Raw genomic sequence first — 115,343 nt, forward strand, 5'->3', positions numbered from 1 at the left:
GGGGATTATCTGCTAACTGCAGGATCGTTCAAGTCTTCTTAAACGATCGGCATTATAGATAAACATCTAGGGTTTTTGCTTTCTGAAAAAGAAAATTAGTTAACTACTTTTTCTTCAGCTTGCGCAGCTTGGTCTGCTTGGATAGCCGTTAGAGCTACTGTGTAAACGATATCGTCTACTAGAGCGCCACGAGACAAGTCATTTACTGGCTTGCGCATACCTTGAAGCATTGGACCGATAGATACTAGATCTGCTGAACGCTGTACAGCTTTGTAAGTCGTGTTACCCGTGTTTAAGTCTGGGAATACGAATACTGTCGCTTTACCTGCAACTGGAGAGTTAGGCGCTTTAGAAGCGGCTACGTTTTCCATGATTGCTGCATCGTACTGTAGAGGACCGTCGATCACTAGATCAGGACGCTTCTCTTGAGCAAGTTTCGTTGCTTCACGTACTTTATCTACGTCTGCACCCTTACCAGATTCACCAGTAGAGTAAGAGATCATAGCAACGCGTGGGTCGATACCGAATGCCGCAGCAGAATCTGCAGATTGGATAGCGATTTCAGCAAGCTGTTCAGCTGTTGGATCTGGGTTGATCGCACAGTCACCGTATACAAGAACTTGATCAGGCAGAAGCATGAAGAAGATCGAAGATACGATAGAAGCATCAGGAGCAGTCTTGATGATCTGGAACGGAGGAACGATAGTGTTCGCCGTTGTGTGAACAGCACCAGAAACTAGGCCGTCAACTTCGCCAGCTTCAAGCATCATAGTACCTAGGAATACTGAATCTTCTAGCTTCTCACGAGCAACAACTTCAGTCATACCTTTAGCGCCACGAAGTTCTACTAGACGAGCTACGTAGTTTTCGCGAACTGATGCAGAATCGATGATCTCAACGCCAGCGCCAAGCTCAACACCTTGCTGCGCTGCAACGCGACGGATTTCTTCAGGGTTACCTAGAAGTACACACGTTGCGATACCGCGCTCAGCACAGATAGCCGCAGCTTTAACTGTACGTGGCTCATCACCTTCAGGAAGAACGATGCGCTTAGCCGCTTTACGAGCAAATTCAGTTAGCTGGTAACGGAATGCTGGTGGGCTTAGACGACGGATGCCTTGAGTACCTTCAGATAGAGAATCAATCCAAGGGCCATCAATGTGGCTTGCAACGTGATCGTTAACGAACTCGATACGCTCTTTATCGTCTGCAGGAACTTCTAGGTTGAAGCTCTGTAGGTTTAGAGATGTCTGCCAAGTGTTACCTTGAGCCTTGAAGATCGGTAGACCTGAAGCGAATGCTGGTGCACAAAGGTTAGCAATGCTTTCTGGAATGTCGTAACCGCCAGTAAGCAGGATTGCGCCAATCTCAACACCGTTTTTCGCAGCAAGAGCCGCAGCAACGATAACGTCAGGACGGTCTGCAGAAGTTACTAGCAGTGAGCCTGGTTTGAAGTGCTCAATCATGTGCGGTAGAGAACGTGCACAGAAAGTGATGCTCTTAATACGACGAGTTGAGATTTCACCTTCGTTAACGATTTCAGAGTTAAGGTGCTTAGCCATATCAACCGCACGAGTTGCGATTAGATCGATGCTCCATGGCACGCAGCCAAGAACACGGATAGGGCTAGAGTTGAAGATTTGCATTACTTCAAGGTTCGCTTGCTGAGCGCTGTCTGCATCATCAAAGATTTCAGATAGGTCAGGGCGAGTACGGCCAGCCTCATCAACAGGAGCGTTAAGCTTGTTGATGATTACGCCTTTGATGTTTTTGTTCTTAGTACCGCCGAAGTTAGAACATGCTACTTCTATACGCTCTTTAAGCTGCGTAGGGTTGTCAGTACCAGGAGTCGCAACGAATACGATCTCCGCGCCAAGTGTTTTTGCGATTTCCGCGTTCACTTGGTTAGCAAATGGGTGCTTACGAGTAGGTACTAGACCTTCGATTAGCGTAACTTCTGCGTCTTTGTTGATCTTGTTGTATTGCTCAACAACAGACTCAAGAAGCTCGTCCATTTTTTCGCTACCGATCAAAGCTTCAGCTTTAGTCATTGCGATTGGCTCACCAATCTTAATGTCGCTGTTTGCGCTGATGATAGTAGACGTTAGATCTGGTTGGTTACCACCGCTGCGAGGCTGAGCGATTGGCTTGTAGAAAGAAACACTTACGCCCTTACGCTCCATAGCGCGAAGAACACCCATGCTAACACTAGTAAGACCAACACCAGCGCTTGTAGGGATAAGCATAATAGTACGTGACATTGACGAACACCTTTGACTATTGGAAATAAAAAAAGCTCAACTGCTATTCCCACCGATATTTAAATTGGGGTAGGAATAGAAGTTGAGCCCCATTTTCTTGATATGAAAAACTGACTAGCTTCGAATGAAGCTAGTCAGGAAAATCAATTAAAGACCTGCTAGTTTCGCAGTGTCTTCAGCAATTACTAGCTCTTCGTTAGTAGAGATAACCATTGCAGGGATACGGCTGTTAGCTGTAGTGATAGTACCTTCGCCGCCGAAACGAGCTTTAAGGTTAGCTTCACCGTCAACTTCGATACCGAAGATGCCTAGGCGGTTAAGAACCATTTCACGGATTGGGCCTGAGTTCTCGCCGATGCCGCCAGTGAAAGTGATTGCGTCTAGACGACCTTCTAGAGTTGCAGTGTAACCAGCTACGTACTTAGCTAGACGGTGACAGAACACGTCCATTGCACGAGTTGCTTCTTCTTTCTCACCGTAGTTGTCTTCAACGAAACGACAGTCAGAAGTCACTTCAGTTAGACCAGCAAGACCAGACTCTTTAGTTAGCATGTTGTTGATTTCTTCAACAGAGTAACCAAGTGCGTCGTGTAGGTGGAAGATGATTGCAGGGTCTAGGTCACCACAACGAGTACCCATTACAAGACCTTCAAGAGGAGTAAGACCCATAGAAGTGTCTACAGATTTACCGTTCTTGATTGCACATACAGAAGCGCCGTTACCTAGGTGACAGTTGATGATGTTAACTTCTTCAACTGGCTTGTTTAGTAGGCCTGCAACTTCACGAGTGATGAATAGGTGAGAAGTACCGTGCATGCCGTAACGACGGATGCCGTGCTCTTTGTACAGGTTGTACGGTAGAGCGTATAGGTAAGACTCAGAAGGCATTGTTTGGTGGAACGCAGTGTCAAAAACAGCAACGTTTTGTAGACCAGGGAAGTTCTGTTGAGCCGCTTCGATACCGATAAGGTGAGCAGGGTTGTGAAGAGGTGCGAAAGTCGCAGCGTCTTGAATACCCTTAAGAACTTCATCAGTGATAAGTGCAGAAGAAGTGAACTGCTCGCCACCGTGTACGATACGGTGACCGATAGCGCCAAGGTTAGCTTTAAGCTCAGGCTTAGAAGCAAGAATAGTTTCTACCATGAAAGATAGTGCTTCTACGTGAGCTGCGCCCGCGCCTAGTTGTGCTTCATGCTTGCCATCAAGTTTCCACTTCATACGAGCTTCTGGAAGACCTAGACACTCAGCAAGACCAGTTAGGTGCTCTGCACCTGTTTCTGCATCAACAACAGCGAATTTAAGAGAAGAACTACCACAGTTTAAAACTAAAACTAGCTTAGACATTAATGACTACCTGTTTATTTTTCTGATCGAAATCAGTTAAGGATGAAAATTAATCTCAAGAATAGTCGAAGCACATAGGCTTGCGTACTAACCTTGGTCAAAAAAACGTTAATTTCCGTATAAAGTGAAAGCGCTCTTTATCAAAAAGAGGCTTGTGCATTCCTTGCAGAAGTCTTCTCAAAGTTGCTTAAATTGTAAATAAGGGCAACAATGAGATTGAGGTCTGCAAATAATAGCGATATTGTGCAAATATAACAAAAAAATTTGAAAGAATATTATTTTTCGTCAAATTTTTGTGTTTTTAGTTGATGATTTCAACTTTTTTTTAATGGGAGACTCATATGAGCAATAGAGTTGGTTTAGCTAGTAGTTTAAAAGATGGCCAAAAGTACATGGATCTCTGGCCCGTCCGAAAAGAGTTAAACGCGATCTTCCCAGAACAACGCATTATTAAAGCGACCCGTTTTGGCGTGAAAGTGATGCCTGCGATTGCCGCTATCAGTGTTCTTACACAAATGGTCTTTAATAATTACCAAGCGATGCCACAGGCTGTGGTTATGGCTTTGTTTGCGATCAGCTTGCCGCTACAAGGTATGTGGTGGTTGGGCAATCGCTCAAATACACAACTTCCGCCGGCGCTAGTATCGTGGTACCGCGAACTGCATGAAAAGATCACTGAAACGGGTTTTGCGTTAGAGCCTATGAAGCCGCGCCCTCGCTATAAAGAATTGGCAATCATTTTAAATCGTGCCTTTCGTCAGTTAGATAAATCCTCAATGGAGCGTTGGTTCTAAAGAATCCCAGCTCTCCCTCTTGTCTGAGAACAACTATTCATCTTCTATAGCTTGTTCTCAGATTTGCTCCTCTTTTTGTTACCTCGCTTACTTTCCGTTTAGCTTACCTGTCCTTATTCACTTGGTTTCTTACCTTCCTCCGAAGTCAATATAACCTTTCTCACATAACTCGAGCCTTGTTGTATTTTTGTTAAATATCACTTCAAGTTATCAATGGTTACTGGTAATAATGTCAATAGTGATTTTGATGTTGTTCTCTTTGAGCGAGTAATGACGGGTAGAGCTTGATTCAGGGAGCGATAATGAGTTCTGTAAGAAAGGTATTGGCAGCGGTTTTAAGTTGCTTGATGTTGCTATGGACTGGCAATGCAATGGCAAACGTTGCCAAAGTGTCGGTTTCACAAGTTGTTGACCATCCAGATCTGAATGCGACACGTTTAGGGCTTCTTGAAGGATTGAGAGCCAATGGTTATGAACCCGGTAAGAACTTAGAATTCTCCTATGAAATGGCGAATGGTAACCCGGCTCAGGCAGCCAAGATTGCCAGAGAGCTCGTCAGTGAAAATCCACATGTACTTGTTGGTATCGCGACACCGACTTCACAAGCCTTAGTGTCGGCGACTCGCTCGATTCCTATCGTGTTTACCGCGGTTACGGATCCTATCGGCGCTAGGCTCGTTAAACAATTAGAAAAGCCGGGGCGTAATGTCACGGGGCTTTCTGACTTATCTCCGATCACTCAGCATGTGTCATTAATCAAAGAACTGCTCCCTGAAGCTAATTCAATCGGTGTAGTTTACAACCCAGCAGAAGCAAATGCCGTTGCGTTAGTTGGGTTATTGAGAAAGGCAACTCGAGATTTCGGTTATACACTTCACACCGAAAAAGCGCTGACTGTTGACGATGTCGAAGCAAAAGCAGAATCCATTGCTAAGAAGTCCGATGTTATCTATGCCTTGACCGATAATACGGTTGCAAGCGGCATGGAGGGTCTTATCAAAGCGGCTAACCATGCAGATACGCCAGTCGTCGCAGGCGCCACATCTTATGTCGGAAAGGGAGCGATTGCTGGTTTAGGTCTAGATTATTATGATGTTGGGGTTCAGACCGCGGATTATGTCGCAGCCATTCTGGAAGGACAGAAGCCCGGGAAGTTGAGTGTCAAAACTGCGCAGAGTTCTCAGCTGGTGGTCAACCTAGATGCTGCTCGTGAGCTTGGCGTGACAGTGCCTCAATCTGTGATTGAGCGTGCGGTCATTAGCCGGTGAATTGAGTTTGGTGTTAGGTGAGCTAATAGGCCATAAGTCATATTATTAACAGCATTGAAATGGGCTCAGATAACAAACTCACCTGCTCTATATGTTGGCGCTTCTCTATTTTATTCATTTGTAAGCGGTTATTTGACCGTTAGGTGTGTCGTTAATATCAATTTACATTATTTTACGTCGAGCGAATTGCCGATTAATGTAATAATATTAATGGGGAAAATGAAAATAGCTGAACGCTAAGAGCACATTATATGAAAGTAAATAGGCACTTTAGCCTAACCTTTGTTTTCGGGTTTCCCGCTGTGATCGCCGCGATGTTACTTGGCCTAATAGGAAAGAATCATTTTGACGCGGTAGAAAAAGATATCAGTAGTGAGTTTCATCGTATTGAAGATGTGTTCAAAAGAACCACAAAAGTGGCGACAGCCCTAGACTACAGCTTCTCCAACTATTATAAATCAGGAAACCCTCTCTTTCTTGATCACAACAAACATGTTGTGGATGGTCTTTGCCAAATTTGGCCTATTGATGTATTGCTACTTGCCGACGGTAAAACCTCAGACATTCCCTCTGTCGATATCGACTATATGCTAATCGGTCAAGAGTCTCTTTGTTCTGAAAGCAGTGATAGTTATAAGAGCGCGTCAGAAAAAATAGCGTTAGCTCCTATTCTTTCATTTTTATCCCAGCTTGATGAATACCATGCCGGCGTGCACTTTATTGATACGAGCGGCTATGTGATCTCTTCACCTGAAGGTTTTGCCAAAGGGCTGAGCAAAGAGTTACTCTCGACCATAAAGAGTCGTCCTTATTGGCAGAAAACAGCCAACAACCCTGACCAACTTACCCTTTCAGGCCCTGGTTATCGTTTTGATTCCCTTGACCGTATAATCAGTATGACGATCCCTGTATTCCATAAAGGCGTTCACCAAGGGATGCTGTCGGTGGATATTAATGCTGACAAGCTGCTCGCAAACTCGAATGAGCATCTTGCAGGTCGGATCGATATCATTGATACCACTTTAGCGACTCCGGTAGATTCTGCGGCTTTTTATCACGAGATCAAACTGGATGGTGTCTCGTCTCACCATGCGATGTATTACAAATTAGACATCGCGAAAGAGGTTGAGCACTTTTTCGTCTACGAGAAAGACAGCCTTATTGTTGCCATCATTGTGTATCTGTTCTCAGTAACCATCTTCTTCTACGTCAATTCCAATATTGAACGTGGTTACTTCAAAGATCTCGCAGCCAAAGACCCTATGACAGGGTTATTGAATCGTCGTGGCTTAGAAGCGTTCTGGCGCAGTGTAGAGCACGATCAACTGTTTGCATTAACCGTCTTCGATATTGATGATTTTAAGTCAATTAACGACACCTACGGCCACGATAAGGGGGATGATGTGATTCGTTATATGTCGCGTCAGATCAGCAACAGTATTCGAAGCAGTGACGTTGCAGCACGGTTTGGCGGTGAAGAGTTTGTCGTTTATATGAAAGGCGAAGATCGTGAAACTTTGATGAGAACATTAGAGCGAGTGAAGAATGCGATTTGTTCCACTTCAGCCGACATTATTCCAAATGGATTTACGGTGTCTGGCGGTGTCTGCATTGTTGAAACTGAGCAAAGTAAACTTAACTTCGATGAGATATTTAAGTACGCCGATGAAAAGCTGTACGTGGCTAAGACGACGGGCAAAGACCGTCTTAAATTTTAACCACGTTATTGAATCGATGCTTTGTATGAAAATGAAAATGAAAGAGGGAACGTGTCTACCAAGCAAAGCTTATTTGCACCGGTAAACACGTTTGTAGCGTTGGGTATTTAACCCTAAACATAATCTTAAACAGGTTGGCGGCGTTCTTCTTGATAACGCTGAAGGCGTTCTACAATCGGTGGCGCCTTTTTGAAAGTACGAATTTCTTTAAACAGTTCGTTCGCTTCAGGGTAGCCTTTACTTAGATAAACAAACCACTGCTTCACTCTATTGGGGTAGTACATGCCTTTGTCCCCTTTAATTTGAAACTCTGAATAGCGCAGCAAAAGTTCAATGACTTTATCCCACGGCATTTTCTGGTGGTTGTGCTTAACGACGTTACCAAGGTTTGGAATATTGAAAGCACCACGGCAGACCATTAATGAATCGACGCCTGTTGCTTCTATGCAATCTTGACCATCTTGATAGTTCCAGACCTCCCCATTAGCAATCAACGGCAGAGATGTTTTTTCTCTTATTTGATTGATGAAGTCCCATTTGATTTCGCTGGCTTTATAGCCGCCAACTTTGGTTCTTGCATGCACGGTGAGTTCGTCAGCTTTGGCTTGTTCGATGGCATCGACGATTTCAAAGCACTCTTCCGGATGCTCCCAACCTAATCGAATCTTTGCGGACACAGGAATGTGTGCCGGTACCGCTTCTCGACAGGCGTTCACCACTTGATAGATGAGCTCTGGCTCTTTTAGCAATGAAGCGCCACCATTACTTTTGTTGACCGCTTTTGCTGGGCAACCAAAATTAAGATCGATCCCTTTCGCGCCTAAGCTAGCAGCTTGAAAAGCATTCTCGGCCATCCAATTTGGGTGTTGCCCTAGAAGTTGGAGATGGATTGGCACACCAGCCATGGTCTGAGAGCCTTGATGTAGCTCAGGGCAAATACGGTGGAACACATGCGGGGGAAGAAGTTGATCTACGACGCGCACAAACTCTGTCACACAGAGATCGTAATCATTAATCTCTGTGAGAATTTCACGCATTAGGTGGTCTAGAACGCCCTCCATAGGGCCAAGTATTACGCGCATGTTGCTTTACCAAAACTGAATGAACCGAAAAATTCGAGGCGTGATTGTACGGTGTGCTTACAGAATTGTCACTATGAGTGTGGTGCATGTCTTAATGATGGTTTCGTCTCTTAATAGCGACATCTTTGGGAGGATGGCGTTATAATATCGAAAATGCCCAATATCCAGAGCTTTCATGACATATCAATTATTAAGCCTACCAGAATCAATCACTGACATTACTCCGCAGTTTATGGAAGGTGCAATCCTTGCCTCTAACTTAGCGACCAAACCACTCGATCCAGAAGAGTGGCTGGTTATCGTTGCGCCTGAAGCGGGTAAAGAGCTGGTAACAACGGTGACAGAACAGATTAATCGCCAGCACAACCTGATTCAGCGTAATGAATACCTATTAACAGACGTACTGGCTGAAGGTGACTTTAACGAACAGTTCGCTGATTTTTCTGAAGGCTTCATGATGGTTTGGCCAACAGTGGAAGAGCAGTGGCAGAGCGTGACAGTCGCGGATGGTACTCTGCGCATGTTGCAAGCGCTCTTAACCACCTTGATGCTTGCGATTGATGAAGAGCAAACTCAACAACAAATGATCGCTGCAGGGCTTACTAACCCACCATCGCTTGCCGATTTAGTGGGTCAAGTCGATCTGATGATCTCAGAAGTGGCAATGGCAGCGGATGAAGCTATGTTGGGCAATAAGTCCCAGAGCGTGAACCCGTTTAAAGACATTGGTCGAAACGACCTTTGCCCTTGTGAAAGCGGCAAGAAGTTTAAACAATGCTGCGGTAAAAGCAGCTAATCACGGCTTGTTGAGCAACTTAGTTTGTGTGAATAACAGACTCTCTTAATATGTTCAAAAGCTTAAGTAATAAAAAAGTCGACCTCGTGGTCGACTTTTTTGTTGTCCAAGTGTCAACGGCTTACTGCAAGTCCTTTTTCGACTTCACAAATTGAGAAATAACCACAATACCGAAAGCAACCAAGTTACCTGCAAAGATAATTACTAGCCACTGAGGCATAGAAAGATCGAAGAACTGCCACACAACCTTGCTGCAATCGCCGTAAGCCTCAAACATCCACGGAGCCCATTGGTTTAAAGGCGCCCAGCTAGGGAAGGTTACGAATAAGTCGCAGGTTGCGAAAGGGGACGGATTGAACTGGTAATCGACGTGCTCTAAAGCAAGCATCAAACCTTTGTATGCGCCAAATCCCCAGCTAGCAAGGCCTAACCAGCGTGATATTGGGTTATTCGGGGCAATCGCACCAATCATGGCGGCAACACCGATAGCGAGCATAGCAACGCGCTCATAGATACACATCACGCAAGGACCAAGCATCATCACGTGTTGGAAGAAGAGAGCGCACGCTTCAAAAAAGACAATAAAAGCCAGCAGTAAAAGCCAAGATAAACGTCCCTTAGAGAAGTCTTTGATCATTGCTAAAAAGTTCACGAATTGAATCCTGTCTATAAAATAAAAAAGCCCTGATTACTCAGAGCTTTTTATCTTGGATAAGTTTCCTAATCAACTAATATTTTTGATTAGCTAGGGCGTGTTGACCTTTCGCGATTAAATTTTGTTCGAGATAAAAGCGTTTTAATCGCGGCGAGGGGGAAGTAGCCTAGTCATTCTAAGCAAATCCCCCTCAACAAAGAGTAAAACGCTTTTTGCGGGGGCGCCCAGCTCGAACCCTTCGGGCAGTGTTTGCTGGTCATTTCTACTACGTTATCGGCTTCTCATGTAGGCTAGCTACACATCAAAGCCTCTGCCTTGTATAAATACCCAGCAACTCGCTGCAAAAATCAGCTCGAAAGGTCAACACGCCCTCGACACACTTATTGTGGTTTGCGACACAATGTTTAGCTTAATGACCACCAGAGATAACTGGAGCAACGACTTCACCAGTGCGTTGAATGATCCAACCTGCATCATAGAACCATGCTGTCATTGGCTCTACGAAGAACACAATGCCTGCTAGGCCAACCAGTGCCAATACGATGGTGTATGGCAACGCCATGATAACCATGCGACCGTAAGACAATCTAATTAACGGAGCAAGTGCTGATGTTAATAGGAATAGGAATGCAGCCTGGCCGTTTGGCGTTGCAACAGAAGGTAGGTTAGTACCAGTGTTGATAGCAACAGCAAGTAGGTCGAACTGATCACGAGTGATGATGCCTTCAACCAGTGCAGTTTTCACTTCGTTAATGTAAACCGTACCGACGAACACGTTATCTGAAACCATCGATAAAATACCGTTGGCAATATAGAAGAGTGCGAGCTGTGCGCCTTTATCTTCAACGTGAAGTACTGCATCGATGACTGGCTTAAATAGAGCTTGGTCGATGATCACAGCAACAACAGCGAAGAAAACGGCAAGAAGTGCAGTAAATGGCAGCGCTTCTTCAAAGGCTTTACCCATAGAGTGTTCTTCAATAACACCCGTAAATGCTGTAGCTAAGATGATCACAGACAGGCCAATCAAACCTACTTCAGCAACGTGAAGTGCAAGGCCGACGATAAGCCAAACTGCGATTGCACTTTGAACCCATAGTTTTGCTACGTCTTGCTTTGTGCGGTTTGCACGTTCTTTGTTGTCAAACTCAACTAAGATTTGGCGAACATTCATTGGTAGTTGAGCACCGTAACCAAACACTTTGAATTTCTCGACAAGTGCACAAGTTAAAATACCGCAGAAGAAAACAGGTAGTGTTACTGGCAGCATACGGATGATAAATTCACCGAACTCCCAACCTGCTTGCTTAGCAATTACCAAGTTTTGTGGTTCACCTACCATGGTCATTACACCACCCAGTGCTGTACCCACACCAGCGTGCATTAGCAGTGAACGTAGGAAAGCACGGTAGTTTTCTAGGTCATCACGAGTTAGCTCTGAGATCTCTTCATCATGAGTATGATCGTGCGAAGACGTTGTGCCCTTGCCTGATGCAACCTTGTGGTAGATAGAGTAGAAGCCGACCGCAACGCTAATAACTACGGCGATTACTGTTAGTGCATCTAGGAATGCTGATAAGAAAGCGGCAGCAACACAGAAGGCAACGGAGAGTAAAATTTTAGATTGGATGCCAAGCAAGATCTTCGTGAAAATGAACAAAAGCAGTTCTTTCATGAAGTAAATGCCAGCAACCATGAATACGAGCAAGAGTAATACAGGAAGGTTTGCTTGCAGCTCGTGATAAACCATTTCTGGTTTGGTCATGCCAATGGCGACTGCTTGAATAGCTAATAGACCACCCGGTTGAAGTGGGTAGCATTTGAGAGCCATAGCTAGAGTGAAAATAAACTCAACCACCAATAGCCAGCCCGCAACAAATGGGTCAACTAGGAAGAAAACAAACGGGTTGATGATTAAAAAGGAAATGATGGCAAGTTTATACCAATCAGGAGCTTTACCAAGGAAGTTCTTGATAAAAGCGTTTCCGAGAGACATCGGCATGTTAATACTCTTTTATGTTGATTATGAATAGACAAGCAATACAACATTTTGAGAATCGAGCTATAGAAATTGTTAAAAACTATAACTAACAGTGACTTAGGAAAACTACATTCCATGTAATGTTCTGTGGTCTTGCCAAGTCACTCCCTTAGAAACTCAAGCACTGCTTATTTTTGAGCGCAACTTTACTCTTAGATAACATTTAGTCAACAGGAAAAGCCCTGTAGCCCTAAAAATACCTCTTTTTTGTTGAGAAACGCGATCAAAGTAGCGCAAGCATACCACTTAAAATGTGATAAAAACCGACTAGAATCAATATTTCAGCGAAATGATTGAAAATTACAGAATAACGACGGCTTATATATGATTATTACAACTTAATATTGCAAATTAATAGCTTTAAAAATATGACCAATCCCATTGATTTTAAAGAAAAATTGTTGTGTTAACGGTTTGTTTAAATGGTGGTTTAGAGTCGCTTGCTTTACAAACCTGAGGTGCAAACGTGTGCTGAACTTTAGAGTTATAACTCTAACGGTGTTTAGGGTGAGTAAAATTTTTGAGGGTGTTTCCGCTAGGTGTGAACTAGTGGTATGATGAGTAAATTAGAACAGAATAATTAAATTGGATTGAAGTGTAGATGGTCATTAAGGCGAAGAGCCCGGCAGGATTTGCAGAGAAGTATATCATTGAAAGTATTTGGAATGGCCGTTTCCCTCCAGGTTCTATCTTGCCCGCAGAGCGTGAGCTTTCTGAGCTGATTGGTGTTACACGTACTACGCTTCGTGAAGTACTACAACGTCTTGCTCGTGATGGTTGGTTGACAATCCAACATGGCAAACCAACTAAAGTTAACCAGTTTATGGAAACCTCAGGTCTTCATATCCTTGATACGCTAATGACGTTGGACGTTGATAACGCAAGCAAAATGGTAGAAGACCTGCTTGCTGCTCGTACTAATATCAGCCCGATCTTTATGCGTTATGCATTCAAAGCAAACAAAGAAGCTTCAGAGCGTACTATCAGTAACGTGATTGAATCTTGTGAAGCGCTACTTGCGGCACCAACTTGGGATGAGTTCCTAGAATCGTCGCCATACGCTGACAAGATCAAACAAGCGGTAAAAGAAGATTCAGAAAAAGATGAAGCGAAACGTCAGACGATCTTAATCGCGAAGACTTTCAACTTCTATGATTACATGCTTTTCCAACGTTTGGCATTCCACTCAGGCAACCAGATTTACGGCCTGATCTTTAACGGTGTGCGTAAACTTTATGACCGTATCGGTAGCTACTACTTCTCTAACCCAGAAGCACGACGTTTAGCGATGGACTTTTATAAAGAGTTGTTCATTATCTGTGAAAGTGGCGAGCGCGAAACTTTGCCATTAGTGATTCGTAACTACGGTATCGCAAGTGCACAAGTTTGGAATGAAATGAAAACGACATTGCCGACGAACTTCACTGAAGACGACAGCTAAGGCATAGGTTTACTATTGTTGTTCCTGTTTAGTCAGTGACGTAAAGAAAACGAAAAAGCGGCGAGATAATTCAATTATCTCGCCGCTTTTTATTTATCTGTCGTTACTAGAAAATTATCAGTGGGTCAGTTACTTACCTATGACGAGTAATTTATCTATGTGTAGCAACTTAAAATTTATCTAGGAGTAGTAACTTAACCCGTAAACTCTTCTGAGTCTGGACGGTTGGTAAATTGCACACCGTTTAGAAAATCGCAAAGTAGTTGGTCTTCACACACTTTGTAGTTTTTGTTTTCTGGCTTGCGGAAGTAAGCGCCGATTTCGTACTTGCTCAAGCTAATGCCAACCACTTCTAGTACGTCCAAAACATCTTCTGCTTTCATGTTCAATGCGATACGAAGCTTCATGAAGATCATGTTGTTCGTCAGTGCAACTTCAGGTTTAGGTTGCTCGCCTTCTTTTTTGCCACGCTTAAGGTTGATGAAACCATTTAGGAATACCGCTAACTCTTTATCTTTCATCTTAGAGCATGACTTGTCGTTGTCATCTTTTAGCCAGTTAATCACTTGGTCATGAGCAACAGTCACATCAGCTTGTTCGATAGCTTTGATGATTTGTGCATTTTTAAGGTTTAGTGCGTGTTGAATACGACGCAAGATTTCGTTGTTAGTCACTGGGGATTCCTAAAAAGGGTTTTAGAGTAAAGAGGTGTTGGTTTAGCCTATTTTTGTCGACGAACCAATTTCTACTCTACATAGCATAGTTGACGGCGACTCTAACAGAGAACGCTAATTTTCGGTAGATATAAAAAATCCCCAATGCTGATTAACTCTTTCAAGTCAAAAATGCATTAGGGATTTAGTGATGGGTGCTTGTTATCTGACTGGAGTCAGAATTACATTACACGCATACCAGGTTGAGCACCTTCGTGTGGCTCAAGGATCCATAGGTCGCTGCCGCCAGGGCCCGCTGCTAGGATCATGCCTTCAGACATACCAAACTTCATCTTACGAGGTTTTAGGTTTGCTACCATTACAGTTAGCTTGCCTTCTAGCTCTTCAGGTTTGTATGCTGATTTGATACCAGAGAATACTTGGCGAGTCTCACCACCGATGTCTAGTTGGAACTTCAGTAGTTTGTTCGCTTTTGGTACTTCTTCACAAGAGATGATACGAGCGATACGCATGTCTACTGCTGCAAAGGCATCGAACTCAATCTCGTCTGCGATTGGCTCTTTGTCTAGCTCAGTTTGGCTTGCTTGCTCTTTTTCAGCTTCTGCTTTTTCTTTCGCTGCTGCTTCAGCGGCTGCATCTTCTTTAGAAGACTCAACCATTGCTTCCACTTTCTTAGGGTCAATGCGGTTGAATAGCGCTTTGAACTTAGTGATCTCGTGATCAGTTAGCGGAGTAGCAATCGCTTCCCACGTTAGCTCTTCGTTTAGGAAAGCTTCAGTGCGAGCTGCAAGCTCTGGCATCACTGGTTTCAGGTAAGCCATCAGTACGCGGAATAGGTTAATACCTACAGAAGAAACTTGTTGAAGCTCAGCTTCTTTGCCTTCTTCTTTTGCAAGAACCCAAGGTGCTTTTTCGTCGATGTACTGGTTAGCTTTATCCGCTAGTGCAGTGATTTCACGGATAGCACGGCTGAATTCACGAGTTTCGTATAGCTCACCGATACGCTCAGCAGCAGCAACGAATTCGTTGTATAGCTCAGGCTCTGCAAATTCAGCAGCTAGCTTGCCTTCAAAACGCTTAGTAATGAAGCCAGCGTTACGAGAAGCTAGGTTAACAATCTTGTTTACTACGTCAGCGTTTACACGTTGAGTGAAGTCTTCAAGGTTAAGATCTAAGTCATCGATGCGGCTGTTTAGTTTAGCAGCGTAGTAGTAACGTAGACACTCAGGGTCTAGGTGGTTTAGGTACGTGCTTGCTTTGATGAATGTGCCTTTCGACTTAGACATCTTCGCACCGTTCACTGTTACGTAGCCGTGTACGAATACGTTGTTTGGCTTACGGAAACCTGCGCCGTCTAGCATTGCTGGCCAGAATAGGCTGTGGAAGTAAACAATGTCTTTACCGATGAAGTGGTAAAGCTCAGTTGTGCTGTCTTTCTTCCAGTATTCATCGAAGTTTAGATCGTCACGTTTGTCACATAGGTTCTTGAAAGAAGCCATGTAGCCAACAGGTGCGTCTAGCCATACGTAGAAGAACTTGTCTTTTTCGCCTGGGATTTCAAAGCCGAAGTAAGGTGCATCACGTGAGATATCCCACTGTTGCAGACCAGACTCAAACCATTCCTGCATTTTGTTTGCAGTTTCATTCTGTAGAGAGCCAGAACGAGTCCACTCTTTAAGCATGCTTTCGAACTGAGGTAGGTCGAAGAAGAAGTGCTCAGAGTCTTTCATTACTGGAGTTGCGCCAGAAACCGCTGATTTAGGGTTAATTAGCTCAGTTGGGCTGTATGTCTCACCACAGTTATCACAGTTATCACCATACTGGTCTTCTGACTTACACTTAGGGCAAGTACCTTTTACGAAGCGGTCTGGTAGGAACATCTCTTTCTCAGGATCGAAAAGCTGAGAAATAGTGCGGCTAGAAATGAAGCCGTTCTTTTTAAGTTCTAAGTAGATGTGAGAAGCCAGTTCACGGTTCTCTTCGCTGTGTGTGCTGTGGTAGTTATCAAAGCTGATATCAAAGCCAGCGAAGTCTTTTTGGTGCTCTTCACTAACAGCAGCGATCATCTCTTCTGGCGTGATACCCATCTGTTGAGCTTTAAGCATAATTGGCGTGCCGTGAGCATCGTCAGCACAGATGAAGTTTACAGTGTTGCCACGTAGACGCTGGTATCGAACCCAGATATCAGCTTGGATATGCTCAAGCATATGGCCAAGGTGAATAGAGCCGTTAGCGTACGGAAGCGCACAAGTTACCAAAAGTTGTCTTGGATCAGTTGCCATACTTAATAATTCGCTTTTTTGATAGGTATAAATTTGAGAGGTAATACTACTTTATAACGTGTGATACGCCAAGGTATCAGACTAAGGATTCCCCTAGTTTTTTAGGGGTTCAGTCTTCATCTCGTGGGTGATAGCATAAATAAAAAAAGGAGTCCCAATGCGTAACTTTACTTCTAAGCAAGATTTCTGTTCATGGTTGAATGAGTTCGAGTCACCAATCCTCATCCCAGAGTGGGCGCTACACCAAAATATTGTATCGGTTGATCCGCGTGGATCATTTGTTATCACCTTACCTTTTGCCGCTAATCAGCTTGCGGTTGAATTGGAACAGTGGATTCACTCTCAGATTGAACAACAGCTTGTTAGCGCTTTTCAGTTTGAAGTGAAGGTGAAGCCGTCTGCGTTAGAAACCACGGTTGCGACACCATTGAAGGGGGTGAAGAACATCATCGCCGTGACATCTGCAAAGGGTGGGGTGGGTAAATCGACCACTTCAGTCAACCTTGCTTTGGCTTTATCTAAGTCTGGTTCAAAAGTGGGTTTGTTGGATGCGGATATCTATGGTCCTTCTGTACCTATGATGCTTGGCCAATTAGATGCGAAACCAGAAGTCCAGAATAACAAGTGGATGATGCCAATCGAAGCGCACGGTATTTTCACTCACTCTATCGGTTATCTTGTGTCGAAAGATGACGCTGCGATTTGGCGCGGTCCAATGGCGGCCAAGGCTTTAGGTCAGCTTGTTAACGAAACCGTATGGCCAGAGTTGGATTATCTAGTTATTGATATGCCACCGGGCACGGGCGATATTCAGCTGACGTTATCGCAACAGATCCCAGTGACCGGGGCTGTAGTGGTGACCACTCCTCAAGATTTGGCGCTAGCGGATGCACGTAAAGGCGTAGCGATGTTTGATAAGGTGAGTGTGCCAGTCGCAGGCTTAGTTGAAAACATGAGCTATCATATTTGTAGTCACTGTGGTGAGAAAGAGCATATCTTTGGTGTTGGTGGTGCCGAAGCTATGTCAGAAGAGTTTTACCTCGATATTTTGGCACAGATCCCTCTTCATATTGATGTGCGAGAAGATATCGATGCAGGTTGCCCGACGGTGATTCGTCGTCCAGATAGTGAACATACACGTCACTACTTAGAGCTTGCAGAGAATGTGGCTGCGAAGATGTTCTGGACCGGCAAGGCGAGACCAGAAGCGATTAACTTCTCTATGGTTGAATAACGAATCTATGGTTGAATAGCGCAAGTTAATCACAAAGTCGTTTAAATATAGTTTGGATTAGATAAACAGCGGTGGATTTAAGTCAATATCCATTGGGCTTGTGCAAATAGTTGTAGGCAAGTTATTTGAAAGCAAACGATTGCATTCATTAAATGCATTGATATCATCAATTTGACTGCAATTAGCTAAAATGGCGACTAGAATCTATGTGCTTTAGCCCCTATAATCAGGCGGTTTATCTCTTCCCACCACCAAACCATATCGGGTGCAAAATTAATGTCTGATAATAATCAATGTGTCATCGTAGGTATCGCTGGCGCTTCAGCTTCAGGAAAAAGTCTGATTGCTAGTACAATTTATAATGAATTGCGCGAAAAAGTAGGCGACCATCAAATTGGTGTTATCACGGAAGATTGCTATTACAGCGACCAAAGCCACTTGAGTATGGAAGAGCGTGTTAAAACTAACTACGATCACCCAAATGCACTAGATCATGATCTTTTATGTGAACATCTACAGCAGCTAATGAGTGGCAACGCCGTAGAAGTTCCTGAATACAGCTACACAGAGCACACACGTACTTCTGAAACGACTACACTTACTCCAAAGAAAGTGATCATTTTAGAGGGTATTCTGCTTCTAACAGACCCGCGTCTTCGTAAACTAATGCACGCAAGTGTGTTTATGGATACACCATTAGACATCTGTCTATTACGCCGTGTTAAGCGTGATGTAGAAGAGCGTGGTCGTACAATGGACACTGTACTTAAGCAATACCAAGAAACAGTACGTCCAATGTTCATGCAGTTTATCGAGCCTTCAAAACAACATGCAGACATCATCGTTCCTCGTGGTGGTAAAAACCGTATTGCGATTGATGTGCTAAAAGCGCACATTGCGAAGTTGTTGAAGTCTTAATCGAATAAAATTTTGCCTAAGTGACTCACTTAGCTTTATTTTTTACCGAATCAGTGGCACTTTTATAGTGCCACTTTCTTTTGGAATCTAAGCAAGGAATATGCGGATGAAGAAACTACTCATTTTCATAGCTGTACCAGTGTTTGTTGTCGTTGCAGCAATTCTGGCACTAGTGCTGTTAGTGAATCCCAACCAATTTAAGCCATTAATTGTCGAGCAAGCCCAAAAACACACAGGCCTAGAGCTAGTGATCGAGGGTGATATCAGCTGGCAATTCTTCCCATCCATTGGCTTTGAACTTGGTCAAACTGAATTACGCAACCCTGAAGGTTTTACGCAACCTAACCTATTTAAGGTTGATACCGTTGGCGTTGACGTTTCGGTTACTCCGCTATTTAGCAACCAACTAGAGATCGGCAACATTACTCTAGATGGTGCAGAATTCTATTTAGAAACGCTTAAAGATGGTCGCAAGAACATTGATGCACTAACGCAAGCGTCAGCGCCTCAAGAATCTGAGCCTGCAGCAGGCACAAGTTCTGAATCAGCGCCTGCCCCTCAAGAGCAAACTACCACAGACGCATCGGGTTGGACGATCAACCTTGCAGGCGTAACTGTATCAAACGCATTGTTTGAAATGGACGACAAGCAAGCGGGTTCATTCACTAAGCTATACGATGTGTCTTTGAATCTTTCTGAGTTTGCCGTTGATACATGGACAACCGCGACATTTGCGGCTTCTGGTGAGAACAATCAACAGAAGTTCTCTGCACAAGGCAGTGCAGAATTCAAATTAGCTGAAGGCTTTGCAAGTTACGCACTTCGTAATATCGACTTAAACGCTAAGTTCAATGATCCAGCGACGTCGATTGAGTCAGCAAAAATTGGCTTGAATACGTTTGAGTTCGATAAGGTAAACCAACTGACTTACGCTGTAATCGGTAATGCAGCTGGCCTTGACCTTGATCTTAAAGGTGGCGGTGAACTTACTGTTGATAGCGCGATTTCAAAAGTAACGCTGAACAAGTTAACGTTAGACTCAACATTCAAAGGCGACACGCTTCCTCAGTCTCCAATGAAAGTCGACATGCTGTCTGACTTAAGCTTCGATCTTAACAAGAGCCACCTGAGCTTTGTGTTAGAGAAGCTACAAGCTAACGCTATTGCATTAGACGGTAAAGCAGACGTAATCCTATCTGAAATACCAAAGGTTCGTTTCTCTCTTCATAGCCCGAATATTGATTTAGATGAATTCTTAGGCTTAGGCAATACAACAGAAACAGCGAGCACAGCGCCTTCTGGTTCTGCTGGTGGTTCAACGTCAAGTTCTGGTAGTTCAGATCCAGCTAAAGAAGTGGAACCTGATCTGTCGGCTCTGAAAACGTTAGACGTGAAAGGTGACATCACGATTGATAAGTTCAAGGCGAACAACGCGAAGATGCAGAATGTTAAAACCGCATTTTCGGTTAACCGTGGTATCGCAGAGCTAACCTCATTCACCTCGAATCTTTACCAAGGTTCTATTTCTGCTACTGCAAAGTTAGACGCTCGTAAAACACCAGCGACTTACACGGCTAAGAAGAAAATCAAAGGCGTGAAAGTACAACCGTTACTGGTTGATGTTGCAGATAACGATATGCTGGAAGGTACCGGTAATATTGATGTCAACGTGAAAGGTAAGAGTCTAACTCCGACGGGTATCAAGAAAAACCTAGTCGGTACTATCGCGATTAACTTTGAAGATGGTGCAGTTAACGGCATCAACGTAGCTCAACTGATTCGAGAAAACTACGCTAAGATCAAGGGCGAGAAAGTTGAAAGCACAAATGAAGCTCAAAAAACGGACTTCAGTGCAATGAAAGCGACGCTGAAAGTGGATAAAGGTTGGGTTTCAACTAACGACTTATCAGCACAGTCGCCACTGTTACGTGTGACAGGTCAAGGTAAAGCAAACTTCATCAATGAAACGGTCGACTTCCTTGTGCGTACATCAATTGTGGGTTCACTTGAAGGTCAGGGCGGTAAGAGCATCGACGACCTGAAAGATGTGACTATCCCAATTAAGGTAACAGGTCAGTGGGCAGCCCCGAAATTTGCACTTGTTTTTGATGATGTATTGAAACAGAAAGCACAGAAAGAAATTGATCGTGGTTTAGAAAAGTTAGACGAAAAGTACGGTGACAAGATCAAAGATGAGAAAACAAGAGACGCAGTAAACGGTCTACTAAAAGGTTTGTTTAACTAGTCTTCATCTCATTTAAAAATGAACAAAGCGCCACTCCTGTTGTAGGAATGGCGCTTTTTATTTTTGGCTCGATAATACTCAAGAGAGATTCCCTATGACACTCGTCCCTCGCTCTAGGGAATGACGATAGGCCGTCGTCCTTTGTTCAAGAGCGTAACGGCCTAGTGGTCGTCATCCTCGAGAGGGAAGAATGACCGAGTCGGGGATCTCTGGTTGAAGGTGATTACCAGTCAACGCCTTGTAGCGCTTTAACACCAGATTCAAAAGCGTGTTTCACATTGCGAACTTCAGATACTGTATCTGCTATCTCAGTAAGAGTACGGTGCGCGCCACGACCTGTAATGATGACAGACTGCATCTTCGGGCGGTTATTCAACGCCTCAACCACTTCATCGAGTTCGATGTAACCGTAGCTAACCATGTAAGTCAGTTCATCAAACAGAATCACATCGATCGACTCATCAGCCAGCATGCGTTGGCACTCTTTCCATACACGCTGCGCAGCTTCAATATCTTGCGCTTTGTTCTGAGTTTCCCAAGTAAAGCCTGTGCCCATGACTTGGAACTCGACATCAAGCTTTTGCAGAACGTTTTTTTCGCCGTTATCCCAGGTACCTTTAACAAACTGAGCAACGGCGCATTTCTTACCATGACCAACGGCACGTGTAATCGTACCAAAACCGGATGTTGATTTACCTTTACCGTTACCCGTGATGACCAGCAATAGGCCTTTTACTTCTTGTGCTGCAGCGACACGTGCATCGACTTGTTCTTTTACTTTCTGTTGTCTTGCTTTGTGGCGTTGTTCTTTGTTGTCTTCAGTCGACATAACAAATCCTTTTAAGTTGTGATTGCGTCTATCATAGCCTAACTTAACGATAGCAAAAACCATCGGAAGAACAGGTGATTAGGGATGAAAAAGATACTCGTAGTTTGTATGGGGAATATTTGCCGCTCGCCAACAGGTGAAGCGGTGCTAAGGAAGAAAGCGCAACAGCTGGATATTGATGTTGTGGTCGACTCTGCGGGGACGATTGGTTTTCATCAAGGCAACCCGCCAGACTCGCGATCCAAATCTGCAGGAGAGAAGCGAGGCTACAGCTTTAAGGGGATTACTTCTCGTAAAGTGGTAGATAATGACTTCGAAGAATTTGACCTGATACTCGCGGCCGATAGGGCGAATTTAGACGACTTAATGAGCCAATGTCCAGTTCACCTCCAATACAAGCTCGCATTATTTTTGAGTTTTGGAGAGTCACAATATCAAGAGATCCCCGATCCGTATTATGGTGAGGGAAATGGTTTTGAATTGGTGTTGGATTTAATCGAAGAGTCTAGCGAAGCGATACTGCGTTCGATGTAGTGTAGGAACAATGTACGTCGTTTTGTTATCAGCGTAAGGGCTGACCGATAGGTATAAAAAAGGCCGACATTGAATGTCGGCCTCTCTAAATCTAACTTAAAGCTACAGCTAAGATTACTTAGACATTACTTTGTAGATTGGGTCTTCTGCAACGTTCGCTTCAACTAAGCTACCTGCTTTGTGCAGCATAGCAACACAGTCTTGGCTTAGGTGGCGAAGGTGAAGTGTTTTACCTAGCGCCGCGTAACGGTCAGCAATCGTGTCGATCGCTTCAATTGCAGAGTGGTCAGTCACGCGTGAGTTTGCGAAATCAACGATTACATCTTGTGGATCGTTGTATGCGTCAAACAACTCTAGGAAGTTAGCCGTTGAACCAAAGAAGATTGGGCCGTTAACTTTGTACTCTTTTGAGCCTTCAGCGTTTACTGATGTATCTGCGTAGATGTGTTTAGCATGTTGCCAAGCAAACATTAGCGCAGAAGCGACAACACCAACACCTACTGCCACAGCAAGATCAGTCAGTACTGTTACTACGGTAACAAGAACGATAACGAAGAAGTCTTGTTTAGGAACGCGACGCGCAAGCTTGAAGGTTGCCCATTCAAATGTGCCGATAACAACCATGAACATTACGCCCACAAGTGCTGCTAGAGGAATCATTTCAATCAGTGCAGAACCGAACAGGATGAACATCAGTAGTGCAACTGCGGCGACGATACCTGAAAGACGACCACGACCACCTGAGTTTACGTTGATCATCGATTGACCGATCATCGCACAACCACCCATCGCACCGAATACAGAACACGTTACGTTAGCCATACCTTGACCAACACATTCACGGTTAGATTGACCACGAGTGTTTGTCATTTCATCTAGTACTGTCAGTGTCAGCAGAGATTCAATCAGGCCGATAGCCGCAAGGATAATTGCGTAAGGCAGGATGATCTGTAGTGTATCTAAAGAAAACGGAACAGCAGGAATTGAGAATGTTGGAAGAGAGCCCGCTAGCGTAGCAGCTTCGTCACCAGACATTGTACGTAGGAAGTCGACAACAGTGCGAGTTTCAAGGTCAAGACCCACAACCAAAGCCGTTACTGTAACAATAGCAACTAATGAAGATGGTACTGCTGTTGTTAGCTTAGGTAGGAAGTGGATGATAGCCATTGTAAGGGCTACTAGACCTAGCATTAGTGTCATTTGACCGCTTGGTAACCAAGTCAACGCACCTGTTACGTCTGGCGCTTTAAATTGACCAAGTTGAGCTAGGAAGATAACAATGGCCAAACCGTTCACGAAACCAATCATTACTGGGTGTGGAACGATACGGATAAATTTACCTAGTTTAAATACACCTGCTGCAATTTGCAGAAGGCCAGCCAGCATAACGGCTGCGAATAGGTATTGAACACCATGGGTTGCCACTAGGCTCACCATTACAACGGCCATTGCGCCGGTTGCGCCAGAAATCATACCTGGACGGCCGCCAAAGACAGAAGTGATTAAACCTACGATGAATGCTGCATAAAGACCAACCATTGGGTCAACGCCAGCAACAAAGGCGAATGCTACAGCTTCAGGTACCAGAGCCAGGGCTACTGTAAGACCTGAAAGCACGTCATTCTTTACAGAGTGCTTTGAAAATTGTGGGAATTCGAACATGTTTGCTCAGCTATGCTTAAGATGGATTTACCGACACGGGTGTATTGCGTAGCCAAACAGTGATGGAAAAGAGCGGCAATAGCGAAGTGTCGAAAAGATAAGTGCGCGAATGCTACCCAAAAATGTGATTAAGTTCAAGGTTGAACCTAACTTTGAGTAATATATCTGTTAATTTTTATTCGATTAGTAGATATGAAAAAGGCTGCTTTAATAAGCAGCCTTTGATTCTATTTACTCGCGATTACCTATCAGTAATCACTAGTAGTTTGGCTTAGTCATCGCCGCGCCAGCTTTGTTCGACGCTGCCTGACTGCCTGCACCTTTCGATACAAAACGTTCAGTGCGGAACGGAGCTGCAATCACTTCAATCTCTTTGATCTCTTGAGGACCAGGAGCTTTAGTCATTGGTGAACCGGCTTGCTTCTTAGCAACAGCTGCCTTTGGTGCCGCTTTAGGAGCTTCTGCTTTAGCAACAGGTGCTTCTTCAACTTTTGCACTTTCAGCTTTAGGCGCTTCAGCTTCAACAACTGGTGTTGCTTCTGCTTGCACAGCTTCTGCTACAACAGGCGCTTCAACTTTCGTCGCTTCTGCAACCACTGGTGCTTCTTCAACGACTGCAGGAGCTTCAACTACAGCAGGAGTCTCAGCTACTTGAGCTTCAACAGCAGCATCTTCACGACGGATGATAACTTTACCCATTGCAAGCTCTGGACATGCGAAGCCGCCAGTCATTGCTACGTTGCTTTGTGGTGCCGTCTCTAGAGCAACATTCTGCTCTTGAACAGATGTTTGAGCTTCAGCTGCTACTTGAACTTCAGCCACTTCAGGCTTTGCCTGCTTGTGGTGAGGTTTTGGAATGAAGCGAGGCATCACTTTACCCATAGCCATCTCTGGAGAAGCTACACCACCTTTACGTAGGCGGAATGGGTTAGGGCGACGATCACGACCGCGACGACGACGTTGACCACTTGCACGTAGGTGACGTGGAGAACGACGGTTACGACGTTGTTTCGGCTCTTCCTGTTCAGTTTGCTCTGCATTCGCTTGAGTTGCTTCTACTTGTTCCGCAACTTTTTGCTCTTGAGCTACTGACTGTTCTTTTGAAACAGATAGTTCTTTAGCAGCAACCTGCTCTTTTGAAGCGTTATCTTCAGCTTGAGCTTGTTGGTCTTTAACACGAACTTGCTTGTTCAGTTTACGACGCTGACGACGCTCTTTAATCTTAGCTGCTTTCGCTTCAGGTTTAGCCTTAGGCGCTTCCGGTTTACCAGCTTGTGCTTCTGCTGCTAGCTGTAGACCTTCTTCTGCTAATTTAGATGGTGCTTGCTCTTCGCGTTGCTTCTGCTCATCACGTGGCTTGTTGCGACGGTCTTGCTTAGGCTTGCGAGGCTGACGAGTTTGCTGTGGAGCTGCTTCTTTTTGCTCTTCAGGCTTCTCATCACGAGCTGGCTTACGGCGGCGTTTGTTGTCACGGTTTTCGTTACGATTGTCACCACGTTCACCACGGTCGTTACGCTGTTCGCCACGCTCACCACGTTGGTTACGACGACGGTTATCGTTACGATCACGGCGTTGACGGTTGCCGTTGTTACGATTGTTTTTAGGTTTTTCTTCTTCTTTCTTCTCTTCTTCTTTTTTCTCTTCTTGAGTTGAAGAGCCAAATAAGAAGCTACCGATAGCTTTGAAGAAACGACCAATTAGGCCTGGTTCTTGAGTCGCTGCTGGTTCAGCTTTCTTCTCTTCTACAGCTTTAGGTGCTGGAGCAGGAGTTGGTGCTGATTGAGCAGGAGCTGCGAAGCCTTTCAGAGCAGGTTCTTCGATCTTCTTAGGACGAATAGTCTGTTCAGCAGGCTCTTTGCTTTCCGCTTCTTTTAGAGCTTCTAGCTTGTTAGGCAGCAAGTAAGATAGTAGATCGAACTCTTCACCTTCACGAACACGGATAACCTCAAAATGCGGCGTTTCCATGTCTGAGTTAGGAACAACAGTGATCTTAACTTCTTGGTTCTTCTCGATGTGGTTTACTGAGCGACGTTTTTCGTTCAGAAGGTAAGAAGCGATTGGAACAGGCACAACAGCAAGTACTTGTGCTGTGTTGTCTTTTAGAGCTTCTTCTTCAATCAAACGTAGAACAGAAAGTGCTAGAGATTCGTTATCACGAACAACACCAGTACCTGTACAACGAGGACAAATGTGGTGGCTTGCTTCTGCTAGTGATGGGCTCAAACGTTGACGAGACATCTCTAGAAGACCAAAGCGAGAAATACGACCAATCTGAACACGTGCGCGATCTAAACGAACGGCATCACGTAGACGGCTTTCTACTTCGCGTTGGTGGCGAACCGGGGTCATATCGATAAAGTCGATTACAACAAGACCACCTAGGTCACGTAGACGTAATTGACGTGCAATTTCATCGGCAGCTTCTAGGTTAGTGTTAAGTGCTGTTTCTTCAATATCGCCGCCCTTTGTTGCACGAGCAGAGTTGATATCGATAGAAGTCAGTGCTTCTGTTGGGTCGATTACGATAGAACCACCAGATGGAAGACGAACTTCACGTTGGAAAGCAGATTCGATCTGGCTTTCAATCTGGTAATGGCTGAATAGTGGCACTTCACCATCGTATTTCTTAACGCGATTCATGAAATCTGGGCGTATTAATTGAATGTGCGCTTGTGCACGTTCAAAAATAGTATTGCTGTCGATTAGAATCTCGCCGATATCACGACGTAGGTAGTCACGAATTGCGCGAACAATAACGTTACTCTCTTGGTGAATTAGGAAAGGAGCTGCATTTGAATCAGAAGCTTGCTTGATAGCGCCCCAATGGTTCAATAGAACATTCAGGTCCCACTCTAGCTCTTCTGCGCTTTTGCCAACACCCGCTGTACGCACGATTAAGCCCATACCTTGAGGAAGCTCAAGAGTGCTTAATGCTGCTTTCAGTTGAGTGCGTTCATCACCTTCGATACGACGAGAAATACCGCCAGCACGAGGGTTATTAGGCATAAGAACTAAGTAACTACCAGCCAAAGAGATGAAAGTTGTCAGTGCAGCACCTTTGCTACCACGTTCTTCTTTCTCTACTTGTACGATTACTTCTTGGCCTTCTTTTAGCACTTCTTTAATGCTAGGACGGCCTTGGTATGTATAACCTTCAGGGAAGTATTCGCGGGCAATTTCTTTAAGAGGGAGGAAACCGTGACGTTCTGCGCCGTAATCAACGAATGCCGCTTCTAGGCTTGGTTCAATACGGGTAATACGTCCTTTGTAGATATTCGCTTTCTTTGACTCGTGACCTGGACTTTCGATATCTAGATCGAACAGTCGTTGGCCATCAACCAAAGCGACACGCAACTCTTCTTTTTGAGTTGCGTTAATTAACATTCTTTTCATTTAGAAATTCTCATTGTCTTTTCTTATTTTCATCATTGTTCTTATCGCTTTATTTCGTTTCTCATGGTGCCAGATCCCATGGCTTTATCGGTGCAGCCTCCCGGCTGGAGAGGGATGCTCTGGGGCACGTCAGTCATCATAGGGAGTTAGCCTATGATCCGCGATGTGGCGGTGAATACTCAACATGAGTGTACGTGAGTAGAGCGATAAGGAACTCAGTTGACCGTGTCTTACGCCGATTGCAGCACTGTCTAATCTGAGTTATCTACTCATTTACTTGCTTATGAATGGTTAACTGTTTAAATAATAGTCAAACCACTGATAGCAGCTGTGAACTATAGCAGCGGTCGGTAAACACAGCAATCTGCTTTGTCGGAATGCTGTAAAAAAAACAGTTTTTGTTTGGGTTTTGATAGCTCTAACTCACTGTCTATAAATAATTTATCAATTGATATTTTAATTTGCAGGAATCTTGATGCTTTTTTGTTCGAAGAATCAAAGAAATATAGAACTTCAATGACCATTTTGGGATAGATCGGTAAGGATTAGGGATAAATAAGTTCGGAATAGGGCTAAGAAAATATCAATTATCAAAAGTGACAGTGATACAATAGCGCAATGAGCGAAATTAGAACCCAAGTCCAATTCGTCGACATTGACGAAGATATGGCTGGTCAGCGTATTGATAACTTCTTACGCAACCAATTAAAAAACATCCCGAAAAGCATGATTTACCGAATCGTGCGTAAAGGCGAAGTCCGCGTAAATAAAAAACGCATCAAGGCTGAGTACAAACTAAAAGCTGGCGATTTAGTTCGTATCCCTCCGGTTACTATTGAAGAGAAAACAGAAGAGAACGTGCCGAGCACGAAACTCAACAAGGTTTCAGAATTAGAACAGTGCATCATTTATGAAGATGATCACATGCTAATTCTTAACAAACCGTCTGGCACTGCTGTTCATGGTGGTAGCGGATTAAAGTTTGGCGCGATTGAAGCATTACGTGCTCTTCGCCCTGATGCTCGTTTTCTTGAATTAGTGCACCGTATCGATAGAGATACGTCTGGCATTTTGCTTGTTGCTAAGAAGCGCTCGGCGCTAAGACACCTTCAAGCACAGTTCCGTGAAAAAACGGTTCAAAAATACTACTTCGCTTTAGTTATGGGCGAATGGAAGAACAGCTGCAAAGTCGTCAACGCACCTTTGTTGAAAAATGAAGTGAACAGCATTGTTCGAGTTAACCCGAATGGTAAAGCTTCTGAAACCCGTTTTAAGGTTTTAGAAAAATTCCAAGAGGCGACGTTGATTCAAGCAAGCCCAATTACAGGCCGAACACACCAAATTCGTGTTCACGCTCAGTATACTGGTCACCCAATTGCTTGGGATGATCGCTACGGTGATCGTCGTTTTGACGCTTACACGGGTAAGGTTGGTCTTGATCGTCTGTTCCTACATGCAGCAAACATCAAGTTCACACACCCAGGTAGTGAAGAGAAGATGGATATCTCGGCGCCAATGGAAAGAAGGCTAGAGAAAGCCCTAACTGGTTTACGTAAGCTTTAAGAAGATACGAGATACGAGATACGAGATACGAAGGTATAGAGTGCCTCTAAATTTGTTCTTCAGTATCCATAAATGAGAAAGGTTGACGAATATCGTCAACCTTTTTTGTTTTCATCTGTTGTAGAAGATCCCCAAGTCGCTCGTTCCTCGCCCTTGAGGATGACGACTTTTTAAAATCACGCTCTATATCATTAGTTGGTTAGATAAAATTGCGTGTTCCGCCATTCCCTAGACTGACGAAGGAAGGAGTAGGGAATCTCTAACAAAGAGAGCGTATCCGTTATAGTACACCCATTCCTTGCGCTTCTAACATATCGACTAGATCGATCAGCGGTAAGCCGATCAAAGTATTTGGATCTTTACCTTCCATCTGTTTAAACAACGCGATGCCTAACCCTTCACACATAAAACTGCCTGCGCAGTAATAAGGCTGCTCTTTTTCAACATAACTAATGATCTGTTGCTTAGTTAAATCGCGGAAATGCACTACAAAGGTGTCGAGACGTGTGTCAGCTTCATTGGTCTCGTTGTTCCAAACCGAAAGCCCAGTATAAAAAGTAATGCTCTTGCCGCTTTGACGAGATAACTGCTCGATCGCTTTTTCTCGAGTGTGAGGCTTACCAATGATCTCTCCATCAATTACGCAAACCTGATCAGAACCAATGACTAAGCTAGGTTGCTCCACAACACAAGACTTAGCTTTGGTCTCAGCAAGGCGCATCACCAACTGTTGTGGTGTCTCTTCTGGAAGCGGCGTTTCATCGCAGTCTGGCTTGGCTGTAATGAAGCTTAACTGTAGTTTTTTGAGGATCTCTTGCCTAAATGGTGATGTAGAGGCTAAAACTAGTTGGTAATTTCTCATTTTAATTTACAATTCAAGGAAGCATTTATCTCAGGATAACGTAACTTGTCCTGCTATTCATAATGCTCTGAATAGGAAAGGCAGGAAAGTACATTTTTTTTGCCATTTCCTTTGACTAAACACGATTTGGAAGATAAGATTCGCGCCCTATGCAAAAGGAAAAAATACCGCGTACAGTTGATCCGGCAAGAACGGCTCAAAAACGACTCGATATGGATGGTATCATTCAGGTCAGTCTTTTGAAGCGTTTAACTGAAGCAACTGAAGGCGTAAAACGTGACGCGCAAGTCTCAATGTCATTTGGGCTTGATGAACAACGATTAGTCGTTATCTCTGGTAAAGCTAACGTCGAAGTCGATTTAGAGTGTCAACGTTGTAATGAGGTTTTCGCACATGAGTGCGATGTCCAATTTACTTATACTCCTGTTTACAGTGAGAAAAGTGAAGAGGAAGCACCGGAAGAGTACGATTTGGTAGATCTGAACGAGTACGGTGAGTTAGACCTGATTCAATTAGTTGAAGACGAGTTCATCCTTGGATTGCCACAAATAGCAATGCACGACGATGCGAAATGTAGCGTTAACTCAAATAACTTGGTGTTTGGTGAACTTCCTGAAGAAATTGAGGAAGACAAAAAGCCGAATCCATTTGATGTTTTAAAAAGCTTAAAGAAGTAATTGCTTCTTTAAGAATTTACATAGGAGTAGGGTCAATGGCCGTACAAAAGAGCAAGAAATCACGTTCAATGCGTGGCATGCGTCGTTCACACGATGCGCTAACTACAGCTGCACTTTCTGTAGACGCAACTTCAGGTGAAACTCACCTACGTCACAACGTGACTGCCGAAGGTTTCTACCGCGGCAAAAAGGTTATCAACAAGTAAGGTTGACCTTTGCAAAATCTAACCGTTGCGCTTGATGCAATGGGCGGGGACTTCGGTCCTCGTGTAACAGTGCCTGCCGCCGTGCAGGCACTGTCGTATTTCCCAGAGCTAAAAGTCATTCTAATAGGTGATCGAAACGCGATCACATCTCAATTATCTTCATTAGGTCGAATGCCTGATTCTCGTTTGAGTATCCAGCATTGTGATCGAGTCATTTCCAATTCTGAAAAACCTTCACTAGCCTTACGTAATAGTCAGGGTAGCTCTATGCGTGCCGCTATCGATCTGGTTGCCGAATCACAGGCTGATGCTTGTGTGAGTGGTGGTAACACTGGCGCACTGATGGCTTTATCCCGTTTCAGACTCAAGCTTCTTCCCGGTATTGATAGGCCTGCATTGGTTTCAGCTTTGCCTACTGCATCCGGAAATCGCACATGGATGCTTGATTTAGGGGCGAACGTTTCTAGTGACGCAGATTCACTGTTTCAGTTTGCTGTCATGGGCAGTGCATTAGCAGAACAACATTTAGGTCGCGCACCACGTGTCGCTATCTTGAATATCGGTGCAGAAGAAATTAAAGGCAATGACCTTGTAAAACGATGCGCTGAAATGTTGTCTAATACTCAGTCTGTGAACTTCATAGGCTATATTGAAGGTAATCAATTACTTCAAGATGCTGCTGATGTCGTCGTATGTGATGGTTTTGTGGGCAATGTCTGCTTAAAAACGTGCGAAGGTACGGCTCAGCTCTTTATTGATAAGCTAAAAACGCGCATGATGGCTTCAACAATAAAGGGTTGGATAGCCAGAATGCTGTTTTCTGAGCTATTTACTGAATTAAAAACCTTGAACCCCGACCAGTATAACGGCGCAAGTTTGTTAGGATTGCGCGGCATTGTCATTAAAAGTCATGGAAGTGCTGATGTGTCTGCAGTCGTCAACGCGATTGGTGAAGCAGTACACGAGGTCAAACGACAAGTCCCCAGCCGCATTAGCGATCGTTTGGAAGCGGTTTTACTCGAGAGGCATTATTAGTCTTCATGTATAGCAAAATTTTAGGTACTGGCAGCTACTTGCCATCTCAGGTGCGTACTAACGCAGACTTAGAGAAAATGGTAGAGACTAGCGATGAGTGGATCGTTGCTAGAACGGGTATTAAAGAGCGTCGTATTTCAGCGGAAAACGAAACCGTTGCTGATATGGCGTTTTACGCTGCTGAAAATGCCATTGAAATGGCAGGTATCGACAAAGAAGAGATTGATTTAATCATCGTTGCGACAACCAGCAGTAGCCACACATTCCCGTCTTCGGCATGTCAGGTACAAGGCAAGCTTGGTATCAAAGGCTGCCCTGCGTTTGATTTGGCTGCAGCGTGTTCTGGTTTTGTCTACGCACTGTCTGTTGCTGATCAACACATCAAGACTGGCATGTGTAAGAACGTTTTGGTAATTGGTGCTGATGCACTGTCAAAAACCTGTGATCCGACTGACCGCTCTACTATCATCCTATTTGGTGATGCAGCAGGCGCGGTGGTTGTAGGCGCAAGCGAAGAGCCAGGTATTTTGTCTACTCATATTTACTCTGATGGTAAATACGGTGAGCTTCTAAGCCTAGAAGTACCAGAGCGCGGCGGTGATGCAGACAAATGGCTGCACATGGCGGGCAACGAAGTATTTAAAGTGGCGGTAACTCAGCTTTCTAAGCTAGTTAAAGACACCTTAGCGGCGAACAATATGGATAAGTCAGAGCTTGATTGGTTAGTTCCACACCAAGCGAACTACCGTATTATCTCGGCAACCGCTAAAAAGCTGACGATGTCGCTTGATCAAGTAGTGATTACTCTTGATAAGCACGGCAACACGTCAGCAGCTACCGTACCAACGGCCCTAGATGAGGCTGTTCGCGACGGGCGAATTAAACGTGGTCAAACGCTTCTACTTGAAGCATTTGGCGGCGGCTTCACTTGGGGTTCTGCGTTAGTTAAATTCTAACCCCAAGCGATAATCAACAAACAAGGCACATAACTTATGTGCCTTATTCAATTTTTTGCTTTGCTTAAAGGAAAATTACAATGAGCAAATTTGCTATCGTATTCCCAGGCCAAGGCTCTCAAGCTATCGGTATGCTTGCTGACCTAGGCGAACAGTATGATGTTGTTAAAAAGACATTTGCTGAAGCTTCAGAAGCACTTGGTTACGATCTATGGGCATTGGTTCAAGATGGTCCTGTAGAAAATCTAAATGAAACTTTTCGCACTCAACCGGCTCTATTAACAGCGTCTGTTGCAATTTGGCGTGTATGGCAAGAGCTTGGCCTAGAGCAACCTGTAAATCTAGCAGGTCACAGCCTAGGTGAATATTCTGCACTTGTATGTGCCGGCGTTATCGACTTTAAAGAAGCGATCAAGCTGGTTGAACTACGTGGTCAACTGATGCAAGAAGCGGTTCCTGCAGGTGTTGGTGCAATGTACGCAATCATCGGTCTAGACGATGAAGCGATTGCTAAAGCGTGTGAAGAAGCTGCGCAAGACGAAGTTGTGTCTCCAGTTAACTTTAACTCTCCTGGCCAAGTTGTTATCGCGGGTAACAAAGCGGCAGTAGAGCGTGCTGGTGCACTTTGTAAAGAAGCGGGCGCTAAGCGTGCACTTCCGCTACCTGTTTCTGTGCCGTCTCACTGTGCACTGATGAAGCCAGCAGCAGATAAGCTAGCAGTGGCTCTAGAAGCTCTAGAGTTCAACACGCCAGCATTGCCTGTTATCAATAACGTTGATGTTATTGCTGAAACAGACCCTGCAAAAATTAAAGACGCACTTGTTCGTCAGCTATACAGCCCAGTTCGTTGGACTGAAGGTGTACAAGCGATGAATGAGCAAGGCGTTGAGAAGCTACTTGAATTAGGCCCTGGTAAAGTTCTTACTGGTCTAACAAAACGAATCGTAAAAACTATGACAGCTGCTGCAGTTAATGATACTGCATCACTAGAAGCTGCTAAGTAAATAACCACTTAATAGAGAAGTTATGATGAATTTAGAAGGCAAAGTTGCACTAGTTACAGGCGCAAGCCGTGGCATCGGTCGTGCAATCGCTGAACTTTTAGTTGAGCGTGGTGCTAAAGTTATCGGTACTGCGACATCTGAAGGCGGCGCAGCTGCAATCAGCGAGTACCTTGGTGAGAACGGTAAAGGTCTTGCTCTTAATGTAACGGATACTGACTCAATTGCTGCTACACTGAAAACCATCAACGATGAATTCGGTGCGATTGACATTCTAGTTAACAACGCAGGTATCACTCGTGATAACCTACTGATGCGTATGAAAGACGACGAATGGAATGACATCATCGATACTAACCTAACTCCTATCTTCCGCATGTCTAAAGCTGTATTGCGTGGCATGATGAAGAAGCGTCAAGGTCGTATAGTAAACGTTGGTTCTGTAGTAGGTACAATGGGTAACGCTGGTCAAGCTAACTACGCAGCTGCAAAAGCAGGCGTAATTGGTTTTACTAAATCAATGGCTCGTGAAGTTGCGTCTCGTGGCGTTACAGTGAACACTGTAGCTCCTGGTTTCATCGAAACTGACATGACTAAAGCGCTAAATGATGACCAACGTGCAGCAACTTTGGCGAATGTACCAGCAGGTCGACTAGGTGACCCTCGCGAAATCGCTGAAGCTGTGGTATTTTTGGCGTCACCTGCGGCAGCTTATATCACAGGTGAAACACTTCACGTCAATGGCGGTATGTACATGGTGTAAATTATGTGCAACATTTGTGCATGATTTAAGTCAAGATCATACGTAATTTCGGTTAAAATCGTGAAAATTGTGGTTTGACCAGAAAAGTTGACCTTGCAACTTTCAATAGATTGAATAAACTACGGAAAACATCGCATAAAGCGAACTCTGTAAAGGAAAAGAAAAAATGAGCAACCTCGAAGAACGCGTAAAGAAAATCATTGTTGAACAGCTAGGTGTAGACGAAGCTGAAGTTAAAAACGAAGCTTCTTTCGTTGATGACCTAGGTGCAGATTCTCTAGACACAGTAGAGCTAGTAATGGCTCTAGAAGAAGAATTCGACACTGAAATCCCAGATGAAGAAGCTGAGAAAATTACTACTGTTCAAGCAGCTATCGATTACGTAACTAGCGCTCAGTAATAATCTCTCCCAGGCGGTCACCTCGACCGCCTGTGTTTTATCTAACTCATCTATCCTCATCTTAAATCACCTCAATCCCCGGAGTGTAAAATCGTGTCCAAGCGTCGTGTAGTTGTCACTGGCATGGGTATGTTGTCACCGGTAGGCAACACTGTAGAATCTTCTTGGAAAGCCCTGCTAGCTGGTCAAAGTGGTATCGTTAATATCGATCATTTTGATGCAACCAATTTCTCAACTCGTTTTGCAGGTCTAGTTAAAGACTTTAACTGCGAAGAGTATATGACTAAAAAAGATGCTCGTAAGATGGACTTGTTCATCCAGTACGGCGTCGCAGCAGGTATTCAAGCTTTAGATGATTCAGCCCTAACTATTACTGAAGAAAACGCTCCACGTGTGGGTGTTGCTATCGGTTCTGGTATTGGTGGTCTTGGTTTGATCGAAGCCGGTCACCAAGCTCTAACTGAAAAAGGCCCTCGTAAGATCAGCCCGTTCTTCGTACCGTCGACGATCGTGAATATGATTGCTGGTCACATGTCTATCATGCGTGGCCTACGCGGTCCAAACATCGCGATTTCTACTGCATGTACGACTGGCCTACATAACATTGGTCACGCGGCTCGTATGATTGCATACGGCGATGCAGACGCAATGCTAGCGGGTGGTGCTGAAAAAGCATCAACTCCACTAGGTATGGGCGGTTTTGGTGCGGCTAAAGCACTTTCTACTCGTAACGATGAGCCTCAAAAAGCTTCTCGTCCATGGGACAAAGGCCGTGATGGCTTCGTTCTTGGCGACGGTGCAGGCATGATGGTTCTTGAAGAGTACGAACATGCGAAAGCTCGTGGCGCTAAGATTTACTGTGAGCTAGTTGGCTTCGGTATGTCGGGTGACGCTTACCACATGACATCTCCAAGTGAAGATGGCTCAGGTGGCGCACTAGCAATGGAAGCGGCTATGCGTGATGCTGGCATTACTGGTGAACAAATCGGTTATGTAAACGCACACGGTACTTCGACTCCTGCAGGTGACGTAGCGGAAGTTAAGGGCATCAAGCGTGCTCTTGGCGAAGCAGGCAGCAAGCAAGTATTGGTTTCTTCTACGAAATCAATGACAGGCCACCTTCTAGGTGCTGCTGGTTCTGCTGAAGCTATCATCACGGCTATGTCTCTGGTTGACCAAATTGTTCCACCAACAATCAACCTAGATGATCCTGAAGAAGGCTTAGATATTGACTTAGTACCTCACACTGCGCGTGAAGTTAGCAACATGGAATATGCTGCATGTAACTCATTCGGTTTCGGTGGTACAAACGGCTGTTTGATCTTCAAAAAGATTTAATCATCTTATTAAAGACGTAAACACTCGTAGATAGTCACAATTAGACTTGTTTTTAAACGGCTTGATGCTTTAGCATTGAGCCGTTTCTTTTTATGGGGAAAAACATGTTTTGGGTTGATGGAGAAAGCCAGCAAACTATCGATATTTTGGATCGCTCGTTTCAGTACGGAGACGGCTGTTTTACGACAATGCTCGTGAGTGATGGTGAGATACAACATCTTCACGATCATCAGCACCGTGTCGACGAGTGCCTTAAAGCACTACGCATTTCTGCTCTTGATTGGGATGTTGTTAGTCTTTGGCTCGATACTGCGCTTCAACACATCCAACATAACGCTCTTCATGGCACAAAGAGCCTTGATGGTTCAAAGAAGCTCCATAACGCCAACAAGCCTCATAATCAAAAAGCAGGGATCAAGCTGCACGTTAGTCGTGGAGCGGGTGGGCGTGGCTACAGTACCAAGAATATCGCCAAGCCGACAATCACCATCAGTACCTTTGATTACCCAAGCCATTATTCAGCGTGGCAAGACTCCGGTGTTGAACTCGGTATCTGCCATCAAGCGCTAGGTTTGAGCCCACTACTGGCTGGCCATAAGCACAATAATCGCCTTGAGCAGATTTTGATGAAAGATGAAATGGATCAAGCTAATGAAGTGGATGGTGTGGTTCTTGATATATCGGGCAATGTGATTGAAACCACCATGGCCAATCTGTTCTGGCGCAAAGGTCAGTCGATATACACACCTCAACTCACTCAAAGTGGTGTCGCGGGGGTTATGCGTAAGCAAGTGTTAACCGCGCTGAATCAGGCTGAACTTTCCGTTACAATTAGTGACTACTGCTTATCTCAACTCATGCAAGCTGATGAGGTTTTCATGACAAACTCCATTTTAGGGGTTGCCCCAGTTACCCGTATTAGTGATACCCAATTTAACATTGGAACCGTTACTCGTAGCCTTCAAGGACAACTAAACTCGTGATCAAAAAGTTATTTATTTTTATTATCTTGTGCTTAATTGCAGCCGGTGCTGCTGGTTTTTATGTTTACAACCAAGCGCAAGATAACCTGAAACAAGTTATTCAATTAGAAAAACCACAAGTCGTGACTGTTGCTTCAGGTAGCAGCTTTAACCGCGTTCTAGCCCAGTTGATTAACGAGGGGCTGTTTGAGGCTTCTCCTTACGAGAAATTAATCCGTAAGTTACATCCTGAGCTTGTAGACGTAAAAGCGGGTACTTTCCTGCTTGAACCGGGTTTAACCTTAGAGCAAGCGCTACAGGTGCTTGTAGAAGGGAAAGAACACCAGTTTACTATTACCTTTGTTGAAGGCAGTCGTTTTGACGAATGGCTTGTTCAGCTAAAAGACAACGAATTCATTCAACAGACATTGGATGGCGTTTCTGAAAAAGAGATCGCTGAAAAGTTGGGTATTGAAAACGAAAAGCTAGAAGGTCTCTTCTTAGCAGAAACGTATCACTACACCTACGGCACCACTGATTTAGATTTGTTGAAGCGCGCGCATCGAGACCTAATGAGCGTGGTGAATGAAGAGTGGGAAAATCGAGCGGATAAGCTGCCTCTTAAATCGCCATACGAAGCGTTAATTCTTGCATCTATCATTGAGAAAGAGACCGCTGTTGCGTCAGAACGTGAGCGTGTTTCTTCTGTGTTTGTTAACCGTCTAAACAAGCGTATGCGTTTGCAAACTGACCCAACGGTTATCTATGGCATGGGTGACAGCTACGATGGCAACATCCGTAAGAAAAACTTACGCACGCCAACGCCTTACAACACCTATACAATGAGTGGCTTGCCACCGACACCTATCGCTATGGCAGGCAAAGCGTCTATCAACGCGGCGTTGAATCCAGAGAAGAGCAACTACTTGTATTTCGTTGCGAGTGGAACAGGTGGGCACGTATTTTCAAAGAGTTTGACTGAGCATAACCGTGCAGTGCGAGCTTACTTAAAGCAATTAAGAAAAAACAGATAAAGAAATAATTATGAATCAGTCGAAATTTATCGTGGTTGAAGGCCTTGAAGGCGCTGGCAAAAGCACAGCAATCAATGCCATCGTTGAGACATTAAAAGCATCGGGTGTTGAAGATATTGTTAATACTCGCGAGCCGGGTGGTACTGTCTTAGCTGAAAAGATGCGTTCATTGGTTAAAGAAGAGCACGAAGGCGAGAAGCTTCAAGACATGACTGAATTGCTGTTGATGTATGCAGCACGTGTTCAATTAGTCGAGAACGTCATCAAGCCGGCACTCGCCAATGGTCAATGGGTATTGGGTGATCGTCATGATATGTCTTCACAGGCATACCAAGGTGGTGGTCGCCAGATCGCGCGCACGACTATGGAATCACTGAAAGCAACCACGCTAGGCGGCTTTAAACCCGATCTAACGCTATATTTGGACCTAGACCCTAGAGTAGGGCTAGAGCGTGCCAGAGGCCGTGGTGAGCTTGATAGAATTGAAAAGATGGACATCTCATTTTTCGACCGCACGCGTGAGCGCTATCTAGAAATTGCAGAACAAGATGATTCTGTACTTGTGATTAACGCGCAGCAAGAAATTGAGCAAGTAGCCGCTGATATTAAAGTCGCGCTAACTGCTTGGCTCGACAAACAGTAGGTAGTCATGGCTGAAGTGTATTCTTGGCTCACACCGGTATGGAGTGAGTGGAAAAAAAGTCTCGATGCGGAGCGTTTTCCTAACTCTGTGATTGTTAATGCACCGGAAGGGCTCGGCGTTGATGCTTTGATTAGCCAACTTACCGACGCATTGATGTGCACGAACTATGAAAGCGAGTCGTGCGGGTTTTGCCACAGCTGTGAGTTAATGAAGTCGGGCAGTCATCCTGATTTTCATGTGATCTCACCCGAGAAAGAAGGTAAGTCGATCACGGTTGATCAAGTGCGTGCCAGTAACCGCTGGGCTCAAGAGTCTTCTCAGTTAGGTGGTTTGCGCGTTATTTTGCTTAACCCTGCTGAAGCAATGAACGAATCGGCTTCCAACGCACTATTGAAAACTCTGGAAGAGCCATCAAGCAAGTGCATCTTCATTCTGTCTACTCGTAACAGTAATCGCTTAATGCCGACTATTATTAGCCGTTGTCAGCAATTCAATGTGGTTAGTCCGCAGTTAGAGACAGCATCAGCGTGGTTAGATGGTGAAGTGGGCAAAGCGGTACCGCAGTATATTTTAGCACTCAATGACAACGCGCCTTTAAAAGCAAAAGCGATGTTTGAGCAAGGTGGCGTTGAAGCTTCAACAAAAGCGCTCGATGGCTTTGTGAATGTGATAAAAGGCACTCAACCTGACATGCTAAAGTTCTCTACAGAGCTTAGCAAAGACCCTTTGATTCAACTTGGCTGGCTTTGGCATCTATTGTCAGATGTACAGAAGCTGCATTTTGGTTTGGCGAATCAGGCTTTCACTCCGAGTGCGAAAGCACTGTGTGAGGCGATGTCTTATCAAAGTGCTTATGCAGCATCGAATAAACTGCTGACATTGATTGAGCAGTTAAAGCAACACCCTGGGCTCAATACGGAGCTACTCATAATGAATTGGCTGATAGCCACTTGCGAGGAAACATGTTCGTAGATTCCCACTGCCATTTAGACAAACTGGATTACCAAGATTTACACACCAGCGTAGAAGATGTGGTTAACAAGGCGAAGGCTGCTAATGTAGACCAATTGCTTTCTGTCGGTGTGACACTCGATTCGTTTGAAAATATGCTCGAGATGATCTCGCCGTTTGATAACGTTAAAGCCTCTTGTGGCGTTCACCCTCTCGATGTTGAAAGTGATTTCAGCCTAGAGACAATGCGTGAATACGCGAGCAACCCTAAGGTTGTGGCGATTGGAGAGACAGGTTTAGATTATCACTACCAACCAGAGACGGCGGAGCTGCAACAGCTACGATTTAAGCAGCATGTTGAGTTAGCCGTTGAGCTGAATAAACCTTTGATCATTCACACTCGTAACGCACGTGAAGACACATTAGCTATTTTACGTGATGGCGGAGCTGAGAAGTGTGGCGGTGTGATTCACTGCTTTACCGAAGATCAAGCATTCGCAGAAGCAGCAATGGAACTAGGTTTCTATATCTCAATTTCAGGCATTGTGACCTTTAAGCAGGCTACAGAACTTAAAGAAGTTGTTAAAAACCTACCGCTAAACAGGTTGCTGATCGAGACGGATTCTCCATACTTGGCGCCCATTCCATATCGTGGAAAGCAGAATCAGCCTGCATATGTCGTCGAAGTGGCGGCCTACATTGCGCAATTAAAAGGTGTGTCGATGAAAGAGGTTGCCGAACAAACGACCAAAAATTACCAAAAACTTTTTTTGCGATAAAAATCTAAGTAAACAAATAAAAGGGAGCAAAAGCTCCCTTTTTGTGTTTTTGATCACCAAAAATACGTTTTTTTTTAATGTTTACGAATTATGTTGAACTTGAGAGCGCTAATTATAACATTTGTAATTTTGTTACTAAAAATAACATTCGCTCCTATTTTATTTACCCAGTAAAATAATAAGGCTCTTGAAAAATACTTATATATTTCAATGCATTAAACACTTGTAAAGCATTGCATTTCTAGATTTGACATGTGATCCAAGACGTGTTTTGAAACTAAATTTCGTAAGTGACTAGAAAGTTAGTTCCCCATCAATATATATTTAGCGGCAGAAAATATAATGCAATACATGGTTACATTTTCGCAGGGTGCTAACATATAGGCTACGGGGGTGTGCCGTTAGAACCCAATATAATTATTTTATCTTTATCAGGAGCATAAACATGTTTAAGAACCTTTTTGCTAGCCTGCAGAAAGTTGGTAAGTCTCTGATGCTTCCAGTATCAGTTTTACCAGTTGCGGGTATTTTGCTAGGTGTCGGTGCAGCAGATCTTCCTTTCATTCCAGAAATCGTTTCAAACTTAATGGAACAAGCTGGTGGTTCAGTATTCGGTCAAATGGCACTACTGTTCGCAGTAGGTGTTGCACTTGGCTTTACTAACAACGATGGTGTAGCGGGTCTAGCTGCTATCGTTGGTTATGGCATCATGACTGCTACACTTGGCGTAATGGCTGGTGTAATGGGCGTTGATAAAATCGATACTGGTGTACTAGGTGGTATCCTAGTCGGTGGTGTTGCTGCTTGGGCATTCAACCGTTTCTTCCGTATTCAACTACCAGAGTACCTTGGCTTCTTCGCTGGTAAGCGTGCTGTGCCAATCATCACAGGTTTCTCTGCGATTGGTCTAGCAATCCTACTATCTGTAGTATGGCCACCAGTTGGCGGCGCTATCTCTGCGTTCTCTGATTGGGCTGCTCACCAAAACCCACAAGTGGCGTTTGGTATCTACGGTATCGTTGAGCGTTCTCTAATTCCATTTGGTCTTCACCACGTTTGGAACGTACCTTTCTTCTTTGAAGCTGGTACTTGTGTAAACGCTGCTGGCGAAACTCAAAACGGTGTTCTTACTTGTTACTTAGTTGCTGATGACGCATCTCGTGCAGCGGGCAATGGCTTCGGTCAGCTAGCTGGTGGTTACATGTTCAAGATGTTCGGTCTACCTGCTGCTGCAATCGCGATTGCACACTCAGCTAAGCCTGAAAACCGCGCTAAAGTAATGGGCATCATGGCTTCTGCTGCGTTGACTTCATTCCTAACGGGTATCACTGAACCAATCGAATTCTCTTTCCTATTCGTTGCTCCAGTACTGTACGCAATCCACGCTCTACTAGCTGGTTCTGCATACGTTCTTGCGAACACTCTAGGTTTTGTACACGGTACATCTTTCTCACACGGTCTAATCGACTTCCTAGTTCTATCTGGCAACGCGTCTAAGATGGGCCTAATGGTTGTATGTGGTATTGCTTACGCTGCAATTTACTACATCGTATTCCGCACTGTGATTAAAGCTCTAGACCTTAAAACTCCAGGCCGTGAAGACGAGACTGAAGAAGAGTCAGTTGCGACTGGTTCTGAACTTGCTGGTGAGCTAGTTGCTGCATTCGGTGGCAAAGCGAACATCACTGGTCTTGACGCTTGTATTACTCGTCTACGTGTTGCAGTAGCTGATACAGCTCTTGTTGACCAAGACAAGCTGAAGAAACTAGGCGCTGCAGGTGTTGTAGTAGTAGCGGGTGGCGTACAAGCTATCTTCGGTACTAAGTCTGACAACCTTAAGACAGACATGGATGAGTGGATCCGTAACAACGGTTAATTCTCTGATTCAATAAATTGAAAGGAGGCCGAAAGGCCTCCTTTTTTGTTTTCTGCTCTATGAAAGATCTATTGTGCTTAATCTCCATTAACTCAGGTACTTATCATTCAACTCGATCATTTGATGGTCGTTCCCAAATTTTTCGTGTCTTTTATCTTTTACCCAGCGATGACACCTTTTGCTGAGATTCCAGTAGACTTCCGTTTTTTAAGTACAGTCTGAGAATATTATGAAACATCGTTACTTGATCGGCCTTATGTGCTGCAGCGGAGCCTCGTTTGCTCAAGCTTCTGAAGCTCCAGCTTTGGAAGTTGGACTCGCCATTGACCAAGACCTGAGTGTCGTTGTGGAATTTGATCAGAAATACCGTGCTACGATTGGCAATGACGACGCTGCCTTTGATTACATTTTGAAGCGTGGTCAGTTCGAGACTGAAGCTCCGTTGAGCTGGTACGTCGGTGCTGGTGCTTGGGCTGAATGGAATGACGACTTTGGCTTACGCTTGCCGTTAGGCGTGAAAGTGAATTTCTACGAAGGTTGGAATGCTTACGCTCAAGTTCACCCTGAACTCGATATGTATAAAGGTGTTGAGTTGCAAGTGGGCGGCGCTTTAGGTGTTACCTATAAGTTCTAACCTGAACTAAAACCGTTTTAATAATGAAAAAACCAGCATTTAGCTGGTTTTTTAGTTTGGGCCGATCTTATATTTTTGCTTCATTGAGCCGCTTAGAAAGTAAAACTCAGTCCGACATTGGCTTGGAATTGGTTCATCCAGTCGGTATCAAAGCGAATGATGCACTCTTGCCCGTTATTTGGGATATTACAAACACCGGAGGTATCGTTGTCGACAACCGTGCCTAACCAACGTACTTGTGTGTTCAACGCTAGTCGGTCACTAAATTTGTACTCTAAGCCACCAAAGATAGAAGTTGAGAATCCATACTTATCTTTTGCCCAGTCTACATCGACGTAAGAAGCACCCAGGCCTAGCCCTAGATAACCCGACAACACAGGCGAAGCAGGGTAGTAGATGCTGCTTTGAAGGTGCAGGTATTGGATGGAGGAGCTTAGGTTAAGCGTTTCTAATTCCGAGCTCTGATTGGAGTAGAAGAAGCCGATGCGTCCTTTTTCAAGTGGCGTTTCAATGGCAAAGGTGTAATTTTCAGAGCCTTTCATGTCATAGGTTTTACCGTCCTGGTCTTCGACACTGCCACCGCCGGTATAACCTACCATAGGTGTAATGATGATCTCCGGCGAAGCATACGCGCTTGAAACGGAGAGAAGCGTAATCAGTGCCATCATATTTGCTTTGTTATTCATGAGTATATCCTTATCCATACACTTACTAATTGTGATGGTTACATCAATATTGTGCGACTAATTTCGACGATTCTTGAAGATACTTCACACACCTGATAGTACTTAAATAGAGACTCGACAAATTAATAATAAACCAGAGGTGTCTATGGACCATAATCTTAAAAATGCCCTACAAATTACCGTGTTTATCTACATGATCATTCTTTCATTTGGCTTTATTGCGATTGGTAGTTAATACCATCTATTGCGAGGCTGAGTTTTGATACTCAGGGAATAATGAATAATGAATAATGAATAGTGGGATTATAACCAATATTGATACAGCAATAGACTTGGATTATTACGCTAAGTTTATTGCTGGAAAAACAGCACTGGTCGCTCAAGGTGGCGGACAGAGAAGTATTTTTACTTCTGGAGTGCTGGATGCCTTTCTTCTCTCAAATTTTGACCCCTTCGACGAATTTTTTGGTACCTCAGCAGGTGCTCTCAACTTATGTGCTTATCTGTGCCGTGATAAAGGCCTTGGACGTTCTTTTGTTCTCGACCTCACAACCTCACCAGAGTTCTTCAATCTCTTTTCCTATATACGACACAGAAAGAACCTAGGATTAGAATGGGCGCTAGAACAAATCATGGCTTACCCATATAAGCTCGATCTGGATTTAGGGCGACAAACGCTAGGCGATCGCCACTTCTATGCGGCTGTAACGGATTCCAAAGACTTACGAGACCACTACTTCCCATTATTGGGCGAAGATTGGTACAAGGTGATGATTGCGACCTGTGCTATTCCTCGCTTGTACAATGACGAAGTCTTTATTGGTGACAGTGCTTATGTGGACGGTGGTGTATCGGCGTGTATCCCAGTTCAGGAAGCGTGGCGAAGACAAGCTCGTTCTATTGTGGTGATTCGTACTGAGCCAGTGGTGGAGGAAGGTAATACCCATTTGGTTGAAGCACCAGTTAAGGGATCTTCAGTCAAAGCGCCTAAACCTATATCTGCAGAAGAACTGGAGTGGTTCCGCGAATCTTTCGACAGTGTTCAAGGCCATTGGCAACAGAAAGTGGAACAGTGGAAAACCGACTGGACCTCTTTCTTCCAACAACAAATTATGCGCTCAAAAGAGCAGAAGCGTGACCGTGGGCATTTAGACCTGCTGAACGGTGGTCGCTGGCTATTTGGTGCAGATGATATTTATCGCTTAAGTCATTTAATCGGAGATAAGTTTGATTCAGGGTTGGCTGACATGCTGATGGTGCATTATCAGACCTACTCATTGACTCAGGATTTTTTGAATTCGCCACCAGACGACGCGTTTGTGGTTCAGATAGCACCTAGTCAAACGCTTAAATCGAGCTCATTAATGAGTCATAAAGATGATTTACTGCATGATTACGAATTGGGTTTAGAAGCCGGTTACCGATTTGTGGAGACCTATACCTCAACGGAAAACGCTCGCAACTCGCATATGCCACAGTTAGCCACCATTGCTGCGGGTAACTAATTCCCGAAGTTGATGAGCTAGCATGCTGTGAGCTCGTTATGCTGTTTAAGCAGATTTTAGTGAGTCGTGTTCTGAAATGAAAAAGGGTTATTGAACTTGGTTCGATAACCCTTTTAAGTTTTTTGAGATTAGGCGAATCGTTTCGCCTTAAGGTCAAATATTAGGTGACAGGCAAGATTCTCATACAGTTGGTTGACCCTGCTACATCCATAATGTCGCCTTGAGTGACGATCACTAGGTCACCAAACTTAAGGTGTCCTTTCTCTTTCAAGCAAGTGAGTGTAGATAGTGCAATGTCAAAGCTGTCTTCGGCTTCTGTCTCGAAGTAGATTGGTGTCACACCTCGGTATAAGGTACAGCGATTAAGCGTTCCTTCGTTACGAGACAGCGCGTAGATCGGCATGTCGGCACTCAGGCGAGACATCATCAGTGCGGTGCGGCCTGACTCGGTGAGAGTGACAACGCCTTTAATGCCTTCCATATGGTTTGCAGAGTAGATGGTCGCCATCGAAACGGTTTCTTCGGCAGTAACAAAGGTGCGGTCAATACGGTAATTGGATTGGTTATTAATGCCTGCCATTTTTTCCGCACCAATACAGACTTCAGCCATCGATTTTACGGTCTCGACTGGGTAGTCACCAGCTGCAGTTTCACCAGACAGCATCACAGCATCGGTGCCATCGAGTACGGCGTTGGCAACATCCATAACTTCGGCACGGGTTGGCATTGGCGCAGAAATCATTGATTCCATCATCTGAGTTGCGGTGATGACAGTTCGGTTAAGCGCTCTGGCACGGCGTATAAGCTGTTTTTGTACTCCGACTAACTCAGGGTCGCCAATTTCCACTCCGAGGTCACCACGAGCCACCATGACCACATCTGAGGCCATTATGATGTCATCCATGTTCTCAACTGTAGCTACTGTCTCTGCTCGCTCCACTTTTGCGACGAGGTGAGCTTCTAAGCCGGCTTCTCGTGCAAGCTGACGAGCATAGTGCATGTCTTCACCATTACGAGGGAAAGACACCGCTAGGTAATCCACTTTGATTTGTGCGGCGGTGACGATGTCGCGCTTGTCTTTTTCTGTTAGCGCTTCTGCGGAAAGGCCACCCCCTTTTTTGTTGATGCCTTTGTTATTTGAGAGTGGGCCGCCAATGATGACTTCGGTATGAACGCGACAGCCTTCCACTTTGGTTACTTTGAGTTGAACACGACCATCGTCAAGCAACAGTATATCGCCGGCGGATACGTCGTTAGGCAGTTCTTTGTAATCAAGGCCAACGGCTTCTTGATTGCCTTCACCTAAACCTAGGCTGCTATCGAGAGTGAACAGGTCGCCTACGGCAAGTTGGATTTTGCCATCTTTGAATGTCGACACACGAATCTTGGGACCTTGTAAGTCTCCGAGAATGGCGATTTGAGTACCGTGTCTTTTTGCTATTGCTCTGACTTTTTCTGCGCGTTGTATATGGTCGTCGCTGGTGCCGTGAGAGAAGTTCATACGAACAATATTGGCACCGGCTTTGATGATCTCTTCAAGCACGTTACCTTTATCAGTAGAAGGGCCTAGCGTTGTGACGATTTTCGTTTTTCTTAATTCGGCTGTCATGAATACTCCTAGAGTGAGGCCAAGTAATCTTTTAAAAGACTGAATTAAGTATATGCATTAATTGATAATTTATTGGGAGCTAGGAGGATATTTCTTGATTTGCCTTTAATTATTGAATTCAGGGCTCAAATGCGATGTTTTATTCTGAAAATTAAGTCGCAAATTATCGATGTGGGTGTTAATTTTCCTCGAACTATTTGACTCGATACACAAAGATTCATGTATATACGTGATACTGGTCACGGCGATATACCAAGTGACTTCACAATTACTTCGCAAAGTAAAAAAATTACCTCGTTGATGATTTCTGGAGCGTAAAATGTACATGGCTCAACCGGGCCATATTGATCATATCAAACAGGTCAATGCTGGTCGTGTATATAAACTAATTGACCTTAAAGGTCCTATTTCTCGTATCGATCTGTCCAAGCAAAGTGAGTTGGCTCCGGCGAGTATTACTAAAATTACCCGTGAACTCATTGAAGCTAACCTTATTCACGAAACGACGGTTCAAGAAGCCACGACTCGTGGGCGTCCTGCTGTCGGTCTGCAAACCAATAACGAAGGTTGGCAATTTTTGTCGATGCGTCTTGGTCGCGGATACTTGACGATCGCGCTCCATGAATTGGGCGGCGACGTGCTTATCGATACCAAGATTGATATCCATGAACGTGATCAAGACGATGTGCTTGCGCGTCTTCTCCATGAAATCGATGAGTTCTTCCAAACCTATGCCGAGCAACTCGACAGGGTGACGAGTATCGCTATCACACTGCCAGGTCTGGTGAATTCAGAGCAAGGTATTGTGTTGCAGATGCCGCACTATAACGTTGAAAACTTAGCGTTGGGGCCGGAGATCTACAAAGAAACCGGTTTGCCAGTTTTTATTGCCAATGATACCCGAGCGTGGGCATTAGCAGAAAAGCTGTTTGGTAACTCACAAGACAACGACAACTCTGTTCTTATCTCGATTCACCACGGTTTAGGTGCCGGGATCATTCTTGATGGTCGCGTTCTGCAAGGACGTCACGGTAACATCGGTGAGTTGGGGCATATCCAGATCGACAAGGAAGGCAAGCTTTGCCACTGTGGTAATCGAGGCTGTTTAGAAACGGTGGCGAGTTCTCAGGCAATCCGTGAGCAAGTCAAAGAGCGATTGGTAAATGGTGAAGAATCAACGCTAACGGTGTTTGAAGACGTCACTATTGAACAGATCTGTGCTGCCGCTGCTAATGGGGATCCGCTGGCTGTCGAAGTGATTGAACAGTTAGGCCGTTATCTAGGTTCTGCGATTGCGATTGTGATTAACCTGTTCAACCCAGAGAAAATCTTGGTGGGTGGTGTTATCAATCAGGCGAAGAGCGTGTTATACCCGGCGATTCAAAAGTGTATCGAAGAGCAGAGTCTATCGGTTTACCATAAAGACTTAGAGCTGGTGGAATCTCGTTTTTATAAGCAGGCAACCATGCCAGGTGCTGCGCTCATCAAGCAGGCCTTATACGATGGCCAACTGTTAATGAAAGTTATTGAAGGTTAACCCCTTTTTCTCGTCTTGTAGCCTTACCTTGAACCTTTCCATGTACTTAAGCTTTGTATAACATCATTTGTTGTACTTAGTTTAAGCATCCTGTGCATTGGCGCTTTGCTTTAACCTATTGAAGTAGGCTATTGTAGCCACAGTTATTATTTGTCACTAAGGTGTTGTATGTCTGGCGTTTTAAATTCGGTTGATCAGAGAACCAAACTGGTCGGTGAAAACCGTCTGGAACTCTTGTTATTCAGCTTAAATAGTCGTCAACTATTTGCGATTAACGTATTTAAAGTGAAAGAAGTCCTCAAAGTGCCAGTACTCACTCGCTTACCGGGCTCTCATCATCATATTACGGGTGTTGCGTCTTTACGTGGTGAATCGGTGCCTGTTATCGATTTACGCAGTGCCATTGGCTTTCCGCCATCTCGTGCGGAGTCTCAAGAGAGCAACCTGATTATTACGGAATACAACCGAACCGTACAAGGTTTCTTGGTTGGGCAAGTTCGTAATATCGTGAACACGACATGGACAGAAATCCAGCCGCCGCCAAAGACAACAGGCCGTGCAAACTACCTAACCGCTATTACGCATATTCAAGAAGAAGAGCAGCACAAGATCGTCGAGATCATCGATGTTGAGAAAGTGTTGGCTGAGATCATTGATTACGATGTCTCGATCTCTGAAGGCGTTTTAGATGAACAATTAGCTCAGGAGATGATAGGACGCAATGTGCTTATCGTTGATGACTCTTCAACAGCGCGTAACCAGATCAAAGGCACCTTGTCGCAGTTGGGTTTGAACATTATTGAGTGTTGTGATGGCTTAGAAGCACTGACCTTACTTAAGGGCTGGTGTGATGAAGGCAAAGAAATCAATCAAGAAATATTGTTGATGATCACCGATGCTGAAATGCCTGAAATGGACGGCTACAAGCTGACACACGAAGTACGTACTGACCCAAGAATGCATGACCTATTCATCACGCTAAATACTTCATTAAGTGGAAGTTTTAATGAAGCTATGGTTGAGAAAGTAGGGTGTAACCGCTTTATTTCTAAGTTCCAGCCAGACCTCTTGGTTGAAGTGACTCAAGAGCGAATGCGTCAGATTTTATAATTAATGCTGCTGTACGGTTTGTTTTGAGTGACCTTATAGAAAGCGCTTGCTAATATTCACGCAGCATATTTTTCTTAACGAAATATGCTCAACTACTAGCGTAATTTTTCACACGCAATCTAAGGTAGTTCCTCTTAATGATATGGTTAACGTCTAAAGTCGTCATGACTTTGAGCTTATTACTGTATAGGGAATTTAAGAAAAGACGTACGGAAGCTGAAGTTGAGTCATAACTCAACAACTGGAATTGAAGGGAAGCGGATGCTTCCCTTTTTCGTTTTTCTTTCTCTCTTTTCTTTAGCCAATGATCGATTGAGAACAGTTGGTACTTCGCTAATGAAAATCCCGAGATTTGGTTTTCAAGCCAACAATTTCATCGGTAATATCGATAAGTTTTCCCGCGATAACATGCACGACTTCACCTTCTTTTTCTAATATCCCTTGTACTTTTAACGCCTTGGCTGTGAGATAAGCTTGCTGTTGAGCGCGTGCGGTTGCTCCCCATACCACGACATTAATATTGCCAGTGCTATCTTCCAGCGTAACAAAGGTGACACCTGCCGCGGTGCCGGGAGATTGTTTACCTGTGACTAATCCGACAACGGTGACCATAGATTTGTGTCTTTGCTGTATTAAATCTTTCATGTGTGTGAATCGACCTAATCGTCCTGCTTCTTCGAGCAAAGTGATGGGGTGCTTGTTCAATGAAATTCCGACACTGGTGAAGTCTTCGAGTAGATCTTGCATCTCATTGGGCTTGTGCAGTACATGTTCGTCATGTCCTGCCTCAGCATCGTCATAGGCTTGGCTAAACAGAGGTAAATCCGACGCCGAGTCCATGATCGCCCAGCGAGTCTGGAAGCGGTCTCCAGAAACGTTATGTAGCGCATTGGCCGATGCCAGTAGCTCGATATCTTTCTTATTCATCGATAACTGTTTCACCTGACTAGGGTGGCGATAACCGGATGGTGGACGATTGGCGAGCACGCTTTGAATTCCATGCTCGCTGAATCCTTTGATTTGTCGCAGCCCTAAGCGAATCGCTAGACCATTCTGATGAGGGGCAACCGTGTGGTCGTTTTGAGAAGCGTTCACACATACCGGAAGTATCACCACATTGTGTCGTTGTGCGTCTTGTACCAACTGTGAAGGGCTATAAAACCCCATCGGTTGGCTATTCAACAGAGAAGCGTAGAAGCACTCTGGGTAGTAGCATTTCAACCAAGCGGAGCAATACGCTAACACCGCAAACGAAGCGGAGTGGCTTTCAGGAAAACCGTACTCGCCAAAGCCGCATATCTGTTTAAAGATCTGCTCAGCAAACTCTGTCTCATAGCCGCGCTTTTGCATTCCTTCGATGAGTTTGTTTTTAAACTTAAAGACGTTGCCATTTTTCTTCCAAGCGGCCATTGCCCGTCTGAGTTGATCTGCTTCTCCGCCTGTGAACCCTGCAGCGACCATCGCGAGTTTGATCACTTGCTCTTGGAATATCGGTACACCTAAGGTGCGCGACAGTACTGATTCCACGTCTTTAGATGGATAACTGATTGGCTCAATGCCATCTCGACGCTTTAAGAACGGATGAACCATATCGCCTTGAATTGGTCCTGGACGCACGATAGCGATTTGAATCACCAAGTCGTAATAAGTCTTCGGTTTAAGCCTTGGCAGCATGCTCATTTGTGCGCGTGACTCAATTTGGAATATCCCGACTGTGTCTGCTCGCTGAATCATGCCGTAAACCTGAGGATCGTCCTTAAGGCGAGTGATCTCAGCAATGGTCAGTGATCGCCCGTGAATACGTTTGATCAGGTCGAAACATTTACGAATCGCAGAGAGCATACCCAACGCGAGCACATCAACTTTCAGCAAGCCTAAGGTTTCTAGATCATCCTTATCCCATTGGATAATGGTTCGATCGTGCATCGCTGCATTTTCGACGGGAACCAGTTCATACAAAGGCCCTGAAGATATGACAAAGCCACCAACGTGTTGAGATAGGTGACGTGGAAAGCCGATGATCTCATTCACCAAGTGGATAAACTGTTGCCCCTTCAAAGAATCAGGTTGTAGACCCAATTGAGTGAGCTGAGCCTGCCAACCTAGGCTTTTGTCCCTACGGTTGGTGTTCTTGATGAAGTAGTCGAGCTGGGTTTCTTGTAGCCCTAATGCTTTACCGACATCTCTTACCGCACTTTTAAAGCGATAAGAGATGACCGTTGCGGCAAGTGCAGCCCTTTCTCTACCGTATTTTTGATAGATGTATTGAATAACTTCTTCACGGCGTTCGTGTTCAAAATCGACATCAATATCGGGCGGCTCATCGCGCTCTTTACTGATGAAACGTTCAAATAGCACTGAAATCTGCCTTGGGTCGACTGAGGTGATTTCTAAGCAATAACACACCACGGAATTGGCAGCTGAACCTCGACCTTGGTAAAGAATGCCTTGGCTTTTAGCAAACATCACGATGTCGTGAATGGTGAGAAAAAAGAAAGGGTAGTCAAGCTCGTCAATTAATCCCAATTCTTTATCTATGATTTGTTGAATGTCATTAGGGACACCTTGTGGGAAGCGAGTTCGTTTTCCCTTTTCGACCAACATGCGCAGATAACTCATGGGTGTCTCACTTTGAGGAATCAGTTCACTGGGATATTCGTATCGTAAGCTATCTAAATCAAATTCACACAACTCAGCGATGCGGTTGCTCTCTTCTAGCCACTCCGCTTTGAAGATATGAGAGAGCTTATTGATACTCCGTAAACAACGTTCTGCATTAGCGAGTAAGTGACTGCCCACTTCGGTAATGGGTTTTTGATATTTAATCGCAGTGAGTGAGTGCTGCAAGGGTAAGCGATTCGCATTGTGCATCACCACACCACCACAAGCTGTAATCGGCAGTTGGTGATGTTGTGACAGCTCAACGCAGTAATCTGTGTACTGCTGGTCGGTTTGCTTTAGGTGTCTTTGTAAGCCGATCCACAACCGACCTGAATGATGCTGGGAGAGCCATTGCCCCCAGTGTGCGTCTTCATTTTTCTGTTGAGGAAGCCAAAGAATAAAGCAGTGCTTAGCCGACATGATATCCCACTCAGAGAGCTGATAATGTCCCTTGCTGCTACGACGTCTCGCGTTGGTAATAATACGGCACAGCTCGGCGTAGGCTTGTCTGTTTGGGCATATCAAGACCACTTGGCACTCTTCATTTAGCCAAAACATGCTCCCGACAATTTGCTTGAGTGATAGTTTATGTTGCTTGATCGCAGAGTGAACCTTAACGATGCCCGCGACTGAGCACTCATCAGTAACCGCGAGTGCTTTGTAACGCAAGAAATCGGCCTGTAAAACAAGCTCCTCTGCGTGTGAGGCTCCCTCAAGGAAGGAGTAATTGCTTTGGCAAAATAGCTCTGAGTATTGCTGAGACATAACGTAATCTCACTTAACCATTGCGAGTGAACATGATTGAAAAGGGACGCTGAAATTGAATAAGTAGAACGGAGGAGCTAACAAAGTTTCTTGCTGACTTACGTTCTTACCGACTAGCTAAATAAGCCGTGCAAAAACCACTGTTTATCTGGCGTTCTAAATATCCAGAGCCACCGACCGTTTTCGCTGTGAGCAATAAAGTAGTCACGAATGACCTTCTCTCCGTCCCACCAGCCAGACACAATGCGCTCTGGGCCTTGAGATAAGGTGACGCTTTCGGTTAAGGCTTCGGGCTCTGGCAGTAAAATACTGGGCCTGAGCCGCTGTTGAACGACGCTGAGAGCTATGGTTTGTTGCTCGCTCTCTGGGGGGGTTTGCCTTTTTGTCACAGACTTACTCAGTGTTGGGAGCGAATACTGATTGGCCTTTTCTGGCCTTGGGTCGTGCTGTATTTTTGGTGTTTGAATACAGGCTTGTCCAAGCTTTGCTTGCAGTAGTGAGAGCAAATCTAACGCGGCAAGTGTTCCGGTATTACCATCAAAAAGATCATGGTAGGCCATTTGGGGTTCTCCATGACGAACCAAGCTGAGGGTCAGTCCTTGAACCGGTGCGGTGAGCTTGAGTGACTCTAAGGTGAGATGAGTAAGGTTCGCCCATTTTTCAGCAAGGTAATCACCTTGTGCCGAATAAAAAGAGACAGGGTGATCGTCTTTATCTCTTAGGTGTAAAGTCAGAGTTAACTCGAAAGCCACTCGATCGCGTAGCTTCAAAAAACATTCGAGTTGATTCAGTAATTTCAGCAACGGCTTTTCGATAAATAGGATGTTTTCAATATCAAACAATAGCTCCAAATATTGCTGGAAATTCTCTGGTGGATGATAGAAATCAATCGGGTGCTTGAACTGGCCGTTAAGGCGACCGACATAATTCACCAAGTCGATATCAAAGCGGCGTGCGACCTCTTGCAAAGGCAGCTTTAATAAGTCTTCAACGGTATTGATACCGACACGGTTCAGGCGTTCCACTTGCTTGGTCGGTAGCTCACTGGAAATTAATGCTTGTTGATTGACCCAAGTTTTCATCTGCTCAATATTGTTTGTTGCTTGGTTGATCGCTTGCTTACCCAAAAGGATCGCAGAAAGCGGCGAATAACCCGTAGCGAAGCTGAACTGGATATTGAGCGTTTCTAAGTGGCTTTTGAGCTCATGCCAGTAGTTATCTAGCCCGTCGTAAAGTGACAGCATGTTAGAGGCTTTAATCAACAAACCATTAGGTGGCAATAACGCCATGTCGGAAGTGACCAGATACGCCCATTGAGCGATCTCTTTAAGCTTACTTTTCTCCAGTTCAATACTGTAAGGGTGGACGTGTAAGTTGTGGCACAAAGCTGCTGCAGACCCTAAGCCCATACCAAGCGAAATTCCCGATTGCAGCGCAGCTGGGTTTGCTTGCAGTACATGGTGATCTTTTTCATCCACGATGATAATAGGTTGTTCGCGTGAGTCTTCGCTCGAACCCAATTCATTAGAGTTAAACAAGGTATCCAACTGCAGAGATGGAAAGTGCAGATAAAGCCACAACATACGTTAGCCTTGCTTCGCAATAGGAAAAGCCAGCACAGTGTTACCAGACAAAGCGCGGTCTGAATTGTCTTCATAAACGACTTTCTCTGTGAGTAACGGCCAGTAGTGTGTCATGTCTAGAATAAAGCTGCCATACGACCAGCTGCCTTTTCTCTTAGTCACTTCAACCTTTAATCCCTGCGCGTGAGAAGAGAGTTTCATGCTTAAGGAAACGGGCAGGGATAATTGATTATGGCTGGTGGCTTTAAAGTGAAACTGCAGGCACTTACCGGTTTCACTGGCTGCTTGTAGGCGCTTTGTTTGGTGTATTTCTAGATCGGCTCCCCATAGCAATACAGAGTGACAAGCGCCGCTTTTGAGGCACTGCTCAGCTGCCCACAACGCATCGAGATCGCGTTGAGGCTGGATAACGAGAATGTTTTCTAATTCAATGCCTTGGCTGTTAAAAAACTCAGCACAGATCTTCCCTGGCGGGTTAATGAATATGGCCAGTTTTTGCGAGTTTTGTTGAGATAAATAGGGCGTCAGTAGGCGAAGCTCGCCGATCCCTTGTTGTGATTCAACTTCAATAACGCCGTGCGTCGGGAAGCCGCCATCAAGCTGTTTATCCAGTTGAGGATAGCCTGTTGAAGTGGTGCTTCCTTGCGTTGTTGATTGTAACCCTTTCCAGATTAGCTGGCGGTCTTGTAAGTTTTTTATTAGTTCATGCATAATTAAATATCTGTATATTTATACAGTATATTTAACAATGAAAAAGATGCAAAGAGAAATGATGAAAATTAGCGGCAGTAAGTGTTAGTTGATTGATTTAGATACAAAAAAAGCCGCTATGGAAGCGACTTTTTACTATTGGTCAATGATATCAGTTACTTAGGTTGAGCATCGATACATTGGCCATTAATGTCTGTCACACTTGGGTTCATTAAGTGTAGGTACAGTGGGATGATGTCGAGTGGCGTTTTTAGCTTATTCGCATCTTCTCCTGGGTACGCTTTTGCACGCATACGTGTTTGAGTGCCGCCTGGATTGATTGCGTTAACACGGATGTTCGTGTCTTCAAGCTCGTCCGCTAGGATTTGCATCATACCTTCGGTAGCAAACTTAGAAATTGCGTAAGTGCCCCAGAATGCACGGCCAGAGTGACCAACCGTTGAAGAGGTAAATACGATACGACCCGCTTCTGCTTTCTTAAGTGCAGGTAGCAGAGCTTGAGTCATCAAGAACTCAGACTTCACATTGATCTGCATAACATCATCAAAGGTTTCTTCATCAATCTGCTCAAACGGGCTCAGAGTGCCAAGAACGCCAGCATTATGAAGTAGGCCGTCTAAACGACCGAACTGTGATTGAATGGTTTCAGCCATATCAACGTAGTTCTGCTTTGTCGCACCTTTTAAATCCAATGGGATAATTGCAGGCTGCGGGTAACCAGCGCTTTCGATTTCATCGTAAATGAATTCTAGGTTTTTAACATTGCGGCCTAACAGAATGACAGTTGCGCCATGTTGAGCGAAGCTTAGTGCAGCTTGGCGACCAATGCCAGCACCGGCACCTGTAACCAAAATTACTTTATCTTTGAGGGCATCTGTAGAGATTGGGTAATCCACTGTGCTTATCCTTCTTTCTTTTATTATGTTCGTCATTCCATTGATGTTTAATCACACAGATAACCGCAGGAATGATGAGAAATTCTTGGTAATCGTGACAAGATGGTTACAATACACTAATTCATACAATAGGGGATATGACATTGGAATTTTTGTTGGACTACGGCTTGTTTTTAGCCAAGATTGCGACCGTTGTAATCGCCATCATTGCAATTTTAGTCATTGCTAAATCTGTGGGTGGAAAATCAAGCGCGATTAAAGGTGAGCTGGAAATCACGAACCTATCTGAACACCATAAACAGACGATTGAACAATTAGAGCACCATCTACACGATGATGCTTTCATCAAAGCCCGTGATAAAGCAGAAAAGAAAGCGGAAAAAGAGAAAGTAAAATCACGCGGTAAAGAAGTGAAGAAAGCAGCGAAAGAGGGTGAGCTTGATAGCAAGCGTGAACCACATCTATTCGTTCTTGATTTTAACGGCAGCATTGATGCGAAAGAAGTGGCTTCATTACGTGAAGAGGTAACGGCGGTTCTGGCTGTGGCTCGTGAAGGTGATGAAGTATTGCTGAAACTTGAGTCTGGCGGTGGCATGGTTCACGGCTATGGTTTAGCGTCTTCTCAACTTGATCGTATCAAAGCGGCAGGTTTGCCTCTGACTATCTCGGTAGACAAAGTGGCGGCAAGCGGCGGTTACATGATGGCATGTATCGCAGACAAAATTGTATCTGCACCGTTTGCTATTGTTGGCTCTATTGGTGTTATCGCTCAACTGCCAAACTTCAATAAACTGCTTAAAAAGCACGACATTGAGTTTGAACAGCTAACTGCGGGTGAGTACAAGCGCACACTGACTATGTTTGGTGAGAACAGCGATAAAGCACGTGAGAAGTTCAAAGAAGAGCTAGAAGAGACACACGGCTTATTCAAAGACTTCATTCGTGACCATCGTCCAGCGCTAGACCTTGATAAGGTTGCAACGGGTGAGCACTGGTTTGGTACACAAGCACATGAACTTGGGCTGGTGGATGAGATCCGTACTTCTGATGACTTAGTTGTTGAAGCATGCAAAGACAAGACGGTTCTAGCGATTCACTATGTACAGAAGAAAAAGCTGTCAGACAAGCTAGCTGGCGTGGCAGGTAAATCTGCAGACAGCGTGCTGATGAAGCTGATTGAACGCGGTCAAAAGCCGATTGTTTAAGCTTTTTTATTGCTCCACTTCCGAGCGGGTGACCACTATGTTGTAGGGGGAGCGGAGTTTTATACCCATAATCTACTTACTATGATGGGTATTAAATCTTGGCTCCATAGTCATTGCGTTTCGGACAAGTCGTCAGGATTTCTCGATGACCCGTGTCTTTGAGCTCTTCCAAAATCACATCAAAGCCCCACAAGCGATAGAGATGCTTCATCACTTCGTCGTAGCCTTTATCAAGCGGGATGCGGTCGTGAGGCACATATTGCAGTGTCATTGAGCGGTCACCACGAACATCGACATTAAACACCTGAATGTTTGGTTCAAGGTTACTTAGGTTGTATTGCGCCGCAAGCTTCTCACGAATCAGGCGATAGCCCGGATCATCATGAATAGCACTCACCTCAATGGTATTTTTACGGTCGTCGTCGAGTACAGAGAACAGCTTAAAGTCTCGAATGATTTTTGGAGAAAGGTATTGGCTGATGAAACTTTCATCTTTGAAGTTGTGCATCGCAAAGTGCACCGCTTCTAACCAATCACTTCCGGCTAACTCAGGGAACCACTCTCTATCTTCATCGGTTGGCTCTTCACAGATGCGTCGGATGTCTCTAAACATCGCAAAGCCAAGCGCATAAGGGTTTATCCCGCTGAAATAAGGACTGTTGTAGGCAGGTTGTGCGACGACACTGGTATGGCTGTGTAGGAATTCTAAGATGAACTTATCACTCACCAAGCCTTCGTCGTAAAGGTGGTTAAGAATGGTGTAATGCCAGAAGGTTGCCCAGCCTTCGTTCATCACTTGAGTTTGTTTTTGAGGGTAGAAGTATTGGCTCACTTTGCGAACGATGCGAACACACTCTCGTTGCCAAGGTTCAAGCAGTGGTGCGTTCTTCTCGATAAAGTAGAGAATGTTTTCTTGAGGCTCGCTAGGAAAGCGGATCTTGGTCTCTTCTTCCTTACTTTTATTTTGAGGAACGGTTCGCCATAGCTCATTCACTTGAGATTGCAGATAAGCTTCGCGTTCTTCTTGTCTTGCTGTCTCTTCTGCAATGGAAATCTTCTCAGGGCGTTTGTATCGGTCTACGCCGTAATTCATCAGTGCGTGACAAGAATCAAGGAGCTGCTCGACTTCAGCAACACCATATTTCTCTTCACAACCACTGATGTACTTCTTAGCAAACAACAAGTAATCGATGATGGAACTGGCATCGGTCCATGTTTGGAACAGGTAGTTGCCTTTAAAGAAAGAGTTGTGGCCATAACAAGCGTGAGCCATTACCAGCGCCTGCATTGTGACCGTGTTCTCTTCCATCAGGTAAGCGATACACGGATCGGAGTTGATTACGATTTCGTATGCCAAGCCCATTTGGCCATGCTTGTAGTTTTGCTCGGTTTGAATGAATTTCTTACCAAAAGACCAGTGGTTGTAATTGATAGGCATACCAATGCTCGAGTAGGCATCCATCATCTGTTCTGAAGTAATCACTTCAATCTGGTTTGGGTAAGTATCTAAACGGTAATGCTGCGCAACACGTTTGATTTCTACGTGGTATTTCTCCAAGAGGTTGAACGTCCAATCTGGACCATCAGGCAGCATCTTGTCGTTTTTCTTTTTTGCAGCTTTGTTTTTCTCTGCAACGTTTGATTTCGCTGTCATGGCAAACTCCCTTACGCTGTCTCTTTCTGGAACAGTTCTCTAAACACAGGAAAAATATCATCCACCGTTTTAATGTTTTTCATGGCGAAGTTGTCAAAGCTACTCTCGAGTTTTTCGTATTCGTGCCAAAGTGTTTGATGAGAGCGGCGTGTTATTTCGATGTAAGAGTAATATTGGCAAGTTGGCAGAAGCGTATTGACCAGTAACTCTTTACAGCGAGGAGAGTCATCAGCCCAGTTATCGCCATCAGAGGCTTGTGCTGCATAGATGTTCCACTCATTAGCAGGGTAGCGGTCTGCGACAATTTCCTTCATCAGTTTCAGTGCGCTTGAAACAATGGTGCCACCCGTTTCTTGTGAGTAGAAAAACTCATGTTCGTCGACCTCTTTAGCCTGAGTATGGTGACGAATAAACACAACATCGACGTTTTCGTAGGTGCGATTTAAGAACAGATACAGAAGAACATAAAAGCGCTTCGCAATATCTTTTGTGGCCTGATCCATAGAGCCCGATACATCCATTAGACAGAACATCACGGCTTGGCTAGATGGAATAGGGCGCTTCTCGTAGTTTTTAAAACGTAAGTCGAAGGTGTCAATGAACGGCACGCTTTCAATCTTTTTACGTAACTCGGCAATCTCTTCTTTGAGGCGACCTTCCTCAAAAGGTTGTGCCGGCTCCGTCATTTTAACTTGGTCAAGCTGTTCCATCAGTAGGTTAAGCTCGCGCTTTTTACCTGCTGTCATCGCGGTTCTACGAGCCAGAGATTGCTGTAGTGAACGAACGATAGCGATGTTGGATGGAATCCCCGCGCTTTGGTAACCAGAGCGGTGAGTTTTCCATTCGGTGATTTTGTTGACCTGATTTTTCTCTAGATTAGGTAGAGCTAAATCTTCAAAGAGAATATCAAGATACTCATCTTTTGAAATTTGGAAGGTAAATTCATCTTGGCCTTCGCCATCAGGGCTTGCGTCGCCTTGGCCTGAGCCACCACCTTGACCACCACCTTTAGGGCGTTCGATTTTATCGCCAGTGATGAACTGATCATTACCTGGGTGAACGCGCTCTCTTACGCCGCCTTGACCTTGGTGAAAGTTCGGCTCTTTGATGTCTTTATGGGGAATAGTGACGTCTTCACCTGTTTCTGTATTGGTGATTGAGCGTCGGTTAACTGCATCGGCCACGGATTCTTTGATTTGCTCTTTATGGCGTCGTAAGAAACGCTGTCTATTCACAGCACTCTTATTTTTGCCATTGAGCCTCCGATCGATAAATTGTGCCATAAGAACTCCCTCTCAGCTGATGTCGCGATCCTACTTTTTATTCGGGTATAAGAGTTATTGATTTACTAAGGTATAAAAGTTATTGGTTTATACGAGCTGCTCAGTTGAGCAGCTCAATACCGTTTAGTTATGAGGATTTACGAACTCTTAGGTACCACTCAGATAGCAGTCTCACTTGCTTCTCGGTGTAGCCTTTTTCCATCATACGAGCAACGAAGTCGTCATGTTTTTTCTGATCATCCGTTGAGGTCTTAGCATTGAACGAAATAACAGGAAGTAGCTCTTCTGTGTTAGAGAACATTTTCTTCTCAATCACAGTGCGCAGTTTCTCGTAGCTCGTCCACACTGGGTTTTGACCGTTATTGTTGGCTTTGGCACGAAGCACAAAGTTCACAATCTCATTTCGGAAGTCTTTAGGGTTACTGATACCGGCTGTCTTCTCGATTTTCTCTAGTTCGCCATTCAGAGAAGCACGGTCAAATAGTTGGCCTGTTTCTGGGTCGCGGTACTCTTGGTCTTGAATCCAGAAATCTGCGTAGGTGACATAGCGGTCGAAGATATTCTGACCGTACTCAGAGTAAGACTCTAGATAAGCGGTTTGAATTTCTTTACCGATGAACTCTACGTAGCGTGGCACTAGGTATCCTTTCAAGAACTCTAGGTACTTCTCGGCGGTCTCTTGAGGGAACTGCTCCCGTTCGATTTGCTGCTCAATAACGTAGAACAGGTGCACTGGGTTCGCGGCCACTTCGGCTTGGTCGAAGTTAAACACACGAGACAGGATCTTAAAGGCGAAACGCGTTGATAGCCCAGACATGCCTTCGTCAACGCCAGCATAATCTCGGTACTCTTGGTAGCTCTTCGCTTTTGGATCGGTGTCTTTTAGAGTTTCGCCATCGTAAACGCGCATTTTTGAGAACAGAGAAGAGTTTTCAGGCTCTTTCAGTCTCGATAGGATGCTGAATTGCGATAGCAGGTCGAGTGTGCTCGGTGAACAAGGGGCTTTGGACAGCTCACTGTGTTCAAGCAGTTTCTGGTAGATCTTAACTTCTTCAGAGACGCGCAGACAGTAAGGGACTTTTACAATGTACACACGGTCGAGGAATGCTTCGTTGTTTTTGTTGTTACGGAAGGTCTGCCACTCAGATTCGTTCGAGTGAGCGAGAATCATACCGTCAAATGGCAGTGCAGAAAGCCCTTCGGTACCGTTGAAGTTACCTTCTTGTGTTGCCGTAAGTAGAGGGTGTAATACTTTGATTGGCGCTTTGAACATCTCCACGAATTCCATCACACCTTGGTTGGCTTTACAAAGCGCACCAGAGTAGCTGTAGGCATCAGGATCATCTTGAGAGAAGTGTTCAAGTTTACGAATATCAACTTTACCAACCAGAGACGAGATATCTTGGTTGTTTTCATCACCTGGCTCCGTTTTCGCGATCGCAACTTGATCGAGAATAGAAGGGCGCAGTTTGATGACTTTGAATTTGGAAATATCACCGCCAAAATCGTGTAGACGTTTCGCTGCCCACGGAGACATAATTGAGCGAAGATAGCGTTTCTCAATGCCATATTCGTTCTTCAATAAGTCGCCGTCTTCGTTAACGTCGAATAGACAGAATGGGTGATCGTTTACTGGGCTTCGTTCACCGTCAGCAGACAATACATAGATTGGTAGTTTCTGCATCAGGGCTTTGAGTTTTTCAGCGAGAGAAGATTTACCACCGCCCACAGGGCCAAGTAGGTAAAGGATTTGTTTACGTTCTTCTAAACCTTGCGCAGCATGTTTTAAGTAAGAAACAATCTGTTCAATCGCATCTTCCATACCGTAGAAATCTTTAAATTCGCTGTAGCGTGAGATGACACGGTTCGAGAAAATACGACTCAGTTGAGGGTCTTGAGCAGTGTCAATAACCTCTGGTTCGCCAATGGCTAGTAATAAGCGCTCGGCAGCATTAGCGTAAGCACTTTTATCGTCTTTACACAGCCCTAAGAACTCCTGCAATGTCAGCTCTTCTTCCTTGGCTGCTTCATAACGTGATTGATAGTGGTCAAAGATACTCATAGTCACATTCCCCTTGTTAACCAGTCAAAACTGACGAGCGATTGAAAAATAGGCTCTCCCTACATTTTAAGGTTAGACCCGCTTCCACAATTTTGCTTAACAATTATGTATTTATTTACAATTTTGCGTGTGAAAAACGTGGCGAGCGCAATAGGCAACTTGAGGCGCGTAGAATCAAATTATTTTACATTCGAGGGGATCTGGCCGTTTGTTTTGAGATTTTAGGTCGCTTAATAATACCCGTGCTGGATTTATGTATGTTAGATACATAGCCGAGCCTTATTGATAATCTTGCATGATGAACGGTCTAATGCGCTTGGCTATCAGAAAATAACAAGAGAATGTGAGAATGGTTTATCAAAAAAATCGTTATTGATTCTCATTATGTTTGAAATGGTAAATTGATACTCTAGAAGGTTACTGCGTTATTTGACGCTGCTTGCGTTTTCTAGTTCAAGTGATTCGAATAAAAAAAGGGTTACTCACGATGAGTAACCCTTTTTCTTGAAACTTTTTAAAAAGTTATCGCTGATCTATTAACGTATTAAGCGCTAAAGATTTGAGATAGCTCTGTCGCACATAGGTGGTACTGACGAGGACAGTTGCGCCATGTTGTTAGCATGCGACGGTACTTCTCTAGCATTGGCATTTGGCTATTGAAGTGGTGATCGGCTTTGTCGAATTGAGGGTAAAGACCTTCAGAATCAACAAGGAAACGCACGTAGTGTACGATCTGCGCTTCAGAAGCGATATCAAAACCTAAGAACTGCAGGCGACGTTGGTCTACTTCAGCACGTTCTTGTTCTGCAAGCATTTTGTTCGACTCTTGCATTGCATGGTACATCTCCATGATGTCGATAATTTCGCGACATTCTGCTTCAGTCAAACAACCAAACTCTTTGTTAAGCTCACGCATTTGGAGTTCGTAACCACGTTCTACAATCGTTTGTAGACGTTGGTATTTAGCGGAGTTCTCAGGATCCATTTGAGACATTAGGTAGTATTGATTTGATAGAATCAGACGCTGAGCATTGGTCATTTCCATAGGAGGAGCCTCACTAAAAAACTAAATGTTGTATTCTTTTGTTGCAGTAAGAGTAACAGCATTCCTACGAGTGGAAACATGATCTCAACACGGATTTAATATGATTTTTTGAATTGATAAACAAAAGTTGTAAAGAAAAGTGAAAGGATTGTTTGGCTCGAAAAGAAAACGCCCCAATCGAAATTGAGGCGCTTGAAATCACTATGAACGTCAGTCTAGATTAGTATTTTACGTTTGAATGGTACTGGCTAAGAACAGCAACAATCTCGTCCATTTTCTCTTTGCTTGGCGGGTTTGTACCTTCAAGAGGGTAGTCAAAACCAAGTGCTTCCCACTTATGTGCACCAAGCTTATGGTATGGAAGCAGTTCTACTTTCTCGATGTTATCCATGTCTTTGATGAATTCGCCTAGCAGATGAGCATCTTCAGGTGTGTCCGTGTAGCCAGGGACAATCACATAACGAATCCACGTCTTCTTACCGATTTTGTGTAAGTAGCGTGCGAAATCCAGAGTACGTCTGTTTGATACACCAATGAAATCGTGGTGAATCTCATCTCGCATGTGCTTAAGATCCAACATAACTAGATCAGAGGCTTCTAGGACTTCATCAACCACTTCAGTGTGCTTACGAATGTAGCCATTAGTATCAAGACAAGTGTGGATGCCTTCAGCTTGAGCTGCGCGGAAAAAGTCACGAACAAACTCAGGTTGTAGCATCGCTTCACCACCAGAACAGGTGATACCACCGCCCGATGCTTTCATGAAATGACGGTATGATTTTGCTTCGTTGATGATCTCTTCGACCGTTACTTCCTTTCCGTCATGAAGATCCCATGTATCACGGTTATGACAGTACATACAACGCATTAAGCAGCCTTGAAGAAACACAATAAAGCGGATACCAGGGCCATCGACAGTACCACAAGATTCGAATGAGTGAATGCGACCAGTTGTAGACATGAGCTATTCTCGTAGAGGAATTTATACCGTTTATTTTATTACAAAAACGGTACATAAAATAGGGTCAAATGGTAACGAGACCTTTAAAAATAAAGGCAACCACCTGTGAAGATGATTGCCTTTATTAAACTTGAAAAGTAAAGGACGAAAGCCCTTACTGGTGGCTAGAAGAAAGCAAACATTGTGATACCGCCAGTGGTGTACACTGACTCTTTCGCTTCTTCGTAATCCGGTGTTTTTGCGGTTAGCGCTAAAGAGGCACCAACGTATCGGTTATACCAAGCGACACCCAATACAGCAGTTGCTTGAATGTTCTCTAAAGTCACATCGTAGATCGCTGGATCTTCGTTGTTTTTATTAGCGTACTCATCAACACCTGAGCGATCGCCTTCGATAGTCAGGTCGTTGAATCGGTAGCGACCTTCGAGGCCTGCATAGGTAAACCAACCAGCGTTTGATGCGCCGATCATGCCAGGTTTGAATGGGTTTTCTGTGGTGATGTTAGCAGCACCAAAGTTACCGCCTAAGTCCGTACCCCAACGGAACATAAAACCAGTCGAGATATCACTTCTAAAGTTACCGACGTTGATTTCAGAAACGTTAGAGATTTCGTAGTCAGTATTCGCAAGAGCTTGATTACGCATTAGGTTGAAATGGCTTAGGTAACCAACGCTTCCCGCCCACTCATCATCAACTTGGTATTCCCAACCCATCGGCTCATCTGATTTTGTGATCGAGTGAACCAGCTTTTGAGCATCTTCAGACAGTGCACGTTCGCCCGTAGTACCAAACGTGATATTAAAACGCTGGGCTTGCTGTGGGTTTAAGCTGATGTAATTGAATTCAGTGTGAAGGTAACCTGCGTATGGGCGATCATTAGGCGATGGCGTTTCTAACTCAATGTCAGAAGGCGTATACATCTTGTGGCCAATGGTGATTTCCCACTTGTCTAGAGAGCTTGCGCCCCAGTAGGAAAGACTCAATGGTTTTACCCAGTTATATGGCGTAATACTTGATGATGTGTAACCCAGAAATAAGCCGTTGGTATAGTCTTGGTCGACACCAAAAATACCATCATTATCTAAAGCAAAAGTTAACGTAGAACGCTCAGAGGCTAAAGATGAGAAAGAGAGAAGAATCAGGGGTAAACAACGCAGGTATTTCATGGAGCAGTTACTCTTAAATTATGAACCGCGATATTACCGTAATTTGACAGAATTTGTGGAAAAAAAGTGTATGACAGGGTGCTTTTTTGCTCAACCTAACATTTCGCGGGATAGGTGAGTGTAGTGCGATTTATTTCAGATATAAAAAAGCCCCGCACATTGGCGAGGCTAATATTATTTACTGTCTATTGAGCGTGAGCTTATAGAGACTCAGTAAATGTACGTGCGATTACGTCAGCTTGTTGCTCTGCAGTTAGAGAGTTAAAGCGAACAGCGTAACCAGATACACGGATTGTTAGCTGAGGGTATTTCTCAGGGTGCTTAACTGCGTCTTCAAGAGTTTCGCGGTTAAGAACGTTAACGTTAAGGTGTTGACCACCTTCAATGCCAGCTTCGTGGTGGAAGTAACCATCCATTAGGCCTGCAAGGTTAGCACGTTGGCTGTCTTGTTCTTTACCTAGTGCGTTTGGCACGATAGAGAACGTGTAAGAGATACCATCTTGTGCGTCAGCAAATGGTAGTTTACCTACAGACGTTAGTGATGCTACAGCACCTTTCTCATCACGACCGTGCATTGGGTTTGCACCAGGAGCGAAAGGAGCGCCAGCACGACGACCGTCTGGAGTGTTACCAGTTTTCTTACCGTATACAACGTTAGACGTGATAGTAAGAACTGACTGTGTAGGGATAGAGTTACGGTAAGTCTTAAGCTTACGGATCTTGTTCATGAACGTAGAAACTAGTTCACAAGCAATATCATCTACACGAGAGTCGTTGTTACCGTATTTAGGGTAATCGCCTTCGATTTCGAAGTCAGTTGCGATGCCATCTTCGTCACGGATTGGTTTAACAGTCGCGAACTTGATTGCAGATAGTGAGTCAGCTGCAACAGATAGACCAGCGATACCACAAGCCATAGTACGACGAACGTCACGGTCATGAAGAGCCATTAGAGACGCTTCGTAGCTGTACTTGTCGTGCATGTAGTGAATGCTGTTTAGTGCAGTCACGTATTGCTTAGCTAACCAGTCCATGAATGTGTCTAGGCGACCCATTACGTCATCGTAGTTAAGAACTTCGTCAGTGATCTTGTCTGAAACAGGACCAACTTGCATCTTAAGTTTCTCGTCCACACCGCCGTTGATTGCGTAAAGCATTGTTTTCGCAAGGTTAGCACGAGCACCGAAGAACTGCATTTGCTTACCAACGATCATTGGAGATACACAACAAGCGATAGCGTAATCATCAGACTCTAGGTCAGGACGCATTAGGTCATCATTTTCGTACTGGATAGAAGAAGTATCGATAGATACCTTCGCACAGAAACGCTTGAAGCCGTCAGGTAGTTGCTCAGACCAAAGAACAGTGATGTTTGGCTCTGGAGAAGGACCCATAGTGTATAGAGAGTTTAGGAAACGGAAGTTCGAACGCGTTACTAGCGTACGACCGTCGATACCCATACCACCCATAGACTCTGTTGCCCAGATTGGGTCGCCAGAGAACAGCTCATCGTACTCAGGAGTACGTAGGAAACGAACCATACGCAGTTTCATTACGAAGTGGTCGATCATTTCTTGTGCTTGTTCTTCAGTGATCTTGCCAGCAGCGATATCACGCTCGATGTAGATGTCTAGGAAAGTCGAAGTACGACCTAGAGACATTGCAGCACCGTTTTGAGATTTAACAGCAGCTAGGTAGCCGAAGTAAGTCCACTGGATAGCTTCTTGAGCTGTTTGAGCTGGCTCAGAGATATCGAAACCGTATTTCTCAGCCATTTGCTTGATTTGACCTAGAGCACGATGTTGCTCAGAGATCTCTTCACGCAATTGCATTGTTGCAGAAAGATCTTCGCCGTTCTCGAAACGCTCTTGTAGAGAAGCGAATTGAGCAGCTTTGTCTTTCATTAGGAAATCAATACCGTAAAGTGCAACACGACGGTAGTCACCAATGATACGACCACGGCCGTAAGCATCAGGAAGACCAGTCAGAACACCAGACTTACGACATTTTAGGATATCAGGAGTGTAGATATCGAAAACGCCAGCATTGTGTGTTTTGCGGTATTCTGAGTAGATTTTTGAAACCATTGGGTCAAGAGTTTCACCGTATGCTTTACAAGAACCTTCAACCATACGTACACCACCGTTAGGGATGATTGCACGTTTTAGTGGCTTCTCAGTTTGTAGACCAACGATAGTCTCAAGATCTTTCTCAATGTAACCTGCATCGTGAGCAGTAATGGTAGAGATAACAGAAGTATCGAAATCTACAGGTGCTTTAGTTGCGTTTTCCTGTTTGATACCTTCCATTACCGAAGACCAAAGCTTGTTAGTTGCTTCAGTACCCTCAGAAACTAGGAAAGACTCGTCGCCTTCATACGGCGTGTAGTTCTTTTGAATGAAATCACGAACGTTTACTTCGCTTTGCCACTCACCTGCAGCAAAATCTTCCCAAGCTTTAGCAAATTGCTCTGCCATGACATACCTACCTTTTTAGTAGAAAAAATACGTACATTAACACTGTTGAGCCAGCGCCCCTCGTAAGGGTAGTACACTCTTATTAATAACAATATATATGAGCATATAAGCGTCATATGGTTATATATATTGTCACTACCTTTTATATGTTGTCTTTACTCTATGAATTCAAGACTACGCTAAAAAATTTCTGTAAACCTTAAACTAAATCAATAAATGCCAAAAAAAGTTGAAAAAATTTGAGTGGCAGGGGTTGCCACCCAAACTTTTTTTTAATCCTAATACTACTTTTGTGTAGTAAGGACCATTATAGCCAAGCTTTTAGGCCATATTGACTTTCTAGCATACCAACTGCAAGCATTGCTACTAGACAGATAACTAAAACGCCAACTGGGATAACAATCTTATCTACAAATGATAGACGCTTCGCACGCTCTTTATCACCAATTAGACCGTTATTATCTAGAAGCATAGTCAGTGCCCATGCTAATACTGGGTTAACAACCGCTGAACCGAAGATACAGATACCAGCTGCTTGAGAGTCTTTTGAATCTTTAACCATCTGCATACCCGCTTCAAGTAGAGGTAGAGATACACCTACAAGTAGCGCAACACGCATCACTGGTGGCCATACTGCTACGTCCATTGGGAAGCCAAGAATCGCAACAATAATACATAGAGAGCCAAGCAAGATTGCGCCGCCAGGGATTGGACGTTTCGCGATAGCCGCTGGGATCATGTAAGTACCCCAAGATGAAGTGATGTTACCCCCACCAACTGCTGTACCTACCATTTGACGAACTGAACACATAGTCATTGTGTCGTCTACGTCCATCAGTACTTTTTCAGACTTTTTAGGGTAGTTCAGTTCTTGGAAGATACGGTGACCTAGGAAGTCAGGTGACCACATTGCTACTGCTAGGATTGCAAATGGTAGAGAAGCGATGAAGTGCTCAACGTTTGGTAAACCAAGCATCCAACCTTCTTCAGTAGAACCCCACCAGTAGATTGGGTTTAGGTTTGGAATGCCTGTTTCAGTTACGAATTTGATATCGAAACCAGCACCAAGTACTAGAGCAATAGCTAGACCAGTGAAAGCACAAACAGGGATTGCTAACCAACGCTTGTTCACTTTAGCAAGGAATGCATATAGACCGATGGTAACGGCTAGAACAATCAAACCGATGTAACCCATGCTACCAGCAGCGACAGTGTCAGACTGAAGACCAACAGCCCAAGCTTGAATTGAGTTGATTTGGCTCATTGTACCGGTTAGACCCAAGAAGATGAGCAAGCCACCCGCCGTACCTTCAGAGGTAAGGTTAACAAGTTTAGACCCACCTTTTAGGAAGCTTAGGATAAGACCGAACACACCGATAAGGATGGCCAATGCAAGAGGGTGAGCACCAGCAAGAGCGATGGTACCAATAAGAGGAATCATTGGGCCGTGGTTACCGGCAAGGTTAGCTTTAGGGTTAAAGAAACCAGAAGCAAGGATACAGAACAGCAGTGCAGGGATAAGCATTTCTACACGAGCGACTTCAATCGCAAAGTCTTTACCAAGGTTTACGTGATCCCAAGCTTGAGTTAGGCCTTCAGCCCAAGACATCATTACTGCAGAGTACATCGCGATGATACCAATAGTACCAGCAAGTGCAGGAACAAGATCTTCAAGTTCAAAGCGGAAGTCACGACCTGGAAGGTTTAAACCGAAGCGGCGAGGCTTCATGATTTGAAGTTCGTGATCTAGATAATCTGAGCGGCTCTCAAATTCAGAAGCAGGGCGGTGTAGCTCTTTATAGCTTTTCTCTTCTACTTCAGAGTTCGCATTGTTCACAACGTCTGACATAGATTCCTCATATTTTATGTTAGTAATTCTAAAATTGAATTCTATAAGTTCGCGTAATTGCGTTATTTCTTAGTTATAACTCATTAACATCATGTTGCACGGTTTTGATGTGCTTTATGCAGCTAAGTTAAAAGAAATGTTTGGCATTTTTAATGCCTTATTTTGTGTTGAGGAGTCTAACAAGCTTACCCTTTAGGGTGATTGATCTTGATCACTTTATGAGTGTATGTGAAAGAAAGCTACAAAACGCAGCGATTCATTAACGTACCATTGATAAAAAGTGTAATTTGTTTTCACAAACTGACGTTAACCTCTATTACTCGAGCCTTGGTGGTTAAAGCATATGCTGCAAACCTAAATCTTATTGAGTTATTTCACTATTATTGGATTACCTTCGATCGCTAGAGAAATACTTACAATGTAATAACCTTAAAATTACTGTGCCTTATAGTGTGTTGTGTATGGCTCTATGAGCGTTATATTTTTTGTCAGCGACATTTTCTAGCACACAAAATTTGTTTTGCTAGTAAGACATCGAGCTACGTAAATCTCATTTTGATTAACTTTATGTAAACAATGTAAGAGTGGTAATTACGACTTATTGATAGAACTCATTCATTAAATTGAGGCGAAAACGCTACCTTTTGCATAATAAGTCAGAGTGAATCGCTATTTATTCCAATTTATCAGGTTAATAATTTGTTGCATGTTGTTTCGTGTGGTGCTAGTTTGTATCGCATGAAAAGGTCGGAGTACCTTGCATTTTCACAAACTTGGGAGAGAAAGCGCATGAAAGATGTACCAGCGCTGGACATAAAGGACTTACACAAGACGTTTGGTCAAAATGAAGTTTTAAAGGGAATTTCACTTTCTGCGCATAAAGGCGATGTAGTATCGATTATCGGATCTTCAGGGTCGGGTAAAAGTACTTTCCTTAGATGTATCAACCTTTTAGAGACACCAACTGCAGGCGAGATTTGGGTTAATGGCGAATTAATTCAAATGAAAAACAACCGCCAAGGCGTATCTGTTCCTGCCAACGAAAAACAAGTACAGCGTATCCGTTCACGCTTAGCGATGGTTTTTCAAGGCTTCAATCTTTGGTCTCACCTGACCGTTCTCGAAAATGTTATCGAAGCACCCGTTCACGTATTAGGTGTACCTAAAGCTCAAGCGATTGAAAATGCAGAACTACTACTTAAAAAAGTAGGCTTGTATGAGCGCAAAGATTACTACCCAGGTCATTTATCCGGTGGACAACAACAACGAGCGGCAATTGCTCGAGCGTTAGCGGTTGATCCGGAAGTGATGCTGTTTGATGAGCCAACATCAGCACTTGACCCTGAGTTAGTAGGGGAAGTACTCGGTGTAATGCGAGATCTAGCAGAAGAAGGAAGAACCATGCTTGTGGTAACACATGAAATGGCTTTTGCTCGTGACGTATCAAACCATGTGATGTTCCTGCACCAAGGTCTAGTGGAAGAACAGGGCGATCCAGCTAAACTGTTTACGGAACCTGAATCTGAACGTTTACAACAATTTATCTCATCGATTTACTAATCAGAATTGAAACGCCGTTGCCAACGGTAAACAGCGACGGTGTGAACAATAAAACACAACAAGTAAGTTAATAAGCAACAACAAACACAATATTAAAACTAGCAAAACATAAAAACCTAAATCACAGGAGTAGGGATATGAAAAAGTGGTTATTAGTCGCGGCACTTGCTGCAACTGCTGCAACGGGCGTAGCTCAAGCAAAAGAATGGAAAACAGTACGCTTTGGTATTGAAGGTGCTTACCCTCCATTTAGCTGGACAGAAGCTGACGGGTCACTGAAAGGCTTCGATGTCGATATGGCTAACGCACTTTGTACTGAAATGCAGGTGCAGTGTAAGATCGTTGCACAAGACTGGGATGGTATCATTCCTTCTCTACTTGCTCGTAAATATGATGCGATCATCGCGGCAATGTCTATCACGGAAGAGCGTAAGAAAAAAATCGACTTCACTGGTAAATACGCACTTATCCCAAACAAGTTCATCGCTAAGAAAGGTGCAGGCCTTAACTTTGATGATCTAAGCGGTCAAAAGATTGCAGTTCAACGTGCAACAACTCACGATAAATACCTAACAGACAACTACGGCGATACAGTAGAGATCGTTCGTTACGGTTCATTCGACGAAGCTTACCTTGATCTAGCAAACGGTCGTGTTGCTGCTGTACTAGGTGATGCATCTGCTCTAGAAGAAGGCGTGCTGAACAAAGCTGGTGGTGAAGACTACGAGTTTGTTGGCCCCTCTCTAACGGATCCTAAGTGGTTCGGTGAAGGTATGGGTATTGCTGTTCGTAAGCAAGACAAAGATCTGACTAAGCAATTAGATGCGGCAATCCTTTCACTACGTGAAAAAGGCATCTACCAAGATATCGCGGCTAAATACTTCAACTACGACGTATACGGTCAGTAATCTTTAGCGTCAATTCTTAAGGGAGAGGTTCTCCTCTCCCTGTCTTACCAACTTTTTCGCAGTTCTGTTGGAATCCATTATGTTTGATTTACAAGGATATGAAGCGTCGATCCTGAAAGGGGCGGTGCTCACAATCGAAGTTGCCTTGCTGTCGCTAATTTTAGCTATGGTTCTTGGTATGCTAGGTGCCTTAGCAAAACTCGCGCCTTATCGCTGGGCTCGTGCTATTGCAACCCTCTACACAACCGTCATTCGAGGCATTCCCGATCTCGTACTGATGATGCTGATTTTCTTTGGTGGACAAATCCTTTTAAACAACAGTTTGTATTCCATCAACGAGTGGCTCAACGAGTGGTTTGCATCCAGTGATCCTAACCACGAATGGACCGCTTACTTACCTGATTATATTGATGTCAGCCCATTTGTTGCTGGTGTCTTAACCATAGGCTTTATTTTCGGTGCCTATATGGCAGAAACGTTCCGTGGTGCCATCATGGCTGTCGACAGCGGTGAAATGGAAGCGGCAAAAGCTTATGGTATGAGCCCTGTAAAGGCGTTTCACCGCATACTGCTACCGCAGATGATTCGTCACGCATTACCGGGTTTTGGGAATAACTGGCTGGTATTACTTAAAACCACTGCGCTGGTTTCGATTATTGGCCTAGAAGACATGGTACGTGTTAGTGCACTGGCGGCGGGTTCAACCAAAATGCCATTCACTTTCTACATGACTGTGGCGATTATCTTCTTATTCTTCACCAGTGTTTCAACGGGCTTACTTAAGCTGGTTGAACGTAAATTCAGTATCCACGCGAGGTAGTTATGGACTTTTCATTGATAATTGAAAGCCTGCCGATTTACCTTGGTGGTTTATGGACAACGGCTTGGATGGTTTGCGTTGCTTTGATCATTGGCTTATTCGTCGCCATACCACTAGCTATCGCTCGTAACAGTCCAAATATGCTGATTAATGCTCCGGCTTGGTCATTCATCTATTTCTTCCGTGGTACGCCATTACTGGTTCAGCTGTACCTGATTTACTACGGTATGGACCAATTCTTCCCAGTGAAAGACACATTATGGGAAAACGCGTGGTTCTGTGCTTTGGTGGCATTCATTCTTAACACGTCAGCTTATACTGCTGAGATCATTCGCGGTGCGATTAATGGCTTACCGAAAGGTGAAGTGGAAGCAGCAAAAGCTTACGGCATGAGCACACCGAAGACTTACCGTCGTATCATCTTACCAAGTGCTCTACGTCGTGCATTACCGGCTTACAGTAACGAAGTTATCTTCATGCTTCACGGCTCAGCCGTTGCAGGTATTGTGACGATTATGGATCTAACGGGTGCAGCTCGTTTGGTTAACTCTCGCTACTATGCTCCGTTTGAATCTTTCCTAACAGCAGGTCTGTTTTACATGGGGTTGACGTTTATCATCATTGCGATTTTCAAATTCGCAGAGAAACGTTTCTTAGCTTACTTAAGACCACTTAGCTAATTACACATCATAATTAACAAAACGGCGCTTCTATAGCGCCGTTTTTTATGAGCAGATTCTGTTGCTGTTGATTACTTAAACGTTGACCAAATTGGCGCGTGGTCAGACGGCTTTTCGATGCCACGCAGTTCGTAATCGATGCCTGCTTCAGTACACTTATCAGCAAGCTTCTGAGTCGCAAGTACTACATCAATTCGTAGGCCGCGGTTGTCCACGAAACCTTTCGAGCGGTAGTCAAACCACGAGTATTGGTCGTTTACTTCAGGGTGCAGTAAGCGGAAGCTATCCACAAAACCCCAATCCATCAGTGTTTTCAACCATTCTCGCTCTTCTGGTTGGAAAGAGCACTTACCTGTTTTCAACCAACGTTTCGCATTAGGTTCACCGATGCCGATGTCTGCGTCGATAGGGCTGATATTAATGTCGCCCATCACAATGACTTGTTCGTCTTTGTTGTGGTAGTCATTTAGGTAAGTCATCAAGTCTTTGTAGAACTGGCGTTTGTACGGGTATTTTGTTTCATGCTTGATGTTATCCCCTTGAGGGAAGTAGCCATTTAGCACGGTAACCTTTTCACCATTTTCATCTTCAAACGTCGCCATGATCATGCGTTTTTGATGGTCTTCATTATCTGTTGGGAAACCCTTCTGCACAGAAATAGGCTCTTGCTTACACAACATTGCCACACCGTAGTGGGCTTTTTGACCGTGGAAGTAAACCTTATAGCCCATTGCTTCAACATCAGCAATTGGGAAGGCTTCATCGTGCACTTTTATCTCTTGCAGACCAATCACGTCGGGTTGGTGTTTGTCGATAATAGCTTGCAGTTGGTGAAGGCGGGCTCTAAGACCGTTGATGTTGAAGCTAATTACTTTCATTTGTTTTTATACCTCTCGTAAACCTTTGTCACTGCTTGTTTTTAAAGGTTTTTGATTTGGTGGATTTCATGGTTCATCGTATTTAACCATGCTTAATAATTTCTGTCGCCACTTTGTAGAGACAAAATGGCGACATTAAATGATGTGAATACTTACAGTTACGTAGAATCTATTGAGTCTTAAGTAAATCCAAAAAGAACGCGTATTCAAGTGCGTCTTCTTTTAATCGTTTAAATCGGCCAGAAGCGCCACCGTGACCGGCTTCCATATCGGTTTTGAACAGCAATACGTTGTTGTCTGTTTTCATTTCACGCAGCTTCGCAACCCATTTCATTGGCTCAAAGTACTGCACCTGTGAGTCATGCAGGCCTGTCGTTACCAACATGTTCGGGTAGTTTTGTACCTTAATGTTGTCGTACGGTGAGTACCCCAGCATGTAATCGTAGTAGGCTTTATCGTTCGGGTTACCCCATTCGTCATACTCATTGGTGGTTAGAGGGATCGATTCATCGAGCATGGTTGTCACAATGTCTACAAACGGAACATGTGCACCAATACCACGGTACAGTTCTGGTGCTTGGTTGATGATTGCTCCCATCAATAGACCGCCAGCAGACCCCCCAACGGCGAACACTTTATCTTTCGCGCCGTAGCCTTCTTCAACAAGCTCTTTGGTTACATCAATAAAGTCGTTGAACGTGTTTTGTTTGGTCAGTTTTTTGCCATCTTCATACCAAGGGCGACCAAGCATTTCTGAACCGCGGACATGTGCGATGGCATAAACAAAACCTCTATCCAGTAGGCTTAGGCGAGTTGAGCTGAAGGTAGGTTCAATCGTAGAGCCGTAAGACCCATAGCCGTATTGGTAGATTGGGTTAGTGCCGTCTTTCTTAAATAAGTCTTTACGATAAACCAAAGAGACAGGAACTTGCTTACCATCGCGAGCCGTAATCATGATTCGCTCTGATTGGTAGTTATCCGCTTCGAAATCACCTAATACGGGTGTTTGCTTCATGAGTTCGGATTCACCTGTACTTAGGTCGAAATCATAGTAAGTACCTGGCGTGGTTAAGCTGCTGTAATAGATACGAACTTTTGCGTTATCTAATTCATAGTTACTCGTTAGGTAAGCGGCAAATGCGGTGTCGTTAAATTCAAGTGGAAACTCGTGGCCTGTTGAGAGTTGGCGAACTTTCACTGTAGACAAGCCATCCGCGCGTTGCTCGTAGACAAGATGGTCATCAAACAACTCGAAATCTACAAGCTGAGTATTATCGTCTGCTGGGATGACATCGACCCATTTTGAGCGATCATGCATCTCTTCGGTTGTGACTTTCATTAAACGGAAGTTGACCGCTTGGTAGTTGGTGTAGATGTAATACCAATCACCTAGCTTAGCGATGCTGTACTCTATGCCGCTCTCTTTTGGGTAGAAAGCCTCAGCTGTAGCCTTTGGGTTGTTGGCATCGATGACTGAGACACCGCTGGTTTCTGTGCTCGAATGCCAAATGTAGACCTGTTCTCCATCTTTGCTTTTACTCAAAGAGGTGTAGTAAGCGCTATCGGCTTCTTCGTAGATTAACTGATCGCTTGCCTGAGCTGTGCCTAACACGTGGCGGTAAACTTGATAACCCAGCAATGTTTGTGGATTTTTTTTGATGTAGTAGAAGGCTTGGTTGTCGTTTTGCCACGCGATAGCACTTGAAGCGCCTTCAATTTCATCTTTTAGGTATTCACCTGTTGTGAGGTCTTTGATCTTGATGGTGTAAATGCGGCGGCTTAGCGTATCTTCGCCATAGGCCAACAAGTTTTCGTCTGGGCTGATCGTTAAGCCACCAATACTGAAGAATTCATGCTCTTTTGCTAGCTCGTTTACATCTAAGATGACTTGCTTGTCTGTGCCTAAAAAGTTTTTTTCACGCAGGTGAACTGGGTATTCGTTGTCGCCTGTGACCTTATTCGAGTAGTAGTAACTGCCTTTGCGAACCGGTACCGAATTGTCGTCTTTCGCGATTCGGCCTTTAATCTCTTCAAATAATTGTTTTTGCGCTGCTTCTGTATGTTTCAACACCGTATCTGCGTACTGATTCTCTTGCTCAAGTTGTTGCAATATCTCTGGATCTAGGCGTGCATCATCGCGCATCCAATAGTAATCATCGATTCGGGTTTCACCATGAATCGTCATTGCGTGAGGGACTTTCTTAGCAACGGGTGCTTGGGTTTGCTGAGCGACGAGCTGTGATTGAGAGTAGTGGTTCATGGTTGAGATTCCTTGATTGCTGCATCCGGCGACAAGCGCTATTGATACGGCTAATGTGGTTAAAGCGATACGCATCTGTATATCCTTAGTGTGTACCTTACTCGTTTTAATGCCAGCATCCTTTGTTGTGAGAGTTCAGGTACGTTGGTGTTCTTCCAGTGATATTATTTATAATTGGATTCTGGATATGCACCTTCATCGTAAGTGTCTGTTATTGTTTTCAAAAAATCAAAGCAATGTTAAATGAAATTACTGATACGTGAGAGTGGAAGGAATAAATGTGCAACAAAAAGGGACACACTTTTCAGTATGTCCCTTTCCTTTGTTTAGCAAGATTCGAGTTTTACGTTAAATAGCCAATGGCATTTCGTTTGAGTGGTCAGGTTTACGATTAACCCAACGTAAACCAAGCATAGCGATGAATGACATAGCAATCATCAGGCAACCGAGTGGCAGTTGGTCTTGAGCTGGGAAGAACGATGCCAATAGTGTTGCGATGCCAGCACCTAGGTTTTGCATACCACCTAAAATCGCACCTCCAGTACCAGCGTGGTACGGGAATGGCGAAAGTGCCCCTGTTGTTGCTGCTGGGAATAATATGCCAGCGCCCAAGAAGTAAATTGTGGCACCGCCAATCAAAGTTAATGCTGTTGTTTGACCAAACAGACCCGGTATCAATACCACTGTTGAGCCTACCAATATCGCAACCAGACCAACATTCAATGCACGGCGCTCAGAGCGACGTTGTGCGATGTAACTAGATAAGCCTGCACCGACTAAGTAACCTGGAATAGGCAAGACAAACAGCAAGCTTACTGTGGTTGCCGGTGAGCCAAGTACGCCACCAAGCAACACACCTGCCGCTGCTTCAAATACGGCTACACCAGCAAAGGTTGCGACTAATACCAATAAGAAACCTTGGAAACGTTTATCAGACAGAACGAACTTGTAGCTGTTGGCAACCGATTCATGCTTGCGTCGTTCTTTCGGCAGTGTTTCCATCATGCTCGTCATCATAGTGATCACAACAGCAATACCAAACAGCGCAAGGAATAAGTAGCTAGAACGCCAGCCGAAAACTTCTGTTAGGTAACCACCCAGTACAGGAGCCATCAATGGTGAGAAAATCACACACATGCTAATCAAGCTGTTTGCACGGTGCAGCTCTGCGCCTTCAAAACAGTCGCGAGTCAATGTACGAGACATCGCACCACCACAACCGATGCCCAAACCTTGGATAAAGCTGCCCGCTAAGAACCATTCATATTCGTGAGCGAACAATGCTACCAAAGTACCGATGATGTAGATGATCAAACCAATCACGATGATCGGTTTACGACCTAGGCGATCTGAAAGTGGGCCGTAAACAAATTGCGACAGACCATAAGGGATCAAGTAACACGCCATCACTGCCTGCAGTGAAGATGCCGAAACTAAGAACTCACCTGCCATATGACCGATAGAAGGCACGTACATCGTTTGAGTCATTTGACCTACGGCAGTCAGAATAGCGATTAAAAAGGTAAGTTTCGCTAATGGAAACGAGGCGGACATTTGCGTATCTCTCCAAAAATTAAGACGTAAAAAGCCTTAGCGCTCCATTAAAGGAGAGCCAAATGAATAAAGTGTTCAGGGAATCTAGGCGCGAGATATTAGAGCTTGATTGCGGGCTTAGCAATCAAAAAGTGTGAAGTTGAGCAAGATAAAAATCTATAACTTGGATTATAAAAACTAATCCGAAATTGCTGCATTTTAAAGAGGGAGAGGGTGGAGTGGGCTTCCTTTAAATATCGATGTTCTGGCTATGTCCAAAGCGCTAAAACCTAAGCAACACAGCCAATGATTATATGAGTACATCATTTTAAATCACAGAAAAAAGGAAGAAAACACGCTCTATTAACATTTGTATAAACTTTCGTTTTATATGTAAGCAATTTGTGCTGTAATTATCCGCTAAGCTATTCGTCTAACTTGTTTGCATTTTGTACAGCAATTCGTTGTCGATGTGATAGTTATGGTTATGGAAGTCTTTTGGCTTAAATAAGGATATTAAATGCGCTCTCTATCGGTACAGTGGAAAATAACCCTCTTAGCAGGTTGTTGTTTAATCATTACGTCACTGTCTCTTATTGGTTTCTCGATCTACAACGCAACGAGCAATCAACAAGTCATCAAATCTCAAAGTTCAGAATCAGTTATCAATAAAACTCAGCAGCTGCTGGCGTCTGTTTCTCTGCTTAATGCTCAAGAAACTCAACGTTATGTAGACGAAGCTATTTACCGCGCAGAAATGCTTGCGGCCAGTGCTCAGTTTCTAAAAAACAATGCAGACGAAAACTTTACACCAAGTGAAGAGCTTCGTACCGCCTTGGATGAAATGGTTCGTCGCTCGGTTTTAAACTTCGACTCTATTCAAGGAGCGTATCTAGTTTTCAAGCCTGACTTGCTCGATAGTGAAGATGCGAATTATGTCGATGCTGATTATGTTGGTTCTAACGAAAAAGGTCGTTTTGCTCCTTACTGGAAGGTGGCAGATAACGGTGAAAATGTTCTAGCGAACGTTCTTTCAGAATCTATCTTGAATGATGACAGCAATAGTGAACGTTTTTACTGTCCTTTGTCTTCAGGGCAAACGTGTATTAGTACGCCGAGAGTCGTGAACAGCGGTGGTGTAGCACTACTTACGTCCTCTATTTCAGTCCCTATTTTGGTTGACGACGTTGCTATTGGTTTTCTTGGTATTGATCTAAGACTTGATGGTTTAACGAGTGTGATTACTCAATCTGACCAGAGCTTGTTTAACGGTGCGGGTAAAGCTTACGTGGTTAGTCTAGATGGTTCGGTCATCGCTTCTGATGATTCAAGCATTGCAGTCGGTTCAACTTTCCAAAGTGGCAATACAAACAGTGATTTAATGACCGACTTTATCTTTGGTGGTGAAGTGACAACGCAATGGAGCGAGAACGGTGAGTGGTTACTTGCCTTTGCACCTGTTGTTGCAGCTAACCAAACTTGGGGGGTGTTGTCGAGATTCCAAGAGAGAGCGTCGTCGCTGATGCCAACAAATTGGATTCCATCATTAGTACTAAGCTAAGTGAAGGCATCAAGACGGAAGTAATTGCAGGTACCGTATTCATTTTGTTCGGCTTAGCCATCATCGCATTTGCTTCCCTTTCAATTGTGAAGCCTATTCGACAAGTGGTTGAGCGACTTAATGATATTGCTTCTGGTGAAGGTGATTTGACACAGCGTTTGGAAGTGAAATCTCAAGACGAAATTGGTCAGCTATCTAAAGGGTTCAACTTATTCTTAGACAAGTTACAACACACGATCAAAGAAGTTATTCACACCACTGAACAAGTGGCGAGTACGACAAGCCAGGCTAAAGCATCGGCATCAAGCACCAGAGAAAGCAGTGAATCTCAATTTAAAGAAGTCGATCTTGTGGCGACAGCGGCCGAAGAGATGACTCAAACTGCGGGCTTAGTGGTACAAAATGCAGAAGTGGCCGTTGATGCAGCGTGCGAAGCGAATCGTTCTGCTCAACAAGGGCAACAAGTCATCGAACTTTCAGCCGGTGAAATGAGAAAGCTGGTGGAGCGTATGTCGAGTGCTGTTCCTATTGTTGAAGAATTGGCAAAAAATAACGGAAACATCACAGAGATCTTAAGTGTGATTGAAGGGATCTCTGAGCAAACTAACTTACTGGCATTGAATGCGGCGATTGAAGCGGCTCGTGCTGGCGAACAAGGTCGTGGCTTTGCGGTTGTTGCGGATGAGGTAAGAAACCTCGCAAGTCGCACCCAGTCATCGGTTGGTGAGATCAGAGCGGTGATCGACAAGGTTCATGCTGGAACTCAAGATGTCGTTGAAGCAATACAAGAAGGCAATATCCTAGCTAACGATACAGCACTACACGTTCAGAAAGCAGTTGAAGATCTGGGGTCGATCTTTACTTCTATTGAGGCGATCAGTGATATGAACAGTCAGATCGTTCGAGCAGCCGAAGAGCAACAATCGGTTTCCGGTGAAGTAAATCAAAGCGTGGTTAATATTCGCGATTTGAGTGCGAAGATCTTGGAGCAAGCCGCGGCTTCTGAGCAAGTCGGCAATGAAATTGACCAACTGTCTCAACAACAACAGAAGTTGGTCAATCAGTTCAAGGTATAAGCATTAAGCCTTAACCAGTTCTTGAATAGAAAAAGGGACAAATGAAGATTTCATTTGTCCCTTTTTTAATTGTTTATTTAGAGGCTAGGCAATAACCAGCGGTTGACGCTGCTTACTCTTCGATAAACCAGTAGCCTTTGTTGACCAATTCAGTCACGACAGTTATGCCCGAAGGAGATAGGGCAGTAGCCGAGGTAATCATGGTCTCATCGCAAAGTATGTTGAGTAACGAAGAATCCGCTTCATCAACCTTAACCACTTCGCCATTGATGTAAGCAGTGTTGCTTTCATTTTCGTGGTAGAGCGCCTTTAAGCCTGATACTCGGTGAATCTCACCTTCAGACTCTAAGTGTTGAGCGATCTCTTCTTGAGTCCATAGTGGCTCTGGAGCAACGATATCAAGCTGGTGGCGTGATTGGCTTAGCAGACAACCCATGAATTCACTGATGGTTTCAGGTTGCTCTAGTGCAGATTTCAACATGTCTGTGAGATTGCTTAAATCCGATGAACGAATTTTTCCGTAGCCTTCTTGCATTTTGAATTCTGGATCGTGCAGGTGTACGTCACCCATATCATGAGCAAGCACAAAATCGGCAAAGTTGCTGATCAGTTCTTGTTCTTTAGGCGAGCGGTAGCCAATAGAGTAGCTCATTGACGGCTCTAACGTGCTCCCTTCATGTGGGAAACCTGGTGGGATATAAAGGATATCGCCCGGCTCTAAAGTTTCATCAATGATTGGGTCAAAACCTTCAATTTGACGAAGTGCAGACGCTTGAACAGTCTCTTTGTATTGGCCAACATCTTTAGCGCCAACCTTCCATTGACGTTTGCCTTGACCTTGAATGATGAAGACATCGTATTGATCAATATGTGGGCCTACGCCGCCTTCAGGTGCTGAGTAGCAGATCATGAGATCGTCGAATAACCAGTTTGGTAACGCTTGGAACGCCTCAGTCAGCTGATTTGCGCCTTGGTGCCAGTGGTTCGCTGCTTGAACGATCAGTTGCCAATGAGTTTCGGTTAATTCGCCAAACTTTTCTTCAGAGAATGGGCCGTGTTCTGCAGTCCACTGATTGTCGAGGTTAGAGACAAAGCGAGAATCCACTTCTTCTTCCATCGATAAACCAGCAAGTTCTTCCGGCGAAATTGGGTCGACGAAGTTTTGGAAGCCACCCTTTAAGATGGTTGGTTTTTTATGCCAGTAGTTTTCAAGAAACTCGGGCATAGAAAAGCTGAGTTGGTACATGTGAATCCTGTATATTTTTATGCTAGATGCTAGATGCTAGATGCTAGATGCTAGATGCTAGATGCTAGATGCTAGTTTGGCTTGTAAATCTTGCTGGACAATTTTGATTGCTTCTAACGCGACTTTTGGATCGATTTCGTTGCTTTCGAGCAGATAGATCAGGTCGACAGCTAACTTAACTTCTTCTGGTGCGTTATCCAGTGGTGATGGTGTGTTATCAGTGTTCATTTCGCTTAGGGTTCTCTAAGTTAATCAGTCTCTCAATATTTTTCATTGAGTCTTCACAGCGTTCTAATCGCTCTTTTGCTAACTGCCAAGCCTCTTCCGCTTTTTTCTTACTGTGGCGAGGCGCAGAATCAAACGCTAACTTTCGTGCTTGAACTAAATCGACTAGCCGCTTTTGCCAATCTTGATGCTGTGCAAGTTCATTGTATAAATCGTTTAAACTTTTCTCTGATTTACTTTTTCTATCTAGACGCAAATCGTGATTCGCTAACTCTCGTTGAATCGCTGCAATCTGGTTGGTCAGTTTTTCAGTTAGGTAATTCGCTCGTGATGAAGTGAGTTGATTGGTGTCCTGTTCACGAATGATGGTGTTATAAGTCGCCTGAGTTTCAAGTGCATAAGGAAGCAGAATAGAGGAGCCACACTTAAACAAGGCTCGATCAAACAATGCTTGATGGTAAGCACCACGAGATTTATCGACCTGAGAGCAATGGCCAATCAAGGTGTCAATAACACTTTTTAGTTTTGAAAACTGATTCATGTTGCTTCCTGTTTGCTGGTAGCTATAAGTTTACAAACCACGCTTCGTAAGCCAGTTTAATTGCAAGAACACTGACCACAGTCACAAAGACAGGTCGTATAAACGTCGCACCAAAACGAATCGCAGAGTGTGCACCAACAAATGCCCCTGCCATTAAGCAAACACCCATGGTTAAACCAAGAACCCAATCAATATGACCCAAAATGGCGAAAGTTACCAAAGAAGTGAAGTTACTGGTAAAGTTCATTGCTTTAGCTAGGCCAGAAGCAAGTAAGATATTCAGGCGGTAAAGTGCCATAGAACTTACGGTCCAAAATGCGCCGGTTCCTGGGCCTGCAACACCATCGTAAAACCCAAGAATGAACCCTTGGTACTTTTGTTTTCTTTTAAGTACCGGACACGGTTTAGGAGACACATCGTGGCTCACGTCTGGAGTCTTGTGGAAAATGGTATAGACTGCCGCCGCTAAAATAATGAGCGGTAAGACTTTCTCTAACCATTCAGTACTGATTGCATCAACGGTTAATGTGCCAATAGTCGCACCTATTAGCGTTGCTATAAATGCGTTGACCCAGCACTCGGGTTTAAATAATTTCTTACGGTAATACGTAAAAGCCGCTGTCGATGAGGCAAACGTCGCAGCGAGCTTATTGGTACCCAACGCAATGTGTGGTGGCAGGCCAAGTGATAACAAAGCGGGGACGGTTAACATCCCACCACCACCGGCGACAGCATCAATAAAGCCAGCTGCAAATGCAACCAGAGCAAGAATAACCAACATGGTTGGTTCAATCATTTCCATAAATAGCTAGTGTTCTCGTTGTCGGCTGGTCGTACAGCCACACGAATAATCGATGGATTAGTCATGTTGGGTTGTGAATGAAGGGCCTAGCGATAACTGGCCCATAACTACCTTAATGGTAGGAAAATTAGTAATTTATTGTTCTTTTAAAAGGCGGTAGCGAGTCGAGTAGGGACTTCCCGTATCGCTTCGTCACTATACGTCTATCAAGGATGGTAACTTTACCAGAATCTCGTTCTTTTCGCAGTAGCCGACCGACAGATTGAATAAGCTTTTTACTCGCATCTGGAACAGTAATCTGCATAAAGGGATTACCGCCACGTGATTCAATATATTCTGAATGTGCTTGTTCTACTGGGGAGGTTGGAACGCCAAAAGGAATCTTGGTAATAACTAGGTTTTCAAGAAGTGCTCCTGGTAGGTCAAGGCCTTCTGAAAAGCTGCCAGTCCCAAAAAGAACGCTTGTTTTACCTTGGTCTATGAGTTTTTTATGTTTTTTTAGGATTTCAGTGCGTGAAGTATCACCTTGAACCTGTAAAGCCCATGACTTTTTAACGAAATTTGTTGCCAAAGCTTCTGCAACTTTATTCATTTGCCAGTAAGAAGAGAATAAAATGAGATTGGCTTTGTTTTCTTCTATTATCTTAGGCAAAATTTCAATAAGATATTCGGTAAACTGAGGCGCTTGCGGTTCGTATTTCATAGCTGGAACGATCAGCTCTGCTTGATTCTGATAATCAAACGGTGACGCTAAAGCCAGAAATTGCACACCATCTTCCGCTTTTTGACTGATACCGGCTTGATGACTGAAGAAGCTGAAGGAATTTAGCGCTCTCATTGTCGCAGAAACTAAGACGGCTCCAACACAGCGGCTCCAAATCTGTTGGTCAAGTTGCCAGCCCACCTCTAATGGTGAAACATTCACGACGATATCGCCTTCACTCTCTTTGTTTAACTCAAGCCAACGCGCTAACGGCGCCCCCTTTTCTCGCTTAGGTTCCGCCATTAGGCGCCATACTTGCGCTAGATTCTCTGTCCTTTGTATATAGAAACCTATTTCAGCGAGTGCGGGCTCGGCTAATTTCGCTGAAAGTTCACCGTCTTTAACACGTTCAGCAATGAGGTCTGCAACTTTTGCGACGGCTTGACTCGCCTTTTGAGTGAGCTGCTTGAGATCTTTAGATTCACTTTCTAGCCATTCGGGTAGCTCGCCGTGCTCAAAACGAAACAACCCGTCTTCAAAATGGGCGGTGTCAAATTGTTTGTTTAGCTGATTCAGAGTGGGAATCAGCTGCTGTACTGAATCTTGCAGTTCATTTCTGAATCGATTAACGCGCTTTTCGTCCGCGAGGCCCGAAAGCTTGGTGATGGATTGATTTAAGCGCTCTAACCAAGATGCGGCGCCTTTTAAGCTCGCCGCTGCAGACGAGTGGTCTCTTGCTACGTGAGGTAAATGATGGGCCTCGTCGAAGATATAGATACTATTCTCAGGTTCTGGAAGAATAACTCCACCGCCTAGGTCTGCGTCAGCCATCACTAAACTGTGATTGGCGATAATCACGTCCGCTTTATCTAGCTCCGAGCGTGCTTTTTGGAAAGGGCAGTCTCTATGAGAAGGCATACTGTTATTACAGCTGTGCTTATCACTGACAATCATTTGCCAAATTATATTGTCGATTGGTTTCGGCCATGAGTCGCGGTCGCCATCCCATTTGCCTTGAGCCAAACTACGGTACATGGTTTGAAGTTGTTCGGTATCCTTTTTCTTTGGTTTGGCGTCGAACATAGCCATTTGTCCACCATCAACTCCACAAGCAGCGGCTAACTTCTCGGCACAGCAATAACGCTGTCTACCTTTGGCGAGTATAAAAGAGAACTCTCTATCAGTAAGTCTTCTATATAGAGGGAGGTCTTTATTGACGAGTTGTTCTTGAAGTGCAACCGTCGCCGTTGAAATGACGATTTTTCGATTGTTGAGTACCGCAACAGGAATCGTCGCCATCAAATAAGCCAGTGATTTGCCAATCCCCGTTCCTGCCTCTGCAACAATCATGCGATTACTTTTGTGGTATTGCCCACAAAGTGTCTTTGCTATTTCTGCAACAAGGTAATTTTGAGCACGTCGAGGTACAAAGTTGTCCAACTGATCTTGGAGGTTTTGATAACTGGTGCGGATAGAGTTTTGAATTTTAGTAGTTAGCATACTGTGACCTACGTAACGGAGCGAGGATAGTAGCACATATCACTAGCCGGTACATTTACGGCAAAATAGCTCGCTTTTGAATCAAAGGTAGATCTCGTTCACAAAAAAAACTGAACCATCAGGAACTTAACTATTTTATTTATCTTGTGAAATATAAACATTAAAAAAGACTGGCTATCAGGTATGAAATTCTTATTTAGTGTCTTTGTTTTTATTTTTATGGTTTTTAATGCTGTATTTTTTGTTTTTATAGTTATTATATTTCCCAATAAAACTAAGGATAAGTCACTCGTAAAATAATGAAAAAAATGTAAGTGTTTGATTTTTAGTTGTTTATGTTTTTTTGAGTGTTTTTTTAGTTTATTTGACACGCAGGATAATCTTTTGCAATCTAGACATCGAAATTTAGTGACAGTGGTTAGCCAACAAAGAGTGGTAATTACTAGTCACAAAAATAATAGGGAACCGGGCAAGGATCTCCCATTCTTAGAAAAGGCAGTGGATTTATTATGAAAAAGACTCTAATCGCATTAGCACTAGCGGGTATCTCAACTTCTACGCTAGCAGCAGGCAACATTTATGACGACGGCACTACAGCGTTCAACGTTAAAGGTGAAATCGATACTTACCTAAGTACTGCTGAATCAACAACAACAGTTAATGGTGCAGCTACAAAAACCAAGTCTGACATTGACGTGGATCTATGGGCAAAAATCCAAATCGATGCAACGCATAAGTTGAACGATAGCGTATCTGCATTCGGCTCTTTCGAAATCCAAAACGGTAACGGTTTTGATGGTTGGAAAGGTAAGGTAAGTGACGATAATTCAATGCAAACTGATGACCTTTACTTCGGTTTCAATATTGGTGAAAACTTCGGTATTGCTGCTGGTGAAGTAGGTGACTTCGGTGACTCTCTAGACGCAGTAACACTAGACAACACTAACGAAGGTTTAGGTTACATGGATGACTTTGTTAGCTCTCTTGAGTCTGCTGGTCATGCAATTTCAGCGAAGTACACAACTGGTGGTCTTAAGTTAATCGCTGATACTTACCTATCTTCAGATGAAAATGAAGATGCTGCATACGGTGTATCTGCTGAATACACTTTCGATGAGATGTTCACTCTTGGCGCAACTTACCAAGACCAAGGTAATCGCAGTAAGAAAGGCAACGATTACAGTGTAATGGGTGCGAAAGCTGGCCTTACTCTAGGTAACTTCGGTGCAGCAGTGAACTACATCTTTGAAGACATCGATGGTGCTTCAGATCTAGACACAATTTCTGCAGCTCTAGATTACCAAATCGAAAAAGCACGTCTATACACGTCATTCGGTTTCACTGACGGTGATAACGATGAAGAAATCAACTACTACACTATCGGTGCTGATTACTCAGTTTCTAGCAACATCTTAGCATTCGTTGAATATACTGATGCAGAAGATGTAGCTGATAACAACAACAAAGTTGAAGGTGACGGTGTTGTTGCTGGTATGTACTACACATTCTAATCACTTGATATCAAGTTGAATGTAAACAAAGGTCGCATTTATGCGGCCTTTTTGATTATATAAGAAAGCTGTCAGTGTTATACCCAACTGAGCTTAAATCTCTGGCTAGTAAGCTATATTTTTATGCATGGTGTTAGCGAGACCTCGAGGTTATTTGGGTATAAGACTTAATGATAAAAAAGGGTTAAATCATGAAACGTACTATTTGGACTTCGATTTTAATGACGCTTTCTGCGTTGAGTGTCCCGAATGCATATGCAAACACCAATTCGTCGACCGAGCTAGATGCGGCTCAAGGGGTTGAAGTGTTATTTATCAATAGTCAAAAGCAGATGGATGAACCGTTTATGCTTACCACAGGATCGAATCAAATCGTGTTACGCATTGATACGATGTTGGGGCGAGGTGAGCAGCGTGGCAACTTCACTTCAGCGCCTTATATTCTTACCTTGGATGTTAATGGTGGCGAACTGGAAATCGACGGTCCGAAACTGAAGGACGTACCTCAAGCAAGAAAAGTGTTTGAAGGCGATACGATTGACTGGAATGTGAGCCTCAATGGCAGCGATATAGATTACGACCAAATCAAAATGGTGGGGAAAAAGGGCATGCTCCCATATTCAAACCTTGACGAACAACTTGCGATTTATAACGCAGCCAATGGCATCAGCTTTGCGGGTAATGTCATTGCAACGGTTGCCGGTGCAAGTTTAGTAAACGGTAAGCAACAAGCAGCTAAGTCTGTAGGCCAAGATAGCCTAGAAATGCAAAAAGCAAAAATGTCGTATTTGAAATTGTCGCCAACTGAGCGTAAATCACTCCGTAAATGGTTGGTTGATCAGCAGTAAACGAACTCAATCAACGTTGATGACTGTGTTTTAAGGGAGCGAAGCCAGGAGCACTAGCTGCTGGCTCTATTCGTTCAAGCGGTTAAAGCTTTACCTCTCTCCACTCACCAGGCTGAAGCTCACCGACGTTCATATTACCCATCGAATAGCGAATGAGGCGCAGGGTAGGGAAGCCGATATTGGCTGTCATACGCCTTACCTGACGGTTACGTCCTTCAATGATAGTCATCGCTATCCATGTAGTCGGTATTGCAGCTCTAAACCTAACTGGAGGGGTTCTTTCCCACACAACAGGTTCAGACATCATCTCGACCTGAGCAGGCAGTGTCATGCCGTCTTTTAGCTCCACGCCTTTTCTCAATTTATCTAAATCTTCCTCAGAAGGTGCGCCTTCAACCTGCACCCAGTAAGTCTTTGGCGATTTTGAGTTTGGTTGAGTTAATTTAGCTTGGAAGATGCCATCATTGGTCAAGACCATTAATCCTTCACTGTCGCGATCAAGTCGACCCGCCGCGTAAACATCTTTAACCGGAATAAAGTCGGCGAGTGTTTTCCTGCCTTCGCCATCAGTGAACTGGCTGAGAGTATCGAAAGGCTTGTTGAACAAAATGACTTTGCGATCTTCGAGCGCAACCTTAGGTTTTGCATTGGTAGGCTTGCCTTTATATCGGTGCTTGCTTGAGTGAGATTTGTTGTGCGAATTGCCAGTGTTATTCTTATCACTGCTTCGGCTTTGTCTATTACCGCTTTGTTTTAATGTTGCACCAGAACGAGCCGGTTTGTCTGAACGAGATGCGCTGCGTGAGCGAGTAGACATGTTAACTACCTTGCAAAAATGTAAACGAAGTGTGCTGAAAAGTTTTCACTGAAACGGAATTGAGCTATCATTTGCGCGCCTAAAAGACACAAAATAGAACAAGTTGATGGACTCTTAAGCCTGATTTGTTTAATTATACCTTCGTGTTTTATTATAACAACGCACTCACGGATTTGGTTCATGCTGTCATCAAGATTGTATGAAAAATAAGATAGAGTACGACTATCGAGTAAGCAGTTTTCACTCTTAGAGTGGCTTACTGGTCAATTTATAACACGCTCACTACTTTAAATGAGCTTGTAAGAACTATAGGGAAATTTCATGCCTACTGAAAAACCAACGATCATCTATACCATTACAGACGAAGCTCCGGCGCTAGCAACATACTCTCTGCTGCCTATCATTCAATCTTTTACAGCTTCTTCTGGTATTAACGTTGATACTCGCGACATTTCACTTGCAGGGCGTATTATTGCCAACTTCCCTGACTATTTGAACGAAGAGCAACGTATTGGTGATGCATTAGCAGAACTAGGTGAATTGGCTAAGACACCAGAAGCAAACATTATCAAGCTTCCAAACATCTCTGCATCTGTACCTCAGCTTCAAGCAACAATCAAAGAGCTACAGTCAAAAGGTTACGCACTTCCTAATTACCCAGAAGAAGCAAACACTGACGAAGAGAAAGCAGTAAAAGCGACTTACGACAAAATCAAAGGCAGTGCAGTAAATCCAGTATTGCGTGAAGGTAACTCGGATCGCCGCGCTCCACTTTCTGTTAAAAACTACGCGAAGAAGAACCCACACTCAATGGGTGCTTGGTCTGCAGATTCTAAGTCGCACGTTTCAAGTATGGACGACAAAGACTTCTTCGGTAGCGAAAAGTCAGTAACCATTGAAGGTGCTACAGAAGTTAGCATTGAATTCGTTGGCAAAGATGGTGCGAAGAAAACATTGAAGCCAGCTTTTGCACTGCAAGATAAAGAGATCATTGATGCGTCAGTGATGAATAAGGCCGCTTTGGTTGCATTCTTCGAAAAAGAAATCGCATCGGCTAAAGAGCAAGGTGTACTGCTTTCTCTTCACTTGAAAGCGACGATGATGAAAGTATCTGACCCAGTGATCTTTGGTCACGCGGTTAAGGTTTACTACAAAGACGTATTTGCTAAACACGGTCAGCTGTTTGAAGAGCTAGGCGTTGATGTAAATAACGGCATCGGTGATGTCTACGCGAAGATTGATGCGCTTCCTCAAGAGCAGAAAGAAGCAATCGAAGCTGACCTGCAAGCGGTATACGAGACTCAGCCACCACTAGCGATGGTTGATTCGGACCGTGGCATTACTAACCTACACGTACCAAGCGATATCATTGTGGATGCATCTATGCCTGCAATGCTGCGTTCTTCTGGTCAAATGTGGGATCCAGAAGGTAAGCAAAAAGATACCAAAGCAATGATCCCAGATCGTAGCTACGCGAGCATTTACCAAGCGGTTATTGATTTCTGTAAAGAGAACGGCGCGTTCGATCCAACAACGATGGGTAGCGTACCAAACGTTGGCTTGATGGCTCAAAAAGCGGAAGAGTACGGTTCTCATGATAAGACTTTCATCCTTGAAGCTGCTGGTCAGGTTCAAGTTGTTGACGCTTCAGGCGCTGTGCTTCTTGAGCAAGACGTAGAGGAAGGCGATATCTTCCGTATGTGTCAGGTTAAAGATGCACCAATCCAAGACTGGGTTAAGCTTGCGGTAACGCGTGCTCGTGCATCGGGTGTTCCAGCGGTATTTTGGCTAGATGCGTCACGCGCACATGATGCTCAGCTTATCAAGAAAGTTGAAGCATACCTTCCTGAATACGATACCGATGGTCTTGAAATTAAGATCCTTGCTCCACTTGAAGCGACTCAATACTCACTGGTTCGTATCAAAGAAGGCCTAGATACTATTTCGGTTACTGGTAACGTATTACGTGATTACCTAACTGACTTGTTCCCGATTTTAGAGCTTGGTACATCAGCTAAGATGCTATCGATTGTTCCACTAATGAACGGTGGTGGTCTGTTTGAAACAGGTGCTGGCGGCTCTGCTCCTAAACATGTTCAACAAGTAGAGAAAGAAAACCACCTGCGTTGGGATTCTCTAGGTGAATTCTTGGCACTAGCGGCATCTCTAGAGCACCTGAGCGTAGTAACAGGTAACGCTAAAGCACAAGTTCTAGCTGATGCGCTTGATAAAGCGACGGGTGAGTTCCTTGATAACAACAAGTCTCCTTCACGTCGAGTAGGTGAGCTTGATAACCGTGGTAGCCACTACTATCTAGCGGCATACTGGGCTAAGGCGCTTGCTGAGCAAACGGCTGACGCTGATCTTGCTGCTGAGTTTGCAGGTGTGGCAAGTCAACTGGCTGAAAGTGAAGAAGCGATCGTTGCAGAGCTGAACAACGCTCAAGGTGTGGCTGGCGACTTAGGTGGTTACTACCTACTTGACGATGCATTGGTTTCAACACTAATGCGCCCAAGCTCAACGCTAAACGCGTTTATTGATGCATAGTGATTGGACTCATCGTTAGCCAGTCATGAACGTGATTTGCTAACGAGTTGCTTAGGCTGATAGCTAAGTTATAGATAAAGTCAAAACGAAAGACGCTTTAACGATAATGTTAAAGCGTCTTTTTTCTGTCTAATACTTCTTAAGACCTAGCTTAAGGGGAGTAGCTCTTCGAGCTCATTGTCCAGTGAGCAACTTTAGAGCCCCCAAAACGAAAAAAACCGCTCACGTAATCCTGTGTTACAGGTATTAAATGAGCGGTTTCAATATTCTGTTTACCTGTCAGCCGTTAATGACGACTGATGGAGGTTAACATGAGTTTGCATTCGCCTATTTTGCGGCGCTGCCTTCTACAGGAACAACGGAGCTAGCATGCGAGCCTTTAGGTCCACTTTCTACTTCATAGTCGACCTGCTGACCAGCCTTTAAGGTTCGATAACCTTCCATTTGTATTGTGGAGTAGTGCGCGAAAATATCGCCGTCTTCACCTTCTGGACAAATAAAGCCAAACCCTTTGGCATTGTTAAACCATTTTACTGTACCTGTAGCCATGCTATACATCCCTCATGCATTTTGTTACTAACGTTGTTATATCAATTGTTGTAAGTGCGATTGATATCATTCCTACCAGCTAAAGAATTTCAGCTAATAGCTTGAATCTCGTACATTGCTTACGGAAATTAACGCTACCCTGCGTAATTATTCCTTATTGTTAATTTTTGAAGCGTGTTACTGATTTTAATTCATGTTGCAAAAGTGTATTAAAAAACCTTTTAGCTCCAATGTAGCTAATGATTGAGCACAGTCAATAGTAAATTGGTATAAAAGTGATCAATTTTAATAACAAATCACATTCGAGATTAACCGCAAACTATTAACCAAATAGTAACTTAGCGGTAATCTTATCGTTAGTATCAATAGTTATGGCGTCTTTTTAATCAATCACATATGTTAATCTTGTTAATCGAGATCTTTTATTTGCAGCGATGGAAATGGTGGATTAGGCTCAGTATAGAGGAATATTTTTTGGTACTGTTTCTAGGTGCAGTTTCTTAGTACACGGTAAAGCGTGAATGTGGTAAATTTGAGTTAGGTAAACACTCACGACTTCCGAAAAATAACCCTTAGCAAAGCGATATGAGCAGAAACTTTGAATGGGCATCTCCAGGCTCAGATTTACTGGAGAAAGAAGCAACAAAAGTAAAGCCACCGGCGATGTATAACGTTGTGTTGAATAACGATGACTACACGCCCATGGACTTTGTAATCGAGATCCTAGAGCGATTCTTCTCACTAGATATCGAAAAAGCAACGGAAGTGATGCTCAAGGTTCATTATGAAGGTAAAGCTATATGCGGCACATACAGTGCTGAAATAGCGGAAACAAAGGTAGCGCAGGTCACGATGTACTCAAAGGAAAATGAGCATCCGCTACTATGTACAATGGAGCAAGTATAAATTGCTCGAACAACACTGTTGTTCCCTTAGGAGGTACTTATGCTAAATAAAGAATTAGAGACGAGTTTAAATGGCGCATTTGCTCGTGCGCGAGACAAGCGACATGAATTCATGACTGTCGAACACCTCCTACTAGCATTATTAGAAAATGATGCGGCCAAGGAAGCGCTCCAAGCTTGTCAGGCTGATCTCGATGCTCTTCGCAATGAGCTCGATATTTTTATCGATCAAACGACCCCACTTATCCCTGAAAGCGACGAAACTCGCGAAACTCAGCCTACGTTGAGCTTCCAACGAGTACTTCAACGCGCTGTTTTTCATGTTCAATCTTCAGGTCGCAGCGAAGTAACAGGTGCTAACGTACTTGTGGCTATTTTTAGTGAGCAAGAATCTCACGCGGCATATCTTCTTAAGAAAAACGACATTAGTCGCTTAGATATTGTTAACTTCATCTCACACGGTATTACCAAAGCGAGCAACGAAGGCGACAGTCCTTCATCATCCGATTCATTTGGTGGTGCAGAAAATGCTGAAGAAGCTAACTCTGAAGACCGTTTAGAAAATTTTGCTACTAACCTTAACGAAGTCGCAAAGCAGGGCAATATTGACCCACTAATCGGTCGTGACAAAGAGCTAGAACGCACTATCCAAGTTCTGTGTCGTCGTCGTAAGAACAACCCTCTGTTAGTGGGTGAAGCGGGGGTAGGTAAAACTGCCATCGCGGAAGGTCTTGCATGGCGCATCGTTGAAGGACAAGTGCCTGAAATCATTCAGAGCAGCGTAATTTATTCTCTAGATATCGGCTCACTGTTAGCCGGAACCAAATATCGTGGTGACTTTGAGAAACGTTTTAAAGCGATTCTTAAGCAACTGGAGAAAGAAGAAGACGCGATTCTGTTCATCGATGAGATCCACACCATTATCGGTGCCGGGGCTGCATCGGGTGGTCAGGTTGATGCGGCAAACTTAATTAAACCACTACTAAGCAGTGGCAAATTACGTTGCATCGGTTCAACAACGTACCAAGAGTACAGCAGTATTTTTGAGAAGGAGCGTGCTTTAGCTCGTCGCTTCCAGAAAATAGATATTATTGAACCATCGCTAGACGATACGACCAAGATCCTGATTGGCTTGAAGCCAAAATACGAAGCTCACCACGAAGTGCGCTACACCAACAAAGCGTTGCGTGCCGCTGTGGAACTGTCAGCTAAATACATTAATGAACGCCACCTTCCTGATAAGGCCATTGACGTAATCGATGAAGCGGGCGCTCGTAGTCGTTTGGCACCTGCAAGCCGTCGTAAGAAAACGGTAAGCGTGGCTGATATTGAGTCAATGGTTGCGAAAATGGCGCGTATTCCTGAAAAGTCAGTATCGTCTTCAGACAAAGATACACTCCAGAAACTGGATGAGCGCATGAAAATGTTGGTATTCGGACAAGACCCTGCAATCGATGTATTGAGTGAAGCGATTAAGCTGACCCGTGCTGGATTGGGTGCAGACAATAAACCTGTTGGTTCATTCTTGTTTGCTGGTCCTACTGGTGTCGGTAAAACAGAGGTGACTGTTCAGCTGTCTAAGTTGATGGGTATTGAGCTTCTGCGCTTTGATATGTCTGAGTACGGTGAGCGACACTCAGTGAGCCGCTTGATTGGTGCGCCTCCTGGTTATGTTGGTTACGACCAAGGTGGTTTGCTAACGGATGCCGTAATCAAGAACCCGCACTCTGTTGTGTTACTGGATGAAATCGAGAAAGCTCACCCAGATATCTTTAACTTGCTACTGCAGGTAATGGATAACGGCACGCTAACTGACAACAATGGTCGCAAAGCGGACTTCCGCAATGTGATTCTAGTGATGACGACCAACGCAGGTGTGGCTGAAACCGAGAAGAAATCGATCGGCCTGATCCAACAAGATCATGCGCCAGATGCGATGGGCGAAATCAAGAAGGTATTTACTCCTGAGTTCCGTAACCGTCTTGATAATATCATTTGGTTCAACAGCCTTGACCCAAGTGTGATTAGCCAAGTAGTTGATAAGTTCATTGTCGAGCTTCAGGTTCAACTGGACGCTCGTGGCGTGTCTTTAGAGGTTTCTGAGGATGCTCGTCACTGGTTAGCTGATAAAGGCTATGACAAGACCATGGGTGCTCGTCCAATGGGACGTGTGATTCAAGAGAAGCTTAAGAAACCACTTGCTAACGAGTTACTGTTCGGTAGCTTGGTTGATGGCGGTACGGTTAAAGTATCCCTGAAAAAAGACGAATTGGATTTCATCTATGTTGGTGCTAAAGAAGAGGTCATGCACTAACGAAGTGATTGATAAATCAAAGGCTTAAATATAAAACGCATGACTTAGGTTGTGCGTTTTTTTATGCTTGCGAGATGCGAGATGCGAGATGCGAGATGCGAGATGCGAGATGCGAGATGCGAGATTGATGTGCTTGTGTAGTAAAAAGCTCAGGCAATAAAAAACGGAGCCTTAAGCTCCGCTTCTTATTGTATTCGCTAATTAAAAATTAACGAGCACGGAAGACGATGCGGCCTTTAGAAAGGTCGTATGGAGTCATCTCAACAGTTACTTTATCACCAGTAAGAATACGGATGTAGTTCTTACGCATTTTACCAGAGATGTGTGCTGTCACTACGTGACCGTTTTCAAGCTCAACACGGAACATTGTGTTTGGTAGAGTATCAAGGACAGTGCCTTGCATCTCGATTACGTCTTCTTTAGCCATCTAATCCTCTTTCGAAATTTGGCGGTTTTCAACGGCTTGATTGTGCCGTTAAAATCAAAATATGTAAAGTTGTCGCGTATTCTACCCTTGCCACCGCTGATTTACTAGCCTTTGATGACGTTGAAATCGTACTTTATAGTTCATCGCAGGGCATTCATCGATTTGATAACCCAAATATAACCATTGTTTTTGTTCTTTCTGGGCATGTTGGATCTGAAATAGAACGCCAAGTGTTCCCATCGAAATGTCTATATCAGGATCGAAGAAGGTATAAAACGCGCTCGTACAGTGAGCCATGATGTCGGTTACGGCGATACCAACCAACTTGTTCTCATCATAGATGTGCATGAACTTTGTAGTAAGCCACTCATTTTTAGAGAATTGTAGAAACTCTTCTTTCTTGGGTGGGTACATGGTTCCCGAACGGTGACGAGCGGTGATATAGCGACTGTATAAGTCAAACCAGTTGTCATCCATCTCATCTTTCAGTTCCCAACGTAGTGATTTTCCTTTGTTAAGGATCCGTCGTTGGCTTTTGGAAAGCTTAACCTCAGGAATTGAAAGCCGAATCGCTTGGCATGCTGAGCAATTATCGCAATGTGGCTTATAAATGGTTGAACCACTGCGGCGAAATCCATTCGCAAGCAGAACTTCATAGTTATCTGAGGTGTGCATGTGTTCGTCAAGCGTGACCGCCACTCTCTCTTCGAAGTGAGGTAAGTAGCTGCAAGCGTGATTGTCTGTTAATCCAATTCTGATTTGTTGTAAATCTGGATTCATTAAGGCATTTCCTTTAGCCATTGGGTTTTAAAGCATGCATCGTCAACGGAGAACTCTTTGAGTAATTGCAGAGAGCCTAGGAATTCATCCCTATCAACCTCGATAGCGCCCAAGGATTCCAAGTGAGGGTTCATGACTTGGCAATCAATCAGTTGTCCGCCGAATCGGGTAAAGTGTTTACAAAAGTACCACAGCGCAATTTTAGAGGCATTGGTCTTTAGGCTGAACATCGATTCACCGCAAAAGACTTGGCCTCTTTGTAAGCCGTAAAGTCCACCGATCAGTTCATCATCTTGCCAAACCTCAACCGAGTGGCAGAAACCTAATGAAGCGAGTTTGCGGTAGGCTGACTGCATGTCGCTGTTTAGCCAGGTTTCTTCTTCGGGTCTTAGTGAAGAGCAATAACCAATTACTCTGTCCGTCGCTTGGTTGATGCTGACTCGGTAATTGTGCTTTCTTTGAAACTTTTTAAGACTTTTTGACGGTTCGAATGTCTTAGGATTAAATACCGCTCGCGGTGCAGGGCTCCACCAAAGTATAGGCTCACCTGGGCCATACCATGGAAATATACCTTGGCTATAAGCGTTTAAAATTCGCATTGGTGATAAATCACCACCGAAGGCGAGCAGACCGTTGGGGTCATCAAGCGCGTCGAAAGGCGAAGGAAACTCTATACTAGTAGTATCAAGTTCGGTTAGGTATATAGTCATAAGTACCGCATTACAGATTAATCACTGACCAAGAGGTCTTTAGGAGTTTTACCATGAAGAAGTTGCTTTGGATTTTACTTGTTTTGCCCATGTTGGCAAATGCAGCTTACAACAGAAACCAAGCTCGACCAGTAAACGAGGTGGTTTATGGTGAGATTGATACGGTCAGATACATCACTCAGCAAGAGATCGTTGAGTCGAAAGCGAATGGTTGGGAAACCTTGTTAGGTGCGGCGATTGGTGGCTTGATTGGTAACCAGTTTGGCGGCGGCACTGGTAAAGAAGTGGCGACAGCTGTAGGTGCAGTAGCAGGTGCGGGTATTGCTCGTAACCGAGGTAACACACAATATAAAGTAGAGTACAAACTGGTCGAGTTATTGGTCAAAACCAAAGACGACAAGTTGGTCAACATTATCCAAGATGTCGATAACTCGATGCTGTTCAACCGAGGCGATGATGTACGAATTCTCTATTTTTCAGATGGTGTTCGAGTTGATCTTGTGTACTAGTATATAAATACGATTGATTGGCTAATTAATCACCGGTTTGGGCCGGATTAGCTCTGGAGTTCGTTGGAAAAGTTCGTTAGTCTGCAAGTACGAAGAATTATTCATCACCCGAAAATAAATACGCACCAGTGACTTCGGGTGGTACAAGGACTATAAGATTTAATGGAAAGCCTTACGTTACAACCAATTCAAAAAGTGAACGGGGAAGTTAACCTACCTGGTTCAAAAAGCGTTTCCAACCGTGCACTTCTTTTGGCTGCACTTTCTACGGGAACCACTCGCCTAACAAACTTGCTAGACAGTGATGATATTCGTCATATGTTGAATGCATTGACTCAGTTAGGTGTTGATTATCAGTTGTCTGCAGACAAAACCGTTTGTGAAGTGACAGGTGTTGGTGGTGCATTCTCAAGTGACAAAGCCCTAGAGCTTTTCTTAGGTAACGCGGGTACGGCGATGCGTCCGTTGGCGGCTGCACTATGTTTAGGTCGCGGTGAATACGTTCTTACTGGTGAGCCTCGCATGAAAGAGCGCCCAATTGGCCACTTAGTAACAGCACTACGAGAAGCCGGTGCCGACGTTGAATATTTAGAGAACGAAAACTACCCGCCATTGAAGATCACAGGTACCGGTTTGAAGAGCGGTACGGTTTCTATCGACGGTTCGATCTCTAGTCAATTTTTGACGGCATTTTTGATGGCTGCGCCTTTAGCTGAAGGTGAAGTGACCATTAAAATTGACGGTGAATTGGTTTCTAAACCTTACATCGATATTACGCTGCACATCATGAAGCAATTTGGTGTGGACGTGATCAATAATGATTACCAAGAGTTTGTGATTCCTACCGGGCAATCTTACTCGGCACCGGGTGATTTCTTGGTTGAAGGTGATGCATCATCTGCGTCATATTTCCTTGCAGCCGCTGCTATCAAAGGTGGTGAGATTAAGGTCACTGGTATTGGTAAAAACAGTATCCAAGGTGATATCCAATTCGCTGATGCGCTTGAGAAAATGGGTGCGGAAATCGAATGGGGTGACGACTACGTTATTTCTCGTTGTGGCGAGCTGAAAGGCATTGATATGGACTATAACCATATCCCAGATGCTGCGATGACTATCGCGACAACCGCATTGTTTGCGAAAGGCACAACGGCAATCCGTAATGTCTACAACTGGCGTGTGAAAGAGACAGACCGCTTGGCTGCAATGGCAACAGAGCTACGCAAAGTCGGCGCTGAAGTGGAAGAGGGTGAAGATTACATTATTGTTAACCCTGTGGCTGAACTGACTCATGCGGCGATTGATACTTACGATGATCACCGTATGGCGATGTGTTTCTCGCTGGTTGCTTTGAGCGATACGCCTGTGACGATTAATGATCCAGGTTGTACGTCAAAGACATTCCCTGATTATTTCGACAAGCTGAAAATGCTAAGTCTATAAAAATGCTTAGTATGTAAAGGTTTAGGAACAAAAAAGCTTGCCTAAGTGGCAAGCTTTTTAATTATTGCTGAATTGTAAATTCTTTCGAAAGGTGGTGCGCTAAGTATTTAAACATGTTAAATACCGCGGTTGTATTCTCTGTCGGCATTCCATTGCTGTCTAAGAAGTATTCACCTTTGAAGACGAGTACATCGTCTTTTTCTACTACGCTGTTTGCGCGCATGCCTTCAATGTAGTCATCATGTGATTGGATAATTTGGTTTGCGATAAGCAGTAAATCAAATTCTGCTATTACTTTCTTTGTCATGAGTTTATCTCTGATAACTGAATATAACGTTGAGTTTATGGTGTCGAACTAGAAATTCAATGATTTCACAACCGATTAAGAGAGTCTTTTCAAACATCCACAATTTATTTTGTGATTTACGGCAAAAATAATTGAATGGGGCTCGCGTTAGATTCGCGGACAAGCTTAGTATGAGCCCGTTTAGACGTAATGCCTGATGAATAGGCTCTTGCAAGTATTCTTAGTGAGTACTTTATAGCTTCTTTATATTGTGACCCTTTTATCTATGAGTCGTCGAATTGTCGAGCGATCAGATCCAATTTTGAAAAAAGCGGTTGATCTTCTAGTAATCTCGCACAATAGTAAAAAAAGAAGCAATGAATTTAGAATATCATGCGTAAAAGCCCACAAGCTAAATTGTTGGTGCTGAAGCATCGTGATTAAGGACGTTAGAGTCAATATGGGTAAATCGCTCGTTATAGTGGAGTCGCCAGCCAAGGCTAAAACTATCAATAAATATCTTGGCAAAGACTTTGTCGTTAAGTCGAGTGTAGGTCACGTACGTGATTTACCAACGGCAGGTCAAAGTACTGGTCAAAAGGCTGCTGCAGTTTCAACCAAGGGTATGAGCCCAGAAGACAAAGCTCGTATCAAGAAAGAAAAAGATCGCAAAGCTCTTATCAAAAAGATGGGTATCAACCCGTATAAAGAGTGGGAAGCGAACTACCAAATCCTACCTGGTAAAGAGAAAGTCGTCGCTGAATTGCAAAAACTGGCTGAGAACGCAGACCATGTTTATCTCGCAACCGATTTGGACCGCGAAGGAGAAGCTATCGCATGGCACCTTCGTGAGATCATCGGTGGCGATGAAACGCGATACAAGCGAGTGGTTTTTAACGAAATCACCAAGAATGCTATTCAACAAGCTTTCGAAACTCCAGGTGAGCTAAATATTGATGGCGTAAACGCACAACAAGCACGACGTTTTATGGACCGTGTTGTTGGCTTTATGGTGTCACCTCTGCTTTGGAAAAAAGTAGCACGAGGCCTGTCCGCTGGCCGTGTTCAATCAGTAGCGGTAAAACTACTGGTAGAGCGTGAGCGCGAGATCAACGCCTTTATCCCTGAAGAGTTCTGGGATGTGCATGCTGATACTAAAACAGCAGAGAAAACCGACTTTAGACTGCAAGTTGCACAGAAAGACGGTGTTGCGTTTAAACCTGAAAATGAAGCGCAAACACAAGCTGCTGTTAGCGTTTTAGAAAAAGCGCAATACGAAGTATGTAAACGTGAAGACCGCCCAACAAAGAGTAAGCCGTCTGCACCTTACATCACGTCGACGCTGCAACAAGCGGCGAGTACGCGTCTTGGTTATGGCGTAAAGAAAACCATGATGCTGGCTCAACGCCTGTATGAAGCGGGTTACATCACTTATATGCGTACTGATTCAACCAACTTGAGTTCAGAAGCTGTAGAAGCCGCTCGTGAATACATTGGTTCTGAGTACGGCGCGCAATACCTTCCACCTAAAGCTCTTGCATACGGCAGCAAAGAGGGCGCTCAAGAGGCCCACGAAGCGATTCGTCCTTCAAGTGTAGATGTTAAGTCGGAAGATCTAAACGGCGTAGACGCAGACGCACACAAGCTTTACTCGCTAATTTGGAATCAATTCGTAGCGTGTCAAATGACGCCAGCTCAATACGATTCAACGACAGTAAGCGTTAAAGCAGATGAGTACACGTTGAAAGCGAAAGGTCGTATCCTTAAATTTGATGGTTGGACTCGTGTTCAGCGTCCAATGGGCAAGAACGAAGATACGATCCTTCCAGCAGTACAGATCGGCGATAAGCTTGATCTGATTGCGCTAGACCCTAAACAGCACTTCACTAAGCCACCGGCTCGTTTCACTGAAGCGGCGCTAGTTAAAGAGCTTGAGAAGCGTGGTATTGGTCGTCCTTCAACATACGCATCAATCATCTCAACGATTCAAGATCGCGGTTATGTAAAAGTTGAACAGCGTCGTTTCTATGCTGAGAAGATGGGTGAAATTGTTACTGACCGTCTAGATGGCAGCTTCAATGACCTAATGAACTACGACTTCACTGCTCGTATGGAGCAGAAGTTGGACCAAATCGCAGAAGGCGAAGCAAGCTGGAAAGGCGTGCTAGATAACTTCTTCGAAGACTTTACTGGCGATTTGGAAAAAGCAGACTTAGACGAAGAAGCTGGTGGCATGAAGCCAAATCATATCGTGGAAACCGATATTGAGTGTCCGACTTGTAGCCGTAAAATGGGTATTCGTACTGCTTCGACAGGCGTATTCCTTGGTTGTTCTGGCTATGCACTTCCACCAAAAGAGCGTTGTAAGACAACAATCAACCTTGGTGATGAAGAAGGCATTATCAACGTGCTTGAAGAAGACGTTGAAACAGCAGCACTTCGAGCTAAAAAGCGTTGTCCTATTTGTGAAACGGCAATGGATGCCTATCTAATCGATGATAAGCGTAAGATGCACGTATGTGGTAACAACCCGAACTGTGAAGGTTATGTGGTTGAGCACGGCGAATTTAAAGTGAAAGGCTACGATGGTCCACTTGTTGAGTGTGACAAGTGTGGTTCTGACATGGTTCTGAAGAACGGTCGTTTTGGTAAATACATGGACTGTACGAGTGAAGATTGTAAGAACACTCGTAAGATTCTGAAAAATGGCGAAGTTGCGCCACCAAAAGAAGACCCGGTGCATTTCCCTGAACTTCCGTGTGAAAATTCAGACGCGTACTTTGTTCTTCGTGATGGTGCTTCTGGTCTATTTATGGCTGCGAGCAACTTCCCTAAATCACGTGAAACACGTGCACCATTAGTGGAAGAGCTGGTTCGTTTTAAAGACCGTATCTCACCTAAGTTCCAATACCTAGCATCAGCGCCAGTTGCTGACCCTGATGGTAAGCCGACAGTGGTTCGTTTTAGTCGTAAGACCAAAGAAAACTACGTGCGTACTGAAGTAGATGGAAAACCGTCCGGTTGGACTGCGTTGTACATCGACGGTAAGTGGGAAGTTACGGATAAGCGTAAAAAGCCTAAAGAGAAATAACTGAACGTTATTGATGAAAAAGCAGCCTAATGGCTGCTTTTTTTTGATCTCAATATGACTAAATATGCAACTTGTTGATCTGGTGTTTCGTCTGCGAGAATTTATTAAATTCACATCGCAAAATAAATAATGGCAATTAATCAGATTTTCTTATGCAACTTTAACGAGAATGTAACTTAATTAAAATATTGTAACTCACAGATCAGCGTTTAGTTGTATACCTGATGTGTGTCGGGTGTTAATGTAATGTTTCGTCTGGACGGTGTAATGTGAGCTGCTTTAAGTCTTGGGAAAGCAATCAGCTTACGTACCACAGAATGGCGTATTAAAAATTGAATTCGGCCGAAAAGTCGATAACGTATATAAAACCAAGTGCAAAGAATAGTGCACACATAACAACGTTTGGCTTAGGATATTGTCACTGTATGTGAATGGATATTCGCTAAATACCGAAATAAGTGTTGGTGCTCATCCCCCAGAGGAAGATACCTCTACGAGTACTAACATCGACAAGCTATAGATATATGGAGAATAAAATGGCTGGTGTATTGGGAATGATTCTTGCTGGTGGTGAAGGCTCTCGCTTAAGACCTTTAACTGAATCTCGCAGCAAACCCTCGGTTCCTTTCGGTGGTAGTTACCGCTTAATTGATTTCGCTTTGAACAACTTCGTTAATGCTGATCTAATGAAGATCTACGTATTAACACAATTTAAGTCACAGTCACTGTTCCACCATATGAAAAAAGGCTGGAATATCAGTGGCATAACAGACCGTTTTATCGACCCAATTCCTGCGCAAATGCGTAAAGGAAAGCGTTGGTATGAAGGCACAGCAGATGCTATCTACCAAAACATGGGCTTTATGGAGTTGGAAGAACCTGATCAAGTATGTATTTTTGGTTCAGACCATATCTATAAGATGGACATCAAACAGATGCTTGATTTCCATAAAGAGAAGAAAGCGGCTCTAACAGTATCAGCATTGCGCATGCCGCTTGCTGAAGCATCAGAATTCGGTGTTATTGAGGTTGATGCTGACGGCCGTATGATTGGCTTTGAAGAGAAACCTGCAAATCCGAAGTCGATCCCGGGCGATCCAGAATCAGCGCTCGTTTCAATGGGCAACTACGTGTTCGAAGCGAAAGAGCTTTTTGCCGAACTAACGGAAGATGCTGATAGAGAAGGTTCGACACACGATTTCGGCAAAGACATTATTCCAAACATGTTCCCACGTGGTGATGTGTTTGTTTATGATTTCAGCACCAACCGTATTACTGGTGAGAAAGAAGAAGTTTACTGGCGCGATGTAGGTACGATTGACGCGTACTGGCAAGCGCACATGGACCTTCTTAAGAAAGATGCGCCATTCTCGCTATACAACCGTAAATGGCCTCTACACACTTATTACCCGCCACTACCACCAGCTACGTTTACTGATTCGGCAAATGGTCGAATTCAGATCATTGATAGCCTTGTGTGTAGCGGTAGTTATGTACGTGGTTCGCGTATTGAAAAGAGTGTACTGGGCTTCCGCAGCAATATCGCATCAGCGTGTGATATTAGCGAAAGCATCTTACTCGGTGATGTAAAAGTGGGTGAGGGTTGTATCTTGCGCCGCGTTATCATTGATAAAGACGCAGATATCGCACCGGGTACACAGATTGGTGTAAATCTGACAGAAGACAAAAAGCATTACCACGTATCTGACGATGGTGTCGTAGTGATTTCTAAAGGAGCACGAGTTGGTTACTAAGACTCTCTCGGTACTTTTTGTAGCGTCTGAAGTTGAAGGCTTGATTAAAAGTGGTGGCTTGGCTGATGTAGCCAAGGCACTGCCGAAAGCGTTGCAAACACTCGAACAGGACGTTCGAGTGACTATCCCCGCATATAGAAACATTCCAAACATTGATTCAGCAGAAGTTATTTTATCGACTGAACTCGATCATTGGCCTCATACGGCTTATCAAGTTAAAAAACTGAGCGTAGAAGGCGTTCCTGTTTTTGGTATTGAATGTGCCAAGTATTTCGACCGCCCGGAAATGTACGCAGAAAACAATCAAGCTTATGCTGATAACGGAGAGCGCTTCTCGTTCTTTAGTGCAGCCTGTCTTGATATGCTTCCTAAGCTTGGTTTCCAACCGGATATCATTCATGCAAATGACTGGCATACTGGTTTCGTTCCTTTCTTGCTTAAATCGCGTTATCAACAACACGATTTCTTTGAAAATACGCGCAGTGTTATTTCGATTCACAATGCGGTTTTCAAAGGTGTGTTCGCCTACGATGAACTTCAATTCCTGCCAGAGATGCACCGTTACCATGCGCCTGAAGCTTCAGTGAGTGACACTCATGTCACTATGCTAAGAGCTGGAGTGATGTGTGCGGATAAAGTGAACGCAGTAAGTCCTACCTATGCAGAAGAGTTGAAAACGGAATTAGGTAGCCACGGTATGGCTGCAGAATTCCAACACAGATCTGCTGATCTGTTCGGCATTTTGAATGGGTGTGATTATGGGGCTTGGAATCCGGAAACTGATGCTTTCCTTCCTCGTAAATACAAAGCGACCAAGCACAGCATGGCTCGCGGAAAATCAGCTTGTAAGCAAAAACTGCAACAAGATGTAGGTTTACCCGTTGCCGATTGCGCGGTTTATGGCATGGTTTGTCGCTTGACGAATCAAAAAGGTGTTCATTACTTACTGCCTATCATCGAACAGTTTTTGAAAAATGATCTTCAGATCGTGATTGTCGGTACTGGCGATCCGGTTTTGGCGAGTCAATTGAAAGAGCTATCAGCGCTTCACTCAGATAAGTTCTCGTTCGTAGAAGCGTACAATAATGAACTTGCGCACTTGGTTGAAGCAGGCTCTGATTTCTTCTTGATGCCTTCGGAATTTGAACCGTGTGGCTTAAACCAAATCTACAGCATGGCTTACGGTACTTTGCCGATTGTTCGTTCTGTGGGAGGTTTAAAAGACAGCGTGAATGATTACGATGAAGATCCTGAAGTCGCGACTGGGTTTGCTTTTGAAGAGCCAACACCGCAGGCGTTATTGGCTGTGTTACATCGTTCATTACTGCTTTATGCACAAAACCCATCTGAAATTAAGCGTGCTCAGCTTTATGCGATGCAGCAAGATTTTAGTTGGGAAGATGCGGCTAAAGAATACCTAGCTATGTATCATTCAGCATTTTAACTTGTTGACTTAGCTTTAAAATTAGCGGGCGGGCAACAACAGCTCGTAATAAATGAAGGCGCTCTAATTGTTGAGTGCCTTTTTGTTTCCTGGTCAGAGCACATCACGTTTACGAAGACAAAGCTTGCAAACTCATTTTTGTCAGGTAGAAAAGGTGAGGTAGGTATTCACATGACTAATGATATGTTTGACACTATTATCACTTAAAGTTCTTAATAGCGTGGTATCCTTAGTCATCGCCTCGTGATGAGGCATAGCTCCATTCCAATAATTAAAGCGATAGGTATGTCTGAGAGTTTACTATTTCATAAAACATTTACTCACCCTACGAGCGATGAGTGGGTTGTATTTGTGCATGGCGCAGGAGGCAGTTCCTCCATCTGGTTCAAGCAGATCAAAGCGTATAAACAGCATTTCAACTTACTTCTCATTGATCTGAGAGGGCACGGTAAATCAGACAATATACTTAAAGGGCTGATTTCGAATCGTTATACGTTCAAATCGGTGACGCTTGATATTCTTAAAGTGTTAGACCATCTTAAGATCCGTTCTGCACATTTCGTTGGCATGTCTTTGGGCACGATTATTGTGCGTAACGTTGCCGAACTGGCGGCTGGCCGTGTACGTTCAATGGTACTGGGTGGCGCTGTCACCAAGCTAAACACTCGCTCTCAAGTGTTAATCAAGTTGGGTAACCTCAGCAAGCACATCATTCCTTACATGTGGTTATACAGCCTTTTTGCTTATGTTGTGATGCCACAAAAAAGCCAAAAAGAGTCTCGTCACCTTTTTATCCGCGAAGCCAAAAAACTGTGCCAGAAAGAATTTAAACGCTGGTTTATCTTAACGGCTGATGTAAACCCCTTGATGAAATATTTTAAAGATAGAGAGCTACCAATACCGACTCTTTATTTGATGGGTGAACGTGACTACATGTTTATTAAGCCTGTAAAAGAAATGGTTGCAGCGCATGAATCGAGTGAGCTAGTAGAAATCCCGAATTGTGGACACGTGTGTAACGTGGAAAACCCTGAAGAGTTTAATCAGCGTTCGATTGCGTTTATTCAAAAACAAATTCAGTGATTTTCTAGGCGTGAAATCAAAGATGATGAGTTAATCGAATTGAAATAAAAACGGGAAGCTAACTTTAGCTTCCCGTTTTTAATTGGAGGAGGTATCTGACCGAATCGTTCTATCAGGTCACTGAAACCCTGCTATTCAGGTGAGGCAGCACCGCACTGCCAGCAAGAGCCGAATTGCGCTTCGTTGACTTCATGACACTCACCACAACGCCACTCTTCATAGATGATCGAATCTTGCTGCTTTTGGTAGTCATTGACGAGCATGCGAGCTTTACTGGCCAATTCTGGCTCATATAACCATACGTAAGGGTCAGTTTCTTCAGTGAATGGGATTTACCCCTTTAATCCGAACAACCCCTCACCACGGACTTCACAGGCAATATTCTCGCTTTCTAACAATCCACAGATGATATGAGCTTCTGTCGGATTCGATGCACTGAAGATTTTCATTGAAATAGAACCTTATTCGGCTATCTGTGTTGTTTAGATATTATAAACTATTCTGCTATATACATTATTCAGCTACGGGTGCTGAGCGAAACTTACCCATCAACCATTTAGCCACTATTGGGAATATCCCCAATAATGCAAATGACAATAGTACTGAAGGGGAGACGATGCCCGAAAGTGAATCAATTTCTGCGAGCTGAGTACCAGCATTCAAGAAAACCGCCGTCCCCGGTAACATCCCGATTTGACTCGTAATGTAGTAACGACTCACTGACATCGGTGTTAGACCCATCAATAGGTTGATAAGGAAAAATGGGAATACAGGAATCAGACGCAGAGAAAACAGGTAAAATGCGCCGTCTTTTTCAACCCCCTTGTTAATCGTCGCCAATTTGTCACCAAACTTGGTTTGAATCCAGTCACGCAACAGGTAACGGCTACTTAAGAAAGCTAAGGTCGCACCGATCGCACTTGCGAAAGATACCAGTAGCAAGCTGTTCCAGAAGCCAAATAGCGCGGCCCCTAATAAGGTTACAACAGCGGCACCAGGAATGGAGAAAGCCGTAATCATGACATACGCGACAAAATAGATAGCGGCAGCCGCAATAAAGTTGCTGTCAATGTAGTCATTTAACACAGCTTGTTGGGCCTTAGCATTTTCAAGCGTTAAGTACTGGCCGAAATTGATGCCTAACAAGACGATGGTTACGGCCAACACAATACCCAATATCATTTTCTTACTCATTGATACTTCCTCTAAATTTTCAATGCATACCGATAGTATAGATAGACAGGCAAAGCATAGATTAACTTTCACCAGATATAAAAAAAGCCGCAGTAAATGCGGCTTAGTTATGTATATAGATTGCACTGACAATGTTAATTGACGCGATTGATAAGCTCTTCGCGACGCTGCTGCGGTATAACAGACCAATGTGTACCATTAATCGCGCCTTCTAGCGCCCAAAGTAGTTCAATACTGACAGAAGACGCATGCGATTCTTTGATGGCGTTAAATGCGTTTACAGAGCCAGATTCATATAAACGTTCTACAGAATCGATCCCTGCCTTTTTCAACATACGCTCGGTAGCGAGTCGAAGATTAGGCAGATCTTTGAGTCGGGTCGGCTTAGCAGAAGACTGCTCAGCTTTTTCTTCTTTAGCAAAACCTAGAGACGTGGTTGCAAGCTGCAAGATTTTCTCTTGGTCTTGCCAGAGGCCTTCAGGTAAAGCGAAATATTTAGTAACGACAGGGAAACCACGTTTTTTGTAGACGTACGGTTGAAACCCTTGTTGTTCGAATTGTTTCGTTGTGCCTTTGTCTGCGCGTATGTGCAACTGGTCATTTACAACCAGAGCAAACATAGTGTCATCAGCAAAAAGACCGAAGCCACCAAACATTGAGCGTGATTTTATTTTTCCTAGGGACTCAAATAACTTCATCGAGTCCTTTAGTATCGGTTTATCCATGTTATTTATCTCGGTGTATTTGAACTACGCCACCAAATAAGCAGGTCCGAGAGATTAGCAAAATGTTGCAATTAAATTGTCAATAAGCCGTAAATTACTAAATTATTAGTAGTTACTGCATTTTGCCATCGGTAACCCCGCTACCATACCAACGAGTGGTTTAGGCCGGAAGCTTTGCGTCTCACTCTTTCGAGTGGTTTGCCCTGTGCGTGACTGATTGAATAGAATAAAGTTTTTGTTGGATGAAGCTCACACTTGATATTTCAAAATGTGATACTGCTTCAATTAATGATCTTTCCGTTGTGCGTCTGGGTTCATTATAGTTGCTGATAAAAAAAGCGCACCTAAAGGTGCGCTTGATGAAATTAAACTCGAATTATCAATTAATTTAACGTCTTAACTGTACTTCGTTCAACAATTTCAGGGTGCATTTCGAAGACGCGTTTTTCGTGGTCTTTGTCTTTGATGCGCTCCAATAGAATTTCGAATGCATTCTTACCAACACGACGTTTTGGTTGGTGAACTGTCGTTAACGGCGGAGAGAAGTATTCAGCGAGTTCGATGTTGTCGTAACCGATCACTGAGATATCTTCAGGAATGCGGATGCCTTTTTCTTGCAGTCGGCTCATTAAGCCGAGTGCCATTGTGTCGTTAAAGCAGAATACCGCCGTTGGACGATCTTCCATCTCAACGATTTGTTCTGCAGCAAGAACAGCTGTATCACACTCGAAGTTGCCTTCGATGATCATATTGTCATCGGCAGAAATTTTAGCTTCGTTAAGTGCGCGCTTGTAACCGGCAATACGTTCAACACATGCTGCTTTGTCTAAGTGGCCACTTAAACATGCAATCTTAGAGTGACCGCGTTCAATAAGGTATTTGGTCGCTAGGTAGCCACCTTCTTCAGAGTTATCGATGATCTTATCAGCTTGAGAACTCTCTGGGCCCCAGTCCATAATAACTTTAGGGATGTCAGCGTGACGGTCTAACATCTCTCTTAGTTCTTCAGTTAGGTCAGAACACATAACTAAGATGCCATCTACACGTTTCTCTGCAAGCATTCGAATGTAGTCACGTTGCTTCTCATAGATACCGCCCGTATTACACAGGATCAAAGTGTAACCTTGACGGTAGCAGTAGCTCTCAACACCATCGATAACTTCAGAGAAGAATAGATTAGTTGATTGAGTCACTAGCATGCCGATGGTGCGTGTTGTATTACACTTCAAGCTACGAGCAACAGCACTTGGTGCATAGTTCAGTTCATCTACGGCTTTGTTTACTTTTTCTTGCGTTGCTTCTGCAACAAAGCGAGTTTTATTGATTACGTGAGAAACGGTTGTTGTTGATACGCCGGCTAAGCGAGCGACATCTTTTATAGTGGCCATGGTTTTATCCTATTAGAAGCTACTTTCCCAAAGTACGGAATAAAGTAGCCGTTAAGCTACCTAACTAAGAGCTTAAATTTGTAGGGCTCTTTGGGTACTAAAAGTGCTAAAAAACAAAAAACCGCTATTGAGCGGCTTGTCTTAACACCGAAATGCTCAAAACTATAATAAGCATAGCATTTCGTGAATGTTTCATATTTTATCGTTTGCGGTCACAATTTTAGACTGACTAGAAACTACTCGCAATAAAATTCACCCGGAAATCCGGGTGAATTGTCACATTCTTCTGAATTTATTTAACGAGTCATCCAATAAGCTATTCACCAGCTAAATATTGAGTGTCTAATTGACAGAATGCGAGTAGCAACGATGAGACGGAGGCGTAGAAACCGAATTCATCAACGTCATGACATTTCACGTTGAACTTTGGTAACCAAGTCAGCAGTTGTTGTTCGATAAACTGCTGTTGAGCGGCAAATGAATTCTCTAGTTCTTCTTCAATATTCGTTTCGTTTGAACGAATGATCAAGTTACCAAGGAAATCGAGTTCGATAGCAATGTGGTCTGCTGGCTCTTTTAGATCTTGGTTCACAACTAAGTTGTGCTTAGCCATGATCTCTTCCATATCTTTTGCTGGCTTATCATTCAAAAGGCCAGTTTCGCCGATATACATTGAAGCGTAAGGAAGAGCGCCGTGCTTATCTGTCTTTAAGAAAAGATCGCAAAAGTCTGCAGACAGTTCTAGCTGAGCATCTTCACGAGTTTGTAGGCGGTTCAGCGCATCCACTAACTTATCAATCGCTGGCTTTAGTGTCTCATTTTCGCCTAAACCAGTTAGGAAAGAACGAATTTCAACAGAGTGGTAGTGATCGAGTTCTTCTTGAGTGAGCTCTTTGGCAAATAAGCTTGATAGCCACCAGTATATTTCTGCTCTTTGCTCGTTGAACGCTTTCGTATCTTTCATTTGTTAGATCCTGACTTAGTCTTGTGATGTTGCTTATATGCATCTTGAAGTCACTTGGGCATAAGCACACCAAGGCTGAATAACAAGGTTATTTGCGAAACGCAAAGTTACTCGTTAGTAGTAATGCCTATATTGAATTGCGATGGACGATAAATAGCAAGGTTTAAGATTGTCTTGTATCAAAAAAAATCCATGTTTCTGGCTTTTATCTTCTGTACCACTAGAATTGTTACTAGTTATGAATAGAATAGTCACTGAAACTATTAAATAAGAAAAGTGGTGTAGATGAGCTATCACGTATTAGTCGTAGAAGATGATGTGGTAACCCGCAGTAAACTGGTTGGATACTTCCAGAACGAGGGTTACACAGTGAGCGAAGCAGAAAGCGGCGCTCAAATGAGAAACGTGTTAGAAGAAAACAACGTTGACCTCATTATGCTGGACATCAACTTACCAGGCGAAGATGGATTGATGCTAACTCGCGAATTACGCAGTCAATCAGACATTGGAATTATTTTAGTTACTGGACGCACGGATAGCATCGACAAAATCGTTGGCCTTGAAATGGGCGCTGACGATTACGTTACTAAACCCTTCGAACTTCGCGAGTTATTAGTTCGAGTTAAAAACCTACTTTGGCGTATTTCTGCTGCTCGTAAAACAGCAGCGGGCGCAGTCGAAGAAATATCAGATGAGTCTGTGGTTCGTTTTGGTGAGTGGACATTTGATATCCCTCGTCGTGCGTTAAGCAAAAACGGCGAACCGGTGAAATTGACCAAAGCAGAATACGAACTGCTAGTGGCTTTGTCTTCTTACCCTAATCAAGTATTAAGCCGCGAACGTATTTTGAATATGATTAGCCACCGAGTGGACGCGCCTAATGACCGTACTATCGACGTATTGATTCGTCGTATGCGTGCAAAAATGGAGTTTGATCCTAAGAACCCACAAATTTTTGTGACGGTTCACGGTGAAGGTTACATGTTCGCTGGTGATTGATTTCCTTCGGGAGTGATTAATCAACAACGACATTTAAACGTAAAAAGCCGAGACATCATTGATGTCTCGGCTTTTTTATTACTCAGCTTTTACTGTTAACGACCAGAGAATCTACAAATACTTGGCGACTCTGTATGCTTAAGATGAGTTTAAAGATTCAATGGGCTTATTGAGGCTGAGCCGCGGAAACTTCACCGTCATCTTCAATTAAGCTGGAAGCTTCTGGAATAACAGGCTCTTCAACAATGTCATTGCTTGTATCTAGCCAATCACGCAGGCTTTGCCAAACCAATCCCATGGTTTCGTGCCAGTAACGCTCAGTCTGCTCAAGGTATAGCGCTTTCGGCATGTACTTTTCCCACGGCTCAACTATACCTTCTTGTGCAAGGTAGTTAGTTGGTGCCGGCAGTGGTTTCATTCCAGCAGCATTGAATTCGTTCAGTGCGCGAGTCATATGGCTCGCTGAAGTCACCAAAACCATTCTTTTATTCTTAACGAACGCAGCGGCTTGGCGGGCTTCTTCCCAAGTGTCTTTTGCGGTTTCAAGCAGAATGATGTCGGGCTTTGCTACGCCAAGTGCTAAAGCCACTTTAGCCATCATTCTTGCGTTACTTACTTCAGTGCCTGCGCCATAGCCAGACAAAATGAGTTTTGCACCAGGGTAGAGGCGTAGAATACGAATCCCTTCACTTAAACGCATCAGGCCGGTGCGGCTAAGTTCTGATGTCGGTGGAATTTGGTCGTCTACGACGTGACCACTTCCAAGAACCATCACGTAATCGACGGTTTCATCGACAGGTAAAAATGCGGTGTGTTGCCTTTCCATTGGCATTAAAAGTTGACTAGAAACTGGCTGGAAAGCGATTAGGAAAATACCACATAGGGCTGAGAGGGTGATTAGGCAACCAGTCTTCCTTTTGGTAGTAAACATCACTAGGGCTAAACCCAGAAAAGCGAGAATTAACATTGCTGGCAGTGGCATCAATAGCGAAGACACTACTTTTTTCAGCTCAAACATATCCGAATAGTCCGAAAAAACATCACTTAGTAGTAAAAAGAGACATCGCCTCTTTATTCCTGAAATTCCTGTGACAGAATAGCAGGCACGATAGGACATAATAACTCAAGTAGCCGTGACTGAAGACCGTAATTTCGACGATATTGCCCACAAATTTGCAAAAAATATTTACGGCTCTGACAAAGGAGAGATCCGTCAGATCATCGTATGGGAAGATTTAGAACAAGCTTTGAGCAAGTTTGAGCAATCAGCTTCGCCGCTGCATGTGCTTGATGCTGGAGGCGGCCTTGCGCAGATGTCGCAAAAAATTGCGTCGCTTGGGCATAACGTTTCTCTGTGTGATCTCTCTTCTGAAATGCTGAAGCTCGCCGAAGAAAGTATCAGCGAAGCGGGTTTGCTAGAGCAATATCGATTTATTCATTCACCGGTACAAAAAGTCGCAGAACATCTCGATGAGAAAGTCGATTTTGTGATGTTTCATGCCGTAATGGAATGGTTAGCCGATCCTAAAGAGGCGCTTGATTTATTGCTTGAACAAGTTAAGCCAGGTGGTGTTGCCTCGATAATGTTTTACAACCACCACGGATTAGTCCTGAAAAATGTGATTTGTGGCAACATTCCTCATGTATTGAATGGGATGCCACATCGAAAACGGTTTAAGCTGCAACCACAAAAAGGCTTGAAGCCGGAAGAGGTTTATCAATGGATAGAAGACGCTGGTCTAGAAATCTGTGGTAAATCAGGCATTCGCTCTTTCAGTGACTACATAGGTAATATGGAGTACATGGGCGATTACCAATTTGAAGATGTATTGGAACTGGAAAAACAGCTATGTCGCCAAGAGCCATATCTGTCACTAGGCCGTTATATTCACGTTTGGGCTCAAAAACCTGCGCAATAACAGCGGTGAATGTGGTAAAAGAAGCCACAACATGCGCTATGCAATCGTAACAAGCCCGCGTCATAAAGAAATAGGCGTCATATCTAATACATTCGATATGACGAAGAACAGTAACAGGAACCACAATGAGTGAAATGACTCAAACTGCCGAAGAGCAGCCAATTGATGAGTTGGTGGGCTGGGTCAAGCAGCATGATTTTTCATTAAACTTGCCACCAGAGCGCTTAGCATTTTTGATTGCTATCGCAGTACTAAGCACTGAAAGGTTCGATGAAGAGTTGGGCGAGGGTGAACTGCACGATGCATTTACCATCGTCACTCGACTGTTTGAAGATACTGGCGAAGCGTCCGCGTTTCGTGCCAACAATGCCATCAACGAGTTAGTTAAACAGAAGTTGATTAGCCGCTTTACCAGCGAAATCACCGATGGTGCGAGTATTTATCGCTTATCACCATTGGCGATTGGTATTTCAGATTATTACTTACGCCACCGTCAGTTCTCTAAGTTAAAACTGTCTATCCAGCTTTCTATGGTTGCGGACGAGATGGCAAAAGCCATTGAAGCAGCACAAAAAGGCGGAACTCCAGGACATTGGAGAAAGAATGTTTACGGCGTGCTCAAGTATTCTGTTGGTGAAATTTTCGATCAGATTGATCTTAACCAACGTGTTATGGATGAGCAGCAGCAAACCGTTAAACAGCAAATTGCCGACCTTTTAAACAAGGATTGGCGAGAGGCGATTAACAACTGTGAAACCTTGCTTTCAGAAACCTCGTCCACACTAAAAGAATTGCAAGACACCTTGCAAGCGGCGGGGGATGAACTGCAAACACAGATCCTCGATATTCAAGAAATTGTTTACGGTGACGATGAACTCGAGTTCGTTGGCGAAACCCTGTTCGGCTTGCAGATGAAGCTAGACCGAATCACCAGTTGGGGCCAACAAGCCATCGATTTATGGATCGGCTACGACCGCCATGTTCACAAGTTCATCCGTACCGCGATTGATATGGATAAAAACCGCGCCTTTAGCCAGCGCTTGCGTCAGTCAGTCACTGACTACTTTGATGCGCCTTGGTTATTGACCTACGCCGATGCTGAGAAGCTGACGGATCTTCGTGATGAAGCGCTCGTGCTTCGTGATGACGAAGTGATGGGACAAGCACCAATCGACGTAGAGTACGAAGAATTTGAGCAAGTAAATGACCTGCTTTCAGATCGAATTG

The 115,343-nt window shown here is 44.1% G+C and carries 92 protein-coding genes, 2 pseudogenes and 1 riboswitch (1 of these 95 running past the window's edge); of the genes and pseudogenes, 49 read left to right on the top strand and 45 right to left on the bottom strand.

Annotated features, from left to right (window positions below; translation table 11 throughout):
* Positions 1-95: 95 nt before the first annotated feature.
* Positions 96-2,261: a phosphate acetyltransferase gene (gene pta, locus ACED46_RS00005; protein ID WP_371720689.1), complete on the bottom strand. Its 2,166-nt coding sequence runs from the start codon at positions 2,259-2,261 to the stop codon at positions 96-98.
* A gap of 147 nt (positions 2,262-2,408) precedes the next feature.
* On the bottom strand, positions 2,409-3,605 hold the full coding sequence (locus ACED46_RS00010; RefSeq protein WP_017062169.1) for an acetate kinase: 1,197 nt from the start codon (positions 3,603-3,605) through the stop codon (positions 2,409-2,411).
* Between the two features lie 341 nt (positions 3,606-3,946).
* Here ACED46_RS00010 and yfbV point away from each other — a divergent pair, with 341 nt between their 5' ends.
* The 3 genes from yfbV (at position 3,947) to ACED46_RS00025 (ending at position 7,385) form a co-directional block, all read left to right on the top strand.
* Positions 3,947-4,399: a terminus macrodomain insulation protein YfbV gene (gene yfbV, locus ACED46_RS00015; RefSeq protein ID WP_017062168.1), complete on the top strand. Its 453-nt coding sequence runs from the start codon at positions 3,947-3,949 to the stop codon at positions 4,397-4,399.
* 302 nt (positions 4,400-4,701) lie between these two features.
* A complete protein-coding gene (locus ACED46_RS00020) occupies positions 4,702-5,667 on the top strand; it encodes an ABC transporter substrate-binding protein (protein WP_017062167.1) in 966 nt (321 codons plus the stop codon).
* Positions 5,668-5,918: 251 nt separating this feature from the next.
* Positions 5,919-7,385, top strand: coding sequence for a sensor domain-containing diguanylate cyclase (locus tag ACED46_RS00025; protein WP_017069188.1), 1,467 nt, complete (start codon positions 5,919-5,921; stop codon positions 7,383-7,385).
* Positions 7,386-7,510: 125 nt separating this feature from the next.
* Here the strand turns inward: ACED46_RS00025 and dusC are convergent, their stop codons facing one another.
* Entirely contained in the window at positions 7,511-8,467 is a 957-nt protein-coding gene (dusC, locus tag ACED46_RS00030) for a tRNA dihydrouridine(16) synthase DusC (protein ID WP_371720691.1), read from the bottom strand.
* A gap of 175 nt (positions 8,468-8,642) precedes the next feature.
* On the opposite strand from dusC, the gene ACED46_RS00035 reads away from it, so the two are divergent.
* Positions 8,643-9,263 (top strand): YecA family protein, encoded by a 621-nt coding sequence (locus ACED46_RS00035; protein ID WP_017062164.1) that lies wholly within the window; start codon positions 8,643-8,645, stop codon positions 9,261-9,263.
* Between the two features lie 121 nt (positions 9,264-9,384).
* Here the strand turns inward: ACED46_RS00035 and dsbB are convergent, their stop codons facing one another.
* Together dsbB and nhaB are read right to left on the bottom strand one after the other, a co-directional pair.
* Entirely contained in the window at positions 9,385-9,900 is a 516-nt protein-coding gene (dsbB, locus tag ACED46_RS00040) for a disulfide bond formation protein DsbB (RefSeq protein WP_029235613.1), read from the bottom strand.
* 427 nt (positions 9,901-10,327) lie between these two features.
* Entirely contained in the window at positions 10,328-11,920 is a 1,593-nt protein-coding gene (gene nhaB / locus ACED46_RS00045; RefSeq protein ID WP_136973544.1) for a Na(+)/H(+) antiporter NhaB, read from the bottom strand.
* Between the two features lie 640 nt (positions 11,921-12,560).
* Between nhaB and fadR the strand changes: the two genes are divergently transcribed.
* Positions 12,561-13,400 (top strand): fatty acid metabolism transcriptional regulator FadR, encoded by an 840-nt coding sequence (gene fadR, locus ACED46_RS00050; RefSeq protein WP_017062161.1) that lies wholly within the window; start codon positions 12,561-12,563, stop codon positions 13,398-13,400.
* Between the two features lie 194 nt (positions 13,401-13,594).
* Here the strand turns inward: fadR and ACED46_RS00055 are convergent, their stop codons facing one another.
* Positions 13,595-14,074: a DUF1456 family protein gene (locus ACED46_RS00055; protein WP_016783812.1), complete on the bottom strand. Its 480-nt coding sequence runs from the start codon at positions 14,072-14,074 to the stop codon at positions 13,595-13,597.
* A gap of 221 nt (positions 14,075-14,295) precedes the next feature.
* Positions 14,296-16,356, bottom strand: a complete 2,061-nt coding sequence (gene metG, locus ACED46_RS00060) for a methionine--tRNA ligase (RefSeq protein ID WP_017062160.1) — start codon at positions 16,354-16,356, stop codon at positions 14,296-14,298.
* Positions 16,357-16,513: 157 nt separating this feature from the next.
* Here metG and apbC point away from each other — a divergent pair, with 157 nt between their 5' ends.
* The 3 genes from apbC to ACED46_RS00075 all read left to right on the top strand — a co-directional run bounded on the left by apbC (position 16,514) and on the right by ACED46_RS00075 (position 20,753).
* The gene (apbC, locus tag ACED46_RS00065; protein WP_017063474.1) at positions 16,514-17,590 is read left to right on the top strand and encodes an iron-sulfur cluster carrier protein ApbC; all 1,077 of its coding nucleotides are present in this window, start codon (positions 16,514-16,516) and stop codon (positions 17,588-17,590) included.
* Positions 17,591-17,866: 276 nt separating this feature from the next.
* A complete protein-coding gene (gene udk / locus ACED46_RS00070) occupies positions 17,867-18,508 on the top strand; it encodes a uridine kinase (RefSeq protein ID WP_004734002.1) in 642 nt (213 codons plus the stop codon).
* A 106-nt stretch (positions 18,509-18,614) separates the two neighbouring features.
* Entirely contained in the window at positions 18,615-20,753 is a 2,139-nt protein-coding gene (locus ACED46_RS00075; RefSeq protein WP_102427874.1) for an AsmA family protein, read from the top strand.
* A gap of 223 nt (positions 20,754-20,976) precedes the next feature.
* On the opposite strand, the gene cobO is transcribed toward ACED46_RS00075, so the two are convergent.
* A complete protein-coding gene (gene cobO, locus ACED46_RS00080) occupies positions 20,977-21,582 on the bottom strand; it encodes a cob(I)yrinic acid a,c-diamide adenosyltransferase (protein WP_017062158.1) in 606 nt (201 codons plus the stop codon).
* 84 nt (positions 21,583-21,666) lie between these two features.
* Between cobO and ACED46_RS00085 the strand changes: the two genes are divergently transcribed.
* Positions 21,667-22,116: a low molecular weight protein-tyrosine-phosphatase gene (locus ACED46_RS00085; protein WP_017067202.1), complete on the top strand. Its 450-nt coding sequence runs from the start codon at positions 21,667-21,669 to the stop codon at positions 22,114-22,116.
* A gap of 114 nt (positions 22,117-22,230) precedes the next feature.
* Here ACED46_RS00085 and ACED46_RS00090 read toward each other — a convergent pair whose 3' ends face one another.
* A complete protein-coding gene (locus ACED46_RS00090) occupies positions 22,231-23,778 on the bottom strand; it encodes a SulP family inorganic anion transporter (protein WP_017062156.1) in 1,548 nt (515 codons plus the stop codon).
* Between the two features lie 258 nt (positions 23,779-24,036).
* On the bottom strand, positions 24,037-27,171 hold the full coding sequence (gene rne / locus ACED46_RS00095; protein ID WP_371720692.1) for a ribonuclease E: 3,135 nt from the start codon (positions 27,169-27,171) through the stop codon (positions 24,037-24,039).
* Positions 27,172-27,789: 618 nt separating this feature from the next.
* Between rne and rluC the strand changes: the two genes are divergently transcribed.
* Positions 27,790-28,734 carry a 23S rRNA pseudouridine(955/2504/2580) synthase RluC gene (gene rluC / locus ACED46_RS00100; RefSeq protein ID WP_017054981.1) on the top strand — a complete coding sequence of 315 codons (945 nt, stop codon included), beginning with the start codon at positions 27,790-27,792 and terminating at the stop codon, positions 28,732-28,734.
* Between the two features lie 280 nt (positions 28,735-29,014).
* On the opposite strand, the gene ACED46_RS00105 is transcribed toward rluC, so the two are convergent.
* On the bottom strand, positions 29,015-29,596 hold the full coding sequence (locus ACED46_RS00105) for a nucleoside triphosphate pyrophosphatase (RefSeq protein ID WP_017067204.1): 582 nt from the start codon (positions 29,594-29,596) through the stop codon (positions 29,015-29,017).
* A 149-nt stretch (positions 29,597-29,745) separates the two neighbouring features.
* On the opposite strand from ACED46_RS00105, the gene yceD reads away from it, so the two are divergent.
* The 15 genes from yceD to ACED46_RS00180 all read left to right on the top strand — a co-directional run bounded on the left by yceD (position 29,746) and on the right by ACED46_RS00180 (position 42,851).
* Entirely contained in the window at positions 29,746-30,273 is a 528-nt protein-coding gene (gene yceD, locus ACED46_RS00110; protein WP_017062153.1) for a 23S rRNA accumulation protein YceD, read from the top strand.
* A gap of 35 nt (positions 30,274-30,308) precedes the next feature.
* Positions 30,309-30,479: a 50S ribosomal protein L32 gene (gene rpmF / locus ACED46_RS00115; RefSeq protein ID WP_004737376.1), complete on the top strand. Its 171-nt coding sequence runs from the start codon at positions 30,309-30,311 to the stop codon at positions 30,477-30,479.
* Positions 30,480-30,488: 9 nt separating this feature from the next.
* The gene (gene plsX / locus ACED46_RS00120) at positions 30,489-31,514 is read left to right on the top strand and encodes a phosphate acyltransferase PlsX (protein ID WP_017062152.1); all 1,026 of its coding nucleotides are present in this window, start codon (positions 30,489-30,491) and stop codon (positions 31,512-31,514) included.
* 5 nt (positions 31,515-31,519) lie between these two features.
* Positions 31,520-32,470, top strand: a complete 951-nt coding sequence (locus ACED46_RS00125; protein WP_017054985.1) for a beta-ketoacyl-ACP synthase III — start codon at positions 31,520-31,522, stop codon at positions 32,468-32,470.
* 80 nt (positions 32,471-32,550) lie between these two features.
* Entirely contained in the window at positions 32,551-33,474 is a 924-nt protein-coding gene (fabD, locus tag ACED46_RS00130; protein ID WP_017063479.1) for an ACP S-malonyltransferase, read from the top strand.
* Positions 33,475-33,499: 25 nt separating this feature from the next.
* On the top strand, positions 33,500-34,234 hold the full coding sequence (fabG, locus tag ACED46_RS00135; protein ID WP_029235138.1) for a 3-oxoacyl-ACP reductase FabG: 735 nt from the start codon (positions 33,500-33,502) through the stop codon (positions 34,232-34,234).
* A gap of 166 nt (positions 34,235-34,400) precedes the next feature.
* Entirely contained in the window at positions 34,401-34,634 is a 234-nt protein-coding gene (acpP, locus tag ACED46_RS00140; protein WP_004737381.1) for an acyl carrier protein, read from the top strand.
* A 93-nt stretch (positions 34,635-34,727) separates the two neighbouring features.
* Positions 34,728-35,972 (top strand): beta-ketoacyl-ACP synthase II, encoded by a 1,245-nt coding sequence (gene fabF, locus ACED46_RS00145; RefSeq protein WP_010437291.1) that lies wholly within the window; start codon positions 34,728-34,730, stop codon positions 35,970-35,972.
* Positions 35,973-36,076: 104 nt separating this feature from the next.
* Positions 36,077-36,955 carry an aminodeoxychorismate lyase gene (pabC, locus tag ACED46_RS00150; RefSeq protein ID WP_065583975.1) on the top strand — a complete coding sequence of 293 codons (879 nt, stop codon included), beginning with the start codon at positions 36,077-36,079 and terminating at the stop codon, positions 36,953-36,955.
* Positions 36,952-37,968 (top strand): endolytic transglycosylase MltG, encoded by a 1,017-nt coding sequence (gene mltG / locus ACED46_RS00155; protein ID WP_371720693.1) that lies wholly within the window; start codon positions 36,952-36,954, stop codon positions 37,966-37,968. Before pabC ends, mltG begins: the two co-directional genes overlap by 4 nt.
* A 10-nt stretch (positions 37,969-37,978) precedes the next feature.
* Positions 37,979-38,611 (top strand): dTMP kinase, encoded by a 633-nt coding sequence (gene tmk / locus ACED46_RS00160; protein WP_017062148.1) that lies wholly within the window; start codon positions 37,979-37,981, stop codon positions 38,609-38,611.
* A 6-nt stretch (positions 38,612-38,617) separates the two neighbouring features.
* Positions 38,618-39,583, top strand: coding sequence for a DNA polymerase III subunit delta' (locus tag ACED46_RS00165; protein ID WP_017062147.1), 966 nt, complete (start codon positions 38,618-38,620; stop codon positions 39,581-39,583).
* Positions 39,574-40,341 (top strand): TatD family hydrolase, encoded by a 768-nt coding sequence (locus ACED46_RS00170; protein ID WP_017063483.1) that lies wholly within the window; start codon positions 39,574-39,576, stop codon positions 40,339-40,341. The genes ACED46_RS00165 and ACED46_RS00170 overlap by 10 nt, the downstream gene beginning before the upstream one ends.
* Before the next feature lie 445 nt (positions 40,342-40,786).
* Positions 40,787-42,217, top strand: a complete 1,431-nt coding sequence (gene ptsG / locus ACED46_RS00175) for a PTS glucose transporter subunit IIBC (protein WP_017062145.1) — start codon at positions 40,787-40,789, stop codon at positions 42,215-42,217.
* A gap of 229 nt (positions 42,218-42,446) precedes the next feature.
* Positions 42,447-42,851: a hypothetical protein gene (locus tag ACED46_RS00180; RefSeq protein WP_371720694.1), complete on the top strand. Its 405-nt coding sequence runs from the start codon at positions 42,447-42,449 to the stop codon at positions 42,849-42,851.
* A gap of 92 nt (positions 42,852-42,943) precedes the next feature.
* Here the strand turns inward: ACED46_RS00180 and ACED46_RS00185 are convergent, their stop codons facing one another.
* Positions 42,944-43,537: an outer membrane beta-barrel protein gene (locus tag ACED46_RS00185; protein ID WP_017067207.1), complete on the bottom strand. Its 594-nt coding sequence runs from the start codon at positions 43,535-43,537 to the stop codon at positions 42,944-42,946.
* A gap of 145 nt (positions 43,538-43,682) precedes the next feature.
* On the opposite strand from ACED46_RS00185, the gene ACED46_RS00190 reads away from it, so the two are divergent.
* Positions 43,683-43,772, top strand: a complete 90-nt coding sequence (locus ACED46_RS00190) for a YnhF family membrane protein (protein WP_100214626.1) — start codon at positions 43,683-43,685, stop codon at positions 43,770-43,772.
* A gap of 55 nt (positions 43,773-43,827) precedes the next feature.
* Positions 43,828-45,042 carry a patatin family protein gene (locus tag ACED46_RS00195; RefSeq protein WP_017063485.1) on the top strand — a complete coding sequence of 405 codons (1,215 nt, stop codon included), beginning with the start codon at positions 43,828-43,830 and terminating at the stop codon, positions 45,040-45,042.
* A gap of 160 nt (positions 45,043-45,202) precedes the next feature.
* Here the strand turns inward: ACED46_RS00195 and pyk are convergent, their stop codons facing one another.
* The gene (gene pyk, locus ACED46_RS00200) at positions 45,203-46,651 is read right to left on the bottom strand and encodes a pyruvate kinase (protein WP_017062141.1); all 1,449 of its coding nucleotides are present in this window, start codon (positions 46,649-46,651) and stop codon (positions 45,203-45,205) included.
* Positions 46,652-46,970: 319 nt separating this feature from the next.
* Here pyk and ACED46_RS00205 point away from each other — a divergent pair, with 319 nt between their 5' ends.
* Together ACED46_RS00205 and ACED46_RS00210 are read left to right on the top strand one after the other, a co-directional pair.
* Positions 46,971-48,188 (top strand): ROK family protein, encoded by a 1,218-nt coding sequence (locus ACED46_RS00205; RefSeq protein ID WP_371720695.1) that lies wholly within the window; start codon positions 46,971-46,973, stop codon positions 48,186-48,188.
* 168 nt (positions 48,189-48,356) lie between these two features.
* Complete coding sequence (locus tag ACED46_RS00210; RefSeq protein ID WP_102321121.1) at positions 48,357-49,298, top strand: chemotaxis protein CheV; 942 nt, start codon at positions 48,357-48,359, stop codon at positions 49,296-49,298.
* A gap of 333 nt (positions 49,299-49,631) precedes the next feature.
* On the opposite strand, the gene ACED46_RS00215 is transcribed toward ACED46_RS00210, so the two are convergent.
* The 4 genes from ACED46_RS00215 to ACED46_RS00230 form a co-directional block, all read right to left on the bottom strand.
* Positions 49,632-52,724 (bottom strand): error-prone DNA polymerase, encoded by a 3,093-nt coding sequence (locus ACED46_RS00215; RefSeq protein ID WP_371720696.1) that lies wholly within the window; start codon positions 52,722-52,724, stop codon positions 49,632-49,634.
* A gap of 113 nt (positions 52,725-52,837) precedes the next feature.
* Positions 52,838-54,307, bottom strand: coding sequence for a DNA polymerase Y family protein (locus ACED46_RS00220; protein WP_102319685.1), 1,470 nt, complete (start codon positions 54,305-54,307; stop codon positions 52,838-52,840).
* Between the two features lie 3 nt (positions 54,308-54,310).
* A complete protein-coding gene (gene imuA, locus ACED46_RS00225; protein WP_017063488.1) occupies positions 54,311-55,018 on the bottom strand; it encodes a translesion DNA synthesis-associated protein ImuA in 708 nt (235 codons plus the stop codon).
* Between the two features lie 155 nt (positions 55,019-55,173).
* The gene (locus ACED46_RS00230; RefSeq protein ID WP_017062135.1) at positions 55,174-55,914 is read right to left on the bottom strand and encodes a YciK family oxidoreductase; all 741 of its coding nucleotides are present in this window, start codon (positions 55,912-55,914) and stop codon (positions 55,174-55,176) included.
* 143 nt (positions 55,915-56,057) lie between these two features.
* Between ACED46_RS00230 and sohB the strand changes: the two genes are divergently transcribed.
* Positions 56,058-57,119, top strand: a complete 1,062-nt coding sequence (gene sohB / locus ACED46_RS00235; protein WP_004737399.1) for a protease SohB — start codon at positions 56,058-56,060, stop codon at positions 57,117-57,119.
* Between the two features lie 91 nt (positions 57,120-57,210).
* On the opposite strand, the gene ACED46_RS00240 is transcribed toward sohB, so the two are convergent.
* The 8 genes from ACED46_RS00240 to ACED46_RS00275 all read right to left on the bottom strand — a co-directional run bounded on the left by ACED46_RS00240 (position 57,211) and on the right by ACED46_RS00275 (position 69,616).
* Positions 57,211-58,773 carry a SpoVR family protein gene (locus ACED46_RS00240; protein ID WP_017062134.1) on the bottom strand — a complete coding sequence of 521 codons (1,563 nt, stop codon included), beginning with the start codon at positions 58,771-58,773 and terminating at the stop codon, positions 57,211-57,213.
* A gap of 11 nt (positions 58,774-58,784) precedes the next feature.
* The gene (locus ACED46_RS00245; protein WP_017062133.1) at positions 58,785-60,056 is read right to left on the bottom strand and encodes a YeaH/YhbH family protein; all 1,272 of its coding nucleotides are present in this window, start codon (positions 60,054-60,056) and stop codon (positions 58,785-58,787) included.
* Positions 60,057-60,183: 127 nt separating this feature from the next.
* Positions 60,184-62,118, bottom strand: a complete 1,935-nt coding sequence (locus tag ACED46_RS00250) for a PrkA family serine protein kinase (RefSeq protein ID WP_048607448.1) — start codon at positions 62,116-62,118, stop codon at positions 60,184-60,186.
* Positions 62,119-62,662: 544 nt separating this feature from the next.
* Positions 62,663-63,163, bottom strand: a complete 501-nt coding sequence (locus tag ACED46_RS00255; RefSeq protein WP_017066932.1) for a YfbU family protein — start codon at positions 63,161-63,163, stop codon at positions 62,663-62,665.
* Between the two features lie 220 nt (positions 63,164-63,383).
* Complete coding sequence (gene pflA / locus ACED46_RS00260) at positions 63,384-64,124, bottom strand: pyruvate formate lyase 1-activating protein (protein WP_010437353.1); 741 nt, start codon at positions 64,122-64,124, stop codon at positions 63,384-63,386.
* Between the two features lie 164 nt (positions 64,125-64,288).
* A complete protein-coding gene (locus ACED46_RS00265) occupies positions 64,289-65,290 on the bottom strand; it encodes a lipid A deacylase LpxR family protein (RefSeq protein WP_017063491.1) in 1,002 nt (333 codons plus the stop codon).
* Positions 65,291-65,490: 200 nt separating this feature from the next.
* Entirely contained in the window at positions 65,491-67,767 is a 2,277-nt protein-coding gene (gene pflB, locus ACED46_RS00270) for a formate C-acetyltransferase (RefSeq protein WP_102427865.1), read from the bottom strand.
* 307 nt (positions 67,768-68,074) lie between these two features.
* A complete protein-coding gene (locus tag ACED46_RS00275) occupies positions 68,075-69,616 on the bottom strand; it encodes a DUF3360 family protein (RefSeq protein ID WP_371720697.1) in 1,542 nt (513 codons plus the stop codon).
* A 789-nt stretch (positions 69,617-70,405) separates the two neighbouring features.
* On the opposite strand from ACED46_RS00275, the gene ACED46_RS00280 reads away from it, so the two are divergent.
* The 4 genes from ACED46_RS00280 (at position 70,406) to ACED46_RS00295 (ending at position 73,584) form a co-directional block, all read left to right on the top strand.
* Entirely contained in the window at positions 70,406-71,176 is a 771-nt protein-coding gene (locus ACED46_RS00280; RefSeq protein ID WP_004736532.1) for an ABC transporter ATP-binding protein, read from the top strand.
* A gap of 137 nt (positions 71,177-71,313) precedes the next feature.
* The gene (locus ACED46_RS00285; protein WP_017062125.1) at positions 71,314-72,084 is read left to right on the top strand and encodes an ABC transporter substrate-binding protein; all 771 of its coding nucleotides are present in this window, start codon (positions 71,314-71,316) and stop codon (positions 72,082-72,084) included.
* 79 nt (positions 72,085-72,163) lie between these two features.
* Complete coding sequence (locus ACED46_RS00290) at positions 72,164-72,904, top strand: ABC transporter permease (RefSeq protein WP_017062124.1); 741 nt, start codon at positions 72,164-72,166, stop codon at positions 72,902-72,904.
* A gap of 2 nt (positions 72,905-72,906) precedes the next feature.
* Entirely contained in the window at positions 72,907-73,584 is a 678-nt protein-coding gene (locus ACED46_RS00295) for an ABC transporter permease (RefSeq protein ID WP_017063494.1), read from the top strand.
* A gap of 71 nt (positions 73,585-73,655) precedes the next feature.
* Here ACED46_RS00295 and xthA read toward each other — a convergent pair whose 3' ends face one another.
* From xthA to emrD, 3 genes are all read right to left on the bottom strand, one after another.
* A complete protein-coding gene (gene xthA / locus ACED46_RS00300) occupies positions 73,656-74,462 on the bottom strand; it encodes an exodeoxyribonuclease III (RefSeq protein WP_010437369.1) in 807 nt (268 codons plus the stop codon).
* 169 nt (positions 74,463-74,631) lie between these two features.
* Positions 74,632-76,722 (bottom strand): S9 family peptidase, encoded by a 2,091-nt coding sequence (locus ACED46_RS00305; protein ID WP_371720735.1) that lies wholly within the window; start codon positions 76,720-76,722, stop codon positions 74,632-74,634.
* A 348-nt stretch (positions 76,723-77,070) separates the two neighbouring features.
* The gene (gene emrD, locus ACED46_RS00310) at positions 77,071-78,276 is read right to left on the bottom strand and encodes a multidrug efflux MFS transporter EmrD (protein ID WP_371720698.1); all 1,206 of its coding nucleotides are present in this window, start codon (positions 78,274-78,276) and stop codon (positions 77,071-77,073) included.
* 499 nt (positions 78,277-78,775) lie between these two features.
* Between emrD and ACED46_RS00315 the strand changes: the two are divergent.
* A pseudogene (locus tag ACED46_RS00315) lies at positions 78,776-80,892 on the top strand (methyl-accepting chemotaxis protein).
* A gap of 112 nt (positions 80,893-81,004) precedes the next feature.
* On the opposite strand, the gene ACED46_RS00320 reads toward ACED46_RS00315, so the two are convergent.
* The 5 genes from ACED46_RS00320 to dinG form a co-directional block, all read right to left on the bottom strand.
* A complete protein-coding gene (locus tag ACED46_RS00320) occupies positions 81,005-82,138 on the bottom strand; it encodes a cupin domain-containing protein (RefSeq protein WP_017070025.1) in 1,134 nt (377 codons plus the stop codon).
* 57 nt (positions 82,139-82,195) lie between these two features.
* Complete coding sequence (gene rsmS, locus ACED46_RS00325; protein WP_017055021.1) at positions 82,196-82,366, bottom strand: pleiotropic regulatory protein RsmS; 171 nt, start codon at positions 82,364-82,366, stop codon at positions 82,196-82,198.
* Entirely contained in the window at positions 82,356-82,904 is a 549-nt protein-coding gene (locus tag ACED46_RS00330; protein WP_371720699.1) for a primosomal replication protein, read from the bottom strand. The genes rsmS and ACED46_RS00330 overlap by 11 nt, the downstream gene beginning before the upstream one ends.
* A 22-nt stretch (positions 82,905-82,926) precedes the next feature.
* A complete protein-coding gene (locus ACED46_RS00335; RefSeq protein WP_017055023.1) occupies positions 82,927-83,706 on the bottom strand; it encodes a TSUP family transporter in 780 nt (259 codons plus the stop codon).
* A 127-nt stretch (positions 83,707-83,833) separates the two neighbouring features.
* Positions 83,834-85,909, bottom strand: a complete 2,076-nt coding sequence (gene dinG / locus ACED46_RS00340) for an ATP-dependent DNA helicase DinG (RefSeq protein WP_371720700.1) — start codon at positions 85,907-85,909, stop codon at positions 83,834-83,836.
* A 509-nt stretch (positions 85,910-86,418) separates the two neighbouring features.
* On the opposite strand from dinG, the gene ACED46_RS00345 reads away from it, so the two are divergent.
* Both ACED46_RS00345 and ACED46_RS00350 read left to right on the top strand, forming a co-directional pair.
* Positions 86,419-87,420, top strand: coding sequence for a porin (locus tag ACED46_RS00345; protein WP_137007595.1), 1,002 nt, complete (start codon positions 86,419-86,421; stop codon positions 87,418-87,420).
* Positions 87,421-87,611: 191 nt separating this feature from the next.
* Positions 87,612-88,268, top strand: a complete 657-nt coding sequence (locus tag ACED46_RS00350; protein ID WP_137007596.1) for a DUF2057 family protein — start codon at positions 87,612-87,614, stop codon at positions 88,266-88,268.
* A gap of 82 nt (positions 88,269-88,350) precedes the next feature.
* Here the strand turns inward: ACED46_RS00350 and ACED46_RS00355 are convergent, their stop codons facing one another.
* Positions 88,351-89,085, bottom strand: coding sequence for a pseudouridine synthase (locus ACED46_RS00355; protein ID WP_371720701.1), 735 nt, complete (start codon positions 89,083-89,085; stop codon positions 88,351-88,353).
* 321 nt (positions 89,086-89,406) lie between these two features.
* Between ACED46_RS00355 and ACED46_RS00360 the strand changes: the two genes are divergently transcribed.
* Positions 89,407-91,632 (top strand): NADP-dependent isocitrate dehydrogenase, encoded by a 2,226-nt coding sequence (locus tag ACED46_RS00360; RefSeq protein ID WP_017067848.1) that lies wholly within the window; start codon positions 89,407-89,409, stop codon positions 91,630-91,632.
* A 327-nt stretch (positions 91,633-91,959) separates the two neighbouring features.
* Here ACED46_RS00360 and cspD read toward each other — a convergent pair whose 3' ends face one another.
* Entirely contained in the window at positions 91,960-92,181 is a 222-nt protein-coding gene (gene cspD / locus ACED46_RS00365; protein WP_004736548.1) for a cold shock domain-containing protein CspD, read from the bottom strand.
* Between the two features lie 585 nt (positions 92,182-92,766).
* Between cspD and clpS the strand changes: the two genes are divergently transcribed.
* Both clpS and clpA read left to right on the top strand, forming a co-directional pair.
* Complete coding sequence (clpS, locus tag ACED46_RS00370) at positions 92,767-93,087, top strand: ATP-dependent Clp protease adapter ClpS (protein ID WP_004737430.1); 321 nt, start codon at positions 92,767-92,769, stop codon at positions 93,085-93,087.
* A 39-nt stretch (positions 93,088-93,126) separates the two neighbouring features.
* Positions 93,127-95,400 carry an ATP-dependent Clp protease ATP-binding subunit ClpA gene (gene clpA, locus ACED46_RS00375; protein ID WP_017062108.1) on the top strand — a complete coding sequence of 758 codons (2,274 nt, stop codon included), beginning with the start codon at positions 93,127-93,129 and terminating at the stop codon, positions 95,398-95,400.
* Positions 95,401-95,608: 208 nt separating this feature from the next.
* Here the strand turns inward: clpA and infA are convergent, their stop codons facing one another.
* From infA to aat, 3 genes are all read right to left on the bottom strand, one after another.
* Positions 95,609-95,827 (bottom strand): translation initiation factor IF-1, encoded by a 219-nt coding sequence (gene infA / locus ACED46_RS00380; protein WP_001040192.1) that lies wholly within the window; start codon positions 95,825-95,827, stop codon positions 95,609-95,611.
* A gap of 81 nt (positions 95,828-95,908) precedes the next feature.
* On the bottom strand, positions 95,909-96,607 hold the full coding sequence (locus ACED46_RS00385) for an arginyltransferase (RefSeq protein WP_065585123.1): 699 nt from the start codon (positions 96,605-96,607) through the stop codon (positions 95,909-95,911).
* Positions 96,607-97,317, bottom strand: coding sequence for a leucyl/phenylalanyl-tRNA--protein transferase (gene aat / locus ACED46_RS00390; RefSeq protein ID WP_017063504.1), 711 nt, complete (start codon positions 97,315-97,317; stop codon positions 96,607-96,609). Before aat ends, ACED46_RS00385 begins: the two co-directional genes overlap by 1 nt.
* A gap of 53 nt (positions 97,318-97,370) precedes the next feature.
* Between aat and ACED46_RS00395 the strand changes: the two genes are divergently transcribed.
* Positions 97,371-97,826 carry a glycine zipper 2TM domain-containing protein gene (locus ACED46_RS00395; protein ID WP_004736438.1) on the top strand — a complete coding sequence of 152 codons (456 nt, stop codon included), beginning with the start codon at positions 97,371-97,373 and terminating at the stop codon, positions 97,824-97,826.
* A 162-nt stretch (positions 97,827-97,988) separates the two neighbouring features.
* Positions 97,989-99,269, top strand: coding sequence for a 3-phosphoshikimate 1-carboxyvinyltransferase (aroA, locus tag ACED46_RS00400; RefSeq protein WP_017062105.1), 1,281 nt, complete (start codon positions 97,989-97,991; stop codon positions 99,267-99,269).
* Between the two features lie 61 nt (positions 99,270-99,330).
* Here aroA and ACED46_RS00405 read toward each other — a convergent pair whose 3' ends face one another.
* Positions 99,331-99,576, bottom strand: coding sequence for a YciN family protein (locus ACED46_RS00405; RefSeq protein ID WP_017062104.1), 246 nt, complete (start codon positions 99,574-99,576; stop codon positions 99,331-99,333).
* A 439-nt stretch (positions 99,577-100,015) separates the two neighbouring features.
* Here ACED46_RS00405 and topA point away from each other — a divergent pair, with 439 nt between their 5' ends.
* From topA to ACED46_RS00425, 4 genes are all read left to right on the top strand, one after another.
* On the top strand, positions 100,016-102,646 hold the full coding sequence (topA, locus tag ACED46_RS00410) for a type I DNA topoisomerase (RefSeq protein ID WP_371720702.1): 2,631 nt from the start codon (positions 100,016-100,018) through the stop codon (positions 102,644-102,646).
* 524 nt (positions 102,647-103,170) lie between these two features.
* Entirely contained in the window at positions 103,171-104,400 is a 1,230-nt protein-coding gene (gene glgC / locus ACED46_RS00415) for a glucose-1-phosphate adenylyltransferase (RefSeq protein WP_080582251.1), read from the top strand.
* On the top strand, positions 104,390-105,844 hold the full coding sequence (glgA, locus tag ACED46_RS00420; RefSeq protein WP_371720703.1) for a glycogen synthase GlgA: 1,455 nt from the start codon (positions 104,390-104,392) through the stop codon (positions 105,842-105,844). Before glgC ends, glgA begins: the two co-directional genes overlap by 11 nt.
* A 285-nt stretch (positions 105,845-106,129) precedes the next feature.
* Positions 106,130-106,927: an alpha/beta fold hydrolase gene (locus ACED46_RS00425; protein ID WP_017062100.1), complete on the top strand. Its 798-nt coding sequence runs from the start codon at positions 106,130-106,132 to the stop codon at positions 106,925-106,927.
* 131 nt (positions 106,928-107,058) lie between these two features.
* Here the strand turns inward: ACED46_RS00425 and ACED46_RS00430 are convergent.
* The 5 genes and pseudogenes from ACED46_RS00430 to torD all read right to left on the bottom strand — a co-directional run bounded on the left by ACED46_RS00430 (position 107,059) and on the right by torD (position 111,198).
* Positions 107,059-107,376, bottom strand: a pseudogene (locus tag ACED46_RS00430) (DUF2007 domain-containing protein).
* A gap of 64 nt (positions 107,377-107,440) precedes the next feature.
* Entirely contained in the window at positions 107,441-108,121 is a 681-nt protein-coding gene (locus ACED46_RS00435; RefSeq protein ID WP_371720704.1) for a TVP38/TMEM64 family protein, read from the bottom strand.
* A 134-nt stretch (positions 108,122-108,255) separates the two neighbouring features.
* Entirely contained in the window at positions 108,256-108,846 is a 591-nt protein-coding gene (locus tag ACED46_RS00440; protein WP_019820997.1) for a TfoX/Sxy family DNA transformation protein, read from the bottom strand.
* Between the two features lie 127 nt (positions 108,847-108,973).
* Positions 108,974-109,059: riboswitch (cyclic di-GMP riboswitch) on the bottom strand.
* Positions 109,060-109,229: 170 nt separating this feature from the next.
* Positions 109,230-110,234, bottom strand: coding sequence for an HTH-type transcriptional repressor PurR (gene purR / locus ACED46_RS00445; RefSeq protein ID WP_017063507.1), 1,005 nt, complete (start codon positions 110,232-110,234; stop codon positions 109,230-109,232).
* Positions 110,235-110,550: 316 nt separating this feature from the next.
* Entirely contained in the window at positions 110,551-111,198 is a 648-nt protein-coding gene (gene torD / locus ACED46_RS00450) for a molecular chaperone TorD (RefSeq protein ID WP_017062095.1), read from the bottom strand.
* A 285-nt stretch (positions 111,199-111,483) separates the two neighbouring features.
* On the opposite strand from torD, the gene torR reads away from it, so the two are divergent.
* Entirely contained in the window at positions 111,484-112,197 is a 714-nt protein-coding gene (gene torR, locus ACED46_RS00455; RefSeq protein ID WP_017062094.1) for a two-component system response regulator TorR, read from the top strand.
* Positions 112,198-112,363: 166 nt separating this feature from the next.
* Here the strand turns inward: torR and elyC are convergent, their stop codons facing one another.
* Positions 112,364-113,215, bottom strand: coding sequence for an envelope biogenesis factor ElyC (elyC, locus tag ACED46_RS00460; protein ID WP_102332487.1), 852 nt, complete (start codon positions 113,213-113,215; stop codon positions 112,364-112,366).
* Between the two features lie 115 nt (positions 113,216-113,330).
* Here elyC and cmoM point away from each other — a divergent pair, with 115 nt between their 5' ends.
* Entirely contained in the window at positions 113,331-114,116 is a 786-nt protein-coding gene (gene cmoM / locus ACED46_RS00465) for a tRNA uridine 5-oxyacetic acid(34) methyltransferase CmoM (protein ID WP_017063509.1), read from the top strand.
* 125 nt (positions 114,117-114,241) lie between these two features.
* On the top strand, positions 114,242-115,343 hold the 5' portion of the coding sequence (gene mukF / locus ACED46_RS00470; RefSeq protein WP_136982373.1) for a chromosome partition protein MukF. Its footprint extends 236 nt past the window's final position; 1,102 of the gene's 1,338 nt are visible here — the first part of the coding sequence; its start codon is at positions 114,242-114,244; its stop codon lies beyond the right edge, outside the window.

It is taken from the genome of Vibrio sp. 1S139 (assembly GCF_041439475.1).
Classification (GTDB): domain Bacteria; phylum Pseudomonadota; class Gammaproteobacteria; order Enterobacterales; family Vibrionaceae; genus Vibrio; species Vibrio crassostreae_C.

What these genes read in the sequence shown, in the direction of transcription:
- pta (WP_371720689.1), bottom strand. Translation starts at nt 2,261, where the DNA reads ATGTCACGTACTATTATGCTTATCCCTACAAGCGCTGGTGTTGGTCTT.
- ACED46_RS00010 (WP_017062169.1), bottom strand. Translation starts at nt 3,605, where the DNA reads ATGTCTAAGCTAGTTTTAGTTTTAAACTGTGGTAGTTCTTCTCTTAAA.
- yfbV (WP_017062168.1), top strand. Translation starts at nt 3,947, where the DNA reads ATGAGCAATAGAGTTGGTTTAGCTAGTAGTTTAAAAGATGGCCAAAAG.
- ACED46_RS00020 (WP_017062167.1), top strand. Translation starts at nt 4,702, where the DNA reads ATGAGTTCTGTAAGAAAGGTATTGGCAGCGGTTTTAAGTTGCTTGATG.
- ACED46_RS00025 (WP_017069188.1), top strand. Translation starts at nt 5,919, where the DNA reads ATGAAAGTAAATAGGCACTTTAGCCTAACCTTTGTTTTCGGGTTTCCC.
- dusC (WP_371720691.1), bottom strand. Translation starts at nt 8,467, where the DNA reads ATGCGCGTAATACTTGGCCCTATGGAGGGCGTTCTAGACCACCTAATG.
- ACED46_RS00035 (WP_017062164.1), top strand. Translation starts at nt 8,643, where the DNA reads ATGACATATCAATTATTAAGCCTACCAGAATCAATCACTGACATTACT.
- dsbB (WP_029235613.1), bottom strand. Translation starts at nt 9,900, where the DNA reads ATGATCAAAGACTTCTCTAAGGGACGTTTATCTTGGCTTTTACTGCTG.
- nhaB (WP_136973544.1), bottom strand. Translation starts at nt 11,920, where the DNA reads ATGCCGATGTCTCTCGGAAACGCTTTTATCAAGAACTTCCTTGGTAAA.
- fadR (WP_017062161.1), top strand. Translation starts at nt 12,561, where the DNA reads ATGGTCATTAAGGCGAAGAGCCCGGCAGGATTTGCAGAGAAGTATATC.
- metG (WP_017062160.1), bottom strand. Translation starts at nt 16,356, where the DNA reads ATGGCAACTGATCCAAGACAACTTTTGGTAACTTGTGCGCTTCCGTAC.
- apbC (WP_017063474.1), top strand. Translation starts at nt 16,514, where the DNA reads ATGCGTAACTTTACTTCTAAGCAAGATTTCTGTTCATGGTTGAATGAG.
- udk (WP_004734002.1), top strand. Translation starts at nt 17,867, where the DNA reads ATGTCTGATAATAATCAATGTGTCATCGTAGGTATCGCTGGCGCTTCA.
- ACED46_RS00075 (WP_102427874.1), top strand. Translation starts at nt 18,615, where the DNA reads ATGAAGAAACTACTCATTTTCATAGCTGTACCAGTGTTTGTTGTCGTT.
- cobO (WP_017062158.1), bottom strand. Translation starts at nt 21,582, where the DNA reads ATGTCGACTGAAGACAACAAAGAACAACGCCACAAAGCAAGACAACAG.
- ACED46_RS00085 (WP_017067202.1), top strand. Translation starts at nt 21,667, where the DNA reads ATGAAAAAGATACTCGTAGTTTGTATGGGGAATATTTGCCGCTCGCCA.
- ACED46_RS00090 (WP_017062156.1), bottom strand. Translation starts at nt 23,778, where the DNA reads ATGTTCGAATTCCCACAATTTTCAAAGCACTCTGTAAAGAATGACGTG.
- rne (WP_371720692.1), bottom strand. Translation starts at nt 27,171, where the DNA reads ATGAAAAGAATGTTAATTAACGCAACTCAAAAAGAAGAGTTGCGTGTC.
- rluC (WP_017054981.1), top strand. Translation starts at nt 27,790, where the DNA reads ATGAGCGAAATTAGAACCCAAGTCCAATTCGTCGACATTGACGAAGAT.
- ACED46_RS00105 (WP_017067204.1), bottom strand. Translation starts at nt 29,596, where the DNA reads ATGAGAAATTACCAACTAGTTTTAGCCTCTACATCACCATTTAGGCAA.
- yceD (WP_017062153.1), top strand. Translation starts at nt 29,746, where the DNA reads ATGCAAAAGGAAAAAATACCGCGTACAGTTGATCCGGCAAGAACGGCT.
- rpmF (WP_004737376.1), top strand. Translation starts at nt 30,309, where the DNA reads ATGGCCGTACAAAAGAGCAAGAAATCACGTTCAATGCGTGGCATGCGT.
- ACED46_RS00125 (WP_017054985.1), top strand. Translation starts at nt 31,520, where the DNA reads ATGTATAGCAAAATTTTAGGTACTGGCAGCTACTTGCCATCTCAGGTG.
- fabD (WP_017063479.1), top strand. Translation starts at nt 32,551, where the DNA reads ATGAGCAAATTTGCTATCGTATTCCCAGGCCAAGGCTCTCAAGCTATC.
- fabG (WP_029235138.1), top strand. Translation starts at nt 33,500, where the DNA reads ATGAATTTAGAAGGCAAAGTTGCACTAGTTACAGGCGCAAGCCGTGGC.
- acpP (WP_004737381.1), top strand. Translation starts at nt 34,401, where the DNA reads ATGAGCAACCTCGAAGAACGCGTAAAGAAAATCATTGTTGAACAGCTA.
- pabC (WP_065583975.1), top strand. Translation starts at nt 36,077, where the DNA reads ATGTTTTGGGTTGATGGAGAAAGCCAGCAAACTATCGATATTTTGGAT.
- tmk (WP_017062148.1), top strand. Translation starts at nt 37,979, where the DNA reads ATGAATCAGTCGAAATTTATCGTGGTTGAAGGCCTTGAAGGCGCTGGC.
- ACED46_RS00165 (WP_017062147.1), top strand. Translation starts at nt 38,618, where the DNA reads ATGGCTGAAGTGTATTCTTGGCTCACACCGGTATGGAGTGAGTGGAAA.
- ACED46_RS00170 (WP_017063483.1), top strand. Translation starts at nt 39,574, where the DNA reads ATGTTCGTAGATTCCCACTGCCATTTAGACAAACTGGATTACCAAGAT.
- ptsG (WP_017062145.1), top strand. Translation starts at nt 40,787, where the DNA reads ATGTTTAAGAACCTTTTTGCTAGCCTGCAGAAAGTTGGTAAGTCTCTG.
- ACED46_RS00180 (WP_371720694.1), top strand. Translation starts at nt 42,447, where the DNA reads ATGAAACATCGTTACTTGATCGGCCTTATGTGCTGCAGCGGAGCCTCG.
- ACED46_RS00185 (WP_017067207.1), bottom strand. Translation starts at nt 43,537, where the DNA reads ATGAATAACAAAGCAAATATGATGGCACTGATTACGCTTCTCTCCGTT.
- ACED46_RS00190 (WP_100214626.1), top strand. Translation starts at nt 43,683, where the DNA reads ATGGACCATAATCTTAAAAATGCCCTACAAATTACCGTGTTTATCTAC.
- ACED46_RS00195 (WP_017063485.1), top strand. Translation starts at nt 43,828, where the DNA reads ATGAATAGTGGGATTATAACCAATATTGATACAGCAATAGACTTGGAT.
- pyk (WP_017062141.1), bottom strand. Translation starts at nt 46,651, where the DNA reads ATGACAGCCGAATTAAGAAAAACGAAAATCGTCACAACGCTAGGCCCT.
- ACED46_RS00205 (WP_371720695.1), top strand. Translation starts at nt 46,971, where the DNA reads ATGTACATGGCTCAACCGGGCCATATTGATCATATCAAACAGGTCAAT.
- ACED46_RS00210 (WP_102321121.1), top strand. Translation starts at nt 48,357, where the DNA reads ATGTCTGGCGTTTTAAATTCGGTTGATCAGAGAACCAAACTGGTCGGT.
- ACED46_RS00215 (WP_371720696.1), bottom strand. Translation starts at nt 52,724, where the DNA reads ATGTCTCAGCAATACTCAGAGCTATTTTGCCAAAGCAATTACTCCTTC.
- ACED46_RS00220 (WP_102319685.1), bottom strand. Translation starts at nt 54,307, where the DNA reads ATGTTGTGGCTTTATCTGCACTTTCCATCTCTGCAGTTGGATACCTTG.
- imuA (WP_017063488.1), bottom strand. Translation starts at nt 55,018, where the DNA reads ATGCATGAACTAATAAAAAACTTACAAGACCGCCAGCTAATCTGGAAA.
- ACED46_RS00240 (WP_017062134.1), bottom strand. Translation starts at nt 58,773, where the DNA reads ATGACAGCGAAATCAAACGTTGCAGAGAAAAACAAAGCTGCAAAAAAG.
- ACED46_RS00245 (WP_017062133.1), bottom strand. Translation starts at nt 60,056, where the DNA reads ATGGCACAATTTATCGATCGGAGGCTCAATGGCAAAAATAAGAGTGCT.
- ACED46_RS00250 (WP_048607448.1), bottom strand. Translation starts at nt 62,118, where the DNA reads ATGAGTATCTTTGACCACTATCAATCACGTTATGAAGCAGCCAAGGAA.
- ACED46_RS00255 (WP_017066932.1), bottom strand. Translation starts at nt 63,163, where the DNA reads ATGGAAATGACCAATGCTCAGCGTCTGATTCTATCAAATCAATACTAC.
- pflA (WP_010437353.1), bottom strand. Translation starts at nt 64,124, where the DNA reads ATGTCTACAACTGGTCGCATTCACTCATTCGAATCTTGTGGTACTGTC.
- ACED46_RS00265 (WP_017063491.1), bottom strand. Translation starts at nt 65,290, where the DNA reads ATGAAATACCTGCGTTGTTTACCCCTGATTCTTCTCTCTTTCTCATCT.
- pflB (WP_102427865.1), bottom strand. Translation starts at nt 67,767, where the DNA reads ATGGCAGAGCAATTTGCTAAAGCTTGGGAAGATTTTGCTGCAGGTGAG.
- ACED46_RS00275 (WP_371720697.1), bottom strand. Translation starts at nt 69,616, where the DNA reads ATGTCAGACGTTGTGAACAATGCGAACTCTGAAGTAGAAGAGAAAAGC.
- ACED46_RS00280 (WP_004736532.1), top strand. Translation starts at nt 70,406, where the DNA reads ATGAAAGATGTACCAGCGCTGGACATAAAGGACTTACACAAGACGTTT.
- ACED46_RS00285 (WP_017062125.1), top strand. Translation starts at nt 71,314, where the DNA reads ATGAAAAAGTGGTTATTAGTCGCGGCACTTGCTGCAACTGCTGCAACG.
- ACED46_RS00290 (WP_017062124.1), top strand. Translation starts at nt 72,164, where the DNA reads ATGTTTGATTTACAAGGATATGAAGCGTCGATCCTGAAAGGGGCGGTG.
- ACED46_RS00295 (WP_017063494.1), top strand. Translation starts at nt 72,907, where the DNA reads ATGGACTTTTCATTGATAATTGAAAGCCTGCCGATTTACCTTGGTGGT.
- xthA (WP_010437369.1), bottom strand. Translation starts at nt 74,462, where the DNA reads ATGAAAGTAATTAGCTTCAACATCAACGGTCTTAGAGCCCGCCTTCAC.
- ACED46_RS00305 (WP_371720735.1), bottom strand. Translation starts at nt 76,722, where the DNA reads ATGAACCACTACTCTCAATCACAGCTCGTCGCTCAGCAAACCCAAGCA.
- emrD (WP_371720698.1), bottom strand. Translation starts at nt 78,276, where the DNA reads ATGTCCGCCTCGTTTCCATTAGCGAAACTTACCTTTTTAATCGCTATT.
- ACED46_RS00320 (WP_017070025.1), bottom strand. Translation starts at nt 82,138, where the DNA reads ATGTACCAACTCAGCTTTTCTATGCCCGAGTTTCTTGAAAACTACTGG.
- rsmS (WP_017055021.1), bottom strand. Translation starts at nt 82,366, where the DNA reads ATGAACACTGATAACACACCATCACCACTGGATAACGCACCAGAAGAA.
- ACED46_RS00330 (WP_371720699.1), bottom strand. Translation starts at nt 82,904, where the DNA reads ATGAATCAGTTTTCAAAACTAAAAAGTGTTATTGACACCTTGATTGGC.
- ACED46_RS00335 (WP_017055023.1), bottom strand. Translation starts at nt 83,706, where the DNA reads ATGGAAATGATTGAACCAACCATGTTGGTTATTCTTGCTCTGGTTGCA.
- dinG (WP_371720700.1), bottom strand. Translation starts at nt 85,909, where the DNA reads ATGCTAACTACTAAAATTCAAAACTCTATCCGCACCAGTTATCAAAAC.
- ACED46_RS00345 (WP_137007595.1), top strand. Translation starts at nt 86,419, where the DNA reads ATGAAAAAGACTCTAATCGCATTAGCACTAGCGGGTATCTCAACTTCT.
- ACED46_RS00350 (WP_137007596.1), top strand. Translation starts at nt 87,612, where the DNA reads ATGAAACGTACTATTTGGACTTCGATTTTAATGACGCTTTCTGCGTTG.
- ACED46_RS00355 (WP_371720701.1), bottom strand. Translation starts at nt 89,085, where the DNA reads ATGTCTACTCGCTCACGCAGCGCATCTCGTTCAGACAAACCGGCTCGT.
- ACED46_RS00360 (WP_017067848.1), top strand. Translation starts at nt 89,407, where the DNA reads ATGCCTACTGAAAAACCAACGATCATCTATACCATTACAGACGAAGCT.
- cspD (WP_004736548.1), bottom strand. Translation starts at nt 92,181, where the DNA reads ATGGCTACAGGTACAGTAAAATGGTTTAACAATGCCAAAGGGTTTGGC.
- clpS (WP_004737430.1), top strand. Translation starts at nt 92,767, where the DNA reads ATGAGCAGAAACTTTGAATGGGCATCTCCAGGCTCAGATTTACTGGAG.
- clpA (WP_017062108.1), top strand. Translation starts at nt 93,127, where the DNA reads ATGCTAAATAAAGAATTAGAGACGAGTTTAAATGGCGCATTTGCTCGT.
- infA (WP_001040192.1), bottom strand. Translation starts at nt 95,827, where the DNA reads ATGGCTAAAGAAGACGTAATCGAGATGCAAGGCACTGTCCTTGATACT.
- ACED46_RS00385 (WP_065585123.1), bottom strand. Translation starts at nt 96,607, where the DNA reads ATGAATCCAGATTTACAACAAATCAGAATTGGATTAACAGACAATCAC.
- aat (WP_017063504.1), bottom strand. Translation starts at nt 97,317, where the DNA reads ATGACTATATACCTAACCGAACTTGATACTACTAGTATAGAGTTTCCT.
- ACED46_RS00395 (WP_004736438.1), top strand. Translation starts at nt 97,371, where the DNA reads ATGAAGAAGTTGCTTTGGATTTTACTTGTTTTGCCCATGTTGGCAAAT.
- aroA (WP_017062105.1), top strand. Translation starts at nt 97,989, where the DNA reads ATGGAAAGCCTTACGTTACAACCAATTCAAAAAGTGAACGGGGAAGTT.
- ACED46_RS00405 (WP_017062104.1), bottom strand. Translation starts at nt 99,576, where the DNA reads ATGACAAAGAAAGTAATAGCAGAATTTGATTTACTGCTTATCGCAAAC.
- topA (WP_371720702.1), top strand. Translation starts at nt 100,016, where the DNA reads ATGGGTAAATCGCTCGTTATAGTGGAGTCGCCAGCCAAGGCTAAAACT.
- glgC (WP_080582251.1), top strand. Translation starts at nt 103,171, where the DNA reads ATGGAGAATAAAATGGCTGGTGTATTGGGAATGATTCTTGCTGGTGGT.
- ACED46_RS00425 (WP_017062100.1), top strand. Translation starts at nt 106,130, where the DNA reads ATGTCTGAGAGTTTACTATTTCATAAAACATTTACTCACCCTACGAGC.
- ACED46_RS00435 (WP_371720704.1), bottom strand. Translation starts at nt 108,121, where the DNA reads ATGAGTAAGAAAATGATATTGGGTATTGTGTTGGCCGTAACCATCGTC.
- ACED46_RS00440 (WP_019820997.1), bottom strand. Translation starts at nt 108,846, where the DNA reads ATGGATAAACCGATACTAAAGGACTCGATGAAGTTATTTGAGTCCCTA.
- purR (WP_017063507.1), bottom strand. Translation starts at nt 110,234, where the DNA reads ATGGCCACTATAAAAGATGTCGCTCGCTTAGCCGGCGTATCAACAACA.
- torD (WP_017062095.1), bottom strand. Translation starts at nt 111,198, where the DNA reads ATGAAAGATACGAAAGCGTTCAACGAGCAAAGAGCAGAAATATACTGG.
- torR (WP_017062094.1), top strand. Translation starts at nt 111,484, where the DNA reads ATGAGCTATCACGTATTAGTCGTAGAAGATGATGTGGTAACCCGCAGT.
- elyC (WP_102332487.1), bottom strand. Translation starts at nt 113,215, where the DNA reads ATGTTTGAGCTGAAAAAAGTAGTGTCTTCGCTATTGATGCCACTGCCA.